The following is a 111,804-nucleotide window of genomic DNA, read 5'->3' as shown; positions in this document are numbered from 1 at the left end:
CGAAGACGGCAACGGTGCGGTTGAGGCAAAAGTCAAAGCCGAAGTCGCCGAACTCTGCGCCCGCTTCCCAATTTATCCAAACCTCTGAGACGAAAGTTAACGACCGGGAAAGCGGCGCTGGTCAAGCGCCGCTTTTTTTGTTTGAGCTTGCACAAGCGCCGGGCCTATTACCAGCCCCTGCAGCGGTCTGGATCAGATATCCGATTTCGGGTCCTTTAGAACATCTTCCAGTAGCTTTTCGTTCCGCGCCTCTTCGATACGGTTAATGCGATCCTCGGCAGAGCGTGCATCGAAGCGATATTTGACAACGTTGATCAGACTCAACGTCAGCAGGACGACTCCCATCCCCCAATAACCTTTTGTCGCCAAAGGGACCTCGGTCGAAAGATAAAGCGAAATTCCGAGCAAAACATAGGCTACAGCTACACCAGCGCCATTCAGCATCAGGATCAATGCGTTTTCATTACTGTTGGTCATTTTAAGTCTCCTCTTTCAATCTGCGTGTCGGTTTAGTCGTTGGTTTGGGCATGAATGCGCGCCAGAACGTCTGCTGCAGTCGCACGGGTTTTGGGGCCGTATCCGGCCTCTTCCATCCGCTCGGCAACGTTGGTGTGATCAAGGCCAGATTCGATTTCCTGTAGGATTTCAGATTGCTCGAACGGATCGTCCTGCTTCATTACCCGATTGATCAGGCCTTCAGCCTCATCCATCGGGCTCTCACCGCCTAAGTGGCGGTTCATGCGCGCCTGAAGCCCCTGCTCACGACGCACTGCACGGGCAGATATGGCACCCTGTTTCAGATCCAGAATGCGCCGGCTTGCAAGTTCGACGGTCTGCCGTAACCTGAGGATGCGCGCCTCAAGGCGATCAACCGTCTGAGATCGCAAAACCGTTTCGTTTTCCAGATCGGCAATCGCCTGTGCTGCACTTTGAGCAAGGTCTTGGCGTTTGTCAGACAGCGCTAGGGTTGCGCGTGTCATCAGGTCATCTACCCGCTTCTTCAAGGTATCAATCTGACGGGTTTCACTGCGCTGACGCTGGATCAGGCTTGCCAATGTAAGCTTCGCCGCTTTGAGGTTTTGCTCCGCTTCGCGGATCTTCTGATCAATGAGTTCGATGGAATATGCATCGCGCAGGCGATCCTCAGCCGGTGCGTTTGCACCGTTGATTAAGGTCTTGAGCGTACCAAACATGCGTTCCTCCAATTATGAACATCGTTCACAATATGGAGGTAGCAATAAAATAAACGTCGTTCAATATTTTTTGAACAGTGTTCAGGAAACTATTTGTTTCCAATTCTGAGAAGAACCTGAGAAATCATTCGCTCAATCTGTTCGGGCGGCACACCAGATATCCGGTTCTCAAGCCCAAGCGTTACGATGCCATGAACCGATGAAAACAAGGCGCGTGTCATCAATGCCAATTCCGCCTTGTCGTAATCCGGGAAAAGCTCAGCAACCGGTTCTGCGATATAGGCAAACAGCCCGTTCAGAGCTTCGCGGTACCAATCGGGTACCGGCCCGTCTTCGGACATTTGCAGATCGAACAGAGCGCGCCAGAGATTGGTGTTTGAATCGGCGAAATTCAAATATGCCGTGCTCATCAAGATCAACCGTTTAACGGGCCGTTCTTGACCATTAAATGAGCTGCTGACTGCTTGCTCCAGCCTTTGGAAGGTGCGGCCATTCACGGCCATGGTGATCGCATTCAGGTCTTCGAACACATTATAGATCGCGCCCAGAGCACACCCGGCATCCTTCGCCAAATCCCGTGCACGCAGTTCGGCCAACCCATCGCGGGCGATCCGGGTCTCCGCCGCCTCGACAAGCCGTTCGCGGAGTTGGTCACGTCTGATCTGGGTTTTGCTTGCCATCACGCCCTCTGTATCTGAACCACGTTCATCGCCAAGCGGATAAGCCAATTCTTTGGGTCAGATCAAGTCACGCCACCAGAGAATCGTGACCACCGCAGCCATCAACGCGAGCAAACCCAGCGCGAGTGACCCGAGAAAGCTTAGAAACCAACCCCAACGCCGATCCGCGAGGTTGATGGCGATCAGGTGGCTTTGAACATCTTCCGAGGCTTGCTCAAGCTTCGGCGTATCCAGCACAAGCCGCAGCTTTGGGTGAACCGCCATTTGCTCGGCCTGTGCCAACACCAGCGCCTGTTTATATACTTTACGCGGCAAACGCCGCTTTGCCCGCCGGACCGAAGCGATCAGAGTTTTATCTTTCACGCCGAGTTTTTTGCGCAGCAGTTGAATGGTCTCTGCAATCCGAGTCTGGATATCGATTTCCTGCGACATTGGCGCCTCCTGAAGGGGCAATTTAACTGGGCGCCGCGCGGGCGACAATGGGGCTGGTTGTTCTGTGCTGTGACGCGTATCACAAGGTTATGCTGAATACGATCATCCATGGCGACCCGACGGACAATCCCCCATTGCTCATTGCACACGGCCTATATGGCTCGGCCCGCAACTGGGGTGTCATTGCACGACGGCTGTCAGATGAACGGCAGGTCATTGCTGTGGATATACGCAACCACGCCTACAGCTTTTGGGACGCTCAGCATGGTTATCCTGATCTGGCGCGGGATCTGGCCGAGGTGATCGACAGCGTCGGGGGCATCGCAGACATCGTCGGGCATTCCATGGGCGGAAAGGCATCGATGGTTCTGGCGCTTGAACATGGGGAACTGTTGCGCAAGCTGGTCGTTGCCGACATTGCGCCCGTGGCCTACAGCCACAGTCAGATTCAGTTCATCGAGGCGATGAGAGCCGTAGATATGTCGCGCGTTCAGCGCCGTTCAGATGCCGAATCGCAGCTCGCTGATCTTGGGGTTGAAAAGGCGCTGCAGAGCTTTTTCACGCAATCTTTGGATGTTGAGGGGAGCCGTTGGCGGTTGAACCTGGATGCCTTGGCCAACGAAATGCCAAAGATCATGGGCTTTCCCGAAATCTCAGGCCATTGGGACGGTCCTACCCTGTTCCTTTCCGGCACGGCATCCGACTATGTGTTGCCTGAATACCGCGACCAGATTCGCGCTCTCTTTCCAGCCGCTCGGTTCGCCAAAATCCCCGGCGCGGGCCACTGGTTACACGCCGAGAAACCCCGCGAATTCGAAGCTGCAGTCCGAGCGTTCCTGAACGCCTAATCAGGCACCTTGATACAGGCGTTTTGCCACCAGCCATGACACCGGTGCGGCAATAACCGCCCCTGCTGCTGCTGCGGAAAGAATTGCAATCCAAGTCACCATTCCAGCAACCAGAACTGCGATTACGGCAGACCCAGCGATTGCTGTGGCGATCAAAGAATAAAGCATGGCTGCAAGGCGTATCATGGCCAGTATCCGATATGTTAGCTACTGGCACATACAGTAAAGCAACGGAACATGTGCGGCTTTGATTTGGGTCAGATTAAGCAGCTACATCCCGCTATCCATTGGCCCGATCGCCTCGCCGCCGCCATTCACCCAATCTGCGAACCCACCCAGATTGTAGACATGCAAATATCCCATGTCCTTAAGCAGTTTTCCTGCCAGCGCCGCCCTGCCGCCCGAGGCACAATGAAGGATGATCACCCGATCTTTGCGCAGTTCCGCATCATAAGACGGCAAATCCGGATCTGCCCGAAACTCCAACATACCGCGCGAGATATGATGCGCACCAACGGCACGGCCGGTTTTTACCAGCTCAGGCGCATCGCGAATATCCAACAACAACGCACCCTGCCCGATCAGCTCTTGCGCTCGGCTGGCATCAATGCGCTCGACCACTGCATTTGCGGCCTGCATCATATCTTTGACCGTTAATGGCATCTGCTTCCCTCCAAGACATGTATCGATGGAAAACTAACATGCAAAAAACTGAAGGTGTAGACGCTCAGACGATCAATAATCCCTGAAGGCACGCGACACACTGTCGACCACCGGTTTTGTGATAGGCCGAAAAGGACCGTTCCTCAGTCTGGATCATGATCTCGGCGGGCACGCCGGGTGTCGGCACAAATCCCCGCACACGGCTCATCTTTTCGGGGTTTGCGAGATACGCGCCAGATAAACTTCTTGCGGCATTCCGGCTGAAACCTCGACCAGTGGGTTGGCAGAAACATAAAATACTCACCCTTAAGCACCGGGGTTGTCCGCTGATTGAGCGCAACCAGGCGCATCGTGGCGATTTGCCCGGTCACCACGCAACGCGTTCGGAAACGTAAGAAACAGCTTATACATGAAAAATTCCAGATACCTGGCCAAGCAATGAGCAGGCAGCTATCAATGTTGAAATCTAATCAGTGGCAGCCACGAAATTGGATAGCAGACAAATCTCAAACTCTTTGCGTGATTTCTTCAATCGCAAATGGGTTTTGGAATTATGATGCATCCACTGAATTGAACTGTGCTAAGTCCGGTTTTTCCCGCACCCTTGCCGAATGTCGCATAGATAGAGGTTTAGAACCCCAGAAACGAACCCTCATTTCAATGAATTACGCTTCTTTACGAATACTGGAAGCTGTTTGGTACCCGCGGCCGGACTCGAACCGGCACGGCCTTTCGGCCCAGAGATTTTAAGTCTCTTGTGTCTACCATTCCACCACGCGGGCACATCACAGATGTGGCTCATTCGAACCGCGCCGATGACGTGGTGAATCTCATACAACCAACCAAAACGATTGAAAAGATGCTCATTCATCGGATCTTAGATTGCATCTGCGATGTCGATCTTCGCTCACTCTCAGCCTGGCCCGTCTATCGCCGAGCTTGACAGTTTTCAGTCAATTCTGTCACGTCGGCCCAACACCAAATCAGGGAGCAAGAAATGAAAACAGTCAGCAACCCGTTTCGAAATGGGTCAAAGCTTGCCGATAAAGCACCCTATCCTTCGGTCGAAATCGGGCGGTTGAGTCGTCATCGCTCATTTTGTCCCGATTTTGTCACCACTTCACTGGTCGATGCGCCTGCGCTGGCACCTGTTGCAAATCTTTGGATCAAGGATGAACGTAGCCGGATGGGCCTTGGGTCGTTCAAAGCTTTGGGTGCCGCCTATGTTATTGCCTGCCAGGCGCATGACATAACTGATACACCGGGCGAAAGTACCCTCAAGGGGCGCACCTATGTCACCGCGAGTGCAGGCAATCATGGGATGAGCATGGCAGCGGGGGCGCGTGCGTTTGGGGCGGACGCAGTTGTTTACATTGCTGATACCGTTCCCGAAAGTTTCGCAGACCGATTGCGGGCTCAAGATGCCCAAGTCGTTCGGGCAGGCGCGGATTATGCGGCGAGCATGGAGGCTGCCAGTCAGGCGGCGCAAGAGAATGCCTGGATTTTGCTCTCAGACAGTTCTTGGGAAGGGTATATTGAACTCCCTCATCTGCTGATGGAGGGGTATCTGCAGATGGCCGTTGAAGCGGCTGAGCAATGTGCCGAAGCGCCGACTCATATTTTGCTGCAAGCTGGTGTGGGCGGTATGGCCGGGGCTGTTGCCGCATATGCGCGGGTCGTCTGGGGCGATGCACCAAAGATCATCGTTGTCGAACCGGCATCGGCCCCAGCATTACAGGCGAGCATCCAAGCGGGACACTGTGTTTTTGCCGATGGCCCCGATAGCATCATGGGACGACTGGATTGCAAAGAACCTTCGTTGATCGCCCTGAATGGCCTTGCACGAGACGCTGATCTGTTTCTGACGCTGGAAGATTCTCAAGTCGCCGAGCACCTTCCCACTATGGCGAAGGCAGGTTTGGAAACCAGCGCCTCGGGCGGAGCTGGAATTGCCGCAGTTCTGAGCGCTGACGCACGCAAAGAAATGGGTATCGGTTCAGATGCCAAGGTACTGTGCATGCTGACAGAACAGCCCGCATGACCGGTTTCAGTCCAGAGGAGTTCGCAGCAAGGGTCGCACGGGCGCAAGACCGGATGCAGGCCACTGGTCTGTCCGCCCTGCTGCTGACAACCGAGCCGGAGATACGCTATTTCACTGGGTATCTCACCCGATTCTGGGAAAGCCCAACGCGGCCCTGGTTCTTGATCGTCCCTGCGAGGGGCAAGCCGGTTGCGGTAATACCTTCAATCGGCGCGGCGCTGATGGCGCAGACATGGATTGATGACATTCGAACCTGGAGCGCACCGGACCTACAAGATGACGGCGTTTCCCTATTGGCTGACGCATTAACCGAATTAACACCTGCCGGAACCCAGATTGGCTGTCCCGACGGGCATGAAACACATATCCGAATGCCGTTGGCTGACCTAAGACGCCTCGAAACTGCAATTGGCACCCGCCAAATTACCGGCGACCACGGCATTCTTCGGACGCTGCGCATGGTGAAATCCAATGCCGAGATTGCAAAGCTTCGCACCGCTTGCCAGATTGGTGCTCGCGCCTTTGCGCGCGTACCAGAAATTGCTTCGGTCGGGACGCCGCTGGATCAGGTGTTTCGAAACTTTCAGCGGCTCTGCCTTGAAGAAGGCGCCGATTGGGTCCCCTATCTTGCCGGAGGCGCTGAGCAAGGTGGATACACCGATGTGATATCGCCTGCCCGACCAACTCCACTGCGTTTGGGTGATGTGCTGATGCTTGATACTGGGTTGGTTCACGATGGCTATTTTTGCGACTACGACCGAAATTGGTCGATCGGTCCAGCAAGTGCGCCGGTGCGTGCGGCCCATGCAAGACTGGTGGAAGCTTCGGATGCCGCATTCGAACAGGCGCGACCTGGTGTGACGGCGTCTCAACTGTTCCATACCATGAATAATATTCTTACCGATGGCGGTTCGGGTACGGATGCCGGGCGACTGGGGCACGGGTTGGGAATGTCGCTAACGGAGTGGCCCTCAATCATTCCGAATGATCATACTGAATTGCGCCCCGGAATGGTGCTCACGCTCGAGCCAGGGATTGCCGTCAACGACAAAATCCTCGTGCATGAAGAAAATATTCTGATCACTGAGGGTGAACCCGAGTTCCTGAGCCCTCGTATCGGTCCGGAAATTGCTGAGCTATGAGTAATTTGCCCTATACCCTGGATCCTGACGATCCCAGCGCCGCGCCAATGGGGCTGATTGTTTTGCAAACAGACGAAACCATCGAGCCCGAATTCCGCAGCCTCTTCTCGGATGATAAAAGCCCGCTTTATGTGAGCCGCATTCCCAGCGGGGCTGAGGTCAACACAGACACTCTGGCGCAAATGCAAACCGACCTGCCCGCCGCCGCCGATCTGTTGCCAAAGGCGCGACCTTATCATGTTGTGGGCTATGGCTGTACCTCAGCCAGTTCCGTGATCGGTTCGGAACAAGTCGAGAAGATGGTCAAACAGGCCTGCGACACTGCAACAGTTACGAATCCTCTGCGCGCGGCTGCTGCTTGTGCCCGAAATCTAGGCGTATCTAAGTTCGCTCTGCTTTCTCCGTATATCGAAGAGGTAAACACCCCATTGCGGCGCGCATTCCTTGAACAGGGTATTTCGATGGATGTGTTCGGTACGTTTGGCGAATCCGAAGAGGCCAAAGTTGTGCGCATCTCGACCGATTCCATTGTTGAAGCGGCATCGAATCTTGGCTCCGATCAGGCGGTCGATGCTGTGTTCCTTAGTTGTACAAACCTGCGCACGCTGGATGCGATTCCAAGGATCGAAGCCAAAATTGGCAAGCCCGTTCTTTCCAGCAACCAAAGTTTGGCCTGGCACATGAAGCAACTGAACATGTCGCAAATTTAGGCAAATGTGACGCTAAGGCGAAGCCAATCGCTTTACGGGCTTGCGACCATTTGTTAGCCTCGGCTTTACTGCACGAGAAGATCAATGAAATCCGGATCAACCGGGTAATCAATTGACGCAACAGGGGGTCTTGTGACCGACACAACCAGCGACGCCGCGTTTGTTGAATTTCAACGCGTTCAAAAGTCTTATGATGGCGAGAATCTCGTCGTCAAAGATCTCAACCTGGCAATGCCAAAGGGCGAATTTCTGACCATGCTCGGACCGTCCGGATCAGGTAAGACGACCTGCCTGATGATGCTTGCTGGTTTCGAAACCGCCACCCATGGCGAAATCCTTCTGGACGGAAAGCCCATCAACAACATTCCGCCACACAAACGCGGCATCGGGATGGTGTTCCAGAACTACGCTTTGTTCCCGCATATGACTGTAGCCGAGAATCTCTCGTTCCCGCTTGAAGTCCGCAAGCTGGGCAAATCCGAGCGCGAGGAAAAGGTCAAGCGCGCCCTGGATATGGTGCAGATGGGCGCATTTGGCGGTCGTCGACCGGCGCAGCTTTCTGGCGGTCAGCAACAGCGGATCGCTTTGGCCCGCGCACTGGTGTTTGAACCCGAACTGGTTCTGATGGACGAGCCGCTGGGCGCGCTCGACAAACAACTGCGCGAGCATATGCAATTCGAAATCACCCGTCTGGCCCATGAACTGGGTATCACAACCGTGTACGTGACCCACGACCAGACTGAGGCATTGACCATGTCCGACCGCGTCGCGGTGTTCGATGATGGCCGCATTCAACAGCTTGCTCCGCCAGATCAGCTGTATGAAGAGCCTGAAAACAGCTTTGTTGCGCAATTTATCGGTGAGAACAACACGTTGGAAGGCGTTGTTAAATCGATTGATGGCGATGCGTGCCTTGTGCAGTTGGATGATGGTTCGGAAATTGATGCAGTGCCGATCAACGTGCATGCCCCGGGTGAACGCACCAAGGTTTCGATCCGGCCAGAACGAGTTGAATTCAACAAGGACCGCCTGCATGCCGATGCGCATACGCTGAAGGCGACGGTCAAAGAGTTCATCTACATGGGCGACGTGTTCCGCTTCCGAATGTCGGTGGCTGGCAATGACGAGTTCATCGTCAAAACTCGGAACGCCCCCGATGCTATTCGGCTTCAGCCCGGTCAAGAGATCGATATCGGCTGGTTGGCCAAGGATTGTCGTGCGCTTGACGCATAGACCAAACCGTGCGGCACAAGCGCGGTTTCACTGAGGGACCTGCTGGCGAAAACCCGTGCGCCAGCTGACCATAGAACAAACGGGATGTACTGGGAGTAACACATGAAACCAACAAAATCACTGCTGACCGCAGCGGCTCTGGCAACAGCAGCTGGTGGCGTGTCCGCCGAAGAGATGACCATCGTCTCGTGGGGTGGCGCCTATTCCAAATCGCAGCTCAAGGCCTATCACGAGCCCTATTCGGAAAAAACCGGGGTCACCATTCTGAATGACGACAGCTCGAACGAAGCTGTGGCCAAGCTTCGTGCCATGAACGAAGCGGGCAACATCACCTGGGATGTGGTTGACGTTGTGGCAGCGGATGCAATCCGTCTGTGCGACGAAGGATTGGCGATGGAGATCGATTTTGATACTCAACTTGCCGCCGCACCGGATGGGACCCCTGCGTCAGAGGACTTTGGTGAACTGCTGGTGAGCGACTGCTTTATCCCTCAGATCGTCTATTCGACGACCTTCGGCTATCGCACTGATCTGGTCGGTGACAACCCGCCGACCGAAATCTGCGCCGTGTTCGATCTTGAGAACTATCCCGGCAAGCGGTCTCTGGAAAAGCGCCCGATCAACAACATGGAATGGGCCCTGCTGTGCGACGGTGTTGCCAAGGATGACGTCTATGACGTGTTGGCAACCGAAGAAGGGCAAAACCAGGCGCTGGCTAAGCTCGATACCATTAAGGACAGTGTCGTCTGGTGGTCTGCAGGTGCGGATACGCCCCAGCTGCTCGCGGATGGCGAAGTGGTTATGGGGTCAACCTATAACGGTCGTCTGTTCAGCGTGATCGAAGAACAGAACCAGCCGGTCGCGATGCTCTGGGATGCGCAGGTTTTCGATCTGGACGGCTGGATCATCCCGACAGGTCTGAGCGAAGAGCGTCAACAGCGTGCTCTGGACTACATCATGTTCGCGACCGACACCCAGCGTCTGGCAGATCAGGCCAAGTACATCTCGTACGGTCCGGCCCGCGCGTCTTCCGCTCCGTTGGTTGGTCAGCACGCGGATCTGGGTATCGACATGGCACCTCACATGCCAACCGATCCGGAAAACGCAAAGAACACGTTCCTCTATAACTACGAGTTCTGGGCGGACTACCGCGATGATATCGACGCCAAATTCCAGGCGTGGTTGGCGCAATAAGCGCATGATTTCATAAGATTGTCGGGGGCGGTCTTGCGCCCCCGACCCCAAAAGGACCCAAGGGGCACCGATGACTGACGCCACCCAACAAAACTCCGGGCCGATGTTGGCCGCTGACGGAACGCCACTCAAGCAATCGCTGGCGCGGTCACTGCGACGGCAAAAACTCCGGGCACTTATGCTGGTGGCTCCGTTGCTACTGTTTGTGCTGTTCTCGTTCATCGTGCCTATTGCCGCGATGCTGTTCCGCTCGGTCGAAAACAGCATTGTGCAGGAAACGCTGCCCCAAACAGTGGAGGCCCTGCAAAACTGGGATGAAACAAGCGGTGAACTGCCGGATGAGGCCGTTTATGACGCCTTTGTTCGCGACATGATTGTCGCCATCGACAACAAGACCCACACCCGCCTGGGCTCGCGTTTGAACTACGAAGAAACCGGTATGTCTTCGATGTTCCGCCGGTCCGGCCGCCAGATAAACAAACTGGACCCCGAGACAGATGGCCCGTTCAAGGAACAAATCATCGAAATACACGATGGTTGGGGCGATCCCAAAACCTGGGCAGTCATCAAAACCCATTCGCCAGCCATCACCAACGGCTATTTCCTGAACGCAGTCGATATGCAGCGCACACCCGAGGGCGCACAGGCTCAGCCCGAGGACAAGCAGATCCTGATCAAGCTGTTCGGGCGAACGCTGTTGATGTCGTTGGTTATCACCGGGGCCTGTATCCTGCTGGCCTATCCGGTGAGCTATTTGCTTGCGACCCTGCCGATGCGCGTGTCGAACCTGTTGATGATATTGGTCCTGTTACCCTTCTGGACATCCCTTCTGGTACGTACCTCGGCCTGGAAGGTGATGTTGCAACAGCAGGGTGTGATCAATGATACACTTGTTTGGCTCGGGCTGGTGGCGGATGATGCACGGCTGATCATCATCAACAACCAAATTGGCACGATCATCGCCATGACGCATATCCTGCTGCCATTCATGATCCTGCCGATGTATTCGGTGATGCAGACGATACCGCACTCTTATACCAGAGCCGCGAAGTCCATGGGTGCGACGAATTGGACAACCTTCTGGCGGATTTATTTCCCGCAATCCATTCCGGGCATTGGCGCGGGTTCGATCCTCGTATTCATTCTGGCGATCGGCTACTACATCACGCCGGAAATCGTGGGCGGCACTAAAGGTGTCTTCATCTCGAACCGGATTGCGTACCACATCTCATCCTCGTTGAACTGGGGACTCGCGGCGGCACTGGGGACGATCCTACTGGGCGTCGTGCTACTGCTCTACTGGGTCTACGACAAGATCGTAGGCATTGATAACGTGAAGCTGGGATAATCGATATGGCCGCACTTACACCGATATCCCGCAAACCTCTGCCCATGGTTCTGCCTAGCGTTGCACTGGCGGGCGCCTTCGCCGGCATCTTCGTTGGTGCAGGTAATGGCTCGATCCTGCTTGGCATCGTGGGCGGAGCAGCCCTGATCGCCGCCCTCGCCTGGGTGTACATCACCGTGATCAAGAACGAAAAACTGGCCCGATGGATCAACATACTGGGCTTTGGCATCATTGGCTTTCTGGTCGCTGGCGCGATGGGTGGCGTATTGGGCCTGTTGGGCGGCTGGTTCTTTGTCTGGTTTATCTACTGGCTATACGAAGGCCGTTATCGCCAGAAACTGTTGCCCTATCTGACGCCGAAGCAGGTGTTCTATCACTACCTGTTCCGAGTGATTTGTGGCGCGATCTTCGTCTTCCTTATCACCCCGATCCTTGTCGTGCTTCCACTGTCGTTCAACGCGCAGGACTTCTTTACCTTCACGCCCGAGATGTTGCGGTTGGACCCCGAGGGGTATTCGCTCAAACACTACCGTGATTTCTTTACCAACAATGAATGGCAGCGCAGCTTCAAGAACTCGCTTATCATCGCGCCGATCGCAACCGTAATCTCTGTCTCGCTGGGCACGCTGGCTGCTATCGGCCTGAGCCAGAGCCATGTTCCTGGCCGCCGCGCTATCATGGGCATCCTGATTTCGCCAATGATCGTACCGCTTATTATCTCGGCCACAGGGATGTTCTTCTTCTACAGCGATATCGGGCGCTTCATGGAAGGTACGCTGGGTATGAACAAGAACTTCGTGGGCTATTTGAAAGTCATCCTTGCCCATGCCGTACTGGGTATTCCCTTCGTTATCATCACCGTAACTGCGACATTGGTAGGCTTTGACCGCTCGTTGACACGGGCGGCGGCAAATATGGGTGCTGGTCCGGTCCGGACGTTCTTCAAGATCCAGATGCCACTGATCTTGCCGGGCGTAATCTCAGGCGGCTTGTTCGCTTTCATTACTTCATTCGACGAAGTGGTTGTGGTGCTATTCGTTGGCTCAGCCAGCCAGAAGACCCTGCCTTGGCAGATGTTCACGGGACTGCGCGAACAGATCAGCCCGACCATTCTGGCAGTGGCAACGATCCTTGTTGTGATCTCGATCGCACTGCTAACTACAGTCGAGTTGCTGCGCCGCCGGTCAGAGCGTCTGCGGGGTCTTTCCCCCGCTTGACGCAGGCCCGTGCGTGATCTAACGATTCACTTGTTCTTCCCAGCCGCGATGGCGTCGCGGACACACTGGGATGATCGGCTCTCGAAACCCGAGACCGCCTGTCCTGAACGCCGGGACAAGTGGCCGGGTTTGCCGCCCGGCATATATGAGAGACCTTGTGATGACAGACACAACAAAACGCCCCGAATTTTTCACCTGCCACAACGGCGACAAGGCCCCCTTGATATTCAGCAAGGGTGAATATGATCGCCGCCTTGGCGCGTTGCGCGCCATCATGGCCAAACATGACATCCCCGCAGTTCTGCTGAGCTCGATGCAGAACATCGCCTATTATTCTGGCTTTCTGTACTGCTCTTTTGGCCGGCCCTACGGCTGCGTAGTGACGCAGGATGCCTGCACCACCGTCTCGGCCAATATCGATGCGGGCCAGCCCTGGCGACGCTCGGTTGAGGATAACGTGATCTATACCGACTGGAAGCGCGACAATTACTGGCGTGCCGTAGCGAACCTGATCGGTGGAGCGAAGCGGATCGGTATCGAAGGCGACCACATGACTCTTGCCGCCCGCAATACGGCGCTTGATATGCTTGGGTCGCCAGAACTGATCGACATCGCGCCTGACACAATGTTCGCCCGCATGGTTAAATCAGCAGAAGAGATCGAGCTGATCAAAGGTGGCGCGCGCACCGCAGATGTCGGCGGCGCAGCCATCCACGCCGCGATTCGCGAAGGCGCGACCGAGATTGAAATCGCCATGGCTGGTCGCGATGCGATGGAAGAGGAAATCGCCCGCGCCTACCCCGACGCCGAGTATCGCGACACATGGGTTTGGTTCCAGTCCGGCCTCAACACCGATGGTGCCCATAACCCAGTGACCAAACGGGCGCTGCAAAAGGGCGATATCCTATCGCTGAACACCTTCCCGATGATCTCGGGCTATTATACCGCGCTGGAGCGTACTCTGTTCCTGGGCGAGCCCGACGCCGACAGCCTGCGCTTGTGGAAAGCCAACGTGGCGGCCCATGAGCTGGGCCTGAGCCTGATCAAGCCCGGCGCAACATGCTCGGGCATCACGGCTGAGATCAACCGTTTCTTCGCTGATGAGGGCCTGCTGCAATATCGCTCGTTCGGATACGGTCATTCTTTCGGCATCCTCAGCCACTACTACGGGCGCGAGGCTGGTCTGGAGCTGCGCGAGGACATCGATACAGTTTTGGAGCCCGGTATGGTCGTCTCAATCGAACCGATGCTCTGGATCCCTGTAGGTCAGCCCGGTGCAGGCGGCTATCGTGAGCATGACATTCTTGTGGTTGGTGAAGATGGAGCCGAGAACATCACCGGCTTCCCTTACGGTCCCGGCCACAACATCATTGGTGCCTAAATATATAAGTGGTGGGGCCGTTGGCCCCACCTTTTATCGCTGGGCGCGTTCGTGAAAGATAAAGCCCAGAAAATTCAGAAGAAGCTGCGCAGCCAATATCTGGGTGCTCTCGGTTGGATCATAAGCAGGCGCGACCTCGACCAGATCGATGCCTGCAACATCACCACGTTTGGCCAGTCCCTGCAGGATTTCCAGCACATCATAATAGAGGAACCCCCCATGACTGGGTGTGCCCGTGCCCGAAGCGATAGAGGGGCAGAACGCATCGATATCAATGGTCACATAGTACCGCGCGCCTTCTGGAATTCGCGCCAAAACCGCCTCAGCCCCCAATTTGCGAACCTGCCGCACCGATAGGATATCCGAGCCGCGTGCGCGGGCGTCTTCGTACCCTTCCTTCGCGGTGGATGAGACATTTCGAATGCCCAGCTGCGTCATGCCTGAGACATAGTCTTTCTCGATCGCGCGCCGCATCGGGTTGCCGTGCCCGGCTGTGACTCCGTGGCGTTCATCAACAAAATCAAGATGCGCGTCGATCTGTACCACATGGATTGGACCGTTCTTAGCGCAATCTTCGGCAAAGGCATTGATGCAAGGGATGTTGATCGAATGATCCCCGCCGATGGTCACAGGCAAGGCACCTGCTTGCAGGATTTTGCCTACCCCAAAGGCGATATTCGCGTGGCTCTCTTCGGTCTTGGTATGGATGATATCAGCATCACCCAAATCAACCATCCGCACCGAGCCGTCCAGATAGGTTGCATCATCTTCGTGGTCGTAGGCCCCGGCATGGCCGAAACTGAACAGGGTCGATGCCTCGCGCACCGCGCGTGGCCCAAACCGCGCACCTGGCCGCCATTGGGTCCCGAAATCAAACGGCGCACCCAGGATAGCGATATCTGCCTTGATCTGATCCCAATCCGCTACATAAGGCGATTTCGCAAAGGTCGAAATACCCACGAAGGGTAGATTCAATCGCCCCGCCTCATAGCCATGATCCTGCACCGATTATTCCTTCTTCTTTCACGAACCTGCGGCGGATTTCGTCAAATGCGCCAAGGTCCACATTACCATCGGTTTATCATGATCGCAGGTGGCAGTGATGTCGAGATGCCCTGCATTTGACAACAAGATTACAACACGCTCACGCGGGTGTTTCGTGTATGTGATCGGATTTGCGGGCAAACTGCGCCTGGACCGAACCGGAGGACGCCATGTCGATCACACGCCGCAGCTTTGCCAGCCTGTTGGGGGCCGGGATCACTCTGCCTTCAACGCTTTGGGCGCAAGAAGACCCTGTATTTGAGGCCGTGCGCTCCACCGTGTTCGGACGGCAGGCTGAGTTTGAGGCCGGGATGGCGTTCCTGACACAGCGCGGCAATCCGGACGTTGTGCCCGCGCTTTTGACTGCCATGCGGTTTAGCCGAAGAGAACGCGATATCGCTGTGGTCATGGAGGCGCTAACGGGTGAGACCCACGGCACCGACTGGTTCGAATGGATGCTCTGGCAAGAAGCAAACCCCCAGCTCAAACCTCACCCGTCACTCATTCCGTTCAAACGCGAGGTTTTGCTTGGGATTGACGAAAATTTCGACCTGTTTCTGCGACCGGAATACCTGCAGCCCGAAAAGATGAAGATCCGGCTGGAAGAGATCTCATGGGGTGGGGTCGTCAAAGACGGCATACCCTCTTTGGATAACCCCAAGCTCATTTCTGCAGAGCGTGCCGATTATATGAAGGACGATGATCTCGTCTTTGGCGTTTCTATCAATGGCGACGTCCGGGCTTATCCCCTGCGGATCATGGGCTGGCACGAGATGTTCAACGAAGTGATCGGGGGCGTTCCGGTTGCATTGGCTTACTGTACGCTCTGCGGGTCGGGCATTCTATTCGAAACCAAAGTCGAAGGTTTGCCGAAGCCTCTGGTCTTTGGCTCGTCCGGATTCCTCTACCGCTCAAACAAGCTGATGTTTGACCGTGAGACCCATTCGCTGTGGAACCAATACACTGGCAAACCGGTTGTTGGCCCGCTGGTCGATAGCGGGATCGAGTTGAAGCAGCGGCCAGTGGTTATTACTCGCTGGGATAATTGGAAGGCCTCACATCCTGACACCAAAGTCTTGTCGCTGAGCACCGGGCATCGGCGGAACTATGGCTCGGGCGTTGTGTATCGCGAATATTTTGCGTCGCCCGAATTGATGTTCCCGGCCTTGGTTGATCAACGACAGCATCGGCAGAAGGACTATGTATTTGCCGTGCGTCAGTTCGGTGCAGCGCGCGCATGGCCGCTGGAGGCGTTCAAGGGCAAACCGGTTATCAATGACGCGATTGGCGGGCGTGCATTGATGCTGATGGGTGACCCGAACAAACGCAGCGTGCGGGCATATGAGCGCGGAACGCACCAGTTCCGCGCAACAACGGATGGTGGTCTGCTGGATGAGGCAGGCAACACGTGGCGCGTGACCGAAGAGGCGCTGATATCCCCGGATGGTACACAACTGCCGCGCGTGGCCGGACATATCTCATATTGGTTTGCATGGGATAATTATCTGGGCGATGTGGCTAGCGTCTATGACGGTTGATCAGGAATGCTCCTCGGCCGCCGTCGCAGCCAGTGCGCGGTTATAGGCCTTGAGCGCATCAATGTGATACAGCGCGCCAACCGGGTTTTCGCAACCGTCCTTGTCGATGATCACCACCGGAATACAGGGAATATCATCGCGGTCGAAATAGGGCATTGCAGCCTCAAGCGTCGCGCTGGCCTTGACGCAAAGGCCTTGCGCGATCAGCGTTTGCGCTTCTTCCTTTGTAATCGAGCGCGCGTTACCCAAGGGCCGCATAACTGCGCCTGCGCGTAGCATTGCCAACAGATAAGCCTGAGGGCCAGCAGCCAGATGCACGTTGCGGCGTTCAAGCTGGGTGAGGAAGAAGGACCGATCTACAAGACGAGACGCCAACGCCGTAGACATAGAGACCGAGACCATCACGGCGAGGCCGATCTGCCAATCTCCGGTCAACTCAAATACGATCAGCGTAGTTGAAATTGGTGCGCCCAGCACGGCTGCTGCAACTGCTCCCATCCCGGCAAAGGCATAGAGCGTATGAGTACCTGACACATCCGGCAGCAATCCGGTAGCGATTAGGCCAAAGGCCAGCCCGGTGAGCGCTCCGATCATCAAGGCTGGTGAAAACACGCCGCCCCCCATGCGTCCGCCCATGGTGATCGCCACCGCTACGGTTTTGATGACAGCAAACAGGATAGCGGTGGTCAACACCAAGTCTCCGGTCAGGGCGCGGATTGTGGTCTCGTACCCGACGCCGATGATATGCGGAAACCAGATCGCGAGCAGGCCCAGCATGGCCCCTGAGACACCCGGGCGTAGCCATCGCGGCAAAGATAGTCGGCTTTGGATGTGATTTCCTATATCCTCAGCGAAGAAGATCGAGCGCATAAGCAGCAACGATACCAGACCGCAGATCAGACCAAGGATCAGAAAGGCGGGCAGTTCGACATAGAATTGCAGCGAACCGGGCGTGTCCAATGTGAATTCTGTAACGTCACCATAGGCGAGCCGGTTGATCACCGTGCCCGCGACCGAGGCGATGACGATGGGCGCAAACGCGTGAACCGCAAAATGGCGCAGAACCACCTCAAGCGCGAAAAGGGCCCCGGCGATGGGGGCATTGAAGCTGGCCGAAACGGCGGCCGCCACAGCACAGCCCAGCAAGTCGCGTCCCGTGATGCCGTCCGCATGGATGCGGTCGCTGACCCAGGTAGAGATGACACCGGCCATGTGCACAACCGGCCCTTCCCGCCCCGTGGACCCCCCCGAGCTGAGCGTGATTAGCGAGGCAAAGAACGAAGCGATCCCGGCCTTTTTCTCGACCCGGCCATCAGTGATGGCGGAACCTTCGATCACATCCGCAACCGAGCGCACCCGGCCATCATCTGTGAACTTGTGCAGGATGACCCCGACGACCAATCCTCCTACTACGGGGGTCAAGAATATCCAGAGCCAATGGAGCTTTTCGGCATGGCTGTGTAGAAACAGGATGTCCTCGGTGCTGTAGAGATAAGCCTGCAACGATGAGATCGCCATACGGAAGCCAAGCGCCATAAAGCCTGCGGCGATCCCGATGACTAAAGCGATAAACCAGAACTGGATCTGGCTGGGGCCACGATGCCGCATCACCCGCCATGCATCCCGCAGCGCCGAGAGCGCCTGGTTGAGCTGATTGCGCAGCACGGTGCGGGTCGATTGGGTCATTGGCCCTCGGTTGGGATGATCACCTGATCCTTAGTAAGCCACGCACGGGCCAGAGAAAAGTCGGTTCACGACAACATGCTCACAGAATGCGCGTTATGCATCCAATAGGGCACGGGCAGCGGCGCGGGCTTCGTCTGTAATGGTGTCGCCTGCGACCATCCGGGCGATTTCATCTACGCGGTCAGGCTTGGCCAGTGGGATCACCGTCGACAAGGTCTGATCCCCGGTCACCTGTTTCTGCACCCGCCAATGATGCGCCGCTCGGGCGGCCACCTGTGGCGAATGCGTCACCACCAAAACCTGCCCGCCTTGCGCCAGCGCGGCCAGACGGCGGCCAACCGCATCAGCTGTGGCCCCGCCAACGCCGCGATCGATCTCATCAAAGATCATGGTGCGGGCACTGTCATCGCCGGTCAGGCAAACCTTGAGTGCCAGCAAAAACCGGCTGAGTTCGCCACCCGAAGCAATCTTATTCAACGGCCCAGAAGGTGCGCCAGGGTTGGTCGCCACAGTAAAGGCCACTGCATCAGTGCCTTCGGGGCCGGGCTCTGCTGCAGTAATTTCTGTCTGGAACACAGCGCGTTCCATTTTCAGTGGGGCGAGTTCTGCCATCACAGCGCTATCCAGAGCCTGAGCCGCCGAGCGGCGCAAATCGCTCAGCGCAGCAGCGGCGCTGTCATATGTGGCCTGCGCGGCCTCCACAGCGGCGCGCTTGTTCGAAAGATCGGCGTCTCCAGCATCAAGCCGACCCAATCGGTCACGCAGGGTTTCGGCGAATGTGCCCAGATCATCCGGGGCGACGTCATGCTTTCGGGCCAGCGCGCGGATGGCAAACAGACGCTCTTCGGTCTGTTCCAGTTCCGCCGGGTTGAAATCCAATGCCTGTAGACACGCATTAACACCGTCCTGCGCCTCGCCCAGCTCAATCAAAGCTCGGCCCAAGGCCGCGATGGGTTGTTCCAACTGACCACCCGCATTGTCTGAGACCCCTTCGAGCCAGCGCACAGCGTCGGCCATGGCGCCTTCGGCACCGTCCCCTCCAAGCAACGAAAATGCGCGGGCCACATCGTCACGGATGCGTTCGGCCCCTTGCATCATACGACGCCGCGCGTCGAGATCAGCGTCCTCACCTGGTTGAGGATCAAGCTGATCCAGTTCCCCTACAGAGTGACGCAGGAACTCTTCCTCGGCGCGCATGGCCTCTAGTGCCGCCTCAGTCTGAGCCATTGCTTTGCGGGCACGTGACACTTCGGACCATGCGGCACGGACAGACCCAAGCCGATCCTTTGCCCCGGCATACGCATCCAACATCGCACGATGACCGCGCGGGTTCAGCAACCCCCGGTCATCATGTTGGCCATGAAGTTCGATTAGCGTCTCGGACAACGCCCGCAGCACCTCGCCCGAACAGCGACGATCATTGACCCACGCAGTTTTGCGGCCCTCAGCCGTATTGATCCGGCGCAGGATCAGTTCCTCGCCCCCCGGCAACCCTGCCTCGGCTAGAACCGCATGGGCAGGGTGATCTGCGGAGAGTTCGAACTCAGCCACAACCTCGCCCTGCGCGGCGCCCTGTCGGACCAATTCGGCACGTCCACGCCAGCCCAGAACAAAGCCCAGCGAATCCAAAAGGATCGATTTCCCCGCACCGGTTTCACCCGTCAAAGCGTTGAGGCCCGGCTGGAAGGTCAGTTCCAACCGGTCGATGATCAGCATGTCGCGGATATCGAGGGTGCGCAGCATAGGATCTTTAGCGTCCCAAGCCTTTAGCCATGGCCGTTATAACCACTCACCCTTGACTGTTTGGCGATAGATCGTGCTGAGCCAATTGTTGCCACGGCTCTTGAGATCCAGACCGCGTGAGGTCAGCAGCGTATAGCCCGCATCGTACCATTCCGAAGACTGATAGTTATAGCCCAGGATCGCACCGGCTGATTGCGCCTCGTCGACCAGACCCAGCGCCAAATATGCCTCGATCAGACGATAGAGCGCTTCGGCGGTGTGGGATGTCGTCTGGAAATCCTCAACCACGACACGGAATCGATTGATCGCAGCGGTAAAATGATCCTGACGCAGATAATAGCGCCCGATCTCCATCTCTTTACCAGCCAGGTGGTCGAATGCGAGATCAAATTTCAATACAGCTGAGGTAGCGTATTCGCTGTCCGGGTAGACCTCGATCACCGTTCGCAACGCTTGCAATGCCTGAAAGGTCAAGCCCTGGTCACGCCCCACTTCGTCGATCTGGTCATAGTAGCTGAGCGCCAGAAGGTACTGGGCATATGCCGCATCTTCATCTGTGGGATAGAAATCGATGTACCGTTGCGCGGCGGCTCGGCTTTCTTCGTAGTTCTTGTCAGTGTGAAACGAGAACGCCTGCATAATCAGCGCGCGCTTCGCCCAATCAGAATAAGGATAAAGCCGTTCAACTTCAGAAAAATACCAAGCTGCATCGTCCGAGCGATTCTGAGAAAGCTCGTACTCGCCCCTGGTATAAATCTGCTCGGGGGTGAAACCTTCGAGGTTTTGATCGCGATCGGCACCTTTTCTTCCAAATAGGCCACCATCCCCGCATGCGGTCAAAGTTGCTGCCAGAAGAAGCGCGCCTGCGATTCTGACTGCCGCTTTGGTGCCAACCATTCCGCCCATCCTTGTCATTTACTTTGTGGGAATTACCCCTGATCGGGCCTCGGTTTAGCACATAAAATTCCAGTGCAAAACGCCTTATCCGCTCTCATGCCGCAATTGTCGCCAGAGTTGATCAGATCACGCAACCTGCGGGATTTCGCTGCGCACAAGGCCCTGCCCCGGCAGACGCGCAGCCTGTTCAGGGGTGCAAAGCACTGGGCGAACTGCACCGGGTGTCTCAAAAAGTTTGCGCAAAAGGGTGTTGGTCATGGAGTGACCCGATTTCTCACCAACAAAGCGCCCCAGAATCGGACCACCTGCCAGATAGAGATCACCCAACGCGTCCAGCATTTTATGGCGCACTGCTTCGTCCGCGTGGCGAAAACCACCTGGCGTCAAAACTTCGTCACCTTGGACGACAACTGCGTTGTCCAGCGTTCCACCCAAGGCCAATCCATTTTCGCGCATCGCTTCAACGTCGGTGCGACGGCAGAACGTGCGGCTGTCGCAAAGCTCGCGTGCAAACGAGCCATTGCGCATGTCCAATACCTTGGTCTGGCTGCCAATGGCGTCGTCTTCGAAATCAATGTGGAATTCGATCTCCAAACCTTCGGCGGGTGAAATCGATGCCTTCGCTCCCTCACGTTCAACGGAAACCGGCTTGAGCACTTCATACGCCAGAACGGGGCTCGCTTGGCGACGTACGCCTTTAGCCATGATCCCTTGAACGAAGGCAACCGATGAGCCATCCATGATCGGGACTTCGGGGCCATCAATCTCAATCAGTGCATTGTGCACGCCACATCCGGCAAGTGCTGCCATGATGTGTTCAACAGTCGATACCGAAACGCCAGCGTCATTGACCAGCCGCGTACAAAGAGGCGTCCGTTCGACAACATCATAGATCGCAGGAATCAGCGCATTGCCCAACTCAATATCAGTCCGCTTGAACCAAATCCCGTGACCCGCAGCGGCCGGTTTCAGAACCATCGTCGCAGGCTTACCGCTATGTAGTCCGACGCCCGTAAACGTGACCGAAGATTTGAGCGTATGTTGCAAAATTGGCCTCAGCGCATTGTGTCCAGCCTGTCTGGGGCTGTGTTGCACCCTCACCTAAGGAACAGGGCGTCAAGGCTCAACTCACTCTTTGCAACCGAATGAAACATGTATGTGACACATCGGCAAAACCCTGCTTACACGAGGCCAACACCCTGTGATTCAACAAAAAAGGGCCGCCAGATGGCAGCCCCTATTAATGATTTTGTTACCGCGATCAGTTGGCTTGACGCCGCAAGAAGGCAGGAATTTCGATACGCTCCTGATCCGGATCAACCTCATCCTGAACAGGTGCCGTCGCGTCAACCGACCGCATAGCCGGCTGTTGGCGCACTGCTTGAGCAGGTGTATCAGCCGCGTGGCCTGTCATCCGGTCGATCAAACGGTTGAAGCCAAACCGCGGGCGATCTTCTGCCGCTGGCTGCGCTTGAGGGGCCGGTTCGCGAGGGGTCTCCGGCGTCGGACGCAGCCGGTTCGAAGGCACTTTCTGAACAGCAGCCTGCAGCCGCTGCATCGCTTCTGGCGAAGGCGTGCCGGGGGTCGGGGCGCGCTCTGCGACGTAGTTATCGACGGCCTCTTCAACCTCAGGCTGCGGTTCGAACTGCGCGACCTGAGGCTGATACGCGGGCGGAGGCAGCCCGTCATCATCCTGCTCGGCGGCAGGCTGTTCGTCTTGCCAGCCTTCGTTGAACTCAACATCCTCGATCGATTCAAACAGTGTCGGAGCGATGTTTTCCTCTTCAGCGACTTGAGCTTCGGCGGCAACCGGCTCTTGCGGTTGCTCTTCCGCAGAAACGGTGCGGGTCAGTGGTGCTGACATCGAGCGGCGGGCAACCGGCACATCGTCGGTCTTTTCGCTGGCGTCGATACCCGTTGCGACGACAGACACACGCATGCCGCCCTCCATCTCGGTGTCGAGGGTCGAACCGACGATGATATTCGCCTCGGGGTCCACTTCCTCGCGGATGCGGTTAGCTGCCTCGTCCAGTTCGAACAGGGTCAGGTCGTGCGCACCGGTGATGTTGATCAGCACGCCCTTGGCACCCTTGAGGCTGATTTCGTCCAGCAGTGGGTTGGCGATGGCCTTCTCGGCCGCCTGAATGGCGCGATCTTCGCCGGTTGCTTCGCCGGTGCCCATCATCGCCTTGCCCATCTCGTCCATCACGGCACGAACGTCAGCAAAGTCGAGGTTGATCAGGCCCGGGCGCACCATCAAATCGGTGACACCTTTGACGCCCTGGTACAGAACATCATCGGCCATCGAGAACGCCTCGGTGAACGTGGTCTTTTCATTGGCTAGGCGGAACAGGTTCTGGTTCGGGATGATGATCAGCGTGTCGACAACCTTTTGCAGGGCATCTACGCCGTCTTCGGCCTGGCGCATGCGCTTGGCCCCTTCGAACTGGAAGGGTTTGGTCACAACGCCAACCGTCAGAACACCCAATTCCCGTGCCGCCTGCGCGATGATCGGAGCAGCCCCAGTGCCAGTGCCGCCGCCCATACCGGCTGTGATAAAGCACATATGCGCGCCAGCCAGATGATCCACGATCTGTTCGATGCTTTCTTCAGCCGCCGCCGCGCCCACGGTCGGACGGGCACCTGCACCCAGCCCTTCGGTGACTTTGACACCCAGCTGTACCCGCGCCGATGAGCGGCTTTGCTGCAGTGCCTGAGCATCAGTATTCGCGACGACAAATTCAACGCCGTCCAGTTGTTTTTCAATCATGTTGTCGACAGCATTGCCCCCAGCGCCGCCAACTCCAAATACGGTAATCCGAGGCTTGAGTTCGTCGTGCCCGGGCATCGAAAGATTTAATGTCATGCTCTGTCCGCCTGTTTTATATTTTGCCGCAAAATGCGGTTTTTTCTGACCTATCCACAGATTATTTTACTGTGTCATTTCGGAAACGTCACCAGAAAAATCGCACGAATCCACAAAATATGGAAGAAATAAGGCAGCAAACAGCGGCATTTCGCTGCTACCGCGATATGTTGCGGCAATTGGTTAGTGAACCACTACACACGGGAAAAGCCACCCGCCTTGCGGGGGTGCGCAAACTTATTGTTCACTCGTTTGATCGCGGAAAACTGCTCAACGTCCTGCCGCTGGGCCTCTGTCGGGCCTTGGATTCATCTTGCGGGAATTTGGCCTGCCCTGCAACCGATTTCTTCAACCCAATGGTACACTTGGGCAGTTCAAGCCGTCCTCTGAGATGCTGCGAACTTCTTGCGTTTCGCTGCCAACAAAGCGGGCCAGACGAACCATCAGCCGATCATTATGCAGAAATGGCCACCAGCAGATCGGCAAGCCATTAGGCGCGTCATCATAAAGAAAGCAAATCTGGCCGTTTGGCGTGGTGATCTGCCCATAGACGCACCCCCGCCCCTCCATCCGCCAGACCGAGTGATTGGGGCTGAGAAACTCCTCCGTTCCCACCAGCAACCCGCTGCGGATTTCGTGAAACGTGATGGTTTTGCCGACGACGGCGTTCAAAAACGCCTCAGGCGTGATCAGAGTTTGCGCCGAGGCCGCAGCTGGCCAGAAGGCCGCGCCAAGGGCCATCCGGCGCAGGGTTTTACCAATTATCACGGAACCAGCGCACGGCGCGCTTGAAGGGGCGCGCGGCATAGGTGTCGACCGGGATCTCGAAATCCCACCACTCGTCCTGCGGATGCGCCGCAAACAGGCTAAGGCCCACTGCCGAAGAAAAGCCCGGTCCCGTTGCCGATTGCGGTAAGCCGTGGACACGCAGCGGGCGGCCCAAACGCACACGTTGGCCCAGAATACGGCTGGCCAGACCGTCGAGACCCATGATTTGACTGCCACCACCGGTCAGCACGATCTGCTGGCTGGGCAGGTGGTCAAAACCTGCGGCGTCCAAGCGTGTGCGGACCTCTTCCAGAATCTCCTCGACGCGTGGCCGCATGATGCCGATCAGCTCTGCGCGACTGACGGTGCGGCGGTCATGCTCCCAATCGCCGGTATCGCCGCCGATATCGATCAGGTCGCGGTCATCGGCACCGGTGGCGTGTACTCCGCCATTGAAAGTCTTAATCCGTTCGGCCACCGCAGCGGGAACGCCAAGGCCCATGGAAATATCGCTGGTCACGTGATCGCCACCCATGCGCACGCAGTCGGCATAGATCATGTGTTTCTTCATGAAGATCGAGATGCTGGTGGTGCCACCGCCCATGTCAATGCAGGCCGCACCCAGCTCTTGTTCATCCTCGACAAGCGCTGAGATGCCAGACACATAAGCCGAATTTGCGATCCCCGCCAATTCCAGATCACAGCGCTTGATGCAGCGTACGATGTTCTGTATCGCCACTGCGTCGACGGTGAGCATATGCATATCCACGGCCAGGCTTTGACCAAGTTGCCCGCGCGGGTCGATAAGACCGGAGCGGTTATCGAGCGCGAAATTCACAGGTTGCGCATGCAGCACTTCGCGCCCATCGCCATAATCCGGCACGTCACAAGCATTCAGGACGCGGCCGACCTCGGCCTCAGTCACCAATTGCCCTTCCAAATCGACCTGTGCGTCCAGACCGTAAGAGCGCGGGTTGGCCCCGGAAAATGAGGCTATAACATGATCGACACGGATATCCGCCATCTTCTGAGCCGCCTGTAGCGCCGTGCGGATGGCCCGTTCGGTTTCCTGCATAGCAGTAACCTCGCCGAACTGCACCCCGCGCGAGCGTGTCGTCGCCGCGCCAATAACCCGGAACCCAGTCTGACCTGCCATAGAACCGATCGAGTTATCCTCGGACAACCGCCCTGTCCCGTCGAAGCGCAAGACGAGGCAGGCGATTTTGGAACTGCCCACGTCCAGAATGGCGACAACACCGCGTTGCATCGCCTGTCGGCGCATCTGCCGCATGGCGCGTTGAGACTGATAAAGATCGGTCATCATAGTCGTTACTGCCCGCTACTCACATCTACTTTTGTGTTCCACCAGTCTGCGCTGGCCGTTTCATTCATTCGGATAGTTGGCCGCTGGCCGAGACGCATATCAACCACAGCCACATCACGTTCCAGAAGGTCCTGAACTTCATTCACCGCCAGTACGCGTTCGAGTGCCCGCGCGGGGCGTTCAGTTGGCAACATGATGCGTTGCTTGCGGTCCAACACCAGATCCCAGCGTCGCTCGCCCACGCGCACAAGACCTCGGACCCGAGTGCCAAGGCTGCTTGCACTGGTTAGGATCTCCAGCGCCTCAGACACATGTTTATTCGCACCTTTTCCGGCGATCAGAGGGAGGTTCGCGAAATCGGCTCGCGCCCTGACCATGTCGACATGAGCGCCGGTTTCGTCCAGTAACTCGATCCCGTCACGGGTGCGCCAGACGATGACCGGCTGACGTTCGATCACGTCTACCTGCAGGATGCCACCGGGGCGAATGCGCACGGTCGCCGACTTCACCGGATCAAGTCCGGTGATGGTGTCGCGGATCATTTCCACATCCAGATCCCAGGAACTGAGCGGGAAATCGAGCGGCACCACCTCGCGGATGTCTTCCGACAAAGCGGTCCCTGCCCCGTCGATCGCCATCAGGTTGACCATGAATTCTGGCCGTTCCTGGATCGAGGTTTTAATGTCGGCGACAAAGGTATTGACCGCATCGCGCCGTTCTTCCGAAGCGAAGAAGCCGCCAACCAAACCGACAACAGCCAGAACGGGCAGGCCGAGTTTTAGCCCACGCCGAATACCGGGTGTAAGCATCCAGCGCTGAAAGCGATAGCTGAGGCGTGAGGGCGCAGGGTCTGCACTATCTGCCCGGCCAAACAGGCGCATTCCACGCAGGTGCAGTTTGGGTTCAGCCTTGGGTTCGGGTCTGGGAGCCGCAGCAAAATCCGCATCTGGCCCGGCCAAAGCTTTGGTCCGGTGAATAACGGGCGCGCGGGTGGCGGTCAGCGGTCGCATGAGGCGTCCTCCACCATCCAGGCGCAGAGTTGACCAAATGTCATGCCACAATGCTCGGCCTGCTCGGGTACCAGAGAGGTTGGCGTCATGCCAGGCTGCGTATTGGTTTCCAGCAGGAAGAGACCATCCGCACCCTTGCGATCATCCCACCGATAGTCGGTGCGCGTCACGCCGCGACAGCCCAAGGCATTGTGCGCCTTCAGAGCGTAGTCCATGCAACGGTCAAAAATGTCCTGCGGAATGTCCGCAGGCAGCACATGCCACGAGCCGCCCGGCTTGTACTTGGCATCATAGTCGTACCAGCCGCCATCAGTCATGATTTCGGTAACAGTCAGGGCGCGGTCGCCTATCACAGTCACCGTCAGCTCTCGGCCTGCCACATATTTCTCAACCATGATGTGATCGGGCATATCATCCGACAGCTGCGGAGGTCCGTTCGAGCCCTCATGCACGATATAGATGCCAACGCTTGAGCCTTCATTGTTAGGCTTAGCCACGTAAGGAGGCTCCATCACGTGAACCTCGATCACTTCAACTTTGGGCACGATCACGCTGGGGACAACGGGTAGCCCTTCGGCCTGATAAACTTCTTTGCTGCGCTGCTTGTCCATCGCAAGTGCCGAAGCCAGCACACCGGAATGCGTATATGGAATCCGCATCCATTCCAGCAGGCCCTGCACACAGCCATCCTCACCCCAGCGGCCATGCAAGGCATTGAAAACCACATCCGGCTTGATGTCTAACAGGCGCGCATAGAGGTCTGGACCTGCGTCCAGCTCGACCACTTCAAAGCCTTCTCCCACAAGGGCGGCTGCGCATTCGCGCCCAGAGCTGAGAGACACCTCGCGTTCAGCCGAGGGGCCACCCATCAATACCGCCACTTTGGGGTTTGTCCTGCTCGACATACCCAATGTGCGCCTCAATGTCCCCGGACCCTATGTGGTGGTCCGTACTGCGTTTATGCCTTTGATCCGTCGCCGTTAATTGCCTGATTGTGGTCTGACGGTTGGGGCTTTATTTTTCCAGCGGATCACCGACCCGCATGATTTCCCACTCTAGCGTGATGCCGCTTGTTTCGTAAACCTTTTTTCTGACTTCTTCGCCCAGACCTTCGAGGTCTGCAGCGGTTGCGTCACCGGTATTGATCAGGAAATTCGAATGCTTGGGGCTCATCTGAGCCCCACCTTTGGTCGCACCGCGCATGCCAGCGTCGTCGATAACCTTCCACGCCTTCAGATCATGCACATCGTCCGCGCGTCCAGTCGAAGAAAACCCGGCAGGATTGCGAAAAGTCGACCCCGCGCTGCGGTCTTTGGTGGGTTGGGTTTCGTCGCGCTTTTTCAGCTGTGTTTCCATGCGCGCATGCAGGTCGTCCGGATCACCCGAGAGGCCTTGGAGCGTTGCCGAGACCAGCACCGCGCCTTCGGGCAAGTCAGATTGACGATAGCGGAAGTTGAGGTCCTGCGGGGACAGGTCCATGACCTCTCCAGCCCGCGTAACGATAGTGGCCTTTTGCAGCACATCCGCCGTATAGCTGCCATAACAACCCGCGTTCATGCGCACCGCACCACCGATCGAACCCGGGATCGTGCGTAAGAAAGTCAGATCAACCCCCGCATCCGCCGCCTTGCGCGCCACATGCGCATCCAGCGCAGCCGCGCCTGTCGTAACGGTGTTGCCATCGACGGAGATACCGTTGAAGCCTCGGCCCAGACGGATCACCACGGCGCGCAGGCCCCCATCGCGGACGATGAGATTGGAACCGACGCCCATGGGGAAAATCGGAACATCGGCAGGAAGATCACACAGGAAGCTCTGTAAGTCTTCGATATCAGCGGGCTGGAACAGCACATCCGCAGGACCGCCGACGCGCAGCCATGTCAAATCGTTTAGCGAACGGTTTTCGGTGAGTGTACCGCGTGAAGTCGGATAGGTTCTCATGTTCATTAGATCGCGGATTTCGATTCTGATCGCAAGGCATCAAAGCTTGCGCCGCACCCAACGCCCAAGATAAATCACCGGCCAGCGCAGCACGGACATGCCTGCCGCTAGCACCAGCAGACCGATCCACGGACCATTCTCATAGGTAACGTAACCTAAAATGGGGACGCCCACGGCGATCAGGAAATAGGCTCGACGCCAGTGGTTGTCCTTGCTGGGCAGCATGGCGAGTATATTTGCGGTCACCCCCCAAATACCGGCGAGCGCGATCGACCAACTCATTCCGACACCTCCTGACCCGTCCATTTACGCCAGTAAAAGCGGATCGGGTTGCGGTACATCGAAACAAATGCGGCAATGGCCAGCGCTCCGATGAACCAGCCAAAGTCAAGGCTCAGCCACAGGATCAACGCCGGCGCGCTGGCAAACAACACAACGCCCGGTGGGAATTGCAGGCGCATAGGCAGCATCGCCACGATGGTTGAGGCGAGCACCCAGGCGCAAGCGATTATGAGCGACAATGCCAAGGGGTTAGCTCGCTTTGGCGATCAACCGATCGGGCAGACCATTGGCCCAGGCGCTAATCGTACCGGCGCCGAGGCAGACGACCATATCGCCCGGGCGCGCCTGCTCGCGCACAAGACGCTCAAGATCGCTTTCATCCAAGATGGCGCGCGCATGACGGTGACCGTGGCGGATCAGGCCCTGCACAAGATCATCGCGGCTGGCACCTTCGATCGGGTCCTCGCCTGCGGCAAAAACCTCGGCAATGGCCACCACGTCGGCGTCGTTGAAACAGGTGCAGAAATCATCAAATAGATTGGAAAGGCGCGAATATCGATGCGGCTGATGCACAGCGATGACGCGGCCTTCGGTTGCCTGACGCGCGGCCTTGAGGACAGCGGCGATTTCGACCGGATGGTGGCCGTAATCGTCGATGATGGTAACACCGTTGATTTCCCCAACCTTTGTAAAACGCCGGTTGACGCCGCCGAAATTGGCCAGCGCGTCGCGGATTTCCGAGGCTTTCATGCCCAGATGGCGGGCTACGGCGACGGCAGACAAGGCGTTCGAGACATTGTGGTCACCCGGCATCGGAAGGGTGCAGCCTTCGATCACCTTGTCTTCGTATTGCAGGTGAATGTCGAAATGCGCCACGCCGCCTTTGTAAGTCAGGTTTTCGGCCCGCACGTCGGCCTGTGCGTTGAACCCGTAGGTCCGCACGCGGCGATCAGTGATCCGGCCAACCAAAGCCTGCACTTCGGCGTGGTCAGTGCAGCACACAGCCAGGCCGTAGAACGGCAGGTTCGACACGAATTCGTGAAAGCCGTCACGCAGTTTGTCGAAATCACCCCAATGCTCCATATGCTCGGGGTCAATATTGGTGACGATCGCGATGGTTGCAGGTAAGCGGTTGAACGAACCGTCGCTCTCATCGGCCTCAACCACCATCCATTCACCCTGCCCCATTCGGGCGTTTGAGCCATAGGCGTGGATGATCCCGCCATTGATGACCGTCGGGTCGAAATCTCCGGCCACCATTAATTCTGCCATCATCGTCGTGGTAGTGGTCTTGCCGTGGGTTCCGGCAATGGCGATGTTCGAACGCAAGCGCATCAGTTCGGCCAGCATATCGGCGCGGCGAACTACCGGCAGGCCTTGAGCTCGCGCCTCGTCGAGTTCCGGGTTGCCCGGTTTGATTGCCGTCGAGACCACAACCACAGCTGCGTTCTGCAAGTTTTCGGCGCGTTGGCCTTCGAATATCTCAGCCCCCAATGCGGCCAGACGGTCTGTGATCTTTGACGCCTTCAGGTCCGAGCCCTGAACCCGGTAGCCAAGGTTCAAAAGTACCTCGGCAATGCCTGACATCCCGATGCCACCGATACCAACGAAGTGGATCGGTCCAACGTCCTGCGGCAGTTTGGTTGCTGGATTCATAAGGTCTCCTTCTGCGCCAGTTGTTCGACAAGGGCCACCAGTCGCTCGGTTGCGTCCGGAGCCCCGACCGATAGCGCGGCATGGGCCATTTGTTGTGCGGCTTCGGGGTTGGTGAGAACCGTGGTCATCTGCTCTGTCAGCGCGGCGACGTCAAGCGCATTTTCGGGGATCATGATCGCCCCGCCCGCCTGAACAAGCCCACGAGCATTGGCCGTCTGGTGATCGCCCGCGGCGGCTGCAAACGGGATCAGAATCGAGGGTCGCCCGATCACCGAGATATCGGCCACGCTGGACGCGCCAGACCGGCTGATCACCAGCTGCGCGTCTGACATGCGGCGGGGGACATCGTCAAAGAAAGGCTGTACGTCGGCGCGAATGCCGTGTTCAGCATAAAAAGCCTGAACCCGTTCACCATCTTCATCCCGCGCCTGATGTGAGACACGGATGAATGATCGCAAAAACTCGGGCAAAGCAGCAATGGCACCCGGGACAATGTCGCTGAGCACGCGCGCACCTTGCGACCCGCCTATGACGAGCACCGACATCGGGTAATCTCCGGGCGGGATATAGGGCGCTCCGTCCCGTTCCTGAACGGCAGCACGGACCGGGTTGCCGGTGTGAATGCCTTTGGCCCCGTCGGGCAGATCGGTGGGCCAGACACCGCAGGCGACCTGCGCCACACGGGTGGCAAACAGTTGGTTCACACGACCCAGAACACCGTTTTGTTCGTGGATCATACGGGGAACTTTCAGCAGCGTTGCTGCACCCAGCGCTGGGATCGTGGGATAGCCGCCAAATCCGACCACAACATCCGGCTTGTCGCGCATCATCTGCGCTGCCATGCCGGTCACGCCCGCAGCAATCTTTGGGCCCGCCATAACTTTCGCAGCCAGACCTCCTCGGGCGAAAGTCGCCGAGGAGGCTTCGGCAATCTCAACGCCATCAGGAAACGCGCCCGTATAGCGCGCGCCGCGTGGATCTGTCGACAGACGCACCCGCCAGCCCTTGGCCAGTATCGCCTCGGCCAGCGCTTGCGCGGGGAACATATGCCCCCCGGTGCCACCTGCCGCAATCAGAAGGTAGGGTTTGCTCATTAGCCACGTCCGCGCAGAATATCCCCTAGCTCGCCCTGCGGGCGGGTTCGGGTAAAGGCCAGCAACATGCCCACGGCGATGCCACCTGCGATCAGGGACGAGCCGCCATAGCTGACAAATGGCAGAGTCATGCCCTTGGCGGGCAAAAGACGTACAGCGACGCCCATGTTGATCATGGCCTGAACACCGAACATGCAGGCCAAACCGGTGCCTGCCAGACGAATGAACATATCCCGCTCGCGCATCAGCCGCAGCAGCGATCGCACCACGATCAGCGAATAAAGCGCGATGATGATGAGGACGAGGATCAGCCCATATTCCTCGGCCGCCACCGCAATGATGAAATCGGTATGCGCGTCGGGCAAAGACCATTTTACCTGTCCTTCGCCCACGCCGACGCCAAACAAACCGCCTTCGCGGATGGCGTTGGTGGCATATCCAAGCTGGGTTGTAGGATCGAGTTCCTGATTGAGGAAGCCATCAATCCGGCGCGCGAAGTGTTCGGAATTGGAGTAGGCAAACATGCCACCCAGGACCACGGCCCCTGCCATGCAGACCAACAGCAGCATCGGAGCACCGGCCACAAAATACATCACACCCCAGCCAAAGAGGATCAGACAGGCTTGTCCGAAATCAGGCTGCATCACCAGCATCGCGACGATCGCCATGCACAGTGCAAAGGACCAAAGCCGTCCGGGTGGGCCATTGATTTCCTGTGAGGCGGCCAGCAGCCATGCAGCTACAACAACAAAACCGGGCTTGAGAAATTCCGAAGGCTGCAGCGAAGCAAAGCCCAGCGAGTACCAACGCACCGCGCCCTTGCCAAAATCGGTGCCGAAGATCGGCAGAAAGGCCAATGCTATAAAGGCACCAAGGAAACCCAATATCGCCAGACGCCGAACCAACGTCGGCGACATCATCGAGGTGAGCAACATCGCGACCAGCGCCAGCCCGCCAAACAGGGCTTGACGCTCAACATAGTGAAACGGATCGAACCCGTTACGCCCAGCCAGCGGCGGCGAGGAGGCCAACCCCAGCAATAATCCGATGACAAACAGGATCAAAACGCAGGACATCGTCCAGCGGTCAATCGTGCGCCACCACTTTGGAAGAATCGGTTCGCCGCGCTGGTCCTGGACCGCGCCATACACCATCTCAGTCATGAGATACCGCCACTATCTGCCTCGTTAACGTCCCGTTTTCGGGATCTGATTGAGAGTCTACAGGGAATTTGGCGTTTGGGCTAGAGGAATGACGGGCAGAACCGGAATTCCCGCACTATGATCTGGTCGTTGCCGAACGCGCCTGCAATCAAGCTGCGCGTTCTGATCCGAGGGGCAATGAAGTGTGGTTATATCAACCGCCCCCCACGACCTTGTCCAAACAGCATAACGTCAGTCTTTGATGGGGTATCTGTCAGATTCTTCAAACACGTCGATCACCCGGGAACCCGCCTTGATGCGTCCGCCATGCTCTATTCCGGCCGGAATCGAGTAACTGTCACCTGGCAGATAAACTTTCGTGTCTCCACCAATTGTGAGCTCAATTTCGCCATCCACCACCGTACCCCACTGGGCACCATGTGAATGTAGTGGGAGCTCCATATCTTTGAAAAAAGTAAAAAAGGCGACCAAACCAGCATCAGATCGAACGACTGCTGTCTGCACGACATCTTCGGGAAATGGTACGTCCAGTCTTGGAAAGTCCGTAATGAAGTTTGGAAACCGCATAGTTTTATCCTTTAAACAATATCTAACGGGCGAACATTGGCACCGAGCTTAGCACGTCAGTGCGCAATGCTACTGAAATTCCGCATATCAGATGACACAAGCCCAGGTGCCAACCAGAAACTTAAAATATCCACACACGCACCGTTTTGGTTTGCGCTCTTGCCATCGCTCACAATCCACGCCATGCGCAGCACATGGATTTTGAGACGATCATTCTTGGTGCCGGTGCGGCCGGTATGATGTGCGCCGCTCATTGTGGCGCGCGGGTGCTGGTGATCGATCACGCCAAAGCGCCGGGCGAGAAAATCCGCATCTCGGGCGGAGGGCGGTGCAATTTCACTAATATGTATGCGGGGCCGGGCAACTTCCTGTCGCAAAATCCGCATTTCAGCAAATCAGCGCTGGCGCGATACACGCAGTGGGATTTCATTGAACTGATCGATCGCCATGGCATTGCATGGCATGAAAAAACGCTGGGGCAGCTGTTCTGCGACGGATCCTCGAAACAGATCATCCAGATGCTGCTGGACGAAATGGCCCGCGCAGGGGCCGAGCTTTGGGTGCAGACGTCGCTGCGCGATTTGCGCAAAACCGAGAACGGTTTTGCTTTGGACGTCGAACGAGAAGGCAAGCACATTCGTCTATCCTGTCGCAATCTGGTTCTGGCCACGGGCGGCAAGTCGATCCCGAAAATGGGCGCGACCGGGCTGGCTTATGACATCGTGCAACAATTCGGGCTGCAGATAACCGAGACACGAGCAGCACTGGTGCCCTTCACTTTCTCAGACGGGCGTTTCAAGGATTTGTCCGGCATCTCACTGCCTGCACGCCTATCCAACGAACGCACCAGTTTCGACGAGGCGGTGCTGTTTACGCATCGTGGGCTCAGCGGGCCATCGGTACTGCAGCTGTCATCATACTGGCGTGAGGGTGAGGCGATACGGGTCAACCTTATCCCCGAACTCCCTTTGTTCGAGCTGCTGCGTGAACAAAGACAAATTGCGGGTCGCAAGGCACTGACCAACGAATTGGCGCACCACCTGCCTACGCGGCTGGTGGATCACCTTAAGCATCAAATCCCAATGCAAGGCAATTTGGCGGACCAATCCGATGCAGCGCTGAGTGATCTGATCGACGCGCTGTCTAACTGGACGCTCACGCCCTCAGGCACCGAAGGCTATCGCACAGCCGAGGTCACTCTGGGCGGGATCGACACCAAAGGCTTGTCGTCCAAAACGATGGAGGCCAGGGATGTCCCCGGCCTCTATGCGATTGGTGAAGCGGTGGATGTCACCGGCTGGTTGGGTGGCTATAACTTCCAGTGGGCATGGTCATCAGGCCACGCCGCAGGTACAGCCATCGCCAGTCGTTAGCCGACCACGTTGTAGCCGCGTCCACGCATACAGTTGCGCACGATGACTTCCTTGTTCTGGTTCTTGTTAATCACATCGGCTCCAGCACCGACCAGAGCACCAGCAACAGCGGCGCGACCCAGATTGTCGCTGCTATCCTGAACGATGCCGGTCACGGCTGCCGCACCTGCAGCACCGATGGCCGCATTCCCTGCGGTCGATCCGTCAACACTGGCCTGTGAAGCTGCAAGCTGCTGGCACTGGAACAAGTCCGAGTTGTAGTTCGGGCCAACCGGACCATCAATTACGGGCTGATAGTTGGCTCCGGTATTCGTACAGGCTGCGGCAGCAAGCAGAGCGGGAACGACCAGAAGAAGTTTACGATTTGGCATATTCATGACCTCGTGTTGAATTTCCTGAAGGCAAAAACCAATGCGCAAGGCGCGTCAAGCAGATAGGCCACAGCTTGGCCGAACCGGCGATCTATTGCAAACGCATTGCTTTCAGAGGCGTTTTTTGACCTCGGCCACGAAATCATCGCCGCGCTGTTCGAAATTGTCATATTGGTCGAAACTGGCCGCAGCCGGGGCCAATAGCACGGTTTCTCCAGGCTGCGCGTCGGCCATGGCCTGTTCCACAGCGACAGCCATTGTGGTGCAGACTTGCGCCTCGGCCTCAAGCTGCATAGCAAAGCCTGCGGCCTCGCGCCCAATCACATAGGCTTTGATCACATGATCTCCTGCCGCGTTCAGCGCCTCAAGCCCGCCTTCTTTTTCAAGCCCTCCGCAGATCCAGCGAATCTTTTTGAATGCACTCAACGCTTTCAAAGCGCTGTCCACATTGGTGGCCTTTGAGTCGTTCACATAGGTCACACCGTCTGCCTCAGCGATGATCTGGCTGCGATGCGGCAAGCCCGGGAAACTATGCAGCGCGTCTTCGATCACGCGGGGGGCAAGGCCCAGCGAGCGACACGCAGCGTAGGCCGCGCAGGCATTCTGATGATTATGCGCGCCGGGCAGGCCTCTAATTTCGCGCAAGTCAATCGCCCCCGCCTGACGCCCCTTGCGATATTCCGACAAGAACCCCTTGCGGGCAAAGACCTGCCAGCCCGGCCCAACCAGCTTGCGTGTGACAGAGATGCGGATCACCCGGTCATCTGCAGGCCCTTCGGCCAGTTGACCGGCCAGAAACGCGCCCTCAGCCTCATCTATCCCGATGACCGCACGGTCAGGCCCGCCCTCAGCAAAGAGGCGACGTTTGGCGGCAAAATAGCCCCCCATACCTCCGTGCCGATCCAAATGATCCGGCGAGAGATTGGTGAACACCGCCACATCCGGGGTTAATGCGCGAGCCAGTTCGGTCTGATAGCTGGACAACTCCAAAACAACGACCGAGCCATCGCCACCCGGATCAATATCCAGCACTCCGCGCCCGATATTGCCCGCCAGTTGCGAGTCGCGCCCCGCCTCTGTCAGGATGTGATGGATCAGAGCTGCGGTGGTGGATTTGCCATTCGATCCGGTCACTGCAATCACCCGAGGCGGGGTGTCGTAGTTATGCCATTCAGGACCAGCGAAGGAGCGAAAGAACAGGCCGATATCATTGTCGACCGGAACGCCCGCCTCCAAAGCAGCAGCCACCACCGGATTCGGGGTGGGATAAAGATGTGGTATCCCGGGCGAAACGATCAAAGTTGCAATCTCATCAAACGCCCCGTGACGGCGTAGATCAACGCAAGCGAAGCCTTCACCCTCAGCCGCCTTACGCGCAGCCGGATTGTCATCCCAGCACACCGGCTCGGCGCCGCCTGCCCGCAACGCACGCGCCGTGGTCAGACCAGACCGACCCAGCCCCAGAACCGCAACTTTTTGCCCTGAATACCCTTTGACCGGGATCATGCCGCCACCTTCGTAGATCAGAATTTCGCGCCACACTGCACCGAAGGATTTCCCAAAGGCAAGGGCGTGTTCAGGCTCGCGCGGCAGCGCGAGCCGGGCCCAACGGGTGGCAGGCGGGCCGCAGGCCCTCCGAACCGGGCGGGAGCCTTAACGGACTTTCAGCGTCGCCAACCCGATCATCGCGAGGATCAGCGAGATGATCCAGAAACGGATCACGATGGTGGGTTCCGCCCAACCCTTTTTCTCATAATGGTGGTGGATCGGGGCCATCAGAAACACGCGCTTGCCGGTGCGTTTGAAGTACAGAACCTGGATGATCACGCTCAGCGCCTCGACCACGAACAGCCCCCCTACAACGGCCAGAACTAACTCGTGTTTCGTGGCAACGGCGATCGCGCCCAGTGCTCCTCCCAGCGCAAGTGATCCGGTGTCCCCCATGAAGACCGCAGCCGGGGGGGCATTGTACCACAAAAATCCCAAGCCTGCACCGAAGAGTGCCGAGGTAAAAATAAAGATCTCACCGGTGCCGGGTACGTAGTGCACGTCGAGATATTCGGTAAAGTCGACCCGACCCACCGCATAGGCAATGACGCCCAGCGTCGAAGCCGCGATCATCGCTGGCATGATGGCCAACCCGTCCAGACCGTCTGTCAGGTTTACCGCATTGGCGGCACCTACGATCACAATCACCGCAAATGGGATGTAAAACAAACCAAGATTGATCAAGGTATCCTTAAACACAGGAAGAGCGAGCTGATTTTGCAAGTCCGCAGGGTGGTGCAGTCCCGCCCAAAGCGACGCCAATACGGCAATCAACACACCCAGCGCCAACCGCGTCTTGCTCGAAACCCCCTTGGTATTCTGTTTCGATACTTTGGCATAATCATCGGCAAAACCAATTGCGGCGTATGCCAGCGTTACAAACAACACCATCCAAACATAAGGATTGTCCAATCGTGCCCAGATAAGGGTCGAGGTCACAAGCGCACCTACGATCAAGAGCCCACCCATCGTAGGAGTTCCTGCTTTGGACAGATGCGCCTCGGGGCCGTCATCGCGGATCGGTTGGCCTTTGCCTTGCCGCTTGCGCAACACGTTGATCAAGGGTTTTCCAAACAGAAATCCAAAGATCAGAGCTGTCAGAAAGGCTCCGCCTGCCCGAAACGTGATATAGCGGAAGAGGTTCCAAAAATCCCCTCCATCCGACAGGGCGGTTAACCAATAGAGCATACCAAAACCTTTCTCACACGGACATCATGGGCACTCACGGCTCAAGCGCGCCCCCTTGCCCCATTTTCCGCAGACCGTCAACAATCTGCGCCAAGGCCATGCTGAGCGAACCCTTGGCCAGCACCGCATCGCCATCGCGAATCAGACCGGGCAGATGCTCGGTCATCTCGGCGCTCGTCTCAGTCCAGAGCCCGCGCTTTTCTGTCGGCAGCGCCTGATGCAGCGCTTTCATCAGCGGACCAATGCAATGCACCTTATGGACTTGAGACATCGAGGCGACTTGGGCCATTGCAGCGTGCATCTCATGCTCTTGTGCGCCCAGTTCTTTCATGTCGCCTAGAAACGCGATCTTGTGCTTGCCTGTCGAAGCAGCCAGCACATCCAAAGCTGCCTCCATTGATGCCGGGTTGGCGTTGTAGCTGTCGTCCAGCAGCTCGATCTGAGCTCCACTCGGCAGCGCAATCACCTCGCGCACCCCGCGTCCTTTTACGGGGGTCCAACGGCGCAGGCCTGCGATGGCTTGATCCAAATCGACGCCAAGTTCGACACAGGCTGCCAAAGCTCCCAACCCGTTCATGGCGAAATGCTTGCCCGCAGACTGAACATCGAAAGAAATATCGCGATCGGCAACCCGGCCCTGCGCCCGCAGGCTGTCCGGGCCTTGGTCTACATGTATCAGTGTATAGTCATTGGCCGTACTGCCAAACTCGACGATTTTGGCGCCCTTGGCCTGTGCGCAACTGTGCAGAATACCCGAATGCTCGATATCCGCGTTCACGATCGCCGTTCCACCTTCGGTCAGACCGTCAAAGATCGCGGCCTTTTCGTGGGCGATGCCAGCGACCGAGTCGAAAGCTTCGAGGTGCACCGCAGCCACTGTGGTCACCAGCGCTACATGCGGCTGGGCCTGACGGGCCAATGGAGCAATCTCGCCCGGATGGTTCATGCCGATTTCAATGACGGCGAACTCGGCATCGGCGGGCATCCGCGCCAGTGTCAGCGGCACCCCCCAATGGTTATTGTAGCTGGCGACGCTGGCATGGGTATTACCTTGGGATTCCAGAATGCTGGCCAGCATTTCTTTGGTCGATGTCTTGCCGACGCTGCCAGTTACCCCCACCACGCGCGCCGCCGTCCGGGCACGAGCGGCCTGCCCCAACCCCTCAAGCGCGGTTTGCACGTCTTCGACGATCAAAAGCGGCGCACCCTCGGGCAGGCCGTCAGGGACACGCGACACCAGAGCGGCACCCGCGCCCTTTTCCAGTGCTTGCGCGACAAAATCATGGCCGTCACGGGCGGCTTTAAGAGCCACAAACAGATCCCCGGGCTGCAATGTGCGGGTATCGATGGAAACGCCGTTCACCTGCCAGTCAGTTGTGGCACGACCGTTAGTGGCCTCTGCCGCCTCGGCTGCGGTCCAGAGCGTCATGCGACCCTCCCGTCCAAAGCAGCGACTGAGATACTGGCCTGTTCGACATCATCGAATGGTAGCACCTGATCACCGACGATCTGGCCGGTTTCATGGCCCTTGCCAGCAATCAAAAGCGCATCACCGGGTTGCAGCGCATCGATACCGCGCAGGATCGCCTCGGCCCGGTCGCCAACCTCAGTGGCTTCCGGTGCGCCGAGCATGACCGCAGCGCGAATGGCAGCCGGGTCTTCGCTACGTGGGTTGTCATCGGTGATAAAGACCAAATCGGCGTTTTCTGCCGCCGCCTGCCCCATGAGCGGGCGTTTCGTGGCGTCGCGGTCACCGCCCGCGCCAACGATAGCGATCAGTCGGCCCATGACGTGAGGGCGCATTGCTTTCAGCGCGGTGGCGACGGCATCGGGCGTATGGGCATAATCGACAAAGACCGCTGCACCATTGTCGCGCGTGGCGGCTAGCTGCATGCGGCCTCGAACCGTCGTCAGGTGCGGTAGGGTTTCGAAAACGCGGTCGGGGTCTTCCCCGGCGGCGATCACAAGGCCACAGGCCAGCAAGACGTTTTCGGCCTGAAACCCGCCGATCAGGTTCAGGCGGGTTTGGTGGGGCTTGCCCTTCCAAGCAAAGCGCAGGTCCTGCCCGGTTGCATCAAAGCGTTGATTCAAAAGACATAGATCTGCGCCTTCGGGTCCTACGGTTACAACATTCTGCCCACGCGCTTCCGCGATCTTGCGTACCTCGGCCCCTTTGGGATCGCTAAGGTTAATCACCGCGACCCCATCCTCGGGCAGTACCCGATCAAACAATCCAGCTTTGGCGGCAAAATACGCTTCGAACGTGGCGTGATAGTCCAGATGGTCCTGCGTGAAGTTCGAAAATCCTGCCGCGGTCAGATGCACCCCGTCCAGTCGGCGTTGTTCGAGCCCGTGGGATGAGGCCTCCATCGCCGCATGAGTCACTCCATTCTTGGCAGCTTCGGCAAGACAGCGGTGGAGCGTGATCGGTTCGGGCGTGGTATGAGCCAGCGGGGCGGTCCATGCGCCCTCAACCCCGGTGGTGCCCAGATTGACTGCGGCCAGATCAAGTTCGCTCCAGATTTGGCGGACGAAACTGGCCACGGACGTTTTACCGTTGGTGCCCGTGACCGCCACAATTGTCTTCGGTTGTGCGCCGAACCATAGCGCTGCTGCACCCGCAAGCGCTTGGCGCGGGTCTTCGGTGACGATCAGGGCAACGTCGAAGGCCCCCAATTCCTCGGCAGCAATTTCCGCCCCTTCAGCATCCGTCAGGATGGCAGCGGCGCCCATACGCAGAGCGAACTGAATGAACTCGCCGCCATGGACACGGGTGCCAGGAAGGGCCGCGAAGAGAAAGCCGTCTTTCACCTCGCGGCTATCGAAAGCCAGACCAGTGATGTCGGGATTAGCCCCACCCCGTGCGGTCAGGGCCAGTTCGCTGAGTTTCTTTGACTGATCACCCATGCCCCACCTTTCGCCGGACAGCCTAATTTGAGGTCAGCGTTATAGCAGCGCGCGCCTCAGGCTCAAGCCGTGGTCTTAGGCCCAAGAGTGGTGCCACGCGTCCGATCAGTTCGGCAGCAACGGGAACTGCCGTCCAACCTGCGGTACGGCGCTTTTCGCCGTAGGCCACGATGGATGGCTCATCCAACGTGACAATCAATACGTACTTTGGATCGTATGCCGGGAAGATCGTAGCAAAGGTAGCGATGACTTTGTCTTCATAGTACCCACCACGCGGCTTGGGCTTATCGGCGGTGCCAGTCTTGCCAGCCACGTCATACCCTTTGACATCACCAAAGCTTGCGGTGCCGTCGGTCACCACCCGGCGCAGCATGTTCTGCGCTTGCTCTGCAGTGCTTTCTGACATCACGCGCGGGCCGTATTGCGGACCGTTGCGGCGCAAGATTGTTGGGCTAACATAGTGCCCACCGTTTGCAATCGCCGCATAACCCGCCGCCAGATGCATCGGGCTGGTCGATAAACCATGCCCGTAAGAGATCGTGACGGTGCTTAGCTCACCCCATTTCTTGGGCTTCAGCGGCTGCCCACCCTTGGCCTCGACAATTTCAAACGGGGTTGGGTCAAACATTCCCAGAGCGTTCAGGAAATCCTGCTGCCGCTGGCCACCGATCTGCAAAGCCAGCCGCCCGGTGCCCCGGTTCGAGCTGTGTACGATGACGTCGGCAACACTGATCTCGCCATAGTTCTTTCCGTTGAACTCCCCAATCGGGAATCGACCGATCTTCATCGGGCCTGAGGTATCGATGATCGTGTTGGAATTCACCAGCCCAAGCTGCACGGCCTGCGCGGCGGTGAAGATTTTGAACACCGAACCCAACTCATATACGCCCTGGACGTAGCGGTTGAACAATGGGCTGTCCGAAGGATCAAAGCCCGAAGTTGGCGGGCGTGGGCGGTCATTGGGATCGAAAGACGGCAGAGAGGCAGCGGATACCACCTCTCCCGTATGCGCATTCATCAGAACCGCCGATGCCCCTTTGGCGTTCATTATCTTCATGCCGCCGTACAGCACCTGTTCAACAGCCGCCTGAACGGTCAGGTCCAGCGATAGTTGCAGCGGCTTATTACCGTTAGCCGGATCGCGCAGATAATCGTCGAACTGCTTCTCGACACCTGCAACACCAATCACCTCGGCGGCGCTGACGCCTTCACGGCCAAAACCCGAGCCACCCAGAATATGTGCAGCTAACTGACCATTCGGATAGAGCCGCATTTCACGCGGGCCAAACAGAATGCCCGGATCGCCGATGTCGTGAACGGCCTGCTTCTGTTCAGGCGAGATGCGCTTTTTGATCCAAAGGAACTTGCGCTTTCCGGTGAAGTCCTTAACCAGACGTTCTTTTTCCAGATCTGGGAAGATCGCAACCAGTTGATCGGCGGCGGCAATCGGGTCGATCATCAGCGGCGGCTGAGCGTAGACGGAATAGGTGTCCAGATTGGTCGCCAGAATGCGCCCTTCGCGGTCGACGATATTCGCACGCTGCATCGCGATCGAAGCCCCCGGCGCACTGGCCAGCGGTTCCTGCGCCTCAGACGTCGCCAGAACGCCCATGCGGAAGCCCACCACCGAGAAAGCGCAAAAGAAAAACAGGCCCAGCACCAGCAATCGGCCCTCGGCCCGAGCGCGGGCGCGATCCTTCATGTCTTCGTGGCGCTTGCGGATGTTTTCGCGCTCGATCGCTTTGGGGTTTTCACCTTTAGCGCGAGCGTCGAGGATGCGAGCCAGAGGTCGGAGCGGCGTGCGTGTCATGGAACCTGCACCTCGATCAGAGCCTGAACATTGGTGATATCTTGCACTTCAAGCGGGTCCACGATCGGCAGATCCGGGTCTTCGCCGTAAGAAATCTGGTCGGCGCGGCCAAACTGCTCAGCCCGCAGCGGCAACAGGCCAAGACGTTCGAAATTCAAATCTGCAAGCTCACGCAGACGATCTGGGCGGTTCAGATAAGCCCATTCGGCATTCAGTACCGCCAGCCGCGCCTGTGCCATGCCGATCTGACCTTGCAACGATTGGGTCTCTTTCAACACCTGCTGCGTGCGATAGTTTTCCTGATACGCCCACAGCGCCAGCCCGAACACGGAAAGGGCCGTCAACACATAAAAAATACTCTTCATCTTGCCCTTCCCCCCAGTTGCGGCATGCCGATGGCGCGGGCTTCAATTTCCCCCGCCGGGGCATCCGTTCTGACCGCGACGCGCAATTTAGCCGAGCGCGCGCGCGGGTTTTCCTGCAACTCCTGATCATCTGGCCCCACAGCCTTGCGGGTCTTGAGCGTGAATTGCGGCTGATCCTGCGCCACTTCCGGCGCATAACGGTTGGCGCGTCCGGTTTTGCCCGCACGTGATTGAAAGAACCGCTTTACCATCCGATCTTCGATCGAATGAAAGGTGACAACAGCCAGTTGCCCTCCGGGTTTCAAAGCTCGCTCGGCCGCCATAAGGCCTTGAAACAGCTCTTCATATTCCGCGTTCACCGCGATGCGCAGGCCCTGAAAGCTGCGCGTCGCCGGATGTGACTGACCCGGTTTCGGGCGCGGCAGGCAGGATTCGATAATCTCAGCCAGATGCAGCGTTGTGGTAATCGCTTCGTCGGCCCGTGTCTTGACGATGGCCTTGGCGATACGACGGCTGGCGCGCTCTTCTCCGAAATGAAACAGGATATCAGCCAGTTGCTCTTCGGTCGCCGAATTGACCAGATCGGCGGCGCTTTCGCCCTCCTGGCTCATACGCATGTCCAGTGGGCCATCTTTCATGAAAGAAAAGCCCCGCTCGGCCTGATCCAACTGCATGGATGAGACACCAAGGTCCAGCACGACCCCGTCCAGATCCTGCGCATATTCATCCATGCGAGAAAAAACGCCCTGCTGCATCACCAGCCGGTTACCATATTCACCGGCCCAATCTGCGGCCATCTCAAAGGCCAGTGGATCGCGATCCACGCCAATGACCTTCTCGGCTCCGGCCTCAAGCAGGCCGCGCGTATAGCCGCCTGCACCGAATGTGCCATCCAACCAGTTCCCGGACACAGGCGCCACAACGGCCAACAATGGGCGCAGTAGAACAGGGATGTGAGGTTTATCCGATGAGGTCTGAGCGCCGGCCATGCCGTCACCCATCCCCGATGCCGTCGAGATACTGCATCGGATCGAAATCCTCGGGCAGATCGTCGAGCCATTCCTCGGTCGTGGCCAGTTCTTCAGCCTCGTAGGTCTCGGGTTTCCAAATCTGGAATGTATCACCGGCGGCGATAAAGAACGCCTCGTTATCAAGTTCGATCTTGGTGCGCAGCTTAGCAGGCAGCACCAGACGGCCGGTTTCGTCCACATTGGTCGGAAAGGACTGACCATGGAACATCCGCTGTAGCATCCGCCGCTGCATAGAACCACGAGGCAGCGCATCGATCTTGGCGTCAACCTCGTCGATTGCTTCCATGGTATAACATTCAAGGTATTTGCGGCGGTGATCGCCATAGACGATCACAAGCTCAGGATTGTCACCGGGCTGCCAATTGGGATCGGACGCTTCAAGCACACGGCGAAACGAGGCCGGGATCGAGACCCTGCCCTTCGTATCCACCTTATGGTGGCTTTCACCTCTAAACCTGCGCGCCAAGACGACTGTCCCTTTCGCTTGCGCCCCACCTCAAAATTCACGTTCCCCCCGGATGAAAAACGGCGGGTTGATCTGCTGCCACTGATCAACCCGCCGCATTGACCCGCTGTGCGGGATGTCCAGCTGCGCGCGCCACCTGGGGGGATGTCTGCTCGCCCGCGCGCCGGATCTGTTGAGTGATGAAAGCGAGATGCCTGTATGAAACCTGTTTTTATATTTTTGGTTCGGGGTCATTTAGCGCCCCTTAACTGTCCTCGCCCTCATCGGGTAAATAAGGGATGCCATGGGAATTCATGGAAATCAATAGGAAATTTATGCAGAAGGAAATATCTGCAGCTCCCAATGATCGTGAGGATGATTTGATTTCGAGCGTTAAGCACCACAAATAGCGCTTATCATAAATGTCAACACCATATATGCTAAATTGCTCAATGGAGACTATTCTCCCACGAATTCCCAATAATTTTTCAAAGAAGTACAAGAGTTCCAGAATCAAATAAAAAAACTCCGCAATGAACGGCGAATCGCGTGCCCTTACGGCGCCATTCCCACAACTGGCCCATGCTTTCCCATATCGTGGCAATTGGATCAGCAAGACAGGTGACGCGTCCGTGACGCTTCCCAACCGCGATCATTTTTCGCCAAAATAAACGCCAATTCAGCCCAAGAGTTGAGCACCATGATCCGATGCCCTCCGCAAGACTGATCGCGGTCCAATTATGAAAACCTATATTTTGAAGGTAATTATTGGGGCAAACCGAATTATCGCGACAATCCATGCATTTGCTGCATAGCAGCATTGACAACGTGGGCTATTGTGCAATCGCAGCATTCACCTATTTTCAGTCTCAAGCAAACGCCGGATGTTACCGGAAACAGCAAGAATGAACGGATGATGAAAATGGCAGTCGCAAGCACACAAACAGCTCTGAAAGGCGCACCAGCATTTGGCGTCGCGGCATTGGTTGAAACTGTAAAGACTCGCTTTGCACGCTATCGCCTCTACCGCCAGACCGTCAACGAGCTGTCGGCTCTGTCCAATCGCGAACTGGCAGACCTGGGTCTGCATCGCTCGATGATCCGCCAACTGGCACAGCAAGCCGTTGGAGATAAATTCGCGCAGTAAGCGCGGCACGAAACACCGAGATCAGGTCCATCCTCCTCCCTTTTGGACCTGTATTTCAGCGGCAGCGTCTCTCCTCCTCCCTGACGTTGCCGCATCTTATACCGGCCATGACAGCCGGAACCTGATGCATCGGGGCTCTCCTCCTCCCTGCCTCGATGTTGAAAGCGCGCGGCGACGTCACTCTCCTCCCAGACGTCGCCGCGTCTTCCTCATACCGGGATCAAACCCGGGTTCGAATACATCAGGGCTCTCCTCCTCCCTGCCCTGGTGTAGAAAAGAACGGCGGTTCCCTTCCTCCTCCCTGGGAACCGCCGTTTTTCGTTTCTCCACGCAAAAAAGGGGCACCAATGCCCCCATGCTTCGCCTGGCCCTAATTTTCCGGAGTGTCAGGCAGAGCCTCGCACTACATCAAAACGGTACGTCATCTTTGGCCGACAGAAAGCGCGAAACCACTTTCTTCGTCCCTGCCTTGTCGAAATCGACCTCGACCTTGTCCCCTTCGATGCCGATCACCGCGCCATAGCCGAACTTCTGATGAAATACGCGCTCACCCAGTGTAAAGCTGGCGACAGCGGTCACATCAATCACGGTATTGCGGCTCTCCTTGGGTTGAGACATGCCATATTGACCCTGCCGCGCCTGCATCCGCTTCCAGCCCGGTGAATTGTAAACATTCGCCTCAGCCGCACGGGTTTCAATGCCCGCAGTTTGCTGCCCCCCGCCATAGAGACCCGGAGGCGTCAGCACCTCCACATGATCTTCGGGCAATTCATCGATGAATCGGGATGGCATCGAGTTCTGCCACTGTCCGAAAACTCGCCGGTTAGCTGCGAAAGAGATCGTACAGACCTCTTCAGCGCGCGTGATGCCCACATATGCCAGCCGCCGTTCTTCTTCGAGGCCCTTGATCCCCGATTCGTCCATCGACCGCTGTGAGGGGAACAAACCGTCCTCCCACCCAGGCAGGAACACGGCAGGAAATTCCAGCCCCTTGGCTGCGTGCAGGGTCATGATTGAAACCTTGGCCCCATCGCCGTCCTGCTCATTGTCCATCACCAGACTGACATGTTCCAGAAACCCTTGCAGGTTTTCGAAATTGTCCAACTGGTTGACAAGTTCTTTGAGGTTTTCCAATCGTCCCGGCGCTTCGGGCGTCTTTTCGTTCTGCCAATGCGAGGTATAGCCGGATTCGTCCAAGACGATCTGCGCCAGCTCGATATGCGTATGCTCGGGCGCGCCGTATCGGATCGGTGAAACACCGTCATCAATCACCGTATCATCGTCCACTTCGATCCGAGGCCCACGCGTCATTGCATTCCACCGCGCCAACCCGTCGATCAGTTCGCGTAGCGCCTTGCCACCCTTGCCCTTGATCAACCCGTTCTCAACCGCGATCCGCGCGCCTTCGACCAGAGATACGCCGTTTTCGCGCGCAACCACTTGAATCGTCTGCTGAGCCTTGTCGCCAAGGCCACGTTTGGGCGTGTTCACAATGCGCTCAAAGGCCAGATCATCCTCGGGGCTGACCACCAGCCGGAAATAGGCCATGGCATCGCGAATCTCCATCCGCTCATAGAACCGAGGGCCACCGATCACCTTATAAGGCAGACCAATGGTCAAAAACCGATCCTCAAACGCCCGCATCTGGTGCGAGGCGCGCACGAGGATCGCCATCTCATCGAGGTTCATCGGTCGCACGCCGCGCGTGCCACCCTGCATCGCGTCGATTTCCTCGCCAATCCAGCGCGCCTCTTCCTCGCCATCCCAATGGCCGATCAGACGGACCTTTTCGCCCTCTTGGCGGTCGGTCCAGAGCTCCTTGCCCAAGCGGCTTTCGTTGCCTCGAATGACATTAGACGCAGCGGCCAAAATATGCGGGGTCGAGCGGTAGTTCTGTTCCAGTCGGACCACGAAAGCACCCGGAAAGTCCTTTTCGAAGCGCAGGATGTTGCCCACCTCGGCCCCACGCCAGCCATAGATCGACTGATCGTCATCTCCAACGCAGCAGATATTCTTGTGCCCCCCCGCCAGCAGGCGCAGCCAGAGGTATTGGGCGACGTTTGTGTCCTGATACTCGTCTACAAGAATATAGCGGAACCAGCGCTGGTATTGCTCCAATACGTCCGGGTGGGTCTGGAAAATCGTGACCATGTGCAACAGCAGGTCCCCGAAATCCACCGCGTTAAGCTCGCGCAGACGGGTTTGGTATTGGGCGTAAAGCTCAATACCTTTGTGATTATAGGCACCTGCATCTACGGCGGGCACCTTGTCGGGCGTAAGAGCGCGGTTTTTCCAATCGTCAATAATCCCCGCCAGCATCCGAGCGGGCCAGCGCTTGTCATCTATATTTGCGGCCTGAGTAAGTTGTTTGAGCAGCCGCTTCTGATCATCTGTATCCAAAATAGTGAAATTCGACTTCAACCCCACAAGTTCCGCATGGCGGCGCAAAAGCTTGACACAGATTGCGTGGAACGTGCCCAGCCACGGCATCCCCTCGGCGGGTCGGCCCAGCATTCGCCCAACGCGTTCTTTCATCTCGCGCGCGGCCTTGTTGGTGAAGGTCACCGCCAGAATCTCATTCTCGCGCACCCGATGGCTTCTGAGCAGATGGGTGATCCGCGCGGTCAACGCCTTGGTTTTACCTGTGCCCGCGCCAGCCAGCATCAGCACCGGACCATCCAGTCTCTCAACCGCTTCGCGCTGCGCCGGGTTGAGATCATTTAGGTACTCTGCCGAGGCTGCAGGCATCGCCCGCGCCGACAGCGATGCGCCCTCGAAGGCGTCCATTTCGTCAAAACTGCTCATGCGACTAAACTACGCTGGTTGAACGCGAAGGGAAAGGGTTTGTTCACGGCTTGTTCGCCTGAATTCAACAGAATCACTATACCCCTGCTCTGAGCGCGGTCTGATCGGTTACACGGCTCAAACTGACATTCCTCGGCAGGGATTGATGCCGCAATGCGGCATATGTATTAAGATTGCGCAAATGGGCGGCGTTTGCGAGCGTTAACATGCCGGTTCTACCCAGAATTACATATGTACGTGACCGTATTGTCCGCCTATGCACAAGGCCACAGCTATAAAGACCGGGACCTGAAATGACAGACTTCAAGAAAATCCTGATCGCCAACCGCGGCGAGATTGCCATTCGTGTGATGCGCGCGGCCAACGAGATGGGCAAACGCACCGTCGCGGTCTTCGCCGAGGAAGACAAGTTGGGCCTGCACCGTTTCAAAGCGGATGAGGCCTATCGAATTGGCGAAGGGTTGGGACCAGTCGCGGCCTATCTTTCGATTGATGAAATCATTCGCGTGGCCAAGGAAAGCGGCGCGGATGCGATCCATCCCGGTTATGGCCTGCTGTCCGAGAACCCCGATTTCGTAGATGCCTGTGTTCAGAACGGTATCACTTTTATTGGCCCCAAGGCCGAAACCATGCGCGCTCTGGGCGATAAGGCCAGCGCGCGGAAGGTGGCGATTGCGGCGGATGTCCCTGTTATCCCGGCGACCGAGGTTCTGGGCGACGACATGGCGGCCATTAAGAAAGAGGCAGCCGAGATCGGCTATCCGCTGATGCTCAAAGCCAGCTGGGGCGGCGGCGGTCGCGGGATGCGTCCGATCCTGTCCGAGGATGAGCTGGAAGAAAAAGTGCTGGAAGGCCGCCGCGAGGCCGAAGCCGCCTTTGGCAATGGCGAAGGGTATCTGGAAAAGATGATCACCCGCGCGCGTCACGTTGAAGTGCAGATTCTGGGCGACAAGCACGGTGAGATTTATCATCTTTATGAACGCGACTGCTCAGTCCAACGTCGCAACCAGAAGGTCGTGGAACGCGCCCCTGCCCCGTACTTAACCGAAGAACAGCGCGCTGAGATTTGCGAGCTGGGCCGCCGTATCTGCGCCCATGTGAACTACGAATGTGCCGGTACTGTTGAATTCCTGATGGATATGAACACCGGCAAGTTCTACTTCATCGAGGTGAACCCACGCGTGCAGGTGGAACACACCGTCACCGAAGAAGTCACCGGCATCGACATCGTTCAGGCGCAGATCCTGATTGCCGAGGGCAAGACGCTGGCCGAGGCCACCGGCAAAGCCAGCCAGGACGAGATTCGCTTGAACGGCCACGCGTTGCAGACCCGTGTGACCACCGAAGACCCGCTGAACAACTTCATCCCCGACTATGGCCGCATCACCGCCTATCGCTCGGCCACAGGCATGGGCATTCGTCTGGATGGTGGCACCGCTTATGCGGGCGGGGTGATTACCCGGTATTATGACTCGCTTCTGACCAAGGTCACCGCTTGGGCTCCGACGCCCGAGAAGGCGATCGCCCGGATGGATCGGGCGCTGCGGGAATTCCGCGTGCGGGGTGTGTCGACTAACATCGCATTTGTCGAGAACCTGCTGAAGCATCCGACCTTCTTGTCGAATGAATACACCACCAAGTTCATCGACGAGACGCAGGATCTGTTCCAGTTCAAAAAGCGTCGCGACCGTGGCACCAAAGTTCTGAACTACATCGCCGACATCACCGTAAACGGGCATCCTGAAACCAAGGACCGCCCGATGCCGCGCCCCGATCTGAAAGAGGCGCGTCCGCCTGCGTTGAAGGCCGAACCCCAGATGGGCACGCGCAATCTGTTGGAGCAGAAGGGCCCGCAGGCCGTTGCTGACTGGATGAAAGCACAGCGCCAGTTGTTGATCACCGACACCACCATGAGGGATGGTCACCAATCGTTGCTGGCAACACGGATGCGGTCGATCGACATGATCAAGGTTGCACCGAGCTATGCGGCGAACCTGCCGCAGCTGTTCTCGGTTGAATGCTGGGGGGGCGCGACCTTCGACGTGGCTTACCGCTTCCTTCAGGAATGCCCATGGCAGCGCCTGCGCGATCTGCGTGAGGCGATGCCCAATCTGATGACTCAGATGCTGCTGCGCGGGGCGAACGGTGTGGGCTACACCAACTATCCCGACAACGTGGTGCAAGAGTTCGTGCGTCAGGCCTCGACAGGCATCGACGTATTCCGCGTCTTCGACTCGTTGAACTGGGTTGAGAACATGCGCGTCGCTATGGATGCCGTCATCGAAAACGGCAAGATTTGTGAAGGCACCGTTTGCTATACCGGTGACATTCTGGACCCCGACCGCTCGAAGTACGACCTGAAATACTATGTTGGCATGGCAAAAGAGCTGCGCGATGCAGGCGCGCATGTGCTGGGTCTGAAAGACATGGCAGGTTTGCTGAAGCCAGCTTCGGCCCGTATCTTGATCCGTGCGTTGAAGGAAGAGGTCGGTCTGCCGATCCACTTCCACACGCACGACACCGCAGGCATCGCCAGCGCGACCATTCTGGCCGCGTCCGAGGCAGGTGTGGATGCGGTGGATTGCGCGATGGATGCGTTTTCGGGCAACACCTCTCAGGCGACACTTGGCACAGTGGTCGAGGCACTGCGCCATACCGAGCGTGACACCGGGCTGGACATCAAAGCGATCCGCGAGATCAGCGATTACTTTGAGGCCGTACGCGGCCAATATGCGGCCTTCGAGTCCGGCCTGCAGGCCCCTGCCTCCGAGGTTTATCTGCATGAAATGCCAGGCGGGCAGTTCACTAACCTCAAGGCGCAGGCGCGTAGCTTGGGCTTGGAAGAGCGTTGGCACGAGGTCGCTCAGATGTATGCCGATGTGAACCAGATGTTCGGCGACATCGTCAAGGTGACGCCATCGTCGAAGGTGGTCGGTGATATGGCGCTGATGATGGTCAGCCAAGGCCTGAGCCGCGATGATGTGGAAAATCCGGGCACGGAAGTGGCCTTCCCCGACTCGGTGATCGACATGATGCGCGGCAATTTGGGTCAACCTCCGGGTGGGTTCCCGGATACGATCATCCAGAAAGTGCTCAAGGACGAGGCCCCCAACACCGAACGCCCCGGCAAACATGTCGAAGCGGTCGATCTGGAAGCGACGCGTGCTGATCTGTCCAAACAGCTGGACGGGAAAGAAATCGATGACGAGGACCTGAACGGATACCTGATGTATCCCAAAGTGTTCCTAGATTACATGGGCCGCCATCGCACCTATGGCCCGGTCCGTACCTTGCCGACGCGTACCTTCTTTTACGGGATGGAGCCGGGCGAAGAGATCACGGCCGAGATCGACCCCGGCAAGACGCTGGAAATCCGGTGCCAGGCGATTGGTGAAACGGACGAGAACGGCGAAGTGCGCGTGTTCTTCGAACTCAACGGTCAGCCCCGCGTGATCCGGGTACCGAACCGGCTGGTCAAAGCCACAACCGCTCAGCGGCCCAAGGCCGAGGTTGGAAACCCCAACCATATCGGCGCACCAATGCCGGGGGTTGTGGCGACTGTGGCCGCCGTCACGGGCCATGAGGTCAAGGAAGGCGATCTGCTGTTGACGATCGAGGCCATGAAGATGGAAACCGGCATCCATGCCGAGCGCGACGCGGTGGTTAAGGCCGTCCACGTCCAGCCGGGTGGCCAGATTGACGCCAAGGACCTGCTGGTCGAACTGGAATAACCGGTTTAGCCTTCTAAACTATCAAGGGCCATTCGGGGAACCGGGCGGCCCTTTTAACTTCAGGAGGCCCCATGCTGTCCATCACCCCGATTTACGCCGCGCTTGTTGCAATTCTATACGTTGCGCTCAGCGTTAATGTGATCCTTCAACGGCGGAAGGGTAGAATTTCTGTCGGCGATCACGGCGACAAGGCGATGATCAAGGCGATGCGAACCCATGCGAACTGCGCCGAATACGCCCCTTTTGCACTACTGCTGATCGCTATGGCTGAGTTGCAAGGCGCTGGTGGTTTGCTTGTGAATTTGCTGGGGCTATCGCTGCTAGCCGGGCGACTCTCGCATGCCTACGGGTTTGGCAAGACGCCGCAAATCATCATCTTTCGCCAAATCGGCATGGGGCTGACATTTATTGCCATTCTGATCGCCGCAATCGCGAACCTTATACTGGCTGTTTGAGCACGATTTAGCCCATCAGAACCTGCTTCTCGATCAAGGGAGTATGGGGAAGATTCTGTTCCCCATCTGCCAGCGTCTCGTTGTTTTGTGTGCAAAACAGCGTGGTCAGCACGATCAACGCCGCCAATGCCGCCATTTTAATGTCTGCAATACTTGCCATTTCTCGCACCCATTTCCTCATTTCGTTCACTGCTATGGTTCTTAAACACCGGCGCCCTGGAATTCCGTCTAAAGATTTTTGCGCGTTTTTGTGTTTTTCCGCTTGCAGCCTCGTGTTGGAATTTATACATCCCTCCTCACTCAACGGCGCGGGCGTAGCTCAGGGGTAGAGCATAACCTTGCCAAGGTTAGGGTCGGGCGTTCGAATCGCCTCGCCCGCTCCATTGAGAGGTCTTCGGACCACATATGTATCTGATGCGGGCGTAGCTCAGGGGTAGAGCATAACCTTGCCAAGGTTAGGGTCGGGCGTTCGAATCGCCTCGCCCGCTCCAGATACCAAACCTTCCAAACACACTGGTTCTTTCGCTGGCATTGCGCCATTCTGGCCGTGATTTCAATCACGCACGGGATTTGCTCATGTCGGACTATGTCATTCGCCCACTTACCGCATCCGAGGTCCAGCACGCCGTGGATTGGGCTGGGCGCGAAGGATGGAACCCGGGCGTTCATGATGCCGAGTGTTTCCGCCCGACAGACCCGGATGGCTTTTTAGGCGGGTTTCTGGGCGGCGAGATGATAGCTTCGGTTTCAGCCGTGAATTACGACGACAAGTTTTCCTTTCTGGGGTTCTATATCGTCAAGCCAGAGTTTCGCCATCACGGGCACGGACTTGAAATCGCAGGGCATGCGCTGGCCCATTGCACGGGGCGGAATATGGGACTGGATGGCGTCGTCGAGCAGCAGGACAACTATCGCAAGTCGGGCTTTACCTTTGCCTACAACAACTATCGCTTCGCCGGGACCAAAGACCGGATACTCGGAAAGCTGGGGGCTAGACCAAACGCCAACATCTCGGACCTGAATGGCGCAACAGCCGAATTGAAAACATATGATCGCGCGCTATTCCCTGCGCCGCGCGACCAGTTTCTGGACAGCTGGCTGAGCGCGTACAACCATGTTTCGAAAATCTATACCGAGAATGGCAAGATCAAGGGGTATGCAACATTACGCCCCTGTCTTACCGGGTATAAGGTCGGCCCCATCTTTGCGGATACGTCCGATATAGCAAAAGCTTTGCTGTCTTCTGTCCTTTCGGCGATCCCCGAAGATCACAACGCGCATGAGGTATTCATAGACATGCCACAGCCCAATGCCGCGGCGTTTGCGTTGGCCGATGAGCTTGGGCTGGACAAGGTCTTTGAAACTGCGCGGATGTATTCGGATCACGAACCAGACATTGATCTGGATCGCATCTTTGGCGTGACGACGTTTGAGCTGGGCTAGAACGCCTTGAACGTCATCGTGGTCAAGGACCGTTCGATATTGGGAATCACCAGCAGGTTTTCGTTGATGAAATGACCTACATCCTCAGATTCGGGGATATAGAGTTTCAGAAGAAGGTCGAATTCGCCGCTTGTCGAATACAGTTCCGAGTGAATTTCGCGCAGGGCAATCTCTTCGGCGACTTTGTAGGTGGTTCCGGGTTTACAGCGGATCTGAATGAAGACGCAGGTGGACATGGGCCGGGCCTTGTTGGTTCGTGTTGACCGCAGGCTGGCACGGGCCGCGCCCGGGTGCAATCCCCTGCAACAGTTTGCAGCGAAGGCTGAAACCGGTCTGGATAGGTCGCCCATCCATGTCTATAAGCGCGCCTGTAGCAAAAGGAATTCGCCCATGCGCAGCGCAAAAATCAGCCGTCAGACCGCCGAGACCGAGATCTCGGTCGAGGTTAACCTGGACGGCACCGGTCAGTATGACAACCAGACCGGCGTCGGGTTCTTCGACCATATGCTCGATCAGTTGGCGCGCCATTCGCTGATCGACATGACGATCCGTGCCAAGGGCGATTATCACATCGACGATCACCACACGGTCGAAGATACCGGCATCGCGCTGGGTCAGGCACTGACGCAGGCGCTGGGGGACAAGAAGGGTATCCGTCGTTATGGCGAGTGCCACCTGCCCATGGATGACGCCCAGGTGCGCTGTGCGCTGGACCTGTCCGCCCGGCCTTTCCTGATCTGGAATGTGGACCTGCCAACACCCAAAATTGGCACTTTTGACACCGAGTTGGTGCGAGAATTCTTTCAGGCACTCAGCACCCATGGCGGCATAACGCTGCATATCGATCAGTTGCACGGCTTCAACAGCCACCACATTGCCGAAGCGGCCTTCAAAGCCGTCGCGCGCGCGCTGCGCTTGGCTGTCGAAACCGATCCGCGCAAAGCGGATGCGATCCCCTCGACCAAGGGCGCGCTGTAGATGCTGACAGCCATCATTGACTACGAGAGCGGCAACCTGCACTCGGCGGAAAAGGCGTTTCAACGCATGGCGCGCGAGTTGGAGGCGGGCGAGGTCGTCGTGACATCGGATGCAGACGTCGTCGCGCGGGCCGACCGGCTGGTTCTGCCCGGTGATGGAGCTTTCCCAGCATGCGCCGCCGAATTACGCGGCCACAAGGGCATTTATGACGCGATGGTCGAGGCGGTCGAGAAGAAGGGCCGCCCGTTTCTGGGCATCTGTGTCGGCATGCAACTGATGGCGACGAAAGGCCATGAATACGCTGAGACCGACGGTCTGGGCTGGGTTGCCGGCGATGTCGTGAAGATTAGGCCCTCAGACAGCGCGCTCAAGGTACCGCATATGGGCTGGAACGATCTGGTACTGGAAAGCGGTCACCCGGTCTTTGACGGGGTGAAATCAGGTGATCACACCTACTTTGTGCACTCCTACCATTTCCGAGTGACCGATTCGGCGCAGCGGTTGGCCTATGTGGATTATGGGCAAGAAGTCACGGCCGTTATTGGCCGCGACACAATGGTTGGAATGCAGTTCCACCCCGAGAAAAGCCAGGATGTGGGTCTGCGCATGATCGGAAACTTCCTGACCTGGGCCCCATGATCGACTATTGAACCCGGGTCCAATCCTGTCCGCGGCAGACCAATCCACCTGCGACGCAACCTTTGACTGTTAACTTGTTCTGCCCATCCAAAGACATTTTCGAGCTGTAAGTCTTATCTCGATCCGGCGCCCAGATTTTACCGCCGCTATAGGCGCCTTCACCATCGGGCACCATGTCCCAGATGATCTGTTTCCCGAGATTCTCGTATTCCAGTTGCTGATTACCGTCTGCGTCAAAGGCACTGTCGATGGTACCGCAGATGGCGCTACCGCATTCGGAAATCGACACATGCAGATAGCCACCAGTATCCCCCGGCGCGGTCTTCCACAGACCATCCACCGGATCGTCCGCAAAGGCGGTCGTGGCGAGCGCAGCAAAAACCGCTGCAAGCGTATATGTCTTCATGGTAATCTCCCTGTCTTTGCGTTCAGTCTGACCTGCCATTGGGCACCGGGCAAGATTGACTTTGCGTCGCGTTGCACCCCTGCCCTGCCTGTGCGATATCCCGCGCGTGTAACAGAGATATAGGGCCGCCTGACATGATCCTCTACCCCGCCATCGACCTAAAAGACGGCAATGCCGTGCGCCTGCTGCGTGGTGAAATGGACAAGGCAACGGTCTTTAACGAAGATCCAGCAGCGCAGGCCCGCGCCTTTGTCGAGGCGGGTTGTGAATGGCTGCATCTGGTGGACCTGAATGGCGCTTTCGCGGGTGAGCCTGTTAATGCGGCTCCGGTCGAGGCAATTCTGAAAGCATGCGACGTGCCGGCGCAGCTGGGCGGTGGCATCCGGGACATGGCCACAATCGAAACCTGGATCGAGAAAGGTCTGGCCCGAGTGATTCTAGGCACCGTGGCGGTCGAGAACCCTGATCTGGTGCGCGAAGCTGCCAAAGCCTTCCCCGGCAAGGTCGCCGTCGGAATCGACGCGCGCAACGGCATGGTCGCCACCAAGGGCTGGGCCGAAGAAACCGACGTGCAGGTCACCGATCTGGCGCGCAGTTTTGAAGACGCCGGAGTTGCCGCGATCATATACACCGATATCAACCGTGATGGTGCGATGCAGGGCCCGAATATCGATGCCACCGCTGCGCTGGCGCAGGCGGTTTCGATTCCCGTGATCGCCTCGGGCGGTGTCAGCTCGCTGCACGACCTGATCGCCTTGCGCGATTGTGGAGTTGAGCTGAACGGCGCGATCTCGGGCCGCGCGCTCTATGATGGCGCGATTGACCTGGAAGAGGCCATTCGCGCCCTGAGTTAAATTACTGGGCGGCAGCGGCGGTCAGCTTCGCCAAAGCGCCGCGCATTTTCTCGATGACCGGAGACTTTTCGACCTCGTCAAGCTCGTCCATCGTCTCTTTCGGGTCTTCATAGGCCAGCCATACCTGCCCGTTTGCGTCCTCGTAGGCCTGCACTTTCAATGGCAGAAAAAGCCCGGCGCGCGGGTCGATCTGCATTGCTGGCGTGCCCAGCGCAGGATTGCCGAAAATCAGCACCTGATTGGGCGGAATGGGCGTACCGACCTTTTCCGCCCCTGCTGCGTGGTCCACACGCGCGAACACGGTCGCGCCTGCGTTGCCCACGGCAGCCTCCAGCGCGTCTAGCGCTTCGGCCACGGATTTGTTGGTTTCCACTTTGATAATGTCGTCAGCCATGGCGGACAGCGCGCCTCCGAATGCGAATATTGAAGCCAAAAGAAGATGTCTCATCTAGGTAATCCTTTTCGTGAATTTCACCTCTAATTTCCATGGCTTCACGACAGATCGCAATCACAAGTCTGGCATCGGCGAGGGTTTGCCGGTAAGGGTGCGGCCAACAAAGGAAGGCCGATGCTGAAAACCCGTATCATTCCCTGTCTGGATGTCGCTGATGGCCGCGTGGTCAAAGGTGTGAACTTTGTCGGCCTGCGCGATGCTGGTGATCCGGTCGAGTCTGCCAAAGCCTATGACGCCGCAGGGGCTGATGAAATCTGCTTTCTGGATATCCACGCGACGCATGAAAATCGCGGAACAATGTTCGATGTGGTGCAGCGCACGGCCGAACAATGCTTTGTACCCCTGACTGTGGGCGGTGGTGTGCGCACCAAAGATGACGTGCGCGCCCTGCTGCTGGCGGGGGCGGATAAGGTCAGTTTCAACTCGGCCGCTGTCGCCAACCCTGATGTGATCGCCGAGGCGGCAGATCAGTTCGGCAGCCAGTGCATCGTCTGCGCCATCGATGCCAAAACGGTCAGCCCCGGAACATGGGAGATTTTCACTCATGGCGGTCGCAAACCAACAGGCATCGACGCGGTTGAATTTGCTAAAACCGTCGTCGCCAAGGGCGCGGGGGAAATCCTGCTAACATCAATGGACCGTGATGGCACCAAGGCCGGGTTCAACCTGCCCCTGACCCGCGCGATCAGTGACGCGGTAGATGTGCCCGTGATCGCCAGCGGGGGCGTCGGTAATCTGGATCATCTGGTCGAAGGCGTAACCAAAGGTGGGGCCAGCGCGGTCCTTGCGGCTTCGATCTTCCATTTCGGCGAATACACCATCCACGAGGCCAAAGAGCATATGGCCGCTGCTGGCATTCCGATGAGGCTGACATGAGTATTCTGCAAGATCTTGCCGCCACGATCGAGGCGCGCAAGGGTACTGATACTGACAGCAGCTGGACGGCCAAGCTTTTGGCCAAAGGTCCTGAGAAATGCGCCGAGAAATTCGGTGAAGAGGCCATCGAAGCAATCATCGAAGCAATCAAAGGGGACAGGGAAAAACTGACCTCCGAGGCAGCTGATGTGCTTTATCACCTGCTGGTCATGCTGGCCGCGCGTGATGTGGAGCTGGACGATGTCCTGGCCGAACTGGCCCGTCGACAGGGCACCAGCGGCATCACGGAAAAGGCATCCCGCCCCAAAGGTTAAGCGGGTTTCGTGCGATACCCCGGCCCGCTATACTCCTGGTTCAGGTGCATTGAGGCAAAGGGCGCGCAGATGATCAGAGCTTTGGTGTTCGCAGTAGCACTTGCCACCCTCGCCGCCTGTGCAACCCCTCCCCCGCCTACCGGAGATGAGGTCCAGCGGTTGGCGACTGAAATCCAAAGCCTCGGCCCCGATATTGACCCGGAAGAAGCCACCCGCGCCGCCCGCATCGCTTATGCCTATACTGCGCAGCTGGTGCAGGAATACGAAATCACCGACCCGCCCTTGATTCACAATGCCAAGGTCAACAAAGGCCTGCGCCCGCGTGGTTTGTGTTGGCATTGGGCCGAGGATATCGAGCGTCGTCTGGATCAGGAACAATTCCGCACGCTGGAAATGCACCGCGCCATCGCCAATGCAGACAATCCATTCCGCATCGACCACAGCACCGCCATCATCAGCCACAAAGGGGAGAGCATGTACGAAGGCGTCGTACTGGACCCCTGGCGCTATGGCGGGGTGTTGTTCTGGTCTCCCTTGGTCGAAGACACACGCTACGATTGGGTTCCGCGTGAAGTGGTTCTGGAAAAGCGTCGCCAGGAATAGGCTGGGCAACTGACCCCGTTGGCAGCGAACTGAAACCCCAGTCAATCGTCAGACTTCTCTGTCGTCGGGCTCCAAAGTGCTTAGCGCCTCTGCATAATTGCATCGGAATTCAGCTGTTTGAATAGTCACTCATAAGCGACTGCAGTTCTTCCTGTGTCTCCGGAAATTTTGAGTAGCTGCGCACCACGGGAATATGCACCCAAGGCATCTTCGCTTCGGTCATCACTTCGAGAAATGGCGTCAATGACGCGGCTTGGTCCAAGATCGACGTCCGCACGTTGACCCGCTCCGGTGCTCCTTTGAGCCGCGAATAGATGAAGTTCAGGCACGACTTGCAAAAATAGTGCGCGCGCTCGACCGCCCCAAGCCCACCCTGAACCAGTTCGCCGTCATGGGTAAAACTATCGATTGGGAACATCGTGGTTAGTGAAAACGCGCTAGCACTGAATTTTTGGCAATCTCGACAGTGGCACGCAACGGTCAGCAGGGGCGTCGCCGTCACACGAACGCGCACCGCGCCACATAGGCAGGCACCTTCAAATGGTGGTTCAGGAATCGACATTGCTTTAACTCTCTTTCCATTTCACAGAACCCTTCGCAGGGATCAGACTGGTTCGATTTCGGGAGGATGGGAATTAGCGGATCGCGCACGATCGGCATTCAATCAAAGCCAACCGCGAATCCGATCATAGCGGGTCTTCGAAGCGGAAGAGCAAGAGCCATGATCTGCTCAGAGTTTGGACGAAATCACGCCCGTTGCAAACCCACCCATTCGCAATTCACCAAACAGGCGTTGATATTCGATCTTGGGGCACCGATTCATTACTACGTCCACTTCGCGCTCCTGTGCTTTGGCTGCGGCCTCAGCATGCTCAACGCCAATCTGCATCCAGACCGTATTAAGGTTCGGAAACGCGCTCAAAGCCTCGTCAACAATGGGCGGCACAGCCTCGGACCTGCGGAAAATGTCCACCATGTCGACTGGCTCTGATACTTCCGACAAAGACGCCCTGACCGTCTGACCAAACAGTGCTTTGCCCGCATGTCCCGGATTAACCGGAATCACCTTGTATCCCTTCAACGACAGGTAACGGGCCACATAGTAACTGGGCCTTACCGGGTTCATGGACACGCCGACAACGGCGATGGTCTTGGTCCGCTTCAACACCGTTTTCAGGAACTGGTCAGAGTAGTCAGGCATGAACGCACCCTAAACGCCACGCAGAAAAGAAAAAAGCGCTCAGGTAATACCTGAGCGCCAGTTGTTGGAACGAGGGACAGTGAAATGACCCGCGGCAGTTCCATTCCGCGGTCACTGTGACATTTAGGCATGAGTTGATTGAAAAAAAGGGGCGGCGCGCATTTTTGTGATGACAAATCACAAAAGGCGGAAATCTGCCGTTTTGCGGAATCTTGTTTTCAGCAGAAGAACATCGCCGACAGACGCTCTGCATCGGGTGGAAGCCCGACAATCAAAACAGATCAATTGCGCTCAGTTAATACAGGACTGCAGGCCAGTGCGCGTCGGCTTCACGGATATTCTGAGCGACGTTTTGCTTCCAAATACGCTCAATCGCCTCAGAATGTGTCAGATACAATTTGCCGTCCACGATCTGCCATGCGTGCGGGTCAGTACTGCTCAGAAGTCCGGTTGCCATCGCATAGGCGCAATACCCACCAAATTGCGGGGCAAAAGCCCTCGGGTTCCGCTCAAATCGATCACGATTCTCTTCAGATGCAAACCACCAGGTGGCACCTTTCCACATAAGCGTGATATCGGGATTACCCTTTACTGGCTCTCCTAACTTAAAATAGGACACTGCATCGTAACCTGATATCGCCAGCCCATTATCCGCATAGAACATGGGCTTGTCCTGCGCTCCGAGAGCAGGGGCAAATGCAATACAGGAGAGACTGGTTAAGAAGGCACGTCGGGACAGCATTGGTGAATCGTTTGTTCGCATTCAGAAGGTTTTAAGATGCATATTTCATGCCGCATCGGAAACCCCCATGACGCCGATGTGAACAGGCGTGCAATGGTTCAGTCGAACACGTCTTCGATCACATCCCAAGCTTCATCCAGCACCTTCGAGAACAAGCCACGCTTTTTCTTCTTCTTGTACTTCTTGTTCTTGTTTGTCGGTGAATAGCCATTCGACGGCCGCTCGGCTAGCTTGGCCTTTGGCACCATCTTGAGATTGTGCAAAGGCGCGCCACAGCTGGCGCAGCTCAACTCGTGCTGTTGCTTTCCTTTAAGAACCAAAGCGGCGCGAGTCCCGCAATAGCAGCAGGTGGCAATTTTATGCGGAGTGGAAATTTGGGCCTCCTGTCATCTGGGCTGAGATGCATATAGTGCAATCGCCGCAGCATTTGAGACATTGAGAGACCCAAATCCACCCGCCGCGTCAATTTTCACCAATTGATCCACAGTCTCTTTGGTTTTTTGTCGCAACCCTGGCCCCTCGGCCCCGAGGACTAAGGCCACTGGCCGATCGCGCTTCTCCCTGAGCGTCGCTTCGATGGTCTGCTCGGCTTCTCCATCCAGACCGAGGACAAAGAACCCCATATTCTGCAACTCGTTGATAGCGTCGGCCAAGTTGCGCACACGCAGATAAGGCTGTCTTTCCAAGGCCCCACTGGCAGTTTTGGCCAGCGCGCCGGTTTCGGGTGCCGAATGGTGGCGCGTTCCGATCACGGCGCTGGCACCCAGCACTTCGGCCGAGCGTAGAATCGCACCAACATTGTGTGGGTCGGTCACGCGGTCCAGCAACAACACACGAGGGTTTTCCTGCCCAATACAGTTTTCGGCAAGCCCACCCCATTCCAGCGGCTTGACCTCAAGCGCCGCGCCTTGATGAACCGACCCCGGATCGATTGGAGCCGTGAATTTTCTCGGATCAGCCATCTCGGGTGTAATCCCTGCAAATTCAATCGCTTCGATCAGTTTATCGTTGGCGTTTCGCGTCACGATCAAGCGTAATTTGTGCCGTTTGGGATTCATCAGCGCATCACGAACAGCGTGTATTCCGAACAGCCACACGGTTTCCGCGGCAGCAGCTTTGCGCGCCTGTTCTTTCTCAACGACCCACTTTGGTTTCTTCATTTTACGGGCCTCCGGGCCGGGAATTCGGTTTCCTGCGTCAAAGCGGTATTTTCCTGTTGACGCCCTTTAGACGCGCTAGTAATCACGCCTCCACGTCAGGTGCAACGCCTGACAGTGGGCGACAGGCCGCAAGGTGTGGCAGGGGACTGTAACTCCCTCGCGGAGACGCACGCCTGGTTCGATTCCAGGGTCGCCCACCACTTTCCTTTCATGCATATTTAGACCTTTGGCATTTAGGTAAATGCTTTGCCGCACCGTATTCTCTCAAGGCTTACGTCCAAGCTATTTTGACACTGGCCCAAATGACAGCGACATCTCCTCATCTGCGTCAAAACGATAAGGCGCGGTCAGAGTTTCAACCAGATTAGGGTCGATATCGTTAGGCACTCTTTCTCCGTCCTCCCAAACCCGCAACTCAGCGTTTGGTTTGCGAGGATCGCGATCACTGTAAATGGGATGCTCTGGCGCGAAATATGCCATGTTTCCCGCTATCCAGTTATCCGCGACAATCGCGCTGCCAGGTTCGACTTCTGCCAGCATCTGCGAAGTAAGCTCAGCAAATGGTGCGGCACGCTTGGCCTCTCCGGCCAGATTATGGTGAAGCATCGCAATTCCAACAAACCCGGCCAGAACAACGCTAATCTGGCCAAAGCGTCGGGCACCGATCTCTCCTGTTCGCGGCAATATCCACAATACCAGAACCGGGCCAGCGTAGATCAAAAGTGGCTGCAACCATCGGTCCTTTACGTTGGTGCTGCCGCTAAGAATCACAACGACAACCATAAGCACCAAAGACCAGACGACCGTGCGCGTCATCAATCGGAATAGATCATCCTGTGCGGTACCCGCGCCTTGCTTGCGATAAACCACCCACAGGACGACCAATACCAGCAGCAAGAGCGAAACAAAGCCAGCGGACGCCAATGCCAGTTCTGTAAGTCCCTGCACTGCGACCAAGCCGGTGGGGCCTTCACTGCTCATGTCCAGCTTGCGGGCGCTGGCTAAGGCCTGCTGAGAGTTGTTCAAGACCCAAAGCATCGGCGACGCAACGAGAATAGCCGCAACTCCAAATGAGATCAGCAACCGTGGAGACCAGAGTGGCTTGCGTGTCTCCGGGGCGCTGATCGCCGCAAGAAACATGGCCAGCAATGCGATGGCATAGTTGTATTTCGACAAACAGCCCATCGCGACAACCACGCCCAGCACAACGAAACCCCGGGTCGTCGGCCTTTGGATCACATGCCACATGACGGCAAAGGTCAGGACTGAACAGAGATTGGCCAAAACCGAGTGAGTCAGGGCCCGCTGCGCTTCCCAGCTGAACTGGTAGAGCATCAATAACGATAAGACAGACAACCCCGCCATCAGCGGGCTCTGACGGCTTCGTATGATCATGTATAGCGTGACAACGGTTGCCAGAAGCATCGCATTCTTGAGCAGCGACAATCCCAGAATGCTGGGTCCGGTAATCTGGAAAATACCCCATTGCAGCCACGCATAAAGCGGCAGTTGCGGGCCATAGCCCCACTCAAGGTGCCGCGCATCCAGAAATATCTCGGCCTCGTCCAGACCAAGCGAACCACCGGTTGCAACGCGCAGCACGACGTGAAGCAAATAGTAGCCAACAAACAGACCAATCCAGAATTTATCTGTCGATATCAGCTCTGTCGAGGTCCCTGCATCTTGCTCGGTTGATATGGAAGCTCTGTCTGACCCGCCCTGCCAATCGTTCATGGATCTGCCCATTTCGTCGGCGTCCGCACAGATCATCTGGCCGCCAGGTTTCAACTTTGAACGAAGCTAGACCCGAAGACTGGACCTAAGTCCACTAATTTAAACTACGGCATGCGCAACATGATAAGGGTCATGACATCAGCCGGCAGAAGTAGCAGTATGCTGCGCGCTGGTCCGCGATATCTTGTCGAACCATTCGGTCAGGCTACTGATATCGGGGCCAAGCGCTTGGGCGAGCCCGCCAGCAAAATCCTGAAACTTTTCGATGTTCAACTGATTGAGCCCGACCAACACAGGGATGTCACGCTCTAACGCATCCGCGATGATTGGGCGGAACCCGCGTCCATCGGCCTCGTGCTTACCGAATTTGTTGACGATCAGCAGGTGCGGCGCGTCCTCAAGCGACCGAGTCACCAGCCCAACGGCCCGCTCCAACTCTGCTGGGTCCAGACGGCAGCCGCGTGCGTTCTTGCCCAAGGATTGAGAGATACGGATGATCTCGCCAGTTGGGATGACCTTCAGATCCATATCGCATTTGTACCCTTCGGCACATTCGGTGTTTGTCTGCACCACTCCGGCAAGCGGCGTTCCGGCACCTACCAGCCCATCCGCAAACGCGCTGAGTAGGCGATCAGTTGCGCCACGATCAGTTGTCGTAACATAGGCCAGATGCATGATTAGGACCCCAAATTTCAGTTCGTGACATGTCAGATAGCACGCGTCGGCCCAGCCGACCACCTTAAGCATCAAGGCAGCGGTGAAAGACCGATCACAGGTGCGTGCAGATAAAGAAGAGCCGAATAGACAGCGAGTGCAGCCAGCCAAACCCAGGGGCGCGGCCATGGGCGAGGTACGCGCAGCGACAAACGCGCAGTGTTGCGGGACAGCCGATGCCAGTCTGCACCCATCTTTTGGGTGGTTCGACGATCGATCAGGGCCATCCCCATAACTGCAAAGACTGCGAATAAACCAAACAGGATCACATGTGACAAGCCGCCATTGGCCAGGAGATGCGCCACCGCCCATAGCAACAGTGCCACAAGGATCGGATGGCGTGTTGAGCGCAAGATACCGGGGTTTTCGGGATCGAAGAGACGGTTCCCCAGCCCGCCGAATGAGAACGGGTTTTGGATCGACAAACCCGCAATGGCCAACCAGCAGACCACAGGCATAATCAACAGCGGTACCCAGCGAAAGACGGACAGCGGCGGAATGACCTCAATATAAGGCGCATTAGCTGCGGCAATGATCAGCCAACCCAGAACCGCCAGCGACACCAGCGAATATGCGGTGAAATACCCAGAGCGGCCCATTGTAGCTATCAGCCACCCGCGCACCGCCGGGCGTGCCGGGATCATATGGCTGAGAAGGAAAGTGGCGAGCGCTGCAAGGAAAAGGCCCCAACCGGTCATGGTAGACTCCGAACGTGTTGAGCCCGGTTTAGGCCGTCGCGAAGTGCAAGTCTTTGTCTGAAATCAAGTGAGGCGAGGGGCGATTTCCCGCCCCTGCCCTGTCTCAAAGTCCAAGCGCTTTGCGGCGTTCTTCGGCAAAACCCTGAACCATCCGGTCAGCGATCAGTGCCAGAATCGCCATGGCAGCCCCTGCCGAGATGCCAAGCCCTACATCCGCTTGCCCCAGCGCCAGATAGATCGACTGACCCAAACCGGTGGTACCGATCAGGGCCGCGATTACCAACATCGCAAAGGCATAAAGGATGGTCTGGTTCAGACCCAGCAAGATGGTCGGCGCAGCATAGGGCGCGCGGACATCGCGCATGATCTGCCACTCGGTCGCGCCGCTGGAAATGGCGGCCTCCATCATCTCCTCGGGCGTGTTGACCAGCCCGTGGCGCGTGTAACGGATCATCGGGACGATGGCATAGGCGCAGATCGCCAGGAAGGCCGAGAACTCACCGATCTGAAACACCATCAGCACCGGGATCAGGAACACGAACAGAGGTATCGTCTGCAGCATGTCGCAGATCGGGCGCACGATAGTCCAGACCGGAGACCAGACCGCGCTGGCCAAACCAATCAAACCGCCCAGAATGGCGCAGAAGAACACCGCTGCGCCGCTGAGGTAGAGCGACAGCAAGGCGCGCTCCCACAAACCCGAGACGAGGATGGTGCACAGCAATCCCACACACAGCGCAGCCAGACGCCAGCCTCCTGCCACCCAGCCCAAAGCGGCTGCACCGGTCAGGACAAACGGCCATGGCAGGTTAGAGATACCAGTCTCTAGCATCCCAATCAGGATCAGCACCACCAGACCGCCAGTCAGGTGCCCGCGCCATGCCATCAGTAAGGCGATTGCGGCCCCTGCCGCAAACAGGCCATAGCTCATCGAAGGCGTCCACGCAAAACCCCATGTGAAGGGCAGCACCGCCTGATCCAACCCGATCCGAAGCGGCAACAGAACATAGAACAACGAGTTGTTCTTGAGCGCATCCAACCATGGTCCATTGGCCTGTGTGAACGCGGTCAGGCCGTTGTCGATTGCCGTTGCCATCGGGTCCAGTACGGTCAGCTCCGACGGGTTCGGCAGCCACACCCAGAAGGCCGCGGTAAACACAACGGCAAAGCCCAGCATCGCCCAGACCACGCGGCTGTCATAACGTTTCCGCTCGGTCGCCAAGGTGCCACTCATACGGTCGATCACCACGGCGAAGACAACGATGACCAGACCGGCCATCAGGGATTCGCCAAACTGCGCCTTGCGCATGGTCAGCAGAACTTCCCAACCGATGTCATTGAAGCCACCAATAACAGCAGCAATGATCACCATCGACAGCGCTGCCATCAGACACTGGTTTACGCCGACCATGATCTGAGTCGTTGCGGCAGGGATTTCGACCTGAAACAGCTGCTGCAGACGGGTGCCGCCCGACATGATCGCGGCTTCTTTGATCTCGGACTCGACCCGCTCCAGCCCCAGCATCACATTCCGCGCCATAGGCGGGGCCGCGTAGATGGCCGAGGCGATCAAACCCACTACCGGGCCAAAGCCGAAAAGCAGTAGCAGCGGTGTCAGATAGGCAAAGGTTGGCACCGTTTGCATGATGTCCAGAACGGCCTGTACGAAGGCCTTCACTCGAGGAACCTCATTGGCGAGGATACCGATCGCGCCACCCATGATCAGTGCCACCGGTACAGACACGGCCACAAGGGCCAGGGTATTCATGCTCTCAGCCCAATAACCGGAGGCCAGCACAAAGCTGAGACCAAAGAACCCCAAGGCAGCCATCGGCATTCCGCCCAGATACCAACCTAATGCGGTGACGATACCGATCAGGATCGGCCAAGGCGTGTTCCCCAGCACGAAATTTGCCCAATTCATCGGATAGGCCATCAGGTCCGAAAACAATCGCGCCGCTGGCTTGATTCCGTTCAGGAACCAATCGAGGAAAGCACCCACCCACTGGGTCGCAGGTAGCTCCCAGGCAGCGGGCCATTTGACCAGCCATGGCGCGACACCCTCCAGCACAAGACACACTGCGCCGACGATCACTGTGATCAACGCCGCCTGTGCCCCTGCGGTCAGTCGCGCCTGCTGCGTGGGGATATCCGTCGCGGCAGTCATGCCTCATCCACCTGCAACGCGGCAGCCAGATCGGACGGGTGCACGGTACCCACAACATTACCGTCTGCGTCACGAACCGGGACGGGCTCATATAGCTCCATGCAATGCGCCAGCGCGGCGTCCAAGGTCATCGAAGTGGTCAGGCCCGGATCGTCTGGCCCACGCTCTCCGTCGTCTCGCATCACCGAGGCGACCTTGGCGTGCTGGCCTTTGGCCACGTCTTTGGAGAATTCGCGCACATAGTCATCGACCGGACGCAGGACGATATCCGTCGGCGTCCCGATCTGGACGATCTTACCATCGCGCATGATGGCAATGCGGTCAGCCAGCTTCAGCGCCTCTTGGATATCATGAGTGATGAATACGATGGATTTCTTCAGTGTCGCCTGAATACGCAGGAACTCATCCTGCAACTGGCGGCGGATGAGTGGATCGAGGGCCGAGAATGGCTCGTCCAGAAACCAGATATCCGGGTTCACGGCCAGCGACCGCGCGATTCCCACGCGCTGACGTTGCCCGCCCGAAAGCTGACGCGGAAAACTGTCTTCGCGGCCTTCAAGCCCGACCAGAGAAATCACCTCTTGCGCGCGGGCCAGCCGTTCCTTTTTGCCCACCCCCTGCACGCGCAACGGATAAGCCACGTTTTCGGCCACGGTCATATGTGGGAACAGACCAAAATGCTGGAACACCATGCCCAGCTTTTTACGGCGCAGTTCGGTTAGGGTCTTCTTCGAGGCCCCGATAACATTCTCGCCGTCCACACGAATTTCACCGCCTGTACCGGGCAGCAATTGCGAGATGCAACGGATCAAAGTGGATTTGCCCGATCCTGATAGCCCCATTATGACGAATAGCTCGCCCTCTTTGACTTCGAAATTGGCGTCCTGAACAGCCGGGATGAACCCGTGTTCGCGCAAATCAGTGGCGGCTTGGTCGGCGTCATTCCCTGACCGAGACAGCGCGTCGGTCAGGGCTTTGTCAGCACCGGTGCCAAAGACCTGCCAGAGGTTCTGGCAGGCAATAGCTGGCGTATTTGCGTCAGTCACTTAGGCAGGCTCACTGGGTTGCAGCGTCAACAACCGGACGCCACTTGCCTTCATTCTCGGCCATCCACGCGGCAACAACTTCTTCGACTGTGCCGCCGTCAACGTCGATCGCACCCATCATGGGCTGCTGATCTTCGACTGCCAGTTGATAGTTGCTGAGGATTTCATAAGCAGCAGGCCATTTATCTTCCATACCGCTCCAACCGGCCTTGAAGATGCGCGAGGGCGAGAAGTCGCAATCGTTCACCGCGTTGGGGTTCGGGCCCCAAGCAGGATCGCTAAAGCACGCCTCTTCACCCGCAGGCAGATCAACGAATTGCACATCATAGGCTGACATGGCCCAATGCGGCTGCCAGAAAGTGATCAACAGCGGTGATTTCCGCTCGGTCGATGCGCGCAGCTCGGCAATCAGAGCTCCTTCGGAACCTGCAGGAACCGCTTTGAACGGCAGCTCCAGACCGGTCATCCGATCTGCGCCGGGTGTGCCCCAATCGGCCGGATAATCGACTAGTCGACCACCGGGCAGCGTTTCAGCGGTTGCAAAAACCTGTGCGCAGTCTTTCAGCGCTTCCCATGCGGGCAAGCCGGGGCACAGTTCGGCCACGTGTGCGGGATAGGCGATACCTTCTTTTGCATCGAGGCCCAGATCACCAATTTCTACAACGGTGCCTTCATCAATCTTTTTGGCATATTCGTCAGACACATTTGACGACCAAATCTCCAACGTGGCATCGATGTCGCCATCAGCCAGCGCCTGGAACTGGTTCATCATGCCAGCCGTGACATATTCAACGTTGTAACCAGCGGCCTTCAACATCTCGCCGGCGACATGGGTGGTGACATGCTGTCCGGTCCATTCGTTGATCGCCAATTTGATAGGCTCATCAACGGCGCCCATATCCGCCGCATGAGCTGACCCGGCAACGGCCAAGGCCAACAAGCTTACGCTTAGCTTTTTCATGATTTAACTCCCTGTTCTTTTTCTCGCCCTGAGACGGCACCGCGACCGTCTAGGAATATTCGTAGTCACAGCACTGTCGCAACATGCACAAGTTTGGTCGAAAAAGGAAAGGGAACAGTTGCTCTGGCTCCGACTTAATTCACTAAGCAGAAGCCCTTGCCCCATCCCCATTGCATTTATCCGACATTGCACATGCATGGCACCGTTCGTACCGAAACGTGAAAGATATTGATTGACTAGTCAATATAAAACATTTGATCGGCCATAAGATCAGGTTTTTGATTGAAAAACTGGGCCAAGATGCCAGCATCAGGATTGTGGAGGGCTCAATCGATGCATCACTTTGACGAGATATATGAGATTTCGGCGGCGCGACATGGCGGGCCTGAGCAACTTGAAAGCAAGCTGAGCAAGCCGAAATCGATTGCGGAATTGGAAGCGTTGCCGGATGATCGCTGGCTGTCGATTATCACGAAAACCATATTTCAAGCCGGGTTTAGCTGGAAAGTCATAGAGGCAAAGTGGGATGGGTTCGAAACCGCCTTCGACGGGTTCGACATCGGGCGCTGCGCGTTCATGGATGATGAAAATTCGACGCCTTGCTTCAGGATACCCGAATTGTACGAAACGGAACCAAAATCGCGTCCGTGCGCGACAATGCCGCTTTTCTTCTAGAACTCCGCGCGGAAGGTGGCGTTGGGCAAGCTCTGGGAGGGTGGCCTTCGCAAGACTATGTGGGGCTGTTGCAAATGCTTGCCAAACGCGGTTCGCGGTTGGGCGGTGCCTCGGCTCAATATGCAATGCGTTTTGCCGGACGAGATAGCTTCATTCTGTCCCAGGACGTGACCGCGCGGTTGATTGCTGAGGGCGTTATCGACAAACCCGCAACCTCCAAAAAGGCCATGGCCGCCGTGCAGGGTGCATTTAACACATGGATGGAACAATCGGGCCGATCCCTGACAGAAATCAGCCGCGTATTGGCGATGAGCCTTTGAAAACGACTTGCCGCGCCAATCTGCTGCGTTAGGCTTATCACTATGCATCGCCCCCTGCTGATTTTCGTCTTGTTGCTGTTTGCATCCTGCGGTCGCCCTCTGACTGAACATGAACGAGCATTTGCAAGTGATATCCACGGAGAAACTCTGGATTTGGATCGCGTGCGATTGGTCGAAGGTGCGCCGGTTGCAGCGGTTACATTCACCCGCAAAGCCCGCCCCCGGATTGCCTGCCGCGAACGCATACTGCCCCCTGTCAAAGAAGAAACCGTAACCGGTAAACCAGCGGGTGTGGCATTGTTTAACCACGTTTATTTCACCAAGGATTGGTACCTGGACGACTATATGAGTCAGTACCCTGAACGGGTGAACCTGATCGCGGCCATGTTGCTTGCGCACGAGCTGACCCATGTCTGGCAATGGCAGAATCGTAAAACCACGGGCTATCACCCGCTCCGGGCTGCGGCAGAGCATGGCAAGAAAAACGACCCCTACCTGTTCAACCTTGAAACCTCGCCTGACTTTCTGGCCTATGGCTACGAACAACAGGGCGCGATTGTCGAAGAGTACGTGTGCTGCCGCGCGCTCGACCCGGATGCGCCGAGAACCAAGCGCTTGCACGACATGCTAAGTGCCCATTTTGTCGTCAAGACGCTTCCCGGAAGCAGGCGCGAAAGCAACGTTCAAATCCCATGGGCGGGTGCCGAGATTCAGGGGATCTGCCGCTAGTCTCAGCCCTCCTGCAGTGTTTTCAGATATTCAACCAAGTCCGCAATCGGCTTGCTCGTCAGGATCGGTTGGCCGGCCGGAGTTTTGATAGCGGTGTCGTTGCCTTCAAAATAGGGGCCGTAGACCGGCATGGGGCTGCCATGGCTAACCAGCGGATCACGCCCATCAATCCGCGCCACGACACGAGCGGTTGGAAAGACGCCATCCGCGTCGGCCAGCGCCTTCAAGTTTGTAGGCTGAATCACAAGCACACCAGCCATCGGCCCATGCCCAGTTGCATCCAGCCCGTGGCAAGTGGCGCAATAGTGTTGGTAAAGTTCAGCGCCAGTCTCGACGTCTTGCGCCAAAACAGGTTGTGACAATGCGGCCAACATTGTCAGCGGAACTGCGCCAAGTATCGATCGGATCATCGCTTTTCTCCATTGTACACTAGAAATCGAGACTTGCCCGACGGCCTTGCTGACGCAATGATCCAGATCAACGAAACCGGCTCAGGGACTACTGGCAATGACACAATACGCAGCCATCATGCTGGCCGCTGGAATCGGCATTCCAATTCTCGCCGCTCTAAATGCTGCCCTGGGCAGGCTGATCGGATCGCCCAATGCAGCGGCTGTTATCCTGTTCTCCATCGCCTTCTTAACCTCTATTTTGGCGCTGTTGGTGTTCGGAGGATCCGGAGCGCTTGCCAAAGTCACGCAAGCCCCAAGGCATCTGCTGCTGGGTGGCGTTCTGATCGCGTTCTACGTGCTATCGATCACGCATGTGGCCCCGCATTTCGGTGTTGGCAATGCGGTGTTCTTCGTCTTGCTGGGTCAGTTGATCAGCACCGCAGCGATTGATCATTTTGGCCTGTTCGGAGCTCAGGTCACACCGCTGACCCTGATGCGGGCCGGAGGCATTACGGTGATGGCAATCGGCGTCGCAATCACGCAACTGGCCTGAGCAAACCAGCTTCCAGCCGCACCATCCGGTCCATCCGCGCTGCAAGATCAAGGTTATGCGTGGCGATTAACGCCGAAAGTCCCTCGTCCCGCACAAGCGCCAAGAGGGCCGCAAAGACCTGATCCGACGTTTCGGGGTCCAGGTTTCCTGTGGGCTCATCAGCTAGCAGCGCGCGCGGCTGGTTCGCTAGTGCCCGGCAAAATGCCACGCGCTGTTGCTCTCCGCCCGACAAGGCTGCTGGCCGGTGATCCGCCCGCCCTGCAACGCCAACATGGTCAAGCAATTGCATCGCCCGTTCCTGCGCCGCTTTCTCGGTGGCGCCGTTCGCCAACTGGGGCAAAACGATATTCTCAAGCGCTGTAAACTCGGGCAGCAGGTGGTGGAACTGATAAACAAACCCAACGTCTCGCCGCCGAATGGCAGTTCGGGTGCGATCGCCCCTACCCGTTGCACCCTGCCCCGTAATTTCAACCTCGCCAGAATCAGGAGTATCCAGCAAGCCGGCGATATGCAGCAGTGTTGACTTGCCCGCGCCCGAAGGCGCGACCAGCGCAACGGCCTCACCTGCGCGCAGCTCCAGATCAGCCCCGCGTAGCACCTGTACCTCGCCAGGCGTACCAGGAAGATAGGTTTTGGTCAGATTGCTGAGCCTTAAAGTCACGTCACTCATAGCGCAGCGCCTCAACTGGGTTTAGCCGCGCTGCGCGGCGGGCGGGGAAATATGTGACAAGGAAGGACAGGCCAAGTGAAAGACCAACGGCCTTCAAGACATCCGACAAATGCAATTCGGCAGGCAAAGCATAGATGCCACGAATGGATGGATCCCAGACGCCGCCGCCCATCACATAGTTCACGAATGAGAAAATCGGATCGATATAGATGGCGAAGAGGCAGCCCAATATCACGCCCATTGCAGTTCCGATAATCCCTGTGAACGCGCCGCAGATGAAGAACACCCGCAGCACTGACCCTTCGCTGAGTCCGATAGTACGCAGAATGCCAATGTCCCGCCCCTTGTTCTTCACCAGCATGATCAGTCCCGAGACGATGTTCATTGCCGCAATGAGCACGAGGATCGACAAGATTATGAACATCACGTTGTCTTCAACCTCAAGCGCCCGCAGGAACCCGCCCGACGCATCCTGCCACGTCCAGACCTGACTGCGCTCTCCGGCGGCTTCGAGGATCGGGATCAGGATCGGGGATAGCTCTTCTGGGCGCTCGACCATCACTTCGATCTCGTCCGCCGCGCCTTCGCGGTTAAAGAAGCTTTGCGCCTCGGTGAACGGCATGTAAACACGGGTGCGATCGATATCAAAACGCCCGGCTGAGAAGACATAGACCACTTCGTAAGCATTCACGCGGGGCGAGGTACCAAAGGCAGTTTTGACGCCGTTGGGCGAAGTCAGCTTGACCCGATCCCCAACTGTCGCTCCAATGGCGCGCGCCACGCCTGAGCCGATAGCAATGCCATCCGGGAACCGGGACAGATCGCCATAGGCGTTCTCGCTTTCTGCAATACCGGGCAACTCGGCCAGATCATTGGGACGGATACCAAAGACCTGCACGCCTGAACTGCGGTCCGCGTTGGTGATCAGCACCTGACCTTTGACAAGCGGTGCCGCACGCTCAACCCCCGGCACCAGCGCGATCCGTTCGGCCATGCCGTCGAAATCGGAGATGGTCCGGTCGACCCGCCCCTGCGCGTCGATCTCTCCGGCAGAGTACACAGTGACATGCGCATTTGCCCCGAGGATGGTGCCCACAAATTCCGACCGGAACCCGGACCGGACAGCCAGGGTCGCGATCAGGGCGAACACAGCTAGCGTAATCCCGATCAGCGATATCCAGGTCATCACGCTGACACCCCCTTCGGCCTTGCGGGCACGGAGGTATCGCCAGGCGATTTTCCATTCGAAAGGAGCAAAGGGCGGGGGAGTTTTAGCCATTCCTGCCTCGGTTTCAGATTTTTCGCGACCCTTTCGACATTTAGCCGGATGGTCAAGCCGGTTATCGCGCGGATGCCTGATTGGCGCGTCTACTGCCGATGCGGACAAGAAAAGGACAGTCTGAAACGAATCAATTCGCTTTAGGCCAAAACCTCACCGGCAAAACGAGAAATCACCTTGCCAGAAATACACCAAAGGTTGTGAACCCCTTCACAGACAAAGGGTTATTGTTTCAGTTATGAAGTCAATGTGAGATATCTGCACCTGACTGAGTCACAATCGCAACATTCAGGCGCGAAATATTGTTTCACAAATTGATTAGTGTGAGAAACTTTGTCACCCTTTTTGTGTGGGGGACAGATTTTAAGAGTTTAAGGGCGGAGGTACGCTCATGGGTATTCAAGAACACATGGAAGGCACGGGCCCAATATTAACCCGTTCGGCAGCAACAGAACTGGATTGTGAAAGCGCCGCATTATTGCGCGCCGCAATCAGGCCGGTATTCACAAGTGCAGCAAGCTGGGCAGGTTTAGCCGACATTTTGCGAGACAAAGGTTATCGCCTCGCGTTCCGCCAAGGTCGCCTGTGCATCACAGATCGCACAACTGACGAACGCATCTGCGGATTGCGGTTTCTTGGCTTTGAACTGGCAGAACTTGTGCGCCGCTTTGGTCGCCCGATCGTGGTTGCCCGAGGCAGTGAAGCGGACGGCGACATCCTGACCGCACGTCCGACCTCAGCTTCCTGAGTTCAGCCACAGAGGATTTCAGCGCCTAGTTCAGGCGATGCCTTCATAGATTTCTGCGATTTTGGTGACAGCAGCTTCGGGGCTTAGCTCTTCGCTTTCACCGGTACGGCGACAAGTCAGTTCGACAACGCCATTCTTCAGGCCGCGCGGCCCCACGGTGATACGCCACGGCAGACCGATCAGGTCCATGGTGGCAAATTTACCCCCTGCCCTCTCGTTCCGATCATCATAAAGCGGCTCCAAACCAAGCGCGGTCAATGCGCCATAGAGTTTATCGCAGGCCGCATCCGCCTCTTCATCCCCTTGCTTCAGGTTGACGATTCCGCAATGGAACGGTGTCACACCTTCGGGCCAGATAATACCCTTGTCATCATGGCTGGCCTCGATAATCGCGCCGATCAGGCGGCTGACACCAATCCCGTGGCTGCCCATATGAACCGGAACGGGCTTGCCGTCAGGGCCTTGTACGGTGGCACCCAGAGGTTCGGAATACTTGGTGCCGAAATAGAAGATCTGCCCTACCTCGATGCCACGCGCGACGCGGCGACGCTCTTCGGGGATTTGGTTAAAGAGCGCTTCATCGTGGGTCTCGTCCGTGCGGGCATATTTCGAAGTGAACTCTTCCAAAATCGCCTGACACTGTTCGCGGCTGTCATAATCGATCTCACGATCGCCAAAGGTCAGGTCAGTGACGGCGCTGTCATAGAACACCTCGGACTCACCCGTGTCGGCCAGCACAAGGAATTCATGCGTGTCATCGCCGCCGATGGGGCCGGAATCCGCGCGCATCGGGATCGCCTGCAGGCCCATCCGCTCATAGGTGCGCAAATAGCTGACCAGATGGCGGTTATAGGAATGCAGGGCATCTTCTTTGGTTAAGTCGAAATTGTAGCCGTCCTTCATATAGAACTCGCGACCCCGCATCACGCCGAAACGCGGGCGGATTTCATCGCGGAACTTCCATTGGATTTGATAGAGCGTCAGCGGCAGGTCTTTGTAGCTGCTAACATGTCCGCGGAAGATGTCGGTCACCAGCTCCTCAGCGGTCGGCGTGTACAGCATGTCACGCCCGTGGCGGTCCTGCATACGCAGCATTTCTTGGCCATAGTCGTCATACCGACCGGATTCGCGCCACAGATCGGCCGATTGTAAGATCGGCATCTGGATTGCGATGTGCCCTGCCCTCGCCTGTTCCTCATGCACGATGTTTTCCAGCTTGCGCAGGACTTTGAAGCCCAGCGGCAACCAGGAGTAAATCCCGGCGGCGGCCTGTTTGATCATCCCAGCGCGCAGCATCAGCCGGTGGCTGACGATCTGAGCCTCCGAGGGGTTTTCCTTGAGAACGGGCAGAAAGTAACGGCTGAGGCGCATAACGTAACCTTAAGGGTGAGAATTTCGCTGCAAGGTGATTATGCCAAAGCCCCGCCGGGGGCAATCACGCATTGGCGTTTTTACGACCCTCGCGCTGTCGGATTTACGATTGACCCGGACGCCGGGGTTTTCAATCTTGGCAGAAACGTCCAATCGCGAGACTGCAATGCAATCAATCACCGAACCCGCCCGCCAGATTCCCGTTGTCCACCAGACAGACGTATTGGTTGTGGGTTCTGGCCCCGCCGGTTTGTCTGCCGCCCTTGCCGCAGCCCGCGCCGGGGCCGAGGTTTCGCTGATGGACAGGTTCGGCTGCATGGGCGGCAATATCACCGCCGTGGGCGTCGAGGGCTTTGCCTGGTATCGCCACGAACAGACCGTTGAGGCCGGAGGTATCGGCCTGGAATTTGAAACCCGCGCCAAAGAGATGGGCGCTGCCGTACCCGAGAGCCAATCGCTCAGCTACGAGTTGGACAGCGAGGGCTTCAAGCTGGTGGCCGACAAGCTGGTCGAAGAGGCTGGCGTTCATCCGATGCTGCATCGACAATTCGTCGCCCCGATCATGGACGGGGATCGCATCATCGGCGTGATCACCGAATCCAAGGCAGGGCGCGAGGCGATCTTGGCCAAGGTCGTCATTGACGCCACCGGGGATGCGGATGTGGCACATCGCGCGGGTGCCCCGACCCACAAGACGCCACGCGAGGACATGATGGCCGCCTCGGTCATGTTCCACCTGGCAGGCGTTGACAAACGGGCCTTTATGGAAGGTATCAAAGCGGACCCGCAGACCTACAAGGATTGGGGCGGCGGTGGCGAATGGAATATCGAGACCTCTGGCAAAGAGGACGACATGTTCTCGCCCTTCGTCAAAAAACCCTTCCAGCAGGCCATCGATGAGGGTCTGATCCCGGCCCATCTGAACACAATCGCGGGGACCTGGGGGGCGATGCACGATACCGGAGAGCTGACCTATATGAACCTAATTCATATGGACCAGATTGACGGGACCGACCCCGACAGCCTGACATTTGGCGAGATCGAAGGCCGTCGCCAGGCGATGCTGGCCATTGATGCCTTGCGCCGTTTCATGCCGGGCTGTGAAAACGCACGTTTGCGCAATTTCGGCATGACCATCGGGATCCGCGATACTCGCAAAATCGACGCTGTATACAACATGACCGAGAATGACGCCCGACATCAGGGTCAGTTCGAAGATTCCATTGGGATTTACCCCGAATTCATCGATGGATACGGCATACTGATCCTGCCGACCACCGGGCGATATATGCAAATCCCCTATCGCTCGATGCTTCCCAAAGGGATCAAGGGTCTGTTGGTTGCGGGCCGGTCCCATGGCGCGGATCGGATCGCCCATGCTGCGACGCGCAATATGTCCTGTTGTGCAGTTATGGGTCAGGGCGCAGGGATCGCAGCGGCCTTGTCCCTGAAAAGCAATCAGGAACTCGACAGCCTAAACCTTGCCCCTGTGCATCAGGAATTGGAACGCCAAGGCGTGAGAATTACCTGATGGAGCACATCCCAACTATCGATATCAGCCCGCTGTCCAATCCTTCCGATTCACGGTATCGGTCAACGGTCGCGCAAATCATGGACGCCTGCACCAGTATCGGGTTTCTGTCGATCACAGGAACAGGCATTGCGCCTGAGCACATTGAACAGGTCCGCGGCTGTGTCAGAGCGATCTTTGACATCGACGAGGCCCGAAAATGGGACCAGGCCATCACCCGCGAAAACTATCGCGGATACATCCCGATGGGGTTCTTCACGCCCAATGACGGGTCGGGTGCGGCGGACAAGTACGAAGGGTACAAACTGCATTTCGAAGCACCCGAAGATGCCTCGATCCGGGCAGAATGCGCGCTTTATGGGCCGAATATCTGGCCCCGAGAAGTGCCGCAGGCACGCGCAGTCATACTGGACTATTGGCAACAGCTTGATGGTGTAACAGATATTTTGCTGGGGGCCCTGGAAATGGGGTTAAAAATCCCGCCCAACACTCTGCGCGACGCCTTCCGCGACCCGATGACCAACATGACCTTGCTTCACTATCCACCACAATCCCCGGATGAGCGTGGCTATGGAATTCATCCGCATAAGGACACCGACGCGCTAACAATAATCGCTCCCGATCCGGTCGGAGGGCTTGAAGTGCAGACCCGCACCGGAGGTTGGATCACGCCGGACTGCCCATCCGGCGGCTTCGTGGTCAATATCGGTGACATGCTGGAATTGTGGTCAGGCGGGCGACTGAAATCGACCCCGCATCGCGTGGTCAATCGATCCGGGCAAGAACGCTATTCCTTCCCGTATTTCGCCGTTCCGCGCCATGATGTGGTGGTCGCGCCTTTGCTGCCCGCCCTGCCCGGCTTTGATCGCCCCGAGGTTCATTGCGGCCACTGGTCAGCGGAAATCTGGCGCACCAACTGGCCCGATGAAACAGCCACCAATGACACACCGGAACTCGGCACGCTAACCGACTAAAGCACAAAAACTGCGCGCCATGAACCGCTTGCATCGCAGGGCGTCATGGGCCAAGAACACGGCAATGCTGTGCAAACGAGGGAATGCGCCATGGCCTTGCCAGTGAAGGATCAGCTGAGATATTGGGGCGTCGCAGCCGCGATCTTTGTGGTGGTTCTGTACCTGCTGGGTGACGTGCTGCTGCCCTTCGTGATCGGAGGGGCGATTGCCTATTTCCTCGATCCTGTTGCAGACCGCCTGGAAAAGTTCGGCCTATCGCGTGTGGCCGCGACTGGCATTATCACCGTTGTTGGCGTGCTTGGATTTGTACTGATGATTGTGATGGTCGTGCCAGCATTGATCACTCAGTTGCTGGATCTGATCGATGTTTTGCCAAGCCTTTTCAAGGAACTACGCGCTTTCATTGAGAAGCAATTCCCAGCGCTTTTGGATCGCGAATCGAACACGCATCAGATGCTGGTGTCGTTCGGTGAGACTTTAAAATCCAAAACCGGCGACGTGCTTCAAACCGTTCTGGCCTCACTTGGTTCGGCAATCAACGTGGTAGTCCTTCTGGTCATCGTCCCGGTTGTGGCTGTTTATCTGCTCATGGACTGGGATCGCATGATCACCCGGATCGGAGAGTTGCTGCCCCGTGATCACGCCCCGACGATCAAACGATTGGCCGAAGAGATCGATGCCGTGCTGGCATCATTCGTGCGCGGCATGGGTACGGTCTGCCTTATCCTTGGCACCTACTATGCGGTTGCATTGATGCTGGTAGGTCTGCAGTTCGGTCTGATCGTTGGCTTTATCGCAGGGCTTGTAACCTTCATCCCCTATCTGGGCGCGTTAATCGGAGGCAGCCTAGCCATTGGTCTGGCCCTGTTTCAGTTCTGGGGGGATTGGGCGCATATTGGTCTGGTCGCTGGCATTTTCGCCATCGGACAGGTGACAGAAGGCAACTTCCTGACCCCGAAACTCGTCGGCAGCTCAGTTGGCCTGCACCCAGTCTGGCTGCTGCTGGCTTTGTCGGTGTTCGGCGCACTGTTTGGTTTTGTTGGTATGCTGATTGCCGTTCCGGTTGCGGCAGCTTTGGGTGTTCTCGCACGATTCGCGACAGAGCAATATCTGAACAGCCGCCTTTATACCGGGCTTGAAGGTCTGAATCAGGACGACGAGTGAATGGCCACGCAGCTCAGCTTTGATCTGCCGTCCAAGACCGCCTTGGGCCGCGAAGATTTCTTTGTCTCACCGGCGAATGCGCTGGCCGTTGCGATGATCTCGGCCACATCCTGGCCGGGAAACAAACTGGTGCTGAGTGGCCCGGCCGGTTCAGGGAAGACGCACCTTGCACATGTTTGGGCTGCTGAAACAGGCGGGCGTATCGTTCAGGCTGCTGCCTTGCGGTACGAAGATGTGCCTAATCTTGCGTCCTCACCGGTCGCAGTCGAGGATGTTCCGCTAATCGCCGATGACATGGAACAACAGAGAACGTTGTTTCACCTGCACAACCTGGTCTTGGCCGAGGGCCACGCGCTTCTCATGACCGGTCGTGCAGCGCCAAATCTTTGGCACTTGCCTTTGGCTGATCTGCAAAGCCGTGTGGACGGGGCACATCATGTAGCACTGGACGCACCGGATGACGCCCTGTTAGGTGCGGTGCTGGCCAAACTGTTTACAGATCGCCAGTTGAACCCCGGCCCGGACGTCATCGCTTATCTGGTCAAACACATGGATCGCAGTTTTGAGACTGCGGCAAATGTGGTTGCCGAGCTGGATCGGATCGCGCTTGATGAAAAACGCGATATCACCCGTTCGCTTGCGGTGCGTCTATTGAACACAGGTTCTAAACAATCCGATGCCTGTGATTGACCGGATAAAACCGATCCCGCATCCTGCGCCCAAAACATCTGGGGACACCATGACACAAATCGCCGAGACCGATTTTCCCGATCACGGGCTTTTTGGCAAACCCTTGTTTGAAGATCCCGGAGCGCGCGCTTTGTCTCGTGTTGGTGTCGTCGATATCGGATCGAACTCGGTTCGGATGGTGATCTTTGATGGCGCGGCACGCTCACCTGCCTATTTCTACAACGAAAAAGTCATGTGCGAATTGGGGGCCGGTCTGTCTGAAACGGGTCAATTGAACCCACTTGGCCGCGTGCGCGCCTTGGCGGCGCTGCATCGGTTCAAGTATCTGGCCAATGATCTTGGCTTACCCACACTGCACGCCGTTGCGACCGCCGCTGTACGGGAGGCCAAAGATGGGCCCGACTTCTGCGCGCAGGTGAAGACAGAAACCGGATTGCATATCAACGTCGTGAATGGCGAAGAAGAAGCACGTCTGTCAGCCCAGGGTGTCCTGCTGGGATGGCCTGGTGCCTATGGTCTGATCTGCGATATCGGAGGCTCTTCCGTGGAACTGGCCGAAATTGGTGGCGGCATGGTCGGGCGTCGTATGACTTCACCCTTGGGGCCGCTCAAGCTGCGCGATATCAAAGGCGGTCGTCGGGCGCGCAAAGAGCACATCAAGAAAACGTTGGAAGAGATGCGTGACAAGATGGGTCCTCAGCGGGATCGCCTGTTTCTTGTTGGCGGCAGCTGGCGTGCATTTGCGCGGCTGGACATGCTGCGCCGAGGTTACCCGCTGAACGTGCTACACGAATATCGCATGACTCAAAGCCAGGTCCGCGAGACGATCAAATTCATCGAAAAGAACGATGCCGACGAATTGCGCGCATTGGCTGGCGTATCGGGCTCGCGCATGGCGCTCATCCCTTACGCTATGGATGTGCTGTCCCGCCTGATCCGCACCTTCAAGCCCAAGGACATCGCCATCTCAAGTTATGGTATCCGCGAAGGCTTGCTGTACGAACAGATGCCGCAACGCCTGCGCGACCGTGATCCTTTGATCGAGGCGAGCCGCTTTGCCGAGGCCAAGGATGCCCGGCTACCGGGATTTGGCAAACATCTGTTTGATTTTGTTATGCCCCTGTTTCGATCGGCCCCGGATCAAAGGGTACGCTTGATCAAAGCAGCCTGTCTTTTGCACGACGTGAGCTGGCGTGCACATCCTGATTACAGGGCTGAAGCTTGCTTTGAATATGTTACCCGAGCCAATATGAGCGGCATCAAACACTCTGAGAGGGTCTTTATCGGCCTCGCGCTTCAACATCGGTATCGCAACAAGCGCGAAGGGAGCCGCTTTACCGAGCTGTACGAACTGCTGGATGAACGCAGTCAGGAACAGGCCGAGATTTTGGGCAAAGCACTAAGGTTCGGGGCAATGCTCTGGATGCAGCATGACGCCGCTATGGGCAAGCTGCGCTATTACCCTAAAAAGCAAAAGCTTGAACTGCGCCTGCCAAAATCTGCGGGTCCATTGTTCAACGAAGTGGCCGAGGCGCGCTTTAACTCGTTGGCCGCGGCACTGAAATCTGAATCCAAAGTGATCATCAGGGGATGATTAGATATCGGTGAGCCCGTCTGACGCGTCTTCTTGTGGAACCGGTTCTTCGGTCTGGTCCTTGGGTTTCCTACGAATGATGATATCACCATTAGGCAGCATCTCGGGCGTTTCATAGACGCTCCAGTCCTGCACCTGAGCAGCCAGGTCGGCCAGCGCCGGGCCCATCTCCTGCATGAAAGACTGCAAGGCCGGACCAAACTGATCTGCCAACCCGCGCAGATCTTCGAGCGTGGGCTCCATCTCTTGTCGCAGGCCCTCAAGGAACAGCTCAGCCCCTCGCTCCATGAGCGATTTGCCGGTGTCTTCTTGCGCCTGCGCCGGCAGCGCCATGGCGGCGGAGGTCGCGAATATCAATATGAGACGTTTCATGCTTCGAATATAGGCAAGGACCGGCAGGGGTGAAAGATCAGAGCTCGATATCCAGCGTAACCGGAAAATGGTCCGAAGCTGTCAGCAAAGCATCCCGCAACTCAGGATCGCTCCAACAGGCGGTGTCACGAAACGGATGCCAGATGCGCCAGTTGGGAGACCTGTCGCGCATGTCATTGCTGATCATGATGTAGTCCAGCAGCGCCTCAAGATACCGCCCTTCTTTAGGGCGCGCAAAGCGGGCAGTCGCCGGGACTGAGCCGGGGCGCAATTCCAAGGCGCGTGCTGCGTGCGGGTCATACAGACCCGCCTGCAACAGAATTTCAACGGAGGAACGGCCAAAGAGATGCTCGAACTCATCCAACCCCGGCCCATCATTGAGATCACCTAGCAACACCACCGAGTCCTGCTCTGCCACATGGTGTTCAACTCGGCGGGCCAACCACACGGCTTGCGCCAGCTGTTTCCGACGGTTGGCGATCGATATCCGGATCATCTCATCCCGTGATCCGGCACCATGAGGCGCCTTTGATTTCAAATGCGCGCCGATCAGGCGAAATTCCTGTCCAGAAGCAGTCTCAATCGCCAATTCCAATGGCGGTTTCGAAAACTGCACCTGATCTTCGGTCGCATCCACATCCAGATCGATACGGAACTCAGTATCGAACCGAGGTGCTGTGTCGGATTCCTTGGGATCGTGGCGCGCCTTCAATTTCTCAGGATCAAAGAGCAGAGCAAGTTCCTGATGTGTATCATTCGCAAACCCCATGATGGCATGGCTCGTGCGCAGACCGAAAGCCTCGGCAAAACCCTGCAATGCCCGAACGGTGTTCTGGTCTTTGCCCGTGTTGGGGGCCTCAACGATCAGTACAGCATCGGCATCAATCGCCGACAGCACTTTGGCAACGGCTTCTATTTGCTGGGCCTTCGTGACGTCATGACGCCCTGACCAGCTGTCATCGACAATCAGATTGTCATCGCGGTCAAACAGGTTGGCAAACCATTCAATATTATAGGTTGCCAACCGCATAGCTCAGACCTTGGCACCGTTGATCTCATCCCAGGCGCGGTTGATATCGATCATCTTTTTCTCGGCCAGGCGCACCGCTTCCTCGGGGACCCCGCGCGCCATCATCGCATCCGGGTGAGTATCGCGCACCAATTGCCGCCAAACCTTGCGTATTTCGGCCAATGGCAGATCCCGAGCAACCCCTAGAACCGTGTAAGGATCTTTCGGTGCATCCGGAACAAATCGCGCACGCAGAGCCATAAACTGAGCATCTGTCTGGCCGAAAATACGGCTCACATCTTCGAGGAATTCATTTTCGTTGGGGTGATAAAACCCATCCGCCATGGCAATGTGAAACAGACCTTCCATCAGGTCACACAAAGTGGTGCTGTCTTCGGAAAACATCCCGGAAATCTTGCGGGCATAGTCCTTGTAACCGGCGACATCCGTACGTGCCATGTCAAAGACTTTTGCCGCACCATCCTCATCCTCAGGCGCGATCTGGAACACTTCGCGAAAGGCCGTGACTTCATCCCGTGTGACTTGCCCATCGGCCTTGGCCATTTTGGCCCCCAGCGCCACTACCGCAATTGCAAACGCCACCGAACGTTCCGGGGGCGTCCGCAATTTTTCAAAAACTGCGGTCAGGCTTTCGCCTTGTGCAAGCGCGTTCAGCGCGTCGGCTATTCTGGTCCAGATCGACATGGGCGCACCCTAGCGTGCCACAGCGCGACTGTCAGGTGCGACAGATCACTGCGGGTTAAGAATTTTCTGCATCAATACAAGATCCAGCCGTTGCCCCCATTTGAAGCCAACCTCAGGCATGAGGCCAACGCGATCAAAACCGACCGCCGAATGAAAGGCAATCGCCGCAGGGTTAGCCGATGAGATACCGGCGACCAGAACATGCACATTATTGGCCTTCGCTATCGTCTCCAAAGCTTGCATCAACGCTCTGCCCGTTCCTTGCCCTCTGGCCCCCGGCGCTAGCTGAATCGAATGCTCGCGACATTGCGCATATCCGGGGCCTGATCTAAAGGCGCCATAGCTGGCGAAACCGTTGATCTCGCCATCGTGTTCGGCAACCAGAAAAGCGGAATTTTTGATTTCGATCTCTATTGCCACATCTTCGGCGCTGCGTTCATCGGTGGTAAAGGTTATCAGAGTATCGCGAATAATCGCGTTCGTGATCGCTGCGATCGCTGGCGCGTCTTCGACTACTGCCCGCCGGATCGTCATTCCAGCACACGCAGCCCGTGCGGTGTCTCGATTTCGGCACGCAGAGCGGCTGGGCCGCTGTCAAACGTCACATGCTCCAGACCGCCTAAGCTTTTGGCCAGATCCAACCCATCAGGGTGGCACACGATCAGGCGACGTAGGCGGCATCCGCTGTCTTGCAACATTTGTGCCGGATGCAGATCGCCCTGCCATTGAATGAGTGCTGGAAACAAGTTGTCGAACGGCAAACGCCCGTTTGGGGGAACGGCCATCCGCCAGCGCAGCGCGCCCCTGCTTAGATCGATGGGCTGACCGACGCCATCGGGAAACACGGTCAGCGACGCCTCGATATCAGGGACACGGCAAATCCAATTGGTGAGTCGAGGGCCACCCTCGAACCGATCCAGATCGAACCAGCGCGTTCTTTGCGGGGTAGAGGCATCAGGATCAATAGCGATCGCTTCCAGGTAGAGCCCGTCGCGCATTCCCAAAAGCCGATTATAAGTCCCGAATTCCTCGTGTTTGCCACCCTCTTGTAACCGCACGCCCAGCGTCTGTTCGATATGGGCAGAGGCCTCTTCCAGCGTTTCGCCCGCAACGGCCAGATGATCCAGTAACATGAAGACGCCTCCCAAAGACATACGACCAGACCATTTAGATCTGATCACATGTTTTCCTTAAAGGCACGAGTTCACAAGATTTTTCGTACGAAAAATCTTGCGCCGGTGTCAGGCCTTGGCCTCGCCGATCAAACGCAGGATATCCTGTGCCGCATCGGGAATGTTGGTTCCCGGCCCGAAGATTGCTTTAACGCCATGATCATACAGGAATTGGTAATCCTGCTGCGGGATGACGCCACCACAGATGACGATGATATCCTCGGCCCCGGCCTTCTTCAGTTCCTCAACCAGCTGCGGCGCCAACGTCTTGTGCCCAGCGGCCTGTGACGAAATTCCGACCACATGCACATCATTGTCGACCGCATCCTGCGCGGCCTCAGCGGGTGTTTGAAACAAAGGACCTACATCCACGTCAAACCCGATATCGGCAAAGGCAGTCGCAATCACCTTTGCCCCCCGGTCATGCCCGTCCTGTCCCATCTTGACCACCAGCAGGCGCGGTCGGCGGCCTTCGGCTTCGGCAAAGTCCTCAATGGACTTCTGGATCGCAGCAAAGCCTTCGTCGCCCTCGTAAGCCGCGCCATATACGCCTGCCAGGGTTTTCACCTCGGCGCGGTGGCGGCCGAATTCTTTCTCCATTGCCATGCTGATCTCTCCTACAGATGCGCGGGCACGGGCTGCCTCGACGGCGGCGGCCAGCAGGTTGCCACCTTCGCGGGCAGTTTTGGTCAACGCGTCCAGAGCCGTTTGGCAGGCTGCTTCATCACGGGTGGCACGGATACGTTCCAGCCGTGCAACCTGTGCCTCGCGCACGGCAACGTTGTCGACGTCGAGAATATCGATCAGGTCTTCCTGCTCTTTGCGGTATTTGTTGACGCCTACGATAACCTCTTCACCCCGGTCGATCATGGCCTGACGGCGCGCGGCGCTTTCTTCGATGCGCAGCTTGGGCATGCCCGAAGCAACAGCCTTGGTCATGCCCCCCATCTCTTCGACCTCTTCCATCAAGGCCCAGGCCTTTTCAACCAGTTCATTGGTCAGGCTTTCGACATAGTAAGACCCAGCTAGCGGATCGACCACATCGGTCACACCGGTCTCTTCCTGCAATACAAGCTGCGTGTTCCGCGCGATGCGAGCCGAGAAATCGGTGGGCAGGGCAATCGCCTCATCCAGAGCGTTTGTGTGCAGCGATTGGGTACCGCCCAGCACAGCGCTCATCGCTTCATAGGCTGTGCGGATCACGTTATTGTACGGGTCTTGTTCCTGCAAGGACACGCCCGAGGTCTGGCAGTGGGTCCGCAGCATCTTTGACCGGTCGGATTTTGCCCCGAACTCGGTCATCACGCGGTGCCATAGGGTGCGGGCAGCGCGCAGCTTGGCGATTTCCATGAAGAAATTCATGCCAATGGCGAAGAAGAAAGACAAACGGCCCGCAAACTTGTCGACATCCATCCCGGCCTGCGTTGCGGCGCGCACATATTCGCGGCCATCAGCCAGCGTATAAGCAAGCTCTTGCACCAGGTTCGCACCAGCCTCTTGCATGTGATAACCAGAGATCGAGATCGAATTGAACTTGGGCATTTCGTTCGAGGTATAATCGATAATGTCAGAAATGATCTTCATCGACGGTTCGGGCGGGTAGATATAGGTGTTGCGCACCATAAACTCTTTCAGAATGTCATTCTGAATGGTGCCGGACAGAACGGATTTGTCATGTCCCTGTTCTTCGCCCGCCACAATGAAACTCGCCAGAATCGGGATCACTGCCCCATTCATGGTCATCGAGACCGAGACTTTATCCAGCGGGATACCATCAAACAGGATCTTCATGTCTTCGACCGAGTCGATGGCAACACCGGCTTTGCCCACATCGCCAACAACGCGGGGATGATCACTGTCATAGCCCCGATGCGTCGCCAGATCGAACGCGACCGAAACCCCCTGCTGACCCGCCGCCAAATTGCGGCGATAGAAGGCATTCGACTCCTCAGCCGTTGAAAACCCCGCATATTGGCGGATCGTCCATGGACGACCTGCATACATCGTCGCCTTCACGCCGCGCGTAAAAGGGCCAAAACCCGGAAGCGAGCCCATATGCGGAAGTCCAGCTGTATCTTCCTGTGTGTAGAGCGGTTTGACGTTGATGCCTTCAATCGTTTCTTTGGTCAGTTCGTCCAAAGGACGGCCGCGCAGCTCTTTCTCGGCCAGCACCCGCCAGTCGTTGGTGTCGGTCATGTCGATTTCCTCTGTTCAATTCTGGTTTCGCCAGGGGCCACCCCGAGCGCATTGGTATCTGTTCGGCAAATCAGTTCAGCCAGACCGTCGGCGCCTGAGGCCAGCCACTCCAAATCGTCTGCGTAATCCGCCCAAAGCTTCATCGCCTGCTTAGTGTTCAGCCCGTGGGGGGCAGGTTTGGGTGCGGCGTTCAGGGTAAGGCCGTCGCTGAATTCGGGCGCGCTGCGACCCGTCAGCACTTCAAGCTGTGCCTGCTGGTGGCCCGCGAAGTCCTCGAACGGCAGAACAAGCAAAGGAACATCAGGAAATGCGCTGCTTATGTCGATGATGACATCGCGCCAGCGCCGTTCACTTTGCGCAATGCGCTTCCACTTTGTTGGTTCAATCGGATCGCTTCCACGATTGAATTTATAGGCTGCGACGGATGTCCAATACATATCCAAGGCCCTGATATTCAGAGCAAGTTTGTTGACCCGGCCACCAAAGGCTGTTGCCAGAAGCTCGGCGCGCTCTTGCATACTGGGATAAAGCGATGCAAAGGCGATGTTACGCCCCATGGAGCCCACGAAATTCTCTTGGCTGACCAGAAGTTGCCTGGTGCCACTCCGCTGACAATCGTCCAGTTCGCGGCGCAACGCGTCACAAACTTCTGGTGTCAATTTATTCAGGCCATTCAAACCGTTAGATCGGGTTCGCTCAGGGCCCCAATACACCAGCCCTTGCTGGGCAAGCGTTTGCTCGTTCCGGCTCAGGTAGTTCTGAAAACTGGTGCTTGCACAACGATGTGCGCCGCAATGCAGGATGATCTCCATCCGACTACACCCCTGCCCGAATGGTAGAAGGGGTGGCGGAATTACTGAACGGTTCACCGACTATGTGCGGGCCAATTCCGTGGCCGATGAACAAATTTTTGATGCTCTTAGTCATTTCGCCGGTCGCATTCGCCCCATCAGGGGCTATATTCATCTCAACAGGAGGCCTTATGACACGCACGCTTGCCCTTGTTTTCACGGCACTATTCCCGCTGGCTGCTATGGCCGCGGACGCAAACGCCCCTGCGGATGACAGCTTTGTGCGTCCCGTAGATGACAGCGATCTGACCGATTTCCTTTGGACACACCGCCCAATCGTCGTTTTTGCCGATACCCCGGCAGACCCACGATTCCAGCAACAGATTGACATGTTGTTGGAGGGGGAGGATGCCATGCGAGATCGCGATGTGATCGTATTGACCGATACCGACCCTGCTGCACGGTCATCGATCCGTTCGAAACTGCGCCCGCGTGGGTTCCAGATGGTGTTTGTCGACAAGGACGGCGTCGTGAAACTGCGCAAACCCAGCCCGTGGAGCGTGCGCGAGATTAGTCGTTCGATCGACAAGACCCCCCTGCGCGAACGCGAAATCCGTGAACGGCGCGAGGGCGGCTGATCATCTGCGACATGCTTCAAAGTCCCGGCAGAAGCCACCGAGAACTCTGAGAAATATGAAGCAGGCGCGCGCATGATCATTCGAACTCGATAATCACATCGTCCACGGCAAGACTGTCGCCGGGGCCAGCATTGATCTTCGAGACCACGCCTTTCTTCTCGGCGCGCAGGATGTTTTCCATCTTCATCGCTTCAACGGTGCAAAGTGCCTGACCTTCTTGCACCTCCTGCCCGACTTCGACATCGATTTTCACGATCAGACCCGGCATCGGGCAGAGCAGCATTTTCGAGGTATCAGGCGGCAGCTTTTCGGGCATCATGCGGGCAAGTTCGGCCTGGCGCGGGGTGCGTACATGGACCTTGAGGTCAGCCCCGCGGTTTCGGATGCGGAACCCGCCTGAGATTTTTCCGACCTTCAAAACCAATAGGCTGCCATCTACATCCAGCACCGCCAATTGGTTCCCGGGTGTCCAGTCTGACGACACACGCATGGATGACCCGTCGTTGAATTTGACCGTTGCGCCCTGTTTGTCGGCCTTGACCTTGACGCTGAATTCCTGCCCTTGCAGTGCAACATTCCAACGTTTGCCGACCTTGCGCTCGTGATTGTCCATCCGACCCGAAACACGGGTGCGACGGATTTCGGCCACCCGGTGCATCGCGGCGCACGAAGCTGCGATGCGGCGCAAATCCTCTTCGGGCAGGTCTACGCCTTCGAAACCGTCCGGATATTCCTCGGCGATGAAAGCAGTTGTCATGTCACCGCTGACGAATTTCGGGTGATCCATGACGGCCGACAAGAATGGCAGATTATGCCCGATCCCTTCGACCTCGAAACTGTCCAGCGCCACGCGCATCGCCTCAATCGCTTGCGCGCGGGTCGGGGCCCAGGTGCATAGCTTGGCGATCATCGGGTCGTAGTACATGCTGATCTCGCCGCCCTCATAGACCCCAGTATCATTCCGCACAGCGCTTTCACCCTCGGGCGCGTTACCCTGCCATTTGTCGTTGACCAGCAAAGGGCCAGCAGCGACCTCCTGCGGAGGGCGATAACGTGTCAGACGGCCAATCGAGGGCAAAAAGCCGCGATACGGATCCTCTGCGTAAAGACGATTTTCAATGGCCCAGCCGGTCAGGGTCACGTCATCCTGTGTAATTGTCAGCTTTTCACCAGCCGCCACGCGGATCATCTGTTCCACCAGATCAACGCCGGTGATCAGCTCGGTCACAGGGTGTTCCACCTGAAGACGGGTGTTCATTTCGAGGAAATAGAAATTCTTCTCCCCATCCACGATGAATTCCACCGTGCCGGCGCTGGCGTAGTTCACCGCCTTGGCCAAAGCGACCGCCTGTTCGCCCATCGCCTTGCGGGTTTCAGGGTCAAGGAAAGGCGATGGTGCCTCTTCCACAACCTTCTGGTTCCGGCGCTGGATCGAACATTCACGCTCGCCCAGATAAATGCCATTGCCGTGGCTGTCGCAGAGAACCTGAATCTCTATGTGGCGCGGCTGGGTCACGAATTTCTCGATGAATATCCGGTCGTCGCCAAAGGAATTTACGGCCTCGTTCTTGGAAGATTGGAAACCTTCGCGGGCTTCTTCGTCATTCCAGGCGATCCGCATGCCTTTGCCGCCGCCGCCAGCGCTGGCCTTGATCATCACCGGATAGCCGATGTCGTTCGAAATCTTCACCGCCTCATCAGCGTCTTCGATCAGCCCCATATAGCCGGGAACCGTCGAAACCCCGGCCTCTTGTGCGATCTTCTTCGAGGTGATCTTGTCCCCCATGCTTTCGATCGCACCCACTGGCGGCCCGATGAAGGCCACGCCTGCGGCATCCAGCGCCTCGGCAAACTTAGCATTCTCGGACAGAAAGCCATAACCGGGGTGGACTGCCTGAGCACCACTTTGACGAATGGCGTCCATCACTTTGTCGATAACGATGTAGGACTGGTTGGCTGGAGGTGGGCCGATATGAATGGCCTCATCCGCCATCGAGACATGCAGGGCGTTCTTGTCAGCATCTGAATAGATGGCAACCGTACCAATACCCATCTTGCGGGCGGTCTTGATGACCCGGCAGGCGATCTCGCCCCGGTTAGCGATCAGGATCTTGTTGAACATGGAACGTCCTTTGGCTTGGTGTTTTGGAAACGCAAAACACCGCCGCAGGGCGTTGACCCCACGACGGCGTGATGCGCAATGACGGACGAGGCTTTGGTAGCCCCGACAAATTCGGAGTTAGTTACAGTTGTGCTGGGTCTTGCAGTACAGCACGTTGCCCGCAGCCCCCACGGCCGCGCCAAGCAACGGGTCCGCACTGAGGACCGCAGCCCCCAACGCTCCTGCACCGCCGCCGAGGATTGCCTGTTCGCCGGTCGAGCCACCGCAGGCCGCCAGGCCCGCACAGGTCGCCAACACGAGGGAAATTCGTTTGATTCGCATGGTTTCTGCCCTTCTAGGTTTATTGCAGTCTTTGAGAGCAGATGCCGATTTCGCGCATTGTTATGCAATAACAGAGGCCGCAAACACACGAATTGCGCAGATTTTTGCCGCTTTTTGTCTAACTCGGACAAAAAGAAAACCGCGGACAGAACTCTGTGGGGAACACAAGCCTGCCCGCGGAAGGAAGGGGTACGGAATAGTAGGTGCTTGTGCGACGCAGGCAAAATAGAGCCGCACGGCGCGATCACTGTGCACAGCACAATTGCGCGCGCCAACCAGTTATTGTTTCCATCTGAATTTCCGGCCAAATCCTGCCAGTTGGGCAAAACTCCGCGCAAATTTGTGCCTACAGGAGAACTAGGGGCAATACGGGAGACGTAGACCACAGCAGCCCGTTGCACCGCGCAGTCCTTCGCACCTTGGGGCAAGGACCCGCCCCCTTGATTTAGCAACGTGATATGCGCGGCAGCGTTTGGCATGATCAGCGTACACCGTCGAACACGTCTGGAAACGACTGGCGCGCAACATTCACATCAATCACCAGCAGAGCATCGTAACTAGCTGGATCAAACGGATCTTCCGCTGCGATTACCTCGCGCCCGAACAGCCAATTCAGCCGACCGGCGTCCAGATTACCGCGCTCGAACGGCTGATCTCCGAAATGCTCCCACAGCGCTTCTAAAAATGCGACGTCTGCTCGCTTGTCGGCAGGCTTGCGATCGCGAAATCGTTCGCGCTGGGTCAGTGGCGTCACACCTTTGGGGTTGGCCCTTCGAATAGTGAACTGAAAGTCGGTACCGGGCAGTCGACCGGGGAATCCGCGATGTTTCAGCATGGCACTCTCTCATCGGTCAGGGTCTTAAAGAAACAGGGCATCTGGCAAACCTGTTGGGATGAAGCGATCATGCGAACCTCCGACGTTGCATCTTTGTAGTGGGGCTCTCTGGGACCGTGACAATGCCTGTTCATGGTCAGAGCCCCTCCCAGATACACCGGGATTGTTCCAACCGGTAGGCTTCAAAAAACTGGGTCGCGTCGGGTTCGGATGTGCCGAATTCAATTGGTCGATCCGAAAAAGAAATGACGACCCTTGCAGGTTCCAAATCGTGCTGCGCGACATAGGGCACAGCCAGAGTTTCGCATAAATGCTCCATGTCGATCGACGCGACATCATACGTGATACGGCCAACCGTTGACCCGATCTTGGGTGCGATAAACCGAAACCTCACCCAAAGCTCACCCGGATTGGTGTCCAGCAGCACATCGCTCAGCTCAACCGGTTGGCCAGAAGGCACTGGCAGCAGGTTGCTGGCCTCTGCCCCGTTGGCTGTTGCAGCCATCACAAAACCCAATACGCAACCCCGAAACCGCCGGAAGCAGCCTCCTCCCTCCGGGGTTGCGTGCGCAGCATAAGCGGCCTGCGCGTTCTTATGTTGGGTCGATCGGCTCATCGATAGTTCGCTTCAGATAATTACAGCGGAATATTGTCGTGTTTCTTCCACGGGTTTTTCAGCTGCTTGCCACGCAAACTTGCGAAGGCACGCGACACACGGCGTCGTGTTGATTGCGGCATGATCACTTCATCAATAAAACCCCGCTCGGCGGCGACGAAAGGATTTGCAAACCTGTCTTCGTAATCCTGCGTGTGCTGCGCAATCTTGTCGGTGTCGCCAAGATCCGCCCGATGGATAATTTCGGTCGCCCCCTTGGCACCCATCACCGCAATTTCGGCTGTTGGCCATGCATAGTTGAAATCGCCGCGCAGGTGTTTCGACGCCATCACGTCATAAGCGCCGCCATAGGCTTTGCGTGTAATCACGGTGACCTTTGGCACCGTCGCCTCGCCATAGGCAAACAACAACTTCGCGCCATGCTTGATCACACCTCCATACTCCTGCGACGTCCCAGGCAGGAAACCCGGAACATCCACCAAGGTCAGGATCGGAATTTCAAAGCAATCGCAGAACCGCACGAACCGAGCCGCTTTGCGAGAACTGTCGATATCCAGACACCCAGCCAGAACCATCGGCTGGTTCGCAACGACACCAACAGTCTGGCCTTCCAGACGGATGAAACCGGTGATGATATTCTTGGCGTAATCTTCCTGAATCTCGTAGAAGTCGCTCTCATCCGCCACTTTGGTGATGAGCTCCTTCATATCGTAAGGCGTGTTCGGATTATCCGGGATCAGTGTGTCCAGCGAGGTTTCAACCCGATCAGGGCTGTCAAAAAACGGACGAACCGGGGGCTTCTCACGATTATTGAGCGGCAGGAAATCGACAAGGCGGCGTACTTCGGCCAGGGCCTCTACGTCGTTTTCAAACGCGCCATCAGCAACCGACGATTTTTTGGTGTGCGTCGATGCTCCGCCCAGTTCTTCTGCTGTCACCACCTCGTTGGTGACGGTCTTCACAACGTCCGGGCCTGTGACGAACATGTATGATGTGTCTTTGACCATGAAGATAAAGTCGGTCATCGCAGGGCTATAAACCGCGCCACCCGCACAAGGCCCCATGATTACGCTGATCTGCGGCACCACGCCCGAGGCCATGATATTGCGCTGGAACACCTCGGCATATCCGGCCAACGAGGCAACACCCTCTTGAATCCGCGCGCCACCCGAGTCGTTGATCCCGATCACCGGCGCACCGTTCTGCACCGCCATATCCATGATCTTGCAGATCTTCTGCGCATGGGTTTCAGAAAGTGAGCCACCGAATACGGTAAAATCCTGGCTGAACACATAGACCATGCGACCGTTAATAGTGCCCCAACCGGTGACAACACCATCGCCCGCCGGTTTTTGCTTTTCCATTCCGAAATCGGTGCAGCGATGGCTGACAAACATGTCGAACTCTTCAAAGCTGCCTTCGTCCACCAGCAACTCGATCCGTTCGCGTGCAGTCAGCTTGCCGCGCGCATGCTGCGCGTCGATGCGTTTTTGCCCACCACCCAGTCGCGCATTGTTTCGACGATCTTCGAGCTCGGAAAGGATGTCTTTCATGTCGATAGTCTCCCATGAGAATTTGCGCGACCATACCGACAAGCGTTGACGGGCCAAAGTAGTATTCGGCAAATTTGCAAATATTTGAATATACGTGGACTGGTAACTGCAAATAAGCAAATTCTACGGCAACTCAAACTGCTGATGGCATTTCCCGCGCTTAGGGTCTAAGGGTAAACCATGCAGTTCAGTTCTACCTCCATTAGTCGTACCCCACCGACGCTTGCAACACTCATACTGTTGTCAGGACTATCGGCGCTGAGCATGAATCTGTACCTGCCCAGCCTCCCATTTATGGCGACCTATTTTCAGACAGATTACAAAGTGATGCAGCTTTCAATCGCGCTGTATCTATTGGTGAATGCTGTTCTGCAGATTTTGATCGGCCCGCTTGCCGACAAAGCCGGGCGCAGGCCGGTTCTCCTGTGGGGGCTTGCCCTTTTTCTGTTGGCGACGCTGGGATGCATCTACGCGCCAAATGTTGAGACATTCCTGGCATTTAGAATGTGCCAAGCTGTCATCGTCGTGGGCATTGTCCTAAGCCGTGCGGCTGTGCGGGACATGTATGAGCAAGATCAAGCCGCCTCGATGCTGGGTTATGTCACGATGGGAATGGCGGTCGTTCCCATGATCGGCCCGGCGGTTGGTGGCATGCTGGAAGAGGCCTTCGGCTGGAAAGCCAATTTCTGGCTTCCTTTTGCGCTTGCCGCTCTGGCATTGCTGCTGACCTTTCGCGACTTCGGTGAAACTGCCGCTGCAAGCGGAAAGACATTGATACAACAATTCCGCGAATACCCAGAATTGCTGATGTCGCCCCGTTTCTGGGGCTACTCCTTGTCGACCGCATTCTCATCCGGTGCATTCTTTGCTTACTTGGGCGGTGCACCATTCATCGGGACAGAAGTGTTCGGCATGACCGCCGCCGAAGTCGGGATATACTTCGGCGCCCCTGCGATTGGGTATTTCTTCGGCAATTTCATTAGTGGCCGATTCTCGGTTCGTGTCGGCGTCAATCGCATGGTCCTCTGGGGGTGCTGGCTGAATGCAATTGGCGTTGCTTTGTCTGCATTGCTGTTTTTGGCGGGCCTCGGAACAGCACTCAGCTTTTTCGGCCTAATGACGTTTGTCGGACTGGGCAATGGCATGACAATCCCAAATGCGACAGCCGGATCGCTCTCAGTCCGTCCGCATCTGGCGGCAACGGCCTCGGGCCTTAGCGGAGCGATTATGCTTGGCGGCGGCGCTGCCCTTAGTGCGCTGGCGGGCGCATTGCTGACCCATGAAACCGGCGCGATGCCGTTGCTGTGGCTTATGCTGACAACCGCCGCTTTGGCAATCTGCGCCATTAGCGTCGTCATTTGGCGCGAACGGCAACTTGGTCTTTAGGCGGCTTGCGCCGATGGGTTTGCAAAGTTAGCTTGTGACTTAAGTAAAGCTGCAAAGATTCCCCATGGCCACCCAAAAACTCTATGCAGGCGCCAAGTTACGCGAAATGCGGACGCGCCTATCCCTGACGCAAAAGGATTTTGCTACAAAGCTGGGTGTTTCACTGCCCTACTTGAACCAGATGGAGAACAATAACCGTCCAATCTCGACAACGGTTGTTCTGGCCCTGGCCCAAGAGTTTGGCATGGACGTCACCGAACTTAGCACGGGCGATAGCGAACGCCTGGTGTCAGACATGCGCGAGGCGCTCGCCGATCCTGTTTTTGCAGACATGATGCCTCCTCTGGCCGACCTCAGATTGACCGCCTCGAACGCGCCCGCGCTTGCACGGGCATTTATCGAGTTGCACCGCGCCTATCGCCAAACCCATGAACGGCTTGCTTCACTTGATGAGGCGTTGGGCCGCGAGGATGCCCGAATTCAGGCCAGTCCCTGGGAAGAAGTGCGGGATTTCTTTCATTATTGCGACAACTATATCGATGCGGTCGACCGCGCCGCCGAGAGGTTCGCCAGCCGTACCGATGACAGCAGCGATATTCGTATTGTCGCTTTGAACAGCCTGACCGAACGCGGCATTCACGTTACGTTCGCCGACAGTGACACTTTGCGCAGCTATAATGCGAACGACAAAACCTTGCGCCTGTCTTCACGCGCTGCACCGCAAACACAGGTCTTTCAACTTTTGTTGCAAGTGGCGTTGATCAGTCAGGATAAGCTGCTTGAGGCAACGCTCGATTTCGCGCGCTTTCAAAGCGACGAGGCCCGCGCCATCGCGAAAATCGGCCTTGCAAATTATTTTGCCGGTGCTTCGCTTATGCCGTACGGCGCATTCCTTTCTGCCGCGCAGGAATACCGGCATGATCTGGAACTGCTTAGCAACCGGTTCGGCGCATCGATTGAACAGGTGGCGCATCGTCTTTCCACGTTGCAACGTCCCGGCGCAAAGGGAATTCCGTTCTTTTTTGTCCGCGTTGATCAGGCTGGTACGATCACCAAACGCCACTCTGCGACACGGCTTCAATTTGCCCGGTTTGGTGGGGCCTGCCCGCTATGGAATGTTCACCGGGCATTTGAGACACCGGGGCATTTCCTGCAGCAATTGGCCGAAACACCAGACGGAGTTCGATACATTTCGCTTGCGCGTGACGTCTCGAAATCAGGTGGCTCATTCGGCGCGCCGGTTCGCCGTTACGCTATCGCATTGGGGTGCGAGGTCCGGCATGCCGAGGCCCTGGTTTATGCCGATAATCTCGACTTAAACAACGCCAGTTCTTACGAGCCAATCGGCATATCCTGTCGCATCTGCGAGCGCCAGAATTGTCACCAAAGATCCGTTCCACCATTGGAACGCCGCCTGACGATCGACGCCCATAGCCGAGGCACCCTGCCTTACAAGGTTACCTGATCGTCATCCGCCATGTTGATCCGGGGGCTCATTGGCAAAGCCCCCGTCTTCTTATCAGCTTTTCGATAAAATCGCCCAAATCTCATCCTTGAGCGCCGCGCGTTTCTTTCGCAGTTCAACCTCAGCCAACTCTTCCATCGGTTCGACATTGGTCTCAGCCCGATGCACGACACGGTTGATCTCGTGATATTCGTCCGCAAGCCGGGCAAAATGCGCATCCGTTTGCTTGAGCTGGCTCATTACTTCGACTTTGTCTGGAAACTCCTCAGCCAGTTCATGCGGGGTATGGGACATTTAGTTGGCTCCTTGTTTAAGCGTTACATTCAACATCTAAACATGACTTTGACGCTCTGCTTTGATGCCGATCAAATATCGCGCGCCCGTCACCATGACAGAAATCAGAAGACTCCAGAAATCCGGGATGAATCAGCGCTGTGCTGTTGCCCATCTTGGGCTGATCCACGGCTGATCATTTGCTTTGGGCAGCGGATCCTTCTCGAGCAAGTGATCCGATATCTTCTCCCCCACCATGATCGATGGCGCATTCAGATTGCCATTAGTGATCTGCGGAAAGATTGAGCTGTCGGCGACACGCAGTCCATCTACCCCGATCACACGCCCCTGTGGGTCGACAACCGCATTTTTATCGTCCGCCCGACCCATGCGGCATGTTCCACAAGGATGATAGGCGCTTTCTGCGTGTTCGGCGATAAAGGCGTCGAGCTCTGCGTCCGATTGAACGGCGGCACCCGGCTGAATCTCCTTGCCCGCGTAGGGCTTGAAGGCCTCTTGCCCGAAAATCTCTCGGGTCAGTCGGATACAGGTTCGGAAATCCTCCCAATCCGCCTCATGACTCATGTAATTAAAGCGGATTACAGGGGCATCTTCGGCGTTGGCAGAACGAAGAGTTACGGCCCCACGCGAGGGCGACCGCATAGGCCCGACATGCGCTTGGAACCCATGACCTTCGGCTGCAGCCTGCCCATCATAGCGAACGGCCATCGGTAGGAAATGGTATTGGACGTCAGGATATTCCACACCTGGTTTCGAGCGCACAAAAGCCGCACTTTCAAACTGGTTCGATGCACCAAGGCCGGTTTTCGTGAACAACCATTGCGCCCCGATCATGCCTTTGCTGAAGAGGTTCCAATGCTTGTACAGCGTGATCGGCTGCAACGACGCCTGTTGGATATAAAGCTCAAGATGGTCTTGCAAATTGCCGCCAACGCCGGGACGGTCGGCAACCACTTTGATGCGGTGCTCGGCAAGGTGCGCGGCAGGTCCGATACCCGACAGCATTAGCAGCTTTGGTGAGTTGATCGACGAGGCCGCCAATACGACCTCGCGCCTTGCTTTGATCACCTCACGCTTTCCACCACGGATGAGTTCAACACCCGTCGCACGGCCCGCTTCAATAATCACGCGGGCGGCAAGACCACGCACAATTTCGCAGTTTTCGCGCTTAAGGGCCGGTTTCAGATAGGCGTTTGCAGCTGACCAGCGCCGGCCTTTCCAGACGGTCTGCTCCATAGGGCCAAAGCCCTCTTGCTTTTCGCCATTATAGTCGCCGGTGATCTCGTACCCGGCCTGTTGGCCCGCATCTACAAAAGCTTTGAACAGAGGGTTTTCACGAGGTCCGCGTGATACATGCAGCGGCCCATCCGTCCCGCGCCAAGCGTGGTCGCCACCATGACCACCATCGTGCCAGGTCTCCATTCGTTTGTAGTAGGGCAACACATCCGCGTATGACCAGCCATCCGCCCCCATCTCGGCCCAGGTGTCGAAATCGCGCGCATGACCGCGCACATAGACCATGCCGTTAATCGAGGACGACCCTCCGATGACCTTCCCTCTCGGACAGGCCAATCTGCGGTTGTTCAGATACGGTTCGGGTTCCGATTTGTAACCCCAATCATAGCGCGACATGTTCATTGGATAGCTCAACGCGGCGGGCATCTGGATGAACGGCCCGACATCGGTTCCACCATGTTCAATCACCAGGACCGATGCCCCGGCTTCGCTCAGGCGATATGCCATTGCACATCCCGCAGAGCCAGCACCGACTATGACAAAATCAGCTTCCATATTCGTGTCTCCGCTCCCGCTAGGGATAAGATTTTTCGACGAAAAATCTCATCTCTACCCGCAGAAGTGTTTTGTAAAAGTGAAGAGTTATTCGCCACGCGGGAAGCGTTGGCTTTCCTCTACATCATTCAGATCCATGTGATTGCGCATGTAGCGTTCGGACGCTTTCTGCAGCGGTTGATAATCCCACGGGTAGTAGCCGCCTTGACGCAATGCCTCATAGACCACCCAGCGGCGCGCCTGACTGGCTCGTACATCAGCATCAAAGCGTTCAAGATCCCAACGCGCTTCGGATTTGGCCAGCAATGTTTGAAGGGTGCCCGCGTGTTCGGGCATATCGGCAAGGTTGGCCATCTCATGCGGATCGGCCTCAAGATCGAACAGTTGATCAGGATCCAATGCACAACGATTGTATTTCCACTTGCCATAACGCAGAGAAACCAATGGCGCATATGAGGCCTCGGCCGCATACTCCATTGCTACCGGAGCGGTTCGTTCTTTACCTTTCGCCAACGGTACAAGGTCTTCGCCGTCCGTCCACGGTGCGATTTCAGCCATATCAACGCCTGCCAGCGCACCAAGCGTTGGTGTTACATCAATTGTTGAAACGGGTGTTTCGATGCGCCCGACAGGTAGGTCAGGTGCCGATATCATTAAAGGTACCCGCGAAGACCCTTCAAAGAAGGTCATCTTGAACCACAGCCCACGCTCGCCCAACATATCGCCGTGATCGGAGACAAAGAGGATGATCGCCTCTTGCCGGGTGGTTTCCAGCACATCCAGTATTTCACCGATCTTGTCGTCCAGATAAGAGATATTGGCGAAATAAGCGCGGCGGGACTTGCGGATATCCTCAGCCTTTATGTCGAAGCTGCGCCAATCGTTGGCGTCAAAGATGCGCTTGGAATGGGGGTCTTGGTTCTCATAGCCCAGATCGGCGATCTCTGGCTCCAGATGTTCGCAATCCTCATAGAGATCCCAGTATTTTCGGCGCGCGACATAAGGATCATGCGGGTGGGTAAAACTTACCGTCACGCACCATGGGCGATCATCTTTGCCGCGAGCGAGGTCGTACAGCTTGGCTTTGGCGTTGTATGCGACCTCGTCATCATATTCCATCTGGTTAGAGATTTCCGCCACACCAGCGCCAGTGACCGAACCCATGTTGTGATACCACCAATCGATCCGTTCACCGGGCTTTCGATAATCCGGCGTCCAACCGAAATCCGCCGGATAAATATCGGTGGTCAGGCGGTCTTCGAACCCGTGCAACTGGTCGGGACCAACAAAATGCATCTTTCCGGACAGGCAGGTATAGTATCCCGCGCGGCGTAGGTGGTGCGCATAGGTCGGGATGTCACTGCGGAACTCAGCGGCATTGTCATAGACGCCGGTACGCGAGGGCAACTGGCCAGACATAAAGCTTGCACGTCCCGGCGCGCACAGTGGCGAGGCCGTATAAGTGTTGGCAAATCGCGTAGATTTCTCGGCCAGCTTTTTCAGGTTCGGCGCATGCAACCATTCTGCAGGACCGTCTGGAAAGAGGGTTCCGTTGAGCTGATCCACCATCAGGATCAGAATATTGGGCTTTGTCATTTTTTTGCCTCTAAGAATGCGCTCAACACTCGCAGCGCGCGATTGACTGCCAACTCAGGTTTTTGCGGGGCGTCCAGTGCAGAATGGATGTAAAGCCCATCAATCAAAGCGATCATATCTTCCGCCGCCTCAGTCGGATCGCTCATATGCGGACGTAGTGCGTGGATAAGGTTCGAACGAATCCGCGCCTGATAAATCTGCCAAAGCCTCAGAGCATCATCATTGGTTTGCGCCAGCACATAAAAGGTCATCCACGCGGCGATCACATCCGGTGTGAAACATGACGGAGCGAAACAGGCGCGAATAATGGCCTGCGCACGTTCATCGGGTTTCGCGGAACTGAGCTGTGTGCGAGCCTCTTCCCCGAAATCTGAAAGAATGCGGCGCATGGCGGCCAGAAATATCTGCTCTTTGCCACCAAAATAGTGATGTGCGAGCGCGCTCGACATTCCGGCGCGTTTGGCGATTTGACTGACGGTGACATCGAGCGATTTCTGAACGCCTAGTTCAGCAATCGTCGCTTTGACGATTGCATCGCGCCGGATCGGCTCCATTCCGATTTTTGGCATTTTCGCCTCTCTGCCATACCTGAGTGCATGAAAGGCTACGGTGTTTAAATTGACTCGTCAATCAATAACGTTTCGGCGCACTGATTGCGGCATCTCGGATCCTTGTGGCGGCGTAGGCGGGATTGTCTTGCCCCGGCTCAGCACGGCTTCGCGCCAAGTGATGAAACTGACTGCGGCAAGGATTAGCGTCCCGCCAGCAATCACCCAAACGTCGACCCGTTCATGAAAGGCCAGCGTGCCAAGCAATGTTGCCCAGATCAATTGCAAGAACGTGACCGGCTGAGTCACCGCCACTGGGGCCGCTTGCAATGCGAGCGTCATGAAGTAGTGGCCTGCAGTAGCAAAGCTGGCAATTGCGCTGAGCACCAGCAGATCGCGCAAATCTGGTGGTTCCCAGACAGCAATGGCGAAGGGCACCAATGCGATCGTGACCCAGATCGACAAGTGTGCAACGACGGCAGAGGGGCGTATGTCACGCACCATCACTTTGGCCAGCAGATAAGAAACTCCCAATGCCAGTGCTGCACCAAGCATCGCCAGATGGCCCGGCATAACTGTCCGAAAGCCGGGTCTTAGAATGATAAGTACGCCGATAACTGCCACCATGATCGCCGCGATTCTGCGAAAGGCCAGTTTTTCACCCAGAAATATGGCAGCTCCAATCGTGACATAAATCGGCGTCATGTAATTCATCGCTGTCACTTCGGCCAGCGGAATACGCGTCATCGCGAAGAACCATAGCATGACGGCAATGGCGTGAACTCCACCACGAACTCCGAACAGAGTCAGATTGCGACGTGTCAGAGGCGTTCCAAGAATTGCTCCGATGGCCGGCAAGAGAAACACCAGACCCAGCGCATAGCGCAAGAACGCGGCCTGAATGGGATTCATGCTGGTTCCCAGCATCTTGACCAACGCGTTCATTCCCACAAAGCACAGCCCAGCGGCAAACATCCAGAACAAGCCTATGAGCGGGCTTTGCTGAGTATTGGGTGAGTTCATATGGACGGTTGAATACTGATTTTCAACTGGGAACAACCCTTCACATGACAACAAGTTTCGTGGCAATGGCCAGCATCACGACCCCGATCACCACATCAAGGATTTGCCACGCACGCGGTCGAGCAAAAATCGGCGACAGAACCCTGGCCCCATAACCCAGTGTAAAGAAGAAGACGAAACTTGAAGTCATCGCACCAATCGCGAACGCCATACGGTCGACATATTGGGCCGAGATTGATCCGATCAACACGACAGTATCCAGATAAACATGAGGGTTGAGCCAGGTGAATGCCAGAACAGTCAGCAGGGCTGCGCGCAAGCTGGTTCGTTGCCCGTTACCAGTTTCCATCGCAGCACCGCCCTGCCAGGCGGAGCGGAAACTGCGCAGCGCGTACCAAGTCAGAAAAACCGCGCCGCCATAGCGCATCACCGTCTCAAACCACGGTGCGGCCTGCGCCAACGTGCCAAACCCGGCAACACCTGCTGCGATCAGAATGGCGTCTGAAACTGCACACGTCAGGCAGAGCGGAAAGACATGCTCGCGCCGCAGCCCCTGCCGCAGAACAAAGGCGTTCTGAGCGCCAATCGCCAAAATAAGGCTAAAGCCCAAGGCAAAACCTGCGATCATAGATGGGAACATGCGACCTCCTGAAGTTCGACGTTGACTACAGGGCGCGTACAATTTTATCAAATTAATGTTGATAACTTCAGTTAAGTCATACTAATGCTGCTTGACCCTCATCACCTGTCGGCATTGGCCGCGATATTACGACACGGCAGCTTTGAGGCAGCCGCATCCGAGCTATCGGTTACCCCTTCCGCAATTTCGCAGCGTATCAAAGCACTGGAAGATCGGGTTGGCGCCGCTCTGATCCATCGTGGCACACCCTGCACCGGAACGCCTGCGGGCCTGCGAATTGCCCGTCATGCTGAAGATATCGGTTTGCTAGAGGCCAAACTGGCGCGAGAACTGACGCTAGATCAACGCGAGGGCCCGGCAAAGGTGCGCATTGCGCTCCCAGCTGACATTCTGGCGACTTGGTTCATTGGTGCGATGGCTCAGGCAGAAGACATAATGTTCGATCTCGTGATCGACGATCAGGATCACTCGGCCGAATGGCTACGACGCGGCGAAGTCAGCGCGGCAATCACCGTGGGTGGCCAGTCTGTCGCCGGATGTGACGCCATTGCCCTAGGTGCTTTGCGCTATCTGCCCACCGCCAGCCCTGCTTTCATGCAGCGGTGGTTTTCCAAAGGCGTATCCGCGAAAACCTTGTCACATGCCCCCTGTCTGACATTCAGCCGCAAAGATAATCTACAGCAAACATGGATGACTACCCAGACTGGTGGGCGCCTTTCGCCGCCCTCACATTTTCTGCCGTCCTCGAACGGATTTGTAGAGGCGGCAATCGCAGGACTGGGCTGGGGTATGAATCCTGAAAGCCTTGTTCGTGAAGCGATTGAAAACGGTCAACTCTGCGAAGTCATACCAAATGCGCCGTTGGATGTTGAACTGACTTGGCAGATCGGGCGCGTTCTGGCCCCTGCCCTGGCACCGCTAACCAAAGTTGTGCGTCGTGTAGCAGCCCAAAGTTTGGTTGGCCCTGCCCAACCTTATGGCTGCGCCTCGCCAAGCTTTTGAGGAAGCGCAATATGATAGCAGGCATAGGCCGCCCAAAGACTGACAAGAACAATGAATACGATCGCCGATGCAACCTCGTGCATATGCGCAACCGCGGCCAATATGGCGGATAGGGCAACGGCGGCCAGCCTGCATATGGATTTGATCGCCGCAGCGCCCTGAATGCGCTGATCCTTTGGGGCAATATCCAGAAAGTACAACTTACGCGCGCTTGAAATCCCAGTTGTCGCGACCGAGACGATAAACAATGCAATCGCGTGTAAATGCACCTCATGATCAATATGGGCGTAGTGGAAAGCCAGCAATACGATCCCAGTCACTGCGACCATGAGATTACCCGCAACCATCACCGCGCGATGAGATTTCATGTTCACCAATTGCCAAAGCGGTGCTGAAACCAGATAGCCGGACGCCGAAGAGATAATCATGGCCGTCAATCCCTTGGCCGAAGCGTGATGCGCCTCCGCAGCGATGAGCGCAAAAAACGGCACCGATAGCGACACCACAACCAACGGAAGACGCATGACCATATAGCGTCGGAACCATGGCTGTTCGAACATGCTGGCGATACCGGAAATGATGTCGCGCAGGGATCGATGGCCTGTTTTTTTGATCTTTTCACCGCTTGGTTCACCGCGCGTAATCTCGGACATACCCAGAATGCACAGCGCCGAAAACAGGAAGAAAGCAACCGACGCCGCAATCACAGCAGAATGCCGCGAGAATGGCGGATACTCTTTGGTGATCTCATGTATCAGCAAGACCAACCCAATCGCTCCAAGACCACCTGCACCCAATTGCAGATAGCGGATAACCATCCTGGATTTGGATTTCAGATGATCGCCGAACAAATCAGACAGCATCAGGGATTGGCTTTCCTCAATCAAACCGATCATGAAAAAAGCGGCAACGAACGCGATTGCGGTCAACGTAACGCTTCCGGTTGCGGCGATTGCCAGCGCCATGAGCAGGCACCCACCCAAACCCAGTTCAGTCAGCGCAATACCACGTTTCTTGCGTGCCTGTGCTGCGATGGGTTGGGCCAGAAACACATCTGAAATCATGCTGCCAACCATCCGGATTGACACCAACGCCCCGGCAAGGAACATCGGCAGCTCCAACGAGATTGCCAGAAATGGCAGGACAACAGAGGGGCTGCCCAATGTCCACGCGACCTGAGACAGTATGCTCTGGCTGGCTATTACCGGAACATTGCGTCTCGCTGGATCATTGGTTTTTTCGGCCATTTTCCGTGCTCTGAGTTGTCTGCCTGCAGTCGCATTTCAGGGTCTTCAGCCTCACTGATCTGACACGAATTGCAAGTTTCTTTGGGGCCAAGACTTCTGTTGGGCACTCTTTTGCAACAAAAAAACCCGGCCAAACGGGCCGGGTTCAAATCCTTGCGCGATCGATCAGCAGGTCAGAGCTGTGCCATGACCTCGTCCGTCGCTTCGAAATTCGTGGTCACGCGCTGAACGTCGTCGTCGTCTTCCAGCGCATCCACCAGCTTCATTAACTTTTGCATGTCTTCCAGACCCAGTTCGGTCGTGGTGGTAGGTTTCCACACCAGCTTGGTGGATTCGGATTCACCCAACGCCTCTTCCAATGCGTTCGACACATCGTTCAGATCGGTATCAGCGCACCAAATGATGTGACCGTCTTCCGAGCTTTCAACGTCCTCGGCCCCGGCTTCGATGGCCGCTTCAAAAATCGTATCCGCATCACCTGCATCGGCCTGGTAAACAACCTCACCCTTGCGGTCGAACATGAAACCGACCGAGCCGGTCTCGCCCAGATTTCCGCCGTTCTTAGAAAAGGTCGAGCGTACCGTGGATGCGGTACGGTTTCGGTTGTCGGTCATCGTTTCGACGATTACCGCGACGCCATTGGGGCCATAACCCTCGTACCGAATTTCTTCGTATTCATCGCCCTCGCCCGCAACCGATTTCTTGATCGCGCGGTCGATCACGTCTTTGGGGACCGAGTTCGACTTGGCCTCTTTTACCGCAAGACGCAGGCGCGGGTTCTTGTCGGGATCGGGGTCGCCCATTTTGGCAGCGACTGTGATCTCTTTCGACAGCTTGGAAAACAGTTTGGACCGCGCGGCGTCCTGACGTCCCTTGCGGTGCTGGATATTGGCCCATTTGGAATGGCCTGCCATGGTGCGTCCTCGTCATTCGTGATTGCGTGTTTGGCGCTCATATAGACGTTTGCGGGGGCTGGGATCAAGAGATCGACTTGCCCCAAGGCTGGCGCGGGTTATGGTGGCGGCATGACGACGGATCAAATCATTCTTTTTTCCCTTTTTTTCGCCGTGTTTGGAATGCTGCTGTGGGGGCGGTTTCGCTATGACCTCGTGGCCTTCACCGCGCTTATGATCGCAGTCACGTTGGGTGTAGTTCCCGTTGACAGCGCCTTTGCGGGTTTCGGTCATCCGGCCACAATCATTGTCGCGCTCGTGCTGGTGGTTTCTGCCGGTCTGGTGCGCTCGGGTGCTGTGTTCATGATCACGCGGACGCTGGTTGATGCCTCGCGCGGGCTGGGCGCGCATATCGCGCTGATGGGCGGAATCGGCGCAATCTTGTCGGCTTTTATGAACAACGTGGCGGCGCTGGCCTTGCTGATGCCGGTCGACATCCAGACCGCACGAAAGGCTGGGCGCTCGGTCGGTCTCAGCCTGATGCCGCTGAGTTTTGCAACCATCCTTGGTGGCATGGCCACCCTGATCGGTACGCCCCCGAATATCATTATCGCCTCAATCCGGGCCGAAACGCTGGGCGAGCCGTTTCGGATGTTCGACTTTGCCCCTGTGGGTGGCATCGCCGCCATTGCCGGTCTCGCCTTTGTGGCTTTGATTGGCTGGCGCTTGATCCCAAATCGAGGTGTTCAAGAAGAGACTTCGGAAGTGCTGGCGGAATATATCGCAGAACTGACGATCCCACCTGAATCACCGCATATCGGCAAGCGAGTAAGTGAGCTTTATGAAGCTGCCGAGAAATCTGACGTGGCCATTATTGGTCTGATCCGTGACGGCAAGCGCCGCTATGGCCGATCGACCCACGCGACCTTGCACGAAGGTGATGCGCTGGTGTTGGAGGCGCGGCCCGAGGCGCTGGACGAATTCCGCGCCGCGCTCAATCTGGATTTCTCGGACACGCGGAGACAAGAGGTTTTGACCGCCGAAGGCGATGGGCTTGAGGTGATCGAAGTCGTTGTTCCCGAAAGTGCCCGCATCACCGGACGCACTGCGCAGGCGTTAGGGCTTGCGTGGCGACAAAGCACGGTACTGATGGGGATTTCGCGTCAGGGGCGCCGGATCACCCAGCAGGTCCGCAAGACCGAGGTTGAACCTGGGGACATCTTGCTGCTGCTCTGCCCCCGGGATCGCAGCACGGATGTGACTGAATGGCTTGGCTGTCTACCGCTGGCAGAACGCGGGTTGAACGTGACCGCAAATGACAAGGCTTGGCTGGCTATTGGCCTGTTCGCGACAGCTGTGCTTGCCGCCAGCATTGGGTTGATCTACCTACCCATCGCTTTGGGCCTGGTTGTCGTGGCTTATGTGCTGACCAAGATCATGCCGATTGCGGATATCTACAACCACATCGAATGGCCTGTTGTGGTTCTGCTGGGATCGATGATCCCGCTGGGCAGCGCGCTTGAGACTTCGGGTGGAACGGAGCTGATTGCCAACGCGCTTATTCAATTGACGAATGGCTTGCCCGCCTGGGCGATCCTGACGGTACTGATGGTCGTTACAATGACGCTGTCGGATGTGCTCAACAATACAGCCACTGCGATTGTTGCTGCCCCGGTTGGCATTCAAATGGCCCGCACGCTTGAAGTCTCCCCCGACCCGTTTCTGATGACCGTTGCGGTGGCGGCATCCGCTGCTTTCCTTACCCCGATTGGGCACAAGAATAACACTCTGGTCCTGGGTCCCGGCGGATACCGGTTTGGCGATTACTGGCGCATGGGATTGCCACTGGAGGTTCTGATCATCGCGGTCTCAATCCCCTCGATCCTTGTGTTCTGGCCGCTTTGATGGGTAAAGGCAGCGCATGAAACGATTTCTGATCCTGCAACTGCGCCCGGAAACTGATGCGTCGGATGCCGAGTATGCCTCGATTCTGGACAAAACCGGCCTTCAGCCCGCCCAGACCCATCGCATCCGGTTGGATTGCGAAGACTTGCCCGATGCGTTGGATGTGACCCACTACGCAGGTGTCATTGTCGGCGGCGGTCCGGGCTGCGTCAGTGACGACCCGGCCAGCAAATCCGTACTGGATGCCAAGATCGAGGATGCGATCATGGGGCTGATGCCGCAGATCACCGCACAGGATCATCCGTTCATGGGCTGCTGCTATGGCTTGGGCATTCTTGCCGCGCATCTAGGGGGTGACGTCAGCAAACGGCAATATGGCGAGCCAGTTGGTCCGTCTGATTGTCGCCTGACCGAGGATGGCACACAGGATCCTCTGACCGCTGGCCTGCATCCGCAGTTCGAGGCTTTTGTAGGCCATAAAGAGGCCGTACAGACCTTACCAGAAGGCTGCGTGCATCTGGTGGCCTCGGACCCCTGCCCGATTCAGATGATCCGCTGGGGGCAGAATGTCTATGCAACCCAGTTCCACCCCGAGGCGGACGCCAAGGATTTCGAACAGCGCATCCATATCTACAAGGATCACGGCTATTTCCCGCCGGAAGATGCGCAGAATCTGATCGATATGTGCCACGCCGCAGACGTCACGCAACCGGGTGAAATCCTGCGCCGATTTGCCGAACGATACGGGTGACCTAACGGCGCGGTTGCCTGATCCACGACCCCTCGCATAGGCTGGCCCGAACGGCTTTGGGAGGAGTTGTTCTTGGACTTACTTATCAATGTCGGCCTGCCGATTTCGCTGGCCATTATCATGTTGTCACTGGGGATCGGGCTTGAGTCCGCTGATTTCCGCCGCGTTCTGACGCGCGGCTACCCCTTTGCCATTGGTGCGATTAGCCAGGTGATGTTGATCCCATTGGCGGCCTTTCTAACAGTTTCACTGTTCGGACTATCCGCCGAGATCGCTGTCGGCGTCATGCTCCTCAGCTTCTGCCCCGGCGGGGTGACCAGCAACATTCTTACCAAATTCGCAAAGGGGGATGTGGCCCTGTCCGTCAGCCTGACGGCGGTGATTAGCCTGCTGTCAATCGTGACCGTTCCAATACTCGCGGCATGGTCGATCAACCATTTCATGGGAGAGGCCGCGCCCGAAGTCTCAATCAGTGCATTAGCCACAGCGCTATTTCTGATCACCACACTGCCAGTCGCCATCGGCGTCAGCATACGCAGGTTTGCGAGAGAGTTTGCCACTCGAATTGATGGTCCGCTATCGACGCTCGCCTCGGTCTTGTTCGTGCTGATTGTTCTGGCCGCTCTTGCCGGGAACTGGACGTTCTTCATCGAAAATCTCAGTTCTATCGGAGTCGCTCTGATCGGCTTGAACATAGCCCTATTGCTGATCGGCCTAGGGCTGGCCCGCGCGGCAAAACTGACATGGGAAGAGGCCAAGACCATCTCAATCGACACCGGGATTCAGAACTCGGCTATGGGGATTACACTGGCGGCACTGATCACAGGCACGACGACGGGTTTCAGCCCGCTGGCCGTACCTGCCGCCGTTTATGGTATCACCATGTATGTGGTCGTGACCCCTTTTATTCTCTGGTTCCGCAGCCGCTGAAAGGAGATCCGATGACTGAAAACACAGCAGATGCGATTGTCGTTGGCGCTGGCCTTGCCGGTCTGGCAGCTGCAGCGGAACTGGGGGATCGCGGCAAACGCGTGATCGTCGTGGATCAGGAGCCGGAACATTTCCTTGGCGGGCAAGCATTCTGGAGCCTCGGCGGTTTGTTCATGGTCGATACCCCCGAACAACGCCGCATGGGCATCCGCGACAGCCACGATCTGGCCCTGCGTGATTGGATGGGCAGCGCGCAGTTCGACCGGGATGAAGACGCATGGCCGCGTAAATGGGCCCAAGCATATGTTGAATTCGCAGCCGGTGAGATGCGGCCATGGCTACATGAGATGGGCCTACGCTGGTTCCCGGTTGTGGGCTGGGCTGAACGCGGAGGGTCTTATGCCAATGGACATGGCAACTCTGTCCCGCGATTTCACATCACTTGGGGCACCGGGCCGGGCGTGCTCGAACATTTCATCCAACGGGTGCGCGAACATGTCAGCGCAGGGCTGATACAGTTTAAGTTCCGACATCAGGTCAGCCACATCATCATCCAGAACGGCTGCGCCAAAGGTGTGTCCGGAGAGGTTCTGGCTGACGATACCGCCCAGCGCGGCGGCAAGACCAACCGAGACGAAGTGGGTGAGTTCGAGGTCTACGCTCCTTCGGTCATCGTCACGTCAGGCGGCATTGGCGGTAACTTTGAGATGGTGCGCAAGAGCTGGCCGCGTGATCGATTGGGTGAGCCGCCAAAGGATATGGTGGCGGGCGTTCCGTTCCACGTGGATGGCCGGATGATCCCGATCACTGAAAAGGCAGGCGGGCATGTGATCAATGGCGACCGGATGTGGCACTATACGGAAGGTGTCCGCAATTGGGACCCGATTTGGCCCGCACATGGCATTCGTATCCTGCCCGGCCCAAGTTCCATGTGGTTCGATGCGCGCGGCAATCGCCTGCAACCTCCATGTCTGCCGGGCTTCGATACTCTGGGCACCCTGCGCGAAATTCTGAAAACCGGATATGAATACAGCTGGTTCGTGCTGACGCAGAAGGTCATCAAGAAAGAATTCGCGCTGTCAGGCTCGGAACAAAATCCCGATTTCACATCGGGCAGTTGGAAAGAAGTGATCCGTCAGCGCATACTGTCGGGCTCCAAGGCCACCGCTCCGGTCGAGGCATTCAAAGAAAAAGGCGAGGATTTCGTCGTCGCTCGCACGTTGACCGAATTGGTCACAGGAATGAACCAGCTTGGTGGTGGCCTTATTGACGAGGCGAATCTGCGTGCCCAGATCGAGGCGCGGGATTCGCAGGTCGACAACCCGTTCTCGAAGGACGCGCAGATGATGGCGATCCTCGCGGCGCGCAACTATCGGGGCGACAAGTTGATCCGAACCGCCAAGCCCCACAAGTTTCTCGATCCGTCAAACGGGCCGCTGATCGCGGTCAAGCTGCATGTGCTAACCCGCAAAACGCTGGGCGGCTT

At 57.0% G+C, this 111,804-nt stretch carries 110 protein-coding genes, 4 tRNA genes and 1 pseudogene (1 of these 115 only partly in view); 41 read left to right on the top strand and 74 right to left on the bottom strand.

The genetic code is table 11. The features are described 5' to 3' along the window. Nucleotides 1–192 precede the first annotated feature (192 nt). From ACR0NN_RS15340 to ACR0NN_RS15325, 4 genes are all read right to left on the bottom strand, one after another. The gene (locus ACR0NN_RS15340; RefSeq protein WP_170683185.1) at nucleotides 193–477 is read right to left on the bottom strand and encodes a hypothetical protein; all 285 of its coding nucleotides are present in this window, start codon (nucleotides 475–477) and stop codon (nucleotides 193–195) included. A 32-nt stretch (nucleotides 478–509) separates the two neighbouring features. Continuing rightward, complete coding sequence (locus ACR0NN_RS15335; RefSeq protein ID WP_170723457.1) at nucleotides 510–1,193, bottom strand: PspA/IM30 family protein; 684 nt, start codon at nucleotides 1,191–1,193, stop codon at nucleotides 510–512. 89 nt (nucleotides 1,194–1,282) lie between these two features. Continuing rightward, entirely contained in the window at nucleotides 1,283–1,873 is a 591-nt protein-coding gene (locus ACR0NN_RS15330; protein WP_480685003.1) for a TetR/AcrR family transcriptional regulator, read from the bottom strand. Between the two features lie 57 nt (nucleotides 1,874–1,930). Beyond that, complete coding sequence (locus ACR0NN_RS15325; protein WP_170723459.1) at nucleotides 1,931–2,305, bottom strand: hypothetical protein; 375 nt, start codon at nucleotides 2,303–2,305, stop codon at nucleotides 1,931–1,933. A gap of 47 nt (nucleotides 2,306–2,352) precedes the next feature. Here ACR0NN_RS15325 and ACR0NN_RS15320 point away from each other — a divergent pair, with 47 nt between their 5' ends. Beyond that, on the top strand, nucleotides 2,353–3,153 hold the full coding sequence (locus ACR0NN_RS15320; RefSeq protein WP_480685002.1) for an alpha/beta fold hydrolase: 801 nt from the start codon (nucleotides 2,353–2,355) through the stop codon (nucleotides 3,151–3,153). Here ACR0NN_RS15320 and ACR0NN_RS15315 read toward each other — a convergent pair whose 3' ends face one another. From ACR0NN_RS15315 to ACR0NN_RS15300, 4 genes are all read right to left on the bottom strand, one after another. Further along, nucleotides 3,154–3,339, bottom strand: coding sequence for a hypothetical protein (locus tag ACR0NN_RS15315; protein WP_170723460.1), 186 nt, complete (start codon nucleotides 3,337–3,339; stop codon nucleotides 3,154–3,156). It abuts the gene before it with no gap. Between the two features lie 84 nt (nucleotides 3,340–3,423). Further along, the gene (locus tag ACR0NN_RS15310) at nucleotides 3,424–3,816 is read right to left on the bottom strand and encodes a rhodanese-like domain-containing protein (RefSeq protein ID WP_170723461.1); all 393 of its coding nucleotides are present in this window, start codon (nucleotides 3,814–3,816) and stop codon (nucleotides 3,424–3,426) included. Nucleotides 3,817–3,880: 64 nt separating this feature from the next. Further along, nucleotides 3,881–4,024 carry a hypothetical protein gene (locus ACR0NN_RS15305; RefSeq protein WP_480685000.1) on the bottom strand — a complete coding sequence of 48 codons (144 nt, stop codon included), beginning with the start codon at nucleotides 4,022–4,024 and terminating at the stop codon, nucleotides 3,881–3,883. Nucleotides 4,025–4,512: 488 nt separating this feature from the next. Continuing rightward, nucleotides 4,513–4,598 (bottom strand) — tRNA-Leu (locus ACR0NN_RS15300). 215 nt (nucleotides 4,599–4,813) lie between these two features. On the opposite strand from ACR0NN_RS15300, the gene ACR0NN_RS15295 reads away from it, so the two are divergent. From ACR0NN_RS15295 to ACR0NN_RS15260, 8 genes are all read left to right on the top strand, one after another. Next, a complete protein-coding gene (locus ACR0NN_RS15295) occupies nucleotides 4,814–5,857 on the top strand; it encodes a pyridoxal-phosphate dependent enzyme (protein ID WP_170723462.1) in 1,044 nt (347 codons plus the stop codon). Beyond that, on the top strand, nucleotides 5,854–6,999 hold the full coding sequence (locus ACR0NN_RS15290) for a M24 family metallopeptidase (protein WP_170723463.1): 1,146 nt from the start codon (nucleotides 5,854–5,856) through the stop codon (nucleotides 6,997–6,999). Before ACR0NN_RS15295 ends, ACR0NN_RS15290 begins: the two co-directional genes overlap by 4 nt. Next, a complete protein-coding gene (locus tag ACR0NN_RS15285) occupies nucleotides 6,996–7,709 on the top strand; it encodes an aspartate racemase/maleate isomerase family protein (protein ID WP_170723464.1) in 714 nt (237 codons plus the stop codon). The genes ACR0NN_RS15290 and ACR0NN_RS15285 overlap by 4 nt, the downstream gene beginning before the upstream one ends. Nucleotides 7,710–7,841: 132 nt before the next feature. Further along, nucleotides 7,842–8,942, top strand: a complete 1,101-nt coding sequence (locus tag ACR0NN_RS15280; protein WP_170685749.1) for an ABC transporter ATP-binding protein — start codon at nucleotides 7,842–7,844, stop codon at nucleotides 8,940–8,942. Nucleotides 8,943–9,044: 102 nt separating this feature from the next. Further along, nucleotides 9,045–10,136 (top strand): extracellular solute-binding protein, encoded by a 1,092-nt coding sequence (locus tag ACR0NN_RS15275; RefSeq protein ID WP_170685748.1) that lies wholly within the window; start codon nucleotides 9,045–9,047, stop codon nucleotides 10,134–10,136. Nucleotides 10,137–10,206: 70 nt separating this feature from the next. Further along, nucleotides 10,207–11,484: an ABC transporter permease gene (locus ACR0NN_RS15270; protein ID WP_170723465.1), complete on the top strand. Its 1,278-nt coding sequence runs from the start codon at nucleotides 10,207–10,209 to the stop codon at nucleotides 11,482–11,484. Between the two features lie 5 nt (nucleotides 11,485–11,489). Beyond that, nucleotides 11,490–12,701: an ABC transporter permease gene (locus ACR0NN_RS15265; protein WP_170723466.1), complete on the top strand. Its 1,212-nt coding sequence runs from the start codon at nucleotides 11,490–11,492 to the stop codon at nucleotides 12,699–12,701. A 160-nt stretch (nucleotides 12,702–12,861) separates the two neighbouring features. Beyond that, nucleotides 12,862–14,082: an aminopeptidase P family protein gene (locus tag ACR0NN_RS15260; RefSeq protein WP_170723467.1), complete on the top strand. Its 1,221-nt coding sequence runs from the start codon at nucleotides 12,862–12,864 to the stop codon at nucleotides 14,080–14,082. Nucleotides 14,083–14,115: 33 nt separating this feature from the next. Here the strand turns inward: ACR0NN_RS15260 and speB are convergent, their stop codons facing one another. Beyond that, nucleotides 14,116–15,087, bottom strand: coding sequence for an agmatinase (speB, locus tag ACR0NN_RS15255; protein WP_170723468.1), 972 nt, complete (start codon nucleotides 15,085–15,087; stop codon nucleotides 14,116–14,118). Between the two features lie 209 nt (nucleotides 15,088–15,296). Here speB and ACR0NN_RS15250 point away from each other — a divergent pair, with 209 nt between their 5' ends. Further along, nucleotides 15,297–16,664: a DUF3179 domain-containing protein gene (locus tag ACR0NN_RS15250; protein WP_170723469.1), complete on the top strand. Its 1,368-nt coding sequence runs from the start codon at nucleotides 15,297–15,299 to the stop codon at nucleotides 16,662–16,664. On the opposite strand, the gene ACR0NN_RS15245 is transcribed toward ACR0NN_RS15250, so the two are convergent. The 16 genes from ACR0NN_RS15245 to ACR0NN_RS15170 form a co-directional block, all read right to left on the bottom strand. Continuing rightward, nucleotides 16,665–18,350 (bottom strand): chloride channel protein, encoded by a 1,686-nt coding sequence (locus tag ACR0NN_RS15245; protein WP_170723470.1) that lies wholly within the window; start codon nucleotides 18,348–18,350, stop codon nucleotides 16,665–16,667. It abuts the gene before it with no gap. 93 nt (nucleotides 18,351–18,443) lie between these two features. Further along, on the bottom strand, nucleotides 18,444–20,093 hold the full coding sequence (gene recN / locus ACR0NN_RS15240) for a DNA repair protein RecN (protein WP_170723471.1): 1,650 nt from the start codon (nucleotides 20,091–20,093) through the stop codon (nucleotides 18,444–18,446). A gap of 36 nt (nucleotides 20,094–20,129) precedes the next feature. Further along, a complete protein-coding gene (locus ACR0NN_RS15235) occupies nucleotides 20,130–20,990 on the bottom strand; it encodes an outer membrane protein assembly factor BamD (protein ID WP_170683197.1) in 861 nt (286 codons plus the stop codon). Between the two features lie 126 nt (nucleotides 20,991–21,116). Next, nucleotides 21,117–22,037 (bottom strand): UDP-3-O-acyl-N-acetylglucosamine deacetylase, encoded by a 921-nt coding sequence (gene lpxC, locus ACR0NN_RS15230; RefSeq protein WP_170723472.1) that lies wholly within the window; start codon nucleotides 22,035–22,037, stop codon nucleotides 21,117–21,119. Nucleotides 22,038–22,251: 214 nt separating this feature from the next. Continuing rightward, nucleotides 22,252–23,856: a cell division protein FtsZ gene (ftsZ, locus tag ACR0NN_RS15225; protein WP_170723473.1), complete on the bottom strand. Its 1,605-nt coding sequence runs from the start codon at nucleotides 23,854–23,856 to the stop codon at nucleotides 22,252–22,254. Nucleotides 23,857–24,204: 348 nt separating this feature from the next. Next, entirely contained in the window at nucleotides 24,205–24,624 is a 420-nt protein-coding gene (locus tag ACR0NN_RS15220; RefSeq protein WP_480684996.1) for a hypothetical protein, read from the bottom strand. After that, complete coding sequence (ftsA, locus tag ACR0NN_RS15215; protein ID WP_170723474.1) at nucleotides 24,611–25,945, bottom strand: cell division protein FtsA; 1,335 nt, start codon at nucleotides 25,943–25,945, stop codon at nucleotides 24,611–24,613. The genes ACR0NN_RS15220 and ftsA overlap by 14 nt, the downstream gene beginning before the upstream one ends. A gap of 8 nt (nucleotides 25,946–25,953) precedes the next feature. Continuing rightward, on the bottom strand, nucleotides 25,954–26,958 hold the full coding sequence (locus ACR0NN_RS15210; RefSeq protein ID WP_170723475.1) for a cell division protein FtsQ/DivIB: 1,005 nt from the start codon (nucleotides 26,956–26,958) through the stop codon (nucleotides 25,954–25,956). Then, on the bottom strand, nucleotides 26,946–27,863 hold the full coding sequence (locus tag ACR0NN_RS15205) for a D-alanine--D-alanine ligase (protein WP_170723476.1): 918 nt from the start codon (nucleotides 27,861–27,863) through the stop codon (nucleotides 26,946–26,948). Before ACR0NN_RS15205 ends, ACR0NN_RS15210 begins: the two co-directional genes overlap by 13 nt. 109 nt (nucleotides 27,864–27,972) lie before the next feature. Then, nucleotides 27,973–28,899, bottom strand: coding sequence for a UDP-N-acetylmuramate dehydrogenase (murB, locus tag ACR0NN_RS15200; RefSeq protein WP_170723477.1), 927 nt, complete (start codon nucleotides 28,897–28,899; stop codon nucleotides 27,973–27,975). Nucleotides 28,900–28,938: 39 nt separating this feature from the next. Further along, nucleotides 28,939–29,181 carry a DUF2484 family protein gene (locus ACR0NN_RS15195; protein ID WP_170683204.1) on the bottom strand — a complete coding sequence of 81 codons (243 nt, stop codon included), beginning with the start codon at nucleotides 29,179–29,181 and terminating at the stop codon, nucleotides 28,939–28,941. Further along, nucleotides 29,178–29,420: a DUF2484 family protein gene (locus ACR0NN_RS15190; protein ID WP_480684993.1), complete on the bottom strand. Its 243-nt coding sequence runs from the start codon at nucleotides 29,418–29,420 to the stop codon at nucleotides 29,178–29,180. Before ACR0NN_RS15190 ends, ACR0NN_RS15195 begins: the two co-directional genes overlap by 4 nt. Before the next feature lie 10 nt (nucleotides 29,421–29,430). After that, nucleotides 29,431–30,837 carry a UDP-N-acetylmuramate--L-alanine ligase gene (gene murC / locus ACR0NN_RS15185; RefSeq protein WP_170723479.1) on the bottom strand — a complete coding sequence of 469 codons (1,407 nt, stop codon included), beginning with the start codon at nucleotides 30,835–30,837 and terminating at the stop codon, nucleotides 29,431–29,433. Then, nucleotides 30,834–31,931, bottom strand: coding sequence for a UDP-N-acetylglucosamine--N-acetylmuramyl-(pentapeptide) pyrophosphoryl-undecaprenol N-acetylglucosamine transferase (locus ACR0NN_RS15180; RefSeq protein WP_170723480.1), 1,098 nt, complete (start codon nucleotides 31,929–31,931; stop codon nucleotides 30,834–30,836). Before ACR0NN_RS15180 ends, murC begins: the two co-directional genes overlap by 4 nt. Then, nucleotides 31,931–33,094 carry a putative lipid II flippase FtsW gene (gene ftsW / locus ACR0NN_RS15175; RefSeq protein WP_170723481.1) on the bottom strand — a complete coding sequence of 388 codons (1,164 nt, stop codon included), beginning with the start codon at nucleotides 33,092–33,094 and terminating at the stop codon, nucleotides 31,931–31,933. The genes ACR0NN_RS15180 and ftsW overlap by 1 nt, the downstream gene beginning before the upstream one ends. A gap of 231 nt (nucleotides 33,095–33,325) precedes the next feature. After that, nucleotides 33,326–33,661 carry a cupin domain-containing protein gene (locus tag ACR0NN_RS15170; protein ID WP_170723482.1) on the bottom strand — a complete coding sequence of 112 codons (336 nt, stop codon included), beginning with the start codon at nucleotides 33,659–33,661 and terminating at the stop codon, nucleotides 33,326–33,328. Nucleotides 33,662–33,855: 194 nt separating this feature from the next. On the opposite strand from ACR0NN_RS15170, the gene ACR0NN_RS15165 reads away from it, so the two are divergent. Then, nucleotides 33,856–35,034 (top strand): BaiN/RdsA family NAD(P)/FAD-dependent oxidoreductase, encoded by a 1,179-nt coding sequence (locus tag ACR0NN_RS15165; protein WP_170723483.1) that lies wholly within the window; start codon nucleotides 33,856–33,858, stop codon nucleotides 35,032–35,034. Here ACR0NN_RS15165 and ACR0NN_RS15160 read toward each other — a convergent pair. From ACR0NN_RS15160 to mraZ, 9 genes are all read right to left on the bottom strand, one after another. Next, on the bottom strand, nucleotides 35,031–35,405 hold the full coding sequence (locus ACR0NN_RS15160) for a glycine zipper family protein (protein WP_480684990.1): 375 nt from the start codon (nucleotides 35,403–35,405) through the stop codon (nucleotides 35,031–35,033). The genes ACR0NN_RS15165 and ACR0NN_RS15160 overlap by 4 nt on opposite strands. A gap of 111 nt (nucleotides 35,406–35,516) precedes the next feature. Beyond that, nucleotides 35,517–36,911 carry a UDP-N-acetylmuramoyl-L-alanine--D-glutamate ligase gene (gene murD / locus ACR0NN_RS15155; protein ID WP_170723769.1) on the bottom strand — a complete coding sequence of 465 codons (1,395 nt, stop codon included), beginning with the start codon at nucleotides 36,909–36,911 and terminating at the stop codon, nucleotides 35,517–35,519. A gap of 147 nt (nucleotides 36,912–37,058) precedes the next feature. Then, on the bottom strand, nucleotides 37,059–38,141 hold the full coding sequence (mraY, locus tag ACR0NN_RS15150) for a phospho-N-acetylmuramoyl-pentapeptide-transferase (RefSeq protein WP_170723484.1): 1,083 nt from the start codon (nucleotides 38,139–38,141) through the stop codon (nucleotides 37,059–37,061). Between the two features lie 34 nt (nucleotides 38,142–38,175). After that, nucleotides 38,176–39,570, bottom strand: a complete 1,395-nt coding sequence (locus ACR0NN_RS15145) for a UDP-N-acetylmuramoyl-tripeptide--D-alanyl-D-alanine ligase (protein WP_170723485.1) — start codon at nucleotides 39,568–39,570, stop codon at nucleotides 38,176–38,178. Further along, nucleotides 39,567–41,048 (bottom strand): UDP-N-acetylmuramoyl-L-alanyl-D-glutamate--2,6-diaminopimelate ligase, encoded by a 1,482-nt coding sequence (locus ACR0NN_RS15140; protein WP_480684988.1) that lies wholly within the window; start codon nucleotides 41,046–41,048, stop codon nucleotides 39,567–39,569. The genes ACR0NN_RS15145 and ACR0NN_RS15140 overlap by 4 nt, the downstream gene beginning before the upstream one ends. Nucleotides 41,049–41,070: 22 nt before the next feature. Continuing rightward, on the bottom strand, nucleotides 41,071–42,858 hold the full coding sequence (locus ACR0NN_RS15135) for a peptidoglycan D,D-transpeptidase FtsI family protein (protein ID WP_170723487.1): 1,788 nt from the start codon (nucleotides 42,856–42,858) through the stop codon (nucleotides 41,071–41,073). Beyond that, nucleotides 42,855–43,223 carry a cell division protein FtsL gene (gene ftsL / locus ACR0NN_RS15130; RefSeq protein WP_170723488.1) on the bottom strand — a complete coding sequence of 123 codons (369 nt, stop codon included), beginning with the start codon at nucleotides 43,221–43,223 and terminating at the stop codon, nucleotides 42,855–42,857. The genes ACR0NN_RS15135 and ftsL overlap by 4 nt, the downstream gene beginning before the upstream one ends. Next, a complete protein-coding gene (gene rsmH / locus ACR0NN_RS15125) occupies nucleotides 43,220–44,212 on the bottom strand; it encodes a 16S rRNA (cytosine(1402)-N(4))-methyltransferase RsmH (protein WP_170723770.1) in 993 nt (330 codons plus the stop codon). The genes ftsL and rsmH overlap by 4 nt, the downstream gene beginning before the upstream one ends. Nucleotides 44,213–44,216: 4 nt before the next feature. Then, the gene (gene mraZ, locus ACR0NN_RS15120; protein WP_480684985.1) at nucleotides 44,217–44,684 is read right to left on the bottom strand and encodes a division/cell wall cluster transcriptional repressor MraZ; all 468 of its coding nucleotides are present in this window, start codon (nucleotides 44,682–44,684) and stop codon (nucleotides 44,217–44,219) included. A gap of 937 nt (nucleotides 44,685–45,621) precedes the next feature. Between mraZ and ACR0NN_RS15115 the strand changes: the two genes are divergently transcribed. After that, nucleotides 45,622–45,846: a DUF1127 domain-containing protein gene (locus tag ACR0NN_RS15115; protein ID WP_170683218.1), complete on the top strand. Its 225-nt coding sequence runs from the start codon at nucleotides 45,622–45,624 to the stop codon at nucleotides 45,844–45,846. A 408-nt stretch (nucleotides 45,847–46,254) separates the two neighbouring features. Here the strand turns inward: ACR0NN_RS15115 and ACR0NN_RS15110 are convergent, their stop codons facing one another. Further along, on the bottom strand, nucleotides 46,255–48,651 hold the full coding sequence (locus tag ACR0NN_RS15110) for a UvrD-helicase domain-containing protein (RefSeq protein WP_170723490.1): 2,397 nt from the start codon (nucleotides 48,649–48,651) through the stop codon (nucleotides 46,255–46,257). A gap of 293 nt (nucleotides 48,652–48,944) precedes the next feature. Between ACR0NN_RS15110 and ACR0NN_RS15105 the strand changes: the two genes are divergently transcribed. Further along, entirely contained in the window at nucleotides 48,945–52,382 is a 3,438-nt protein-coding gene (locus ACR0NN_RS15105; protein WP_170723491.1) for a pyruvate carboxylase, read from the top strand. A 71-nt stretch (nucleotides 52,383–52,453) separates the two neighbouring features. Next, nucleotides 52,454–52,837, top strand: coding sequence for an MAPEG family protein (locus tag ACR0NN_RS15100; protein WP_170723492.1), 384 nt, complete (start codon nucleotides 52,454–52,456; stop codon nucleotides 52,835–52,837). A 7-nt stretch (nucleotides 52,838–52,844) separates the two neighbouring features. Here the strand turns inward: ACR0NN_RS15100 and ACR0NN_RS15095 are convergent, their stop codons facing one another. Continuing rightward, nucleotides 52,845–52,997 (bottom strand): hypothetical protein, encoded by a 153-nt coding sequence (locus ACR0NN_RS15095; RefSeq protein WP_170723493.1) that lies wholly within the window; start codon nucleotides 52,995–52,997, stop codon nucleotides 52,845–52,847. A gap of 148 nt (nucleotides 52,998–53,145) precedes the next feature. Here ACR0NN_RS15095 and ACR0NN_RS15090 point away from each other — a divergent pair. From ACR0NN_RS15090 to ACR0NN_RS15080, 3 genes are all read left to right on the top strand, one after another. Continuing rightward, nucleotides 53,146–53,220, top strand: a tRNA-Gly gene (locus tag ACR0NN_RS15090). 33 nt (nucleotides 53,221–53,253) lie between these two features. Next, nucleotides 53,254–53,328, top strand: a tRNA-Gly gene (locus ACR0NN_RS15085). An 85-nt stretch (nucleotides 53,329–53,413) separates the two neighbouring features. Further along, nucleotides 53,414–54,280: a GNAT family N-acetyltransferase gene (locus ACR0NN_RS15080; RefSeq protein WP_170723494.1), complete on the top strand. Its 867-nt coding sequence runs from the start codon at nucleotides 53,414–53,416 to the stop codon at nucleotides 54,278–54,280. Here ACR0NN_RS15080 and ACR0NN_RS15075 read toward each other — a convergent pair. After that, complete coding sequence (locus tag ACR0NN_RS15075) at nucleotides 54,277–54,516, bottom strand: Lrp/AsnC ligand binding domain-containing protein (protein ID WP_170683224.1); 240 nt, start codon at nucleotides 54,514–54,516, stop codon at nucleotides 54,277–54,279. The genes ACR0NN_RS15080 and ACR0NN_RS15075 overlap by 4 nt on opposite strands. 154 nt (nucleotides 54,517–54,670) lie before the next feature. Here ACR0NN_RS15075 and hisB point away from each other — a divergent pair, with 154 nt between their 5' ends. Together hisB and hisH are read left to right on the top strand one after the other, a co-directional pair. Continuing rightward, a complete protein-coding gene (hisB, locus tag ACR0NN_RS15070) occupies nucleotides 54,671–55,258 on the top strand; it encodes an imidazoleglycerol-phosphate dehydratase HisB (protein WP_170723495.1) in 588 nt (195 codons plus the stop codon). After that, the gene (gene hisH / locus ACR0NN_RS15065) at nucleotides 55,259–55,897 is read left to right on the top strand and encodes an imidazole glycerol phosphate synthase subunit HisH (RefSeq protein WP_170723496.1); all 639 of its coding nucleotides are present in this window, start codon (nucleotides 55,259–55,261) and stop codon (nucleotides 55,895–55,897) included. Between the two features lie 4 nt (nucleotides 55,898–55,901). Here hisH and ACR0NN_RS15060 read toward each other — a convergent pair whose 3' ends face one another. Continuing rightward, the gene (locus tag ACR0NN_RS15060; protein ID WP_170723497.1) at nucleotides 55,902–56,303 is read right to left on the bottom strand and encodes a DUF2147 domain-containing protein; all 402 of its coding nucleotides are present in this window, start codon (nucleotides 56,301–56,303) and stop codon (nucleotides 55,902–55,904) included. A gap of 134 nt (nucleotides 56,304–56,437) precedes the next feature. On the opposite strand from ACR0NN_RS15060, the gene hisA reads away from it, so the two are divergent. After that, nucleotides 56,438–57,157, top strand: coding sequence for a 1-(5-phosphoribosyl)-5-[(5-phosphoribosylamino)methylideneamino]imidazole-4-carboxamide isomerase (hisA, locus tag ACR0NN_RS15055; RefSeq protein WP_170723498.1), 720 nt, complete (start codon nucleotides 56,438–56,440; stop codon nucleotides 57,155–57,157). A 1-nt stretch (nucleotide 57,158) separates the two neighbouring features. Here hisA and ACR0NN_RS15050 read toward each other — a convergent pair whose 3' ends face one another. Further along, entirely contained in the window at nucleotides 57,159–57,605 is a 447-nt protein-coding gene (locus tag ACR0NN_RS15050) for a DUF302 domain-containing protein (protein ID WP_480684981.1), read from the bottom strand. A gap of 120 nt (nucleotides 57,606–57,725) precedes the next feature. On the opposite strand from ACR0NN_RS15050, the gene hisF reads away from it, so the two are divergent. The 3 genes from hisF (at nucleotide 57,726) to ACR0NN_RS15035 (ending at nucleotide 59,404) form a co-directional block, all read left to right on the top strand. Further along, nucleotides 57,726–58,487: an imidazole glycerol phosphate synthase subunit HisF gene (hisF, locus tag ACR0NN_RS15045; RefSeq protein WP_170683229.1), complete on the top strand. Its 762-nt coding sequence runs from the start codon at nucleotides 57,726–57,728 to the stop codon at nucleotides 58,485–58,487. Beyond that, nucleotides 58,484–58,801, top strand: a complete 318-nt coding sequence (locus ACR0NN_RS15040) for a phosphoribosyl-ATP diphosphatase (protein WP_170723499.1) — start codon at nucleotides 58,484–58,486, stop codon at nucleotides 58,799–58,801. Before hisF ends, ACR0NN_RS15040 begins: the two co-directional genes overlap by 4 nt. Before the next feature lie 69 nt (nucleotides 58,802–58,870). Then, entirely contained in the window at nucleotides 58,871–59,404 is a 534-nt protein-coding gene (locus tag ACR0NN_RS15035; RefSeq protein ID WP_170723500.1) for a hypothetical protein, read from the top strand. 109 nt (nucleotides 59,405–59,513) lie between these two features. On the opposite strand, the gene ACR0NN_RS15030 is transcribed toward ACR0NN_RS15035, so the two are convergent. The 5 genes from ACR0NN_RS15030 to rlmB form a co-directional block, all read right to left on the bottom strand. Then, the gene (locus tag ACR0NN_RS15030; protein ID WP_170723501.1) at nucleotides 59,514–59,966 is read right to left on the bottom strand and encodes a GFA family protein; all 453 of its coding nucleotides are present in this window, start codon (nucleotides 59,964–59,966) and stop codon (nucleotides 59,514–59,516) included. Nucleotides 59,967–60,134: 168 nt separating this feature from the next. Continuing rightward, on the bottom strand, nucleotides 60,135–60,605 hold the full coding sequence (locus tag ACR0NN_RS15025; protein WP_170723502.1) for a CoA-binding protein: 471 nt from the start codon (nucleotides 60,603–60,605) through the stop codon (nucleotides 60,135–60,137). Nucleotides 60,606–60,900: 295 nt separating this feature from the next. Next, complete coding sequence (locus tag ACR0NN_RS15020; RefSeq protein ID WP_480684978.1) at nucleotides 60,901–61,269, bottom strand: YHS domain-containing (seleno)protein; 369 nt, start codon at nucleotides 61,267–61,269, stop codon at nucleotides 60,901–60,903. A 176-nt stretch (nucleotides 61,270–61,445) separates the two neighbouring features. Beyond that, on the bottom strand, nucleotides 61,446–61,721 hold the full coding sequence (locus tag ACR0NN_RS15015; protein ID WP_170723771.1) for a hypothetical protein: 276 nt from the start codon (nucleotides 61,719–61,721) through the stop codon (nucleotides 61,446–61,448). Nucleotides 61,722–61,733: 12 nt separating this feature from the next. Further along, entirely contained in the window at nucleotides 61,734–62,507 is a 774-nt protein-coding gene (gene rlmB, locus ACR0NN_RS15010) for a 23S rRNA (guanosine(2251)-2'-O)-methyltransferase RlmB (RefSeq protein WP_170723504.1), read from the bottom strand. A gap of 116 nt (nucleotides 62,508–62,623) precedes the next feature. On the opposite strand from rlmB, the gene ACR0NN_RS15005 reads away from it, so the two are divergent. Continuing rightward, nucleotides 62,624–62,707 (top strand) — tRNA-Tyr (locus tag ACR0NN_RS15005). Nucleotides 62,708–62,789: 82 nt separating this feature from the next. On the opposite strand, the gene ACR0NN_RS15000 is transcribed toward ACR0NN_RS15005, so the two are convergent. The 6 genes from ACR0NN_RS15000 to ACR0NN_RS14975 form a co-directional block, all read right to left on the bottom strand. Continuing rightward, nucleotides 62,790–64,253: an ArnT family glycosyltransferase gene (locus ACR0NN_RS15000; protein WP_480684976.1), complete on the bottom strand. Its 1,464-nt coding sequence runs from the start codon at nucleotides 64,251–64,253 to the stop codon at nucleotides 62,790–62,792. 126 nt (nucleotides 64,254–64,379) lie between these two features. Further along, entirely contained in the window at nucleotides 64,380–64,916 is a 537-nt protein-coding gene (locus ACR0NN_RS14995) for a DUF2478 domain-containing protein (protein ID WP_170723773.1), read from the bottom strand. Between the two features lie 71 nt (nucleotides 64,917–64,987). After that, on the bottom strand, nucleotides 64,988–65,653 hold the full coding sequence (locus ACR0NN_RS14990) for an NnrU family protein (RefSeq protein WP_170723505.1): 666 nt from the start codon (nucleotides 65,651–65,653) through the stop codon (nucleotides 64,988–64,990). A 103-nt stretch (nucleotides 65,654–65,756) separates the two neighbouring features. After that, complete coding sequence (locus ACR0NN_RS14985; protein WP_170723506.1) at nucleotides 65,757–67,820, bottom strand: ABC transporter permease subunit; 2,064 nt, start codon at nucleotides 67,818–67,820, stop codon at nucleotides 65,757–65,759. Then, nucleotides 67,817–68,866 (bottom strand): betaine/proline/choline family ABC transporter ATP-binding protein, encoded by a 1,050-nt coding sequence (locus ACR0NN_RS14980; RefSeq protein WP_170683238.1) that lies wholly within the window; start codon nucleotides 68,864–68,866, stop codon nucleotides 67,817–67,819. Before ACR0NN_RS14980 ends, ACR0NN_RS14985 begins: the two co-directional genes overlap by 4 nt. Nucleotides 68,867–68,876: 10 nt before the next feature. After that, nucleotides 68,877–69,827, bottom strand: coding sequence for an ABC transporter substrate-binding protein (locus ACR0NN_RS14975; protein ID WP_170723507.1), 951 nt, complete (start codon nucleotides 69,825–69,827; stop codon nucleotides 68,877–68,879). Nucleotides 69,828–70,160: 333 nt separating this feature from the next. Between ACR0NN_RS14975 and ACR0NN_RS14970 the strand changes: the two are divergent. Together ACR0NN_RS14970 and ACR0NN_RS14965 are read left to right on the top strand one after the other, a co-directional pair. Beyond that, a pseudogene (locus ACR0NN_RS14970) lies at nucleotides 70,161–70,822 on the top strand (DNA-3-methyladenine glycosylase I). A gap of 42 nt (nucleotides 70,823–70,864) precedes the next feature. Beyond that, entirely contained in the window at nucleotides 70,865–71,551 is a 687-nt protein-coding gene (locus tag ACR0NN_RS14965) for a hypothetical protein (protein WP_170723508.1), read from the top strand. A 2-nt stretch (nucleotides 71,552–71,553) separates the two neighbouring features. Here ACR0NN_RS14965 and ACR0NN_RS14960 read toward each other — a convergent pair whose 3' ends face one another. Next, nucleotides 71,554–71,961, bottom strand: coding sequence for a c-type cytochrome (locus tag ACR0NN_RS14960; RefSeq protein WP_170723509.1), 408 nt, complete (start codon nucleotides 71,959–71,961; stop codon nucleotides 71,554–71,556). A gap of 97 nt (nucleotides 71,962–72,058) precedes the next feature. On the opposite strand from ACR0NN_RS14960, the gene ACR0NN_RS14955 reads away from it, so the two are divergent. Then, entirely contained in the window at nucleotides 72,059–72,496 is a 438-nt protein-coding gene (locus tag ACR0NN_RS14955; protein ID WP_170723510.1) for a DMT family transporter, read from the top strand. Here ACR0NN_RS14955 and ACR0NN_RS14950 read toward each other — a convergent pair. Both ACR0NN_RS14950 and ACR0NN_RS14945 read right to left on the bottom strand, forming a co-directional pair. Further along, a complete protein-coding gene (locus ACR0NN_RS14950) occupies nucleotides 72,480–73,166 on the bottom strand; it encodes an ABC transporter ATP-binding protein (RefSeq protein ID WP_170723511.1) in 687 nt (228 codons plus the stop codon). The genes ACR0NN_RS14955 and ACR0NN_RS14950 overlap by 17 nt on opposite strands. Continuing rightward, a complete protein-coding gene (locus ACR0NN_RS14945; protein ID WP_170723512.1) occupies nucleotides 73,159–74,445 on the bottom strand; it encodes a lipoprotein-releasing ABC transporter permease subunit in 1,287 nt (428 codons plus the stop codon). The genes ACR0NN_RS14950 and ACR0NN_RS14945 overlap by 8 nt, the downstream gene beginning before the upstream one ends. Before the next feature lie 391 nt (nucleotides 74,446–74,836). On the opposite strand from ACR0NN_RS14945, the gene ACR0NN_RS14940 reads away from it, so the two are divergent. Next, on the top strand, nucleotides 74,837–75,193 hold the full coding sequence (locus ACR0NN_RS14940) for a hypothetical protein (RefSeq protein WP_170723513.1): 357 nt from the start codon (nucleotides 74,837–74,839) through the stop codon (nucleotides 75,191–75,193). 30 nt (nucleotides 75,194–75,223) lie between these two features. On the opposite strand, the gene proS is transcribed toward ACR0NN_RS14940, so the two are convergent. Next, nucleotides 75,224–76,564 (bottom strand): proline--tRNA ligase, encoded by a 1,341-nt coding sequence (proS, locus tag ACR0NN_RS14935; protein ID WP_170723514.1) that lies wholly within the window; start codon nucleotides 76,562–76,564, stop codon nucleotides 75,224–75,226. A gap of 40 nt (nucleotides 76,565–76,604) precedes the next feature. Here proS and ACR0NN_RS14930 point away from each other — a divergent pair, with 40 nt between their 5' ends. From ACR0NN_RS14930 to ACR0NN_RS14910, 5 genes are all read left to right on the top strand, one after another. After that, nucleotides 76,605–78,095 (top strand): FAD-dependent oxidoreductase, encoded by a 1,491-nt coding sequence (locus tag ACR0NN_RS14930; protein WP_480684971.1) that lies wholly within the window; start codon nucleotides 76,605–76,607, stop codon nucleotides 78,093–78,095. Continuing rightward, entirely contained in the window at nucleotides 78,095–79,069 is a 975-nt protein-coding gene (locus ACR0NN_RS14925) for an isopenicillin N synthase family oxygenase (RefSeq protein WP_170723516.1), read from the top strand. The genes ACR0NN_RS14930 and ACR0NN_RS14925 overlap by 1 nt, the downstream gene beginning before the upstream one ends. 90 nt (nucleotides 79,070–79,159) lie before the next feature. Continuing rightward, nucleotides 79,160–80,233, top strand: coding sequence for an AI-2E family transporter (locus tag ACR0NN_RS14920; protein ID WP_170723774.1), 1,074 nt, complete (start codon nucleotides 79,160–79,162; stop codon nucleotides 80,231–80,233). Then, nucleotides 80,234–80,923 (top strand): GTPase domain-containing protein, encoded by a 690-nt coding sequence (locus ACR0NN_RS14915; RefSeq protein WP_170723517.1) that lies wholly within the window; start codon nucleotides 80,234–80,236, stop codon nucleotides 80,921–80,923. It abuts the gene before it with no gap. A gap of 49 nt (nucleotides 80,924–80,972) precedes the next feature. Beyond that, nucleotides 80,973–82,517, top strand: a complete 1,545-nt coding sequence (locus tag ACR0NN_RS14910) for a Ppx/GppA family phosphatase (protein ID WP_170723518.1) — start codon at nucleotides 80,973–80,975, stop codon at nucleotides 82,515–82,517. Here ACR0NN_RS14910 and ACR0NN_RS14905 read toward each other — a convergent pair whose 3' ends face one another. The 7 genes from ACR0NN_RS14905 to ACR0NN_RS14875 form a co-directional block, all read right to left on the bottom strand. Continuing rightward, on the bottom strand, nucleotides 82,518–82,889 hold the full coding sequence (locus tag ACR0NN_RS14905; RefSeq protein ID WP_170723519.1) for a hypothetical protein: 372 nt from the start codon (nucleotides 82,887–82,889) through the stop codon (nucleotides 82,518–82,520). A gap of 37 nt (nucleotides 82,890–82,926) precedes the next feature. Beyond that, on the bottom strand, nucleotides 82,927–83,919 hold the full coding sequence (locus ACR0NN_RS14900) for an endonuclease/exonuclease/phosphatase family protein (protein WP_170723520.1): 993 nt from the start codon (nucleotides 83,917–83,919) through the stop codon (nucleotides 82,927–82,929). 3 nt (nucleotides 83,920–83,922) lie between these two features. Next, entirely contained in the window at nucleotides 83,923–84,603 is a 681-nt protein-coding gene (locus ACR0NN_RS14895) for a molecular chaperone DjiA (RefSeq protein WP_170723521.1), read from the bottom strand. A 45-nt stretch (nucleotides 84,604–84,648) separates the two neighbouring features. After that, a complete protein-coding gene (locus ACR0NN_RS14890) occupies nucleotides 84,649–85,137 on the bottom strand; it encodes a GNAT family N-acetyltransferase (RefSeq protein WP_170723522.1) in 489 nt (162 codons plus the stop codon). Then, entirely contained in the window at nucleotides 85,134–85,736 is a 603-nt protein-coding gene (locus ACR0NN_RS14885; RefSeq protein ID WP_170723523.1) for a VOC family protein, read from the bottom strand. The genes ACR0NN_RS14890 and ACR0NN_RS14885 overlap by 4 nt, the downstream gene beginning before the upstream one ends. Nucleotides 85,737–85,844: 108 nt before the next feature. Then, on the bottom strand, nucleotides 85,845–87,971 hold the full coding sequence (scpA, locus tag ACR0NN_RS14880) for a methylmalonyl-CoA mutase (protein ID WP_170723524.1): 2,127 nt from the start codon (nucleotides 87,969–87,971) through the stop codon (nucleotides 85,845–85,847). Then, nucleotides 87,968–88,783, bottom strand: coding sequence for a hypothetical protein (locus tag ACR0NN_RS14875; RefSeq protein WP_170723525.1), 816 nt, complete (start codon nucleotides 88,781–88,783; stop codon nucleotides 87,968–87,970). Before ACR0NN_RS14875 ends, scpA begins: the two co-directional genes overlap by 4 nt. Nucleotides 88,784–88,953: 170 nt before the next feature. Here ACR0NN_RS14875 and ACR0NN_RS14870 point away from each other — a divergent pair, with 170 nt between their 5' ends. Continuing rightward, on the top strand, nucleotides 88,954–89,400 hold the full coding sequence (locus ACR0NN_RS14870; RefSeq protein WP_170723526.1) for a DUF4174 domain-containing protein: 447 nt from the start codon (nucleotides 88,954–88,956) through the stop codon (nucleotides 89,398–89,400). A 76-nt stretch (nucleotides 89,401–89,476) separates the two neighbouring features. On the opposite strand, the gene ACR0NN_RS14865 is transcribed toward ACR0NN_RS14870, so the two are convergent. From ACR0NN_RS14865 to ACR0NN_RS14845, 5 genes are all read right to left on the bottom strand, one after another. After that, nucleotides 89,477–91,522: an acetyl-CoA carboxylase biotin carboxylase subunit gene (locus ACR0NN_RS14865; protein ID WP_170723527.1), complete on the bottom strand. Its 2,046-nt coding sequence runs from the start codon at nucleotides 91,520–91,522 to the stop codon at nucleotides 89,477–89,479. Nucleotides 91,523–91,639: 117 nt separating this feature from the next. Continuing rightward, nucleotides 91,640–91,843: a hypothetical protein gene (locus tag ACR0NN_RS14860; protein WP_170683261.1), complete on the bottom strand. Its 204-nt coding sequence runs from the start codon at nucleotides 91,841–91,843 to the stop codon at nucleotides 91,640–91,642. Between the two features lie 481 nt (nucleotides 91,844–92,324). Further along, on the bottom strand, nucleotides 92,325–92,678 hold the full coding sequence (locus ACR0NN_RS14855; RefSeq protein WP_170723528.1) for a hypothetical protein: 354 nt from the start codon (nucleotides 92,676–92,678) through the stop codon (nucleotides 92,325–92,327). Between the two features lie 136 nt (nucleotides 92,679–92,814). Then, nucleotides 92,815–93,183 carry a DUF6497 family protein gene (locus ACR0NN_RS14850; RefSeq protein ID WP_480684966.1) on the bottom strand — a complete coding sequence of 123 codons (369 nt, stop codon included), beginning with the start codon at nucleotides 93,181–93,183 and terminating at the stop codon, nucleotides 92,815–92,817. Between the two features lie 131 nt (nucleotides 93,184–93,314). Next, a complete protein-coding gene (locus tag ACR0NN_RS14845) occupies nucleotides 93,315–94,847 on the bottom strand; it encodes an acyl-CoA carboxylase subunit beta (RefSeq protein WP_170723530.1) in 1,533 nt (510 codons plus the stop codon). Between the two features lie 180 nt (nucleotides 94,848–95,027). Between ACR0NN_RS14845 and ACR0NN_RS14840 the strand changes: the two genes are divergently transcribed. Both ACR0NN_RS14840 and ACR0NN_RS14835 read left to right on the top strand, forming a co-directional pair. After that, complete coding sequence (locus tag ACR0NN_RS14840; protein WP_170723531.1) at nucleotides 95,028–96,233, top strand: multidrug effflux MFS transporter; 1,206 nt, start codon at nucleotides 95,028–95,030, stop codon at nucleotides 96,231–96,233. A gap of 64 nt (nucleotides 96,234–96,297) precedes the next feature. Then, complete coding sequence (locus tag ACR0NN_RS14835; protein ID WP_170723532.1) at nucleotides 96,298–97,698, top strand: helix-turn-helix transcriptional regulator; 1,401 nt, start codon at nucleotides 96,298–96,300, stop codon at nucleotides 97,696–97,698. 54 nt (nucleotides 97,699–97,752) lie between these two features. On the opposite strand, the gene ACR0NN_RS14830 is transcribed toward ACR0NN_RS14835, so the two are convergent. The 6 genes from ACR0NN_RS14830 to ACR0NN_RS14805 form a co-directional block, all read right to left on the bottom strand. Next, nucleotides 97,753–97,992, bottom strand: coding sequence for a DUF465 domain-containing protein (locus tag ACR0NN_RS14830; RefSeq protein WP_170723533.1), 240 nt, complete (start codon nucleotides 97,990–97,992; stop codon nucleotides 97,753–97,755). A gap of 132 nt (nucleotides 97,993–98,124) precedes the next feature. Then, nucleotides 98,125–99,783 carry a choline dehydrogenase gene (gene betA, locus ACR0NN_RS14825; protein ID WP_170723534.1) on the bottom strand — a complete coding sequence of 553 codons (1,659 nt, stop codon included), beginning with the start codon at nucleotides 99,781–99,783 and terminating at the stop codon, nucleotides 98,125–98,127. An 87-nt stretch (nucleotides 99,784–99,870) separates the two neighbouring features. Continuing rightward, nucleotides 99,871–101,379: a choline-sulfatase gene (betC, locus tag ACR0NN_RS14820; protein WP_170723535.1), complete on the bottom strand. Its 1,509-nt coding sequence runs from the start codon at nucleotides 101,377–101,379 to the stop codon at nucleotides 99,871–99,873. Continuing rightward, nucleotides 101,376–101,948: a choline-binding transcriptional repressor BetI gene (gene betI, locus ACR0NN_RS14815; protein ID WP_170723536.1), complete on the bottom strand. Its 573-nt coding sequence runs from the start codon at nucleotides 101,946–101,948 to the stop codon at nucleotides 101,376–101,378. Before betI ends, betC begins: the two co-directional genes overlap by 4 nt. Before the next feature lie 57 nt (nucleotides 101,949–102,005). Beyond that, the gene (locus ACR0NN_RS14810) at nucleotides 102,006–102,950 is read right to left on the bottom strand and encodes a DMT family transporter (protein WP_170723537.1); all 945 of its coding nucleotides are present in this window, start codon (nucleotides 102,948–102,950) and stop codon (nucleotides 102,006–102,008) included. Nucleotides 102,951–102,990: 40 nt separating this feature from the next. After that, a complete protein-coding gene (locus ACR0NN_RS14805) occupies nucleotides 102,991–103,590 on the bottom strand; it encodes a LysE/ArgO family amino acid transporter (RefSeq protein ID WP_170723538.1) in 600 nt (199 codons plus the stop codon). An 84-nt stretch (nucleotides 103,591–103,674) separates the two neighbouring features. On the opposite strand from ACR0NN_RS14805, the gene ACR0NN_RS14800 reads away from it, so the two are divergent. Further along, complete coding sequence (locus ACR0NN_RS14800; RefSeq protein WP_170723539.1) at nucleotides 103,675–104,592, top strand: LysR family transcriptional regulator ArgP; 918 nt, start codon at nucleotides 103,675–103,677, stop codon at nucleotides 104,590–104,592. On the opposite strand, the gene ACR0NN_RS14795 is transcribed toward ACR0NN_RS14800, so the two are convergent. Next, entirely contained in the window at nucleotides 104,565–105,839 is a 1,275-nt protein-coding gene (locus ACR0NN_RS14795) for a permease (RefSeq protein WP_170723540.1), read from the bottom strand. The genes ACR0NN_RS14800 and ACR0NN_RS14795 overlap by 28 nt on opposite strands. A 173-nt stretch (nucleotides 105,840–106,012) precedes the next feature. Next, entirely contained in the window at nucleotides 106,013–106,753 is a 741-nt protein-coding gene (locus ACR0NN_RS14790) for a YebC/PmpR family DNA-binding transcriptional regulator (RefSeq protein WP_170352472.1), read from the bottom strand. Nucleotides 106,754–106,864: 111 nt separating this feature from the next. Between ACR0NN_RS14790 and ACR0NN_RS14785 the strand changes: the two genes are divergently transcribed. The 4 genes from ACR0NN_RS14785 to ACR0NN_RS14770 form a co-directional block, all read left to right on the top strand. Next, nucleotides 106,865–108,637: an SLC13 family permease gene (locus ACR0NN_RS14785; protein ID WP_170723541.1), complete on the top strand. Its 1,773-nt coding sequence runs from the start codon at nucleotides 106,865–106,867 to the stop codon at nucleotides 108,635–108,637. A 16-nt stretch (nucleotides 108,638–108,653) separates the two neighbouring features. After that, entirely contained in the window at nucleotides 108,654–109,388 is a 735-nt protein-coding gene (locus tag ACR0NN_RS14780) for a glutamine amidotransferase (RefSeq protein ID WP_170723542.1), read from the top strand. Nucleotides 109,389–109,460: 72 nt separating this feature from the next. Beyond that, nucleotides 109,461–110,318 carry a bile acid:sodium symporter family protein gene (locus tag ACR0NN_RS14775; protein ID WP_170723543.1) on the top strand — a complete coding sequence of 286 codons (858 nt, stop codon included), beginning with the start codon at nucleotides 109,461–109,463 and terminating at the stop codon, nucleotides 110,316–110,318. Nucleotides 110,319–110,329: 11 nt separating this feature from the next. Then, nucleotides 110,330–111,804, top strand: the 5' portion of a protein-coding gene (locus ACR0NN_RS14770) for an FAD-binding dehydrogenase (RefSeq protein ID WP_170723544.1). Its footprint extends 187 nt past the window's final position; 1,475 of the gene's 1,662 nt are visible here — the first part of the coding sequence; the start codon lies at nucleotides 110,330–110,332; its stop codon lies beyond the right edge, outside the window.

The sequence above is a fragment of the Ruegeria sp. BA2 genome, assembly GCF_056539605.1.
This window is presented reverse-complemented; position numbering and strand designations above follow the sequence as displayed.

What these genes read in the sequence shown, in the direction of transcription:
- ACR0NN_RS15340 (WP_170683185.1), bottom strand. Translation starts at nt 477, where the DNA reads ATGACCAACAGTAATGAAAACGCATTGATCCTGATGCTGAATGGCGCT.
- ACR0NN_RS15335 (WP_170723457.1), bottom strand. Translation starts at nt 1,193, where the DNA reads ATGTTTGGTACGCTCAAGACCTTAATCAACGGTGCAAACGCACCGGCT.
- ACR0NN_RS15330 (WP_480685003.1), bottom strand. Translation starts at nt 1,873, where the DNA reads ATGGCAAGCAAAACCCAGATCAGACGTGACCAACTCCGCGAACGGCTT.
- ACR0NN_RS15325 (WP_170723459.1), bottom strand. Translation starts at nt 2,305, where the DNA reads ATGTCGCAGGAAATCGATATCCAGACTCGGATTGCAGAGACCATTCAA.
- ACR0NN_RS15320 (WP_480685002.1), top strand. Translation starts at nt 2,353, where the DNA reads ATGGGGCTGGTTGTTCTGTGCTGTGACGCGTATCACAAGGTTATGCTG.
- ACR0NN_RS15315 (WP_170723460.1), bottom strand. Translation starts at nt 3,339, where the DNA reads ATGATACGCCTTGCAGCCATGCTTTATTCTTTGATCGCCACAGCAATC.
- ACR0NN_RS15310 (WP_170723461.1), bottom strand. Translation starts at nt 3,816, where the DNA reads ATGCCATTAACGGTCAAAGATATGATGCAGGCCGCAAATGCAGTGGTC.
- ACR0NN_RS15305 (WP_480685000.1), bottom strand. Translation starts at nt 4,024, where the DNA reads ATGAGCCGTGTGCGGGGATTTGTGCCGACACCCGGCGTGCCCGCCGAG.
- ACR0NN_RS15295 (WP_170723462.1), top strand. Translation starts at nt 4,814, where the DNA reads ATGAAAACAGTCAGCAACCCGTTTCGAAATGGGTCAAAGCTTGCCGAT.
- ACR0NN_RS15290 (WP_170723463.1), top strand. Translation starts at nt 5,854, where the DNA reads ATGACCGGTTTCAGTCCAGAGGAGTTCGCAGCAAGGGTCGCACGGGCG.
- ACR0NN_RS15285 (WP_170723464.1), top strand. Translation starts at nt 6,996, where the DNA reads ATGAGTAATTTGCCCTATACCCTGGATCCTGACGATCCCAGCGCCGCG.
- ACR0NN_RS15275 (WP_170685748.1), top strand. Translation starts at nt 9,045, where the DNA reads ATGAAACCAACAAAATCACTGCTGACCGCAGCGGCTCTGGCAACAGCA.
- ACR0NN_RS15270 (WP_170723465.1), top strand. Translation starts at nt 10,207, where the DNA reads ATGACTGACGCCACCCAACAAAACTCCGGGCCGATGTTGGCCGCTGAC.
- ACR0NN_RS15265 (WP_170723466.1), top strand. Translation starts at nt 11,490, where the DNA reads ATGGCCGCACTTACACCGATATCCCGCAAACCTCTGCCCATGGTTCTG.
- ACR0NN_RS15260 (WP_170723467.1), top strand. Translation starts at nt 12,862, where the DNA reads ATGACAGACACAACAAAACGCCCCGAATTTTTCACCTGCCACAACGGC.
- ACR0NN_RS15250 (WP_170723469.1), top strand. Translation starts at nt 15,297, where the DNA reads ATGTCGATCACACGCCGCAGCTTTGCCAGCCTGTTGGGGGCCGGGATC.
- ACR0NN_RS15245 (WP_170723470.1), bottom strand. Translation starts at nt 18,350, where the DNA reads ATGACCCAATCGACCCGCACCGTGCTGCGCAATCAGCTCAACCAGGCG.
- recN (WP_170723471.1), bottom strand. Translation starts at nt 20,093, where the DNA reads ATGCTGCGCACCCTCGATATCCGCGACATGCTGATCATCGACCGGTTG.
- ACR0NN_RS15235 (WP_170683197.1), bottom strand. Translation starts at nt 20,990, where the DNA reads ATGGTTGGCACCAAAGCGGCAGTCAGAATCGCAGGCGCGCTTCTTCTG.
- ftsZ (WP_170723473.1), bottom strand. Translation starts at nt 23,856, where the DNA reads ATGACATTAAATCTTTCGATGCCCGGGCACGACGAACTCAAGCCTCGG.
- ftsA (WP_170723474.1), bottom strand. Translation starts at nt 25,945, where the DNA reads ATGACCGATCTTTATCAGTCTCAACGCGCCATGCGGCAGATGCGCCGA.
- ACR0NN_RS15210 (WP_170723475.1), bottom strand. Translation starts at nt 26,958, where the DNA reads ATGCGACCGCTGACCGCCACCCGCGCGCCCGTTATTCACCGGACCAAA.
- ACR0NN_RS15205 (WP_170723476.1), bottom strand. Translation starts at nt 27,863, where the DNA reads ATGTCGAGCAGGACAAACCCCAAAGTGGCGGTATTGATGGGTGGCCCC.
- murB (WP_170723477.1), bottom strand. Translation starts at nt 28,899, where the DNA reads ATGAGAACCTATCCGACTTCACGCGGTACACTCACCGAAAACCGTTCG.
- ACR0NN_RS15195 (WP_170683204.1), bottom strand. Translation starts at nt 29,181, where the DNA reads ATGAGTTGGTCGATCGCGCTCGCCGGTATTTGGGGGGTGACCGCAAAT.
- murC (WP_170723479.1), bottom strand. Translation starts at nt 30,837, where the DNA reads ATGAATCCAGCAACCAAACTGCCGCAGGACGTTGGACCGATCCACTTC.
- ACR0NN_RS15180 (WP_170723480.1), bottom strand. Translation starts at nt 31,931, where the DNA reads ATGAGCAAACCCTACCTTCTGATTGCGGCAGGTGGCACCGGGGGGCAT.
- ftsW (WP_170723481.1), bottom strand. Translation starts at nt 33,094, where the DNA reads ATGACTGAGATGGTGTATGGCGCGGTCCAGGACCAGCGCGGCGAACCG.
- ACR0NN_RS15170 (WP_170723482.1), bottom strand. Translation starts at nt 33,661, where the DNA reads ATGCGGTTTCCAAACTTCATTACGGACTTTCCAAGACTGGACGTACCA.
- ACR0NN_RS15165 (WP_170723483.1), top strand. Translation starts at nt 33,856, where the DNA reads ATGGATTTTGAGACGATCATTCTTGGTGCCGGTGCGGCCGGTATGATG.
- ACR0NN_RS15160 (WP_480684990.1), bottom strand. Translation starts at nt 35,405, where the DNA reads ATGCCAAATCGTAAACTTCTTCTGGTCGTTCCCGCTCTGCTTGCTGCC.
- murD (WP_170723769.1), bottom strand. Translation starts at nt 36,911, where the DNA reads ATGATCCCGGTCAAAGGGTATTCAGGGCAAAAAGTTGCGGTTCTGGGG.
- mraY (WP_170723484.1), bottom strand. Translation starts at nt 38,141, where the DNA reads ATGCTCTATTGGTTAACCGCCCTGTCGGATGGAGGGGATTTTTGGAAC.
- ACR0NN_RS15145 (WP_170723485.1), bottom strand. Translation starts at nt 39,570, where the DNA reads ATGACGCTCTGGACCGCAGCCGAGGCGGCAGAGGCCACTAACGGTCGT.
- ACR0NN_RS15140 (WP_480684988.1), bottom strand. Translation starts at nt 41,048, where the DNA reads ATGGGTGATCAGTCAAAGAAACTCAGCGAACTGGCCCTGACCGCACGG.
- ACR0NN_RS15135 (WP_170723487.1), bottom strand. Translation starts at nt 42,858, where the DNA reads ATGACACGCACGCCGCTCCGACCTCTGGCTCGCATCCTCGACGCTCGC.
- ftsL (WP_170723488.1), bottom strand. Translation starts at nt 43,223, where the DNA reads ATGAAGAGTATTTTTTATGTGTTGACGGCCCTTTCCGTGTTCGGGCTG.
- rsmH (WP_170723770.1), bottom strand. Translation starts at nt 44,212, where the DNA reads ATGGCCGGCGCTCAGACCTCATCGGATAAACCTCACATCCCTGTTCTA.
- ACR0NN_RS15115 (WP_170683218.1), top strand. Translation starts at nt 45,622, where the DNA reads ATGGCAGTCGCAAGCACACAAACAGCTCTGAAAGGCGCACCAGCATTT.
- ACR0NN_RS15110 (WP_170723490.1), bottom strand. Translation starts at nt 48,651, where the DNA reads ATGAGCAGTTTTGACGAAATGGACGCCTTCGAGGGCGCATCGCTGTCG.
- ACR0NN_RS15105 (WP_170723491.1), top strand. Translation starts at nt 48,945, where the DNA reads ATGACAGACTTCAAGAAAATCCTGATCGCCAACCGCGGCGAGATTGCC.
- ACR0NN_RS15100 (WP_170723492.1), top strand. Translation starts at nt 52,454, where the DNA reads ATGCTGTCCATCACCCCGATTTACGCCGCGCTTGTTGCAATTCTATAC.
- ACR0NN_RS15095 (WP_170723493.1), bottom strand. Translation starts at nt 52,997, where the DNA reads ATGGCAAGTATTGCAGACATTAAAATGGCGGCATTGGCGGCGTTGATC.
- ACR0NN_RS15080 (WP_170723494.1), top strand. Translation starts at nt 53,414, where the DNA reads ATGTCGGACTATGTCATTCGCCCACTTACCGCATCCGAGGTCCAGCAC.
- ACR0NN_RS15075 (WP_170683224.1), bottom strand. Translation starts at nt 54,516, where the DNA reads ATGTCCACCTGCGTCTTCATTCAGATCCGCTGTAAACCCGGAACCACC.
- hisB (WP_170723495.1), top strand. Translation starts at nt 54,671, where the DNA reads ATGCGCAGCGCAAAAATCAGCCGTCAGACCGCCGAGACCGAGATCTCG.
- hisH (WP_170723496.1), top strand. Translation starts at nt 55,259, where the DNA reads ATGCTGACAGCCATCATTGACTACGAGAGCGGCAACCTGCACTCGGCG.
- ACR0NN_RS15060 (WP_170723497.1), bottom strand. Translation starts at nt 56,303, where the DNA reads ATGAAGACATATACGCTTGCAGCGGTTTTTGCTGCGCTCGCCACGACC.
- hisA (WP_170723498.1), top strand. Translation starts at nt 56,438, where the DNA reads ATGATCCTCTACCCCGCCATCGACCTAAAAGACGGCAATGCCGTGCGC.
- ACR0NN_RS15050 (WP_480684981.1), bottom strand. Translation starts at nt 57,605, where the DNA reads ATGAGACATCTTCTTTTGGCTTCAATATTCGCATTCGGAGGCGCGCTG.
- hisF (WP_170683229.1), top strand. Translation starts at nt 57,726, where the DNA reads ATGCTGAAAACCCGTATCATTCCCTGTCTGGATGTCGCTGATGGCCGC.
- ACR0NN_RS15040 (WP_170723499.1), top strand. Translation starts at nt 58,484, where the DNA reads ATGAGTATTCTGCAAGATCTTGCCGCCACGATCGAGGCGCGCAAGGGT.
- ACR0NN_RS15035 (WP_170723500.1), top strand. Translation starts at nt 58,871, where the DNA reads ATGATCAGAGCTTTGGTGTTCGCAGTAGCACTTGCCACCCTCGCCGCC.
- ACR0NN_RS15030 (WP_170723501.1), bottom strand. Translation starts at nt 59,966, where the DNA reads ATGTCGATTCCTGAACCACCATTTGAAGGTGCCTGCCTATGTGGCGCG.
- ACR0NN_RS15025 (WP_170723502.1), bottom strand. Translation starts at nt 60,605, where the DNA reads ATGCCTGACTACTCTGACCAGTTCCTGAAAACGGTGTTGAAGCGGACC.
- ACR0NN_RS15020 (WP_480684978.1), bottom strand. Translation starts at nt 61,269, where the DNA reads ATGTTCTATGCGGATAATGGGCTGGCGATATCAGGTTACGATGCAGTG.
- rlmB (WP_170723504.1), bottom strand. Translation starts at nt 62,507, where the DNA reads ATGAAGAAACCAAAGTGGGTCGTTGAGAAAGAACAGGCGCGCAAAGCT.
- ACR0NN_RS15000 (WP_480684976.1), bottom strand. Translation starts at nt 64,253, where the DNA reads ATGGGCAGATCCATGAACGATTGGCAGGGCGGGTCAGACAGAGCTTCC.
- ACR0NN_RS14995 (WP_170723773.1), bottom strand. Translation starts at nt 64,916, where the DNA reads ATGCATCTGGCCTATGTTACGACAACTGATCGTGGCGCAACTGATCGC.
- ACR0NN_RS14990 (WP_170723505.1), bottom strand. Translation starts at nt 65,653, where the DNA reads ATGACCGGTTGGGGCCTTTTCCTTGCAGCGCTCGCCACTTTCCTTCTC.
- ACR0NN_RS14985 (WP_170723506.1), bottom strand. Translation starts at nt 67,820, where the DNA reads ATGACTGCCGCGACGGATATCCCCACGCAGCAGGCGCGACTGACCGCA.
- ACR0NN_RS14975 (WP_170723507.1), bottom strand. Translation starts at nt 69,827, where the DNA reads ATGAAAAAGCTAAGCGTAAGCTTGTTGGCCTTGGCCGTTGCCGGGTCA.
- ACR0NN_RS14965 (WP_170723508.1), top strand. Translation starts at nt 70,865, where the DNA reads ATGCATCGCCCCCTGCTGATTTTCGTCTTGTTGCTGTTTGCATCCTGC.
- ACR0NN_RS14960 (WP_170723509.1), bottom strand. Translation starts at nt 71,961, where the DNA reads ATGATCCGATCGATACTTGGCGCAGTTCCGCTGACAATGTTGGCCGCA.
- ACR0NN_RS14955 (WP_170723510.1), top strand. Translation starts at nt 72,059, where the DNA reads ATGACACAATACGCAGCCATCATGCTGGCCGCTGGAATCGGCATTCCA.
- ACR0NN_RS14950 (WP_170723511.1), bottom strand. Translation starts at nt 73,166, where the DNA reads ATGAGTGACGTGACTTTAAGGCTCAGCAATCTGACCAAAACCTATCTT.
- ACR0NN_RS14945 (WP_170723512.1), bottom strand. Translation starts at nt 74,445, where the DNA reads ATGGCTAAAACTCCCCCGCCCTTTGCTCCTTTCGAATGGAAAATCGCC.
- ACR0NN_RS14940 (WP_170723513.1), top strand. Translation starts at nt 74,837, where the DNA reads ATGGGTATTCAAGAACACATGGAAGGCACGGGCCCAATATTAACCCGT.
- proS (WP_170723514.1), bottom strand. Translation starts at nt 76,564, where the DNA reads ATGCGCCTCAGCCGTTACTTTCTGCCCGTTCTCAAGGAAAACCCCTCG.
- ACR0NN_RS14930 (WP_480684971.1), top strand. Translation starts at nt 76,605, where the DNA reads ATGCCAAAGCCCCGCCGGGGGCAATCACGCATTGGCGTTTTTACGACC.
- ACR0NN_RS14925 (WP_170723516.1), top strand. Translation starts at nt 78,095, where the DNA reads ATGGAGCACATCCCAACTATCGATATCAGCCCGCTGTCCAATCCTTCC.
- ACR0NN_RS14920 (WP_170723774.1), top strand. Translation starts at nt 79,160, where the DNA reads ATGGCCTTGCCAGTGAAGGATCAGCTGAGATATTGGGGCGTCGCAGCC.
- ACR0NN_RS14915 (WP_170723517.1), top strand. Translation starts at nt 80,234, where the DNA reads ATGGCCACGCAGCTCAGCTTTGATCTGCCGTCCAAGACCGCCTTGGGC.
- ACR0NN_RS14910 (WP_170723518.1), top strand. Translation starts at nt 80,973, where the DNA reads ATGACACAAATCGCCGAGACCGATTTTCCCGATCACGGGCTTTTTGGC.
- ACR0NN_RS14905 (WP_170723519.1), bottom strand. Translation starts at nt 82,889, where the DNA reads ATGAAACGTCTCATATTGATATTCGCGACCTCCGCCGCCATGGCGCTG.
- ACR0NN_RS14900 (WP_170723520.1), bottom strand. Translation starts at nt 83,919, where the DNA reads ATGCGGTTGGCAACCTATAATATTGAATGGTTTGCCAACCTGTTTGAC.
- ACR0NN_RS14895 (WP_170723521.1), bottom strand. Translation starts at nt 84,603, where the DNA reads ATGTCGATCTGGACCAGAATAGCCGACGCGCTGAACGCGCTTGCACAA.
- ACR0NN_RS14890 (WP_170723522.1), bottom strand. Translation starts at nt 85,137, where the DNA reads ATGACGATCCGGCGGGCAGTAGTCGAAGACGCGCCAGCGATCGCAGCG.
- ACR0NN_RS14885 (WP_170723523.1), bottom strand. Translation starts at nt 85,736, where the DNA reads ATGTTACTGGATCATCTGGCCGTTGCGGGCGAAACGCTGGAAGAGGCC.
- scpA (WP_170723524.1), bottom strand. Translation starts at nt 87,971, where the DNA reads ATGACCGACACCAACGACTGGCGGGTGCTGGCCGAGAAAGAGCTGCGC.
- ACR0NN_RS14875 (WP_170723525.1), bottom strand. Translation starts at nt 88,783, where the DNA reads ATGGAGATCATCCTGCATTGCGGCGCACATCGTTGTGCAAGCACCAGT.
- ACR0NN_RS14870 (WP_170723526.1), top strand. Translation starts at nt 88,954, where the DNA reads ATGACACGCACGCTTGCCCTTGTTTTCACGGCACTATTCCCGCTGGCT.
- ACR0NN_RS14865 (WP_170723527.1), bottom strand. Translation starts at nt 91,522, where the DNA reads ATGTTCAACAAGATCCTGATCGCTAACCGGGGCGAGATCGCCTGCCGG.
- ACR0NN_RS14860 (WP_170683261.1), bottom strand. Translation starts at nt 91,843, where the DNA reads ATGCGAATCAAACGAATTTCCCTCGTGTTGGCGACCTGTGCGGGCCTG.
- ACR0NN_RS14855 (WP_170723528.1), bottom strand. Translation starts at nt 92,678, where the DNA reads ATGCTGAAACATCGCGGATTCCCCGGTCGACTGCCCGGTACCGACTTT.
- ACR0NN_RS14850 (WP_480684966.1), bottom strand. Translation starts at nt 93,183, where the DNA reads ATGGCTGCAACAGCCAACGGGGCAGAGGCCAGCAACCTGCTGCCAGTG.
- ACR0NN_RS14845 (WP_170723530.1), bottom strand. Translation starts at nt 94,847, where the DNA reads ATGAAAGACATCCTTTCCGAGCTCGAAGATCGTCGAAACAATGCGCGA.
- ACR0NN_RS14840 (WP_170723531.1), top strand. Translation starts at nt 95,028, where the DNA reads ATGCAGTTCAGTTCTACCTCCATTAGTCGTACCCCACCGACGCTTGCA.
- ACR0NN_RS14835 (WP_170723532.1), top strand. Translation starts at nt 96,298, where the DNA reads ATGGCCACCCAAAAACTCTATGCAGGCGCCAAGTTACGCGAAATGCGG.
- ACR0NN_RS14830 (WP_170723533.1), bottom strand. Translation starts at nt 97,992, where the DNA reads ATGTCCCATACCCCGCATGAACTGGCTGAGGAGTTTCCAGACAAAGTC.
- betA (WP_170723534.1), bottom strand. Translation starts at nt 99,783, where the DNA reads ATGGAAGCTGATTTTGTCATAGTCGGTGCTGGCTCTGCGGGATGTGCA.
- betC (WP_170723535.1), bottom strand. Translation starts at nt 101,379, where the DNA reads ATGACAAAGCCCAATATTCTGATCCTGATGGTGGATCAGCTCAACGGA.
- betI (WP_170723536.1), bottom strand. Translation starts at nt 101,948, where the DNA reads ATGCCAAAAATCGGAATGGAGCCGATCCGGCGCGATGCAATCGTCAAA.
- ACR0NN_RS14810 (WP_170723537.1), bottom strand. Translation starts at nt 102,950, where the DNA reads ATGAACTCACCCAATACTCAGCAAAGCCCGCTCATAGGCTTGTTCTGG.
- ACR0NN_RS14805 (WP_170723538.1), bottom strand. Translation starts at nt 103,590, where the DNA reads ATGTTCCCATCTATGATCGCAGGTTTTGCCTTGGGCTTTAGCCTTATT.
- ACR0NN_RS14800 (WP_170723539.1), top strand. Translation starts at nt 103,675, where the DNA reads ATGCTGCTTGACCCTCATCACCTGTCGGCATTGGCCGCGATATTACGA.
- ACR0NN_RS14795 (WP_170723540.1), bottom strand. Translation starts at nt 105,839, where the DNA reads ATGGCCGAAAAAACCAATGATCCAGCGAGACGCAATGTTCCGGTAATA.
- ACR0NN_RS14790 (WP_170352472.1), bottom strand. Translation starts at nt 106,753, where the DNA reads ATGGCAGGCCATTCCAAATGGGCCAATATCCAGCACCGCAAGGGACGT.
- ACR0NN_RS14785 (WP_170723541.1), top strand. Translation starts at nt 106,865, where the DNA reads ATGACGACGGATCAAATCATTCTTTTTTCCCTTTTTTTCGCCGTGTTT.
- ACR0NN_RS14780 (WP_170723542.1), top strand. Translation starts at nt 108,654, where the DNA reads ATGAAACGATTTCTGATCCTGCAACTGCGCCCGGAAACTGATGCGTCG.